Below are 112,552 nucleotides of genomic sequence, written 5' to 3'. Positions count from 1 at the left end.
GGAACGCCTCGGCGACCGGGCCGAGCGGCGGCCACGCGCTCGCGCACCGATCCAGCGCACCGCCCGACGGCTGGCCCGAGGCCAACTCAGCCGCCAGCTGCTCGCAGGTCTCCACGACGCGCCCGGCGACGGTAGCGGCCGTCGATCGCCGAGCTCGGGCGCGCCACAGGAGCCAGGCCCCCAGCGCCACCCCCGCCGCGATGCCGGCCAACGGCCACCATCGGGCCGGGACGGTGAACGGCAGCAGGATCGCCGCCGCCCACCACCAGCGCCGGTGCGCTCGCGTGCTGCGCTCGGGCGATGGTGGGGCCCCGAGGAGCAGCATCACCGCTGCGGCGGCCGCCAGGCCGGCCGTCACCCCCGTACTCATGCCAGCAATCCGCTCAGCGCCTCGGCCGCCGGTCCTTCGCACACGCCGCGCGGCCCCCATCCGATGGCCGGCTCCATCACGACGAGTCCGGACGGCTCTCGCCGTGGCACAGCGATCTCCAGCAGCACCCGCCTGCCCTCGACCCGACCCAGGTGCAGCACCACATCGAAGGCGGAGGCCAGCTGACTGTGCGCCGCCTCTCGTCCCAGCCCGGCGGCGAGCGCCAACGCCTCGACCCGGGCAGGAACGTCGCTCGCGGAGTTGGCGTGCAAGGTGCCGCAACCGCCCTCGTGGCCGGTGTTGAGCGCGGCCAGGAGGTCGACGACCTCGGCCCCCCGCACCTCCCCCACGATGAGCCGGTCCGGGCGCATCCGCAACGCCTGCCGGACCAAGGCGCTCACCTCCACTCGCCCCGCGCCCTCGATGTTGGCCGGCCGGCCCTCGAGCCCGATGACGTGCGGGTGCCGGGGCCGCAACTCGGAGGAGTCCTCCACGATGACGAGCCGCTCGCCGGGATCGGCGAGGGAGAGCAGTGCCGCCAGCAACGTCGTCTTGCCGCTGCCGGTCCCGCCCGTGACGAGGAACGCACGCCTCGCGGCGACGAGACGGCGCAGCAGATCGGCTCCGCCCGCGGTGAGCATGCGGTGCTCGACCAGCTCCGCCAAGTCGAACGCACGCCGCTGCGGCACCCGCAGCGAGATCGCCGTGCCGGGGCGGGCCAGGGGTGCGAGGACGGCGTGGAAGCGGGTGCCATCGGCGAGCCGGACGTCCGCGTACGGCGCCGCGTCATCCAGCCGCCGACCCGCCGTGGCCGCCAGCCGCTGCGCCAGCCGACGCACCGCCGCCTCGTCGGGGAAGGAGACGGCCGCCTGCTCCAGCCCGGCGCCGCGGTCCACGAAGACCTGGTCGGGCCCGTTGACCAGCACGTCGGTCACGCCCGGCAGCCGCAGCAGCGGCTCCAGAGGTCCTGCGCCGACCACGTCCCGGCGCAGGGTCTCGTAGACGGCGAGCACCGTCGCATCACCGACCGGCCGGCCCGCGGCGCGCAACGCCTCGGCCACCCGGTGCGGCGTGAGCGGCCCGGCGGACCTGGCCAGCCACTCCCGCACCCGGTCCACCACCTCCGGGGCCAGGTCGATCCCCGCGCTCGAGACGCTCATGCCGCGACCGCCCGTACCTTGAGCCTGCCCAGCACCTCGGCGGCGGCCCGGGCCAGCGGTCCGCGGCGGGCGCGCAGCGGCCCGAGACCGAGGTCGATCGCCTCGGCGAGCCCCCGTTGATCGGCCATCGCGGCGCGCACCGGCAGGCCGACGGCGCGTGCCACCGCCTCGGGACCGACCCGGCCCCCGCGTACGACGAGGCCGAGGTGACCGGGGTCGGCCCCCGGACCACCACCGCGATCGACCAGGCTGTCGACGAGCCGGGCGGCCGAGGCGATGCCGGTGATCGTCGGGGTGACCACCACCAGCACCTCGTCGCAGCGCCCCACCAGCTCCACGCTGCCGGGGCCGCGGGGCAGGTCGAGCACGACCGTCTGGTGGCCGCGGGCCGCCGCCGAGAGCACCTCCCGCACCGCCACCGCGTCCGGCAGCGCCGGGGCTCCCGGCGCGCCGCGCGCCCAGGAGAGCGCACCGAGGGCGCCGCGCCTGGGCAGCGCCTCGCGCAGCGACCGCGAGCCGAGCCGACCGGCGGTATGGGCCAGATCGGGCCAGCGCACCCCTGCCTTCTCCTCCAGACCCAGCACGCGGTCGATGCCGGGACCGAGCGGGTCGGCGTCGATCACCACCGCCGGACCGCTCTCGGCGGCCGCCTGGCCGAGGGCACACGCGAAGGTGGTGCCTCCGGCGCCGCCCGAGCCGCTGACCACGCCGAGCAGGAGCCCGCGGCCGCCCGGATCGTCGCCCAGGTCGGTGAGCAGGGCGGTCAGCCAGGAGGCACCGTCGGGCAGCTCCACGACGTGCTCGGCGCCGACCGCCAGAGCCGACCGGAAGACGTCCTCGCCGGCCGCACCCCACCCGGCGACGTGTACGGCCGGTCGCCGCGGAGGCCCCATCCGGGCCAGCCCCGCGAGCAGGTCGGCTCCCACCACGACGGCCGGGGCCCGCGACCAGGCGCGCAGCGCGGTGGACAGGTCGCGAGCCACCTCGGGCGTGACGCCGGCCGCGGCAGCCAGCCGCAGCAACTCGTCGAGAAGCAGGTCGTCGGCCGTGATCAGGAGCAGTGCTGTCATGTCTCGGAGCGTGCCCGCGACCCCCGACGTACCGAACCTGGGCCGAAGGTCCCTGTGGATCGGGACGCCTGAAGCGGGGATTGTGGACGAAAACGGGCGGGGTCGGCACCTACGATGGGCCCATGGACCTGGGAAGGGCGGCGCCGGCCCGCGAGGCCGCGTTCTTCGACCTCGACAAGACGATCATCGCCAAGTCGAGCACGCTGGCCTTCAGCAAGCCCTTCCAGGCCGGCGGGCTGATCTCCCGCAAGGCGATGCTGCGCAGCGTCTACACCCAGTTCGTCTACGTGCTCGGCGGCGCCGACCACGACCAGATGGAGAAGATGCGCCACATGATGTCCGAGCTGGTCACCGGCTGGGACGTCAGCACCGTGCGTGAGATCGTCGCCGACACGCTGCACAACGTCGTGGATCCGCTGGTGTACGACGAGGCCGTCCAGCTCATCGAGCAACACCATGCCGAGGGACGCGACGTGGTGATCGTCAGCGCGAGCGGCTCGGAGGTGGTCGAGCCGATCGGCCAGCTTCTCGGCGCCGACCACGTGGTCGCCACCCGGATGGAGGAGCGCGAGGGTCACTACACCGGCACGATCGCCTTCTACGCCTATGCCGAGCACAAGGCCGAGGCGATCCGTGACCTGGCCCGCACCCACGGCTACGACCTGAGCCGCAGCTTCGCCTACTCCGACTCCATGACCGACCTGCCGATGCTGGAGGAGGTCGGCCATCCCTTCGCGGTCAATCCGGACAAGGAGCTGCGCCGGATCGCGAAGGAGCGCGACTGGCCGGTGCTGATCTTCACCAAGCCGGTGGCACTGCGCACCTCCCTGCCGCCGGCGGGGCCCACGCTGGCGGCGCTGGCGGTCGGTGGCGTGGTCGCCATCGGTGGCGTGCTCTGGGCGGGCGCCCGGGCGCGGCGCCGCGTCGGTGCCTGATCGGCGCAGCGGGCTGATCTCCCGGATCGGGTCGATGTCAACCCCTTGAAGCGCGGCGCGATGCGGCGTACAACGGGAGTCGAGGAACAACTCGATACCTACACGTGACCGGAGTACCCACGCGGCGATCTACCCTTCCGACAGGGCGCGATGCCGAGCGGGAACCAGTCCCGCGGCAGCAGTTGATGATGCACGCTTGGTAGCCCCGGTTCGCGTGTTCGCGGTGGCACTCGATCTGCCGATCGAGTGCCACCAGCATGTCCGGCTCAGGTCGCGTCGCGGCGTAGCGGCGATGCCTCCGCGCCCGCGGTGAACGCCTCGGCGGCGTACAGCAGCCACGAGTGGAGGCCCGAGCGCTGACCCGACGCGTACCCGCGCAGGTTCGACTCGTAGGCGTCGCGCAGCGCGAGGTGGCCGGCCTCGGGCACGACCAGCGAGGTCGGGTCGACGCCCCGAGCGACGAGCACGAGCCGCTCGGCTGCGCGGGCGACGATCCCGTTGTGCGAGGCGAACGGGGCCACCGTGGCGAGGTCGGCGTGCACGATCGCGGCGAGCACGAGCGCCGGCGTCGCGGAATCGGCGGCGAGCAGGTCGGCCAGGCCGCGCAGTCGCTCGACCTCCTGCGGTCCGCGCGGCCGGCCCAGCTCGTGCTCGGGCAGGGTCCCGGCGGCCGCCACGGCGTGCAACCGGGCGAAGGCCTGCAGCGGCGTACGGCGCAGCACCGGCACCAGCGCGAGCAGCTCGGTCGAGAGCCGTACGGCGTCGCGCGCGATCGCGTCCCCACCGGACTCGCGGACCTCGGCCAGGGTCGAGCCCGACCCCTCCAGCACCGCGGATGCGTGGGCCCCGCGGAGCAACGACTCCCCCGTGATGTCCGGCGCCGTACGACGAAGGCCGCGGTCGCGCAGCATCACGTCGATGCCGTCGCGGGCCCCGGCGAAGGCGGAGGCGACGCCCTCCAGCGACACGAGCCAGGCCAGCGGTTCACTCACGTATCCGCAGCCTAGGCCACCGGGTGACGACACGGACCGCCGGCTGCGCGGTATCACCGGACATGCCCGCCCACGGCGCTACCCTGAGCAGGATGACCGATCCAGCGCTCTCGTTCGGAACCGCAGCCGCCGCCTATGACCGCGGCCGGCCGGTCTATCCGCGCGAGGCGGTCGCCTGGGCGCTGGGTGAGCGGCCGCTGCGGGTGCTCGAGCTCGGTGCCGGGACCGGCAAGCTCACCGAGGTCCTCCTCGACCTGGGCCACGACGTGTTCGCCACCGAACCCGACGAGAAGATGCTCGACGTCCTCTCGACGAAGCTGCCCGATGTGCGCGCCACGGTGGGCACCGCCGAGCAGATCCCGGCCGGCGACCAGCAGTACGACGCGGTGATCGCGGGGCAGGCGTTCCACTGGTTCGACCAGGTGGCGGCGCTGCAGGAGATCAGCCGCGTGCTCGCCCCTGGGGGCAGGCTCGTGCTGCTGTGGAACCAGCGCGACGAGCGCATCCCGTGGGTGCGCCGCCTCGGCCGGCTCATCGGGCGCCAGGAGCAGGACGTCGACCCGAGTGCCGTCATCGACGACTCGGCGCTGTTCAGCGCCGTCGAGGAGCAGCAGTTCCGGTTCTGGCAGGTGGTCAACCGCGAGACGATCCAGGACCTGGTCCTCTCCCGCTCCAACGTCACCGTGCTCGCCGAGGAGGACCGCGAGGCCAAGCGCGCGGAGGTGCTCGCCTTCTACGACGACTACGGCCGCGGCATGGACGGCATGCAGCTGCCCTACACCTGCCGCGTCTTCCGCGCCGCCGTGCTCGAGCACGCCCGGCCCGCCCCCGCACCGGCGACCTCGCCGATCCTGATCAGCGATCCGGTCCCTCCGACGCCGCTGGTGAACCCGCCGGGCCCGCCGTACCCGCCGCGCTCGATGAGCGATACCGCCCACCGGCTGCCGCGCGTCGTCACCGACGGCGTCGGCCCCGGCGAGCGCGACGACGGTGACGACCTCATCCTGATCGACTTCCGCTGATCAGACCGAGCGCCACTCGGTGCTCTGCAGGTCGTGGCCGTGGGCGGCCATCAGCAGGAGGCCGCCGTCGACGGCGTAGGAGGAACCGGTGACGTACGCCGCCCGCGGGCTCGCCAGGAACCCGATGACCGACGCGACCTCGTGCACGTGGCCGGGGCGCCCGGTGGGGTTGCCCGGCCGCTCGGTCGCGTAGGCGTCCCGCTCCTCGGTGCCGGTCATCTCGGTGGCGATCTCGCCCGGCGCGACGGCGTTGACGGTGATGCCGTACTCGGCCAGCTCCAGCGCCATCACCTTGGTCAGGCCGCCCAGCCCGGCCTTGGCGGCGCAGTAGGCGGCGGCACCGTAGCGCGGAACGTGCTCGTGGACGCTGGTGACGTTGACGATCCGGCCGCCGTGGCCGGCGTCGACCAGCCGCTGGGCGGCGCGCTGGGCCACCAGGAACGGACCGTCGAGGTCGGTGGCGAGGACCTGCCGCCAGCGCTCGTAGGACACGTCCAGGACGCGGTCGGAGTGCCCGGTGCCGGCGACGTTGACCACCACCCCGAGGCCGCCCAGACGCTCGGCCAGCCGGTCGACGATGTCGCCGGCCCGCGGGCTGGCGGCGTCGTACGGCTCGACGAACGCACGCTGACCGCGCGCCTCGACCGCGCGAACGGTCTCGAGCACCCCCTGGTCGTCGTGGTGGAAGGTGAGGCCGACGTCGTATCCCTCGGCTGCCAGCAGCGCGGCTGTCGCGGCGCCGATGCCGGAGTCGCTGCCGGTGACGATGGCGAGTTGCGGATGGCTCATACCGTCCCGGTAACCGTCACCACGGCGCCGTAACGAGCGAGGGTCGGGGCGATGCCGCCCCGACCCGCAAGCGCGGCTTCACGACCTCGCGGCGCCGCCGGCCGCGCTCACGAAGCGCCACTCGATGAGCTCCACCACCCGATCGTGGACGGCGATCACCTCCGCCACCACCGTCGCGCCGGAAGCGCGGGCGAGGTCGCGGCAACGGGAGGCGAAGAACCCCGGTGAGAGCAGGTACGGCGAGACCGCGTCGCCCGGCCGCACCACGTCCACCAGCCGCGGTCCCAGCCCGCCCAGGGTGGCGAGCCGCACCGGACCACCCCACGCCTCGCCCAGGAGCGCCGTGGCCTCCTCCAGCCGCGGCAGCGCCTCGGGGTCGGTCGAGCCTGCCGCGGCGAGCACGGCCGGCTGGCCTCGGCGGGCACCGGCGGCGAGGAGCCGGTCCACCTGGGCCGCGGCGAGGAGCGGGTCCGGCCCCAGCGGCGCTGTCACGACGGCGGGCCCAGGAGCGGCGGCGACGGCGGCCGGGATGTCGCTGGTCACGTGGTAGCCCGTGGTGAGCAGCAGCGGCACGACCACCGCCGGCTCCGCCGAGGCGGCGAGCACGACGGCCAGCACGGGGTCGCACAGCTCGACGTAGGAGACCGCGGCGGGCACGCCGAGGCGCTCGCCGGCAGCGACGGTGAGCCGGGCGGCGACCTCGTTGCCGGTGGCGTGACGGGTGCCGTGGGCGACGGTCACCAACCGCATGCTCGGCCCCCTCATCTCGTCGTCAGGTGGCCACCCGGTACCCGCGCTCGACCGCCGTCTGCATCGCGCGGGTGCGCCGGCCGGGGACATCGCGTGCCGGGCGTGATGACACCCGCGGACAAGGCGATTCGGTGACGTCTCGGCGAACGGTCGCCGAACCCCGGGGTGGGTTCGGCGACCAACCTTGCCGAAGACAGCGACGCCTCCCTAGCGTCTGGTTCACGGGATCGGGCCCGGGGAGCACCCATGCCTCTGTCCGGACCGGTCCGAATCGACCTGGGGGTGGAAGTGGCTGGAGTAGATCGTCGGACGTTCCTCGCCGGTACGTCGGCTGCGGGGTTGGCGGCGCTCGCCGCGCAGGTGGGCGCCCTCCCGGGCGGCCGGCTCGAGACCGCCGACGCCGCCACGAGCGGCACCATCGCGGACGTCAAGCACGTGGTGGTGATGATGCAGGAGAACCGTAGCTTCGATCACTACTACGGCACCCTGCGTGGCGTGCGTGGCTTCGCGGACAAGAGCACCATCACGCTCCCCGGCGGGTACTCCGTCTTCGACCAACCGAACGGCGCCGGTCGGCAGTATCCGTTCTGGCTCGAGTCCTCGAACGGCGAGGTCTACGCCCAGTGCCAGGGCGACATCGCGCATAGCTGGAGCGACCAGCACGCGGCCTGGAACGGCGGCAGGATGGACTCCTGGATGTCGGCCAAGACCAAGATCGGTTGCCTGGGCTACCTGACCCGCTCGGACATCCCGGTGCACTACGCGCTCGCCGACGCCTACACGATCTGCGATGCCTACCACGCTTCCGGACTCACCGCGACCGGCCCGAACCGCACCTACCTGTTCAGCGGGAAGATCGACGCGTCGAGTACGTCGGGCGGCGACGAGTCAGGGGTGACCTGGCAGACCTACGCTGAGGGCCTGGAGGCTGCGGGCGTCAGCTGGAAGGTCTACCAGAACGCGGCGGACAACTTCGGCGACAACGCGTTGGCCTACTTCACCCAGTTCAGCGACGCGTCGAGCACCTCCCCGCTCCACACCAAGGGCATGGCGAGCGTGCCCGCAACCACCGGAGTGACCGGGACCGACATCCTGGCGGCGATCAGGGCCGACGTCGTGGCAGGCACGTTGCCGCAGGTCTCCTGGGTTGTGACCGACCAGCTCAACTCCGAGCATCCGATCGGGCCACCGGTCAACGGCGAAAGATTCGTCAGCGGTCTGTTGGCCGCCCTCAACGCTGACAGCCAGGTGTTCGACAGCACGGTGGTGTTCTTGAACTACGACGAGAACGACGGCTTCTTCGACCACGTGCCGCCGCCTGTACCCGCGTCGGGCACGACCGGGGAGTTCTACGACGGTCTGCCGGTCGGCCTCGGCTTCCGCGTGCCGATGATCGTCATCTCGCCCTGGAGCAGGGGTGGCTGGGTGAACTCCCAGGTCTTCGACCACACCTCGGTGATCCAGTTCCTCGAGAAGTGGACGGCGGCGATCGGCAAGCCCGCCCCGTGCCCGAACATCAGTGCTTGGCGACGCTCGGTGTGCGGTGACCTGACCTCGACGTTCGACTTCACCTCGAAGGTCGCCGGCATGCCGACGCTCCCCACCCCCGGTGCCGCGATCGCTCTGGCGACCTGCACGCCGCTGGCCAACCCCACGCCGCAGACCAATGCCCTGCCTGCCCAGGAGACGGGCACCCGGCCGGCACGAGCCCTCCCGTACCAGCTCAACGCCGACGTCTCCTCGTGGAGCTACAGCGGCACCACCGTCAAGGTGAACATCACCATGTCGAACGCCGGCGCCACCGGCACCAACGCCGCGCACTACGCGGTCTACGCCAACGCCCACCGCACCGGAGGTCCGTGGCAATACACCGTGAAGCCGGGTAGCCCGGTGACCGACTTCTTCAATGTCGGCAGCGGGTACGGCGAGGGTCTCTACGACCTCACCGTGGTGGGCCCGAACCGCTTCCTACGCCGCCTCACCGGAGATGCGAACGGCGCGAGCAAGGGCGTCGAGGTGCACCCCACGATCGCCGCGACCACCAGGGGCCTCACCCTCACCCTCGTGAACGGCTCGTCATCGTCGGTGACGTTCAAGGTGGCTGCCAACCAGTACCTCACCGGTGGACCGTGGACCTACGTCGTCGCTGCGGGCGCGCAGGCGACCGCGACCTTCGACGTGCTGTCGACGTCACACGGGTGGTACGACCTCACCGTGACCGGCACCGGCGACAGCACCTGGAGCAGGCGCTTCGTGGGACACGTCGAGAACGGCAGCGCCAGCATCACCGGCTAGTCGTCCCGGCGGCGCAGACCTCGGCGTCGCCCAGGGCACCGCGAGGTCGCGGTCAGGAGAGGATCACCGTCTTCACGGACTCGCGCGGACCAGAGCTCGTGCCTTTCGTCGGAAGCGGTAGCGGCCGTCGGGGAGTCGGGTGGTTTGGTAGGTGGGGTCGTGGGCTCGGCGGTGGTGGTGGCCGCAGAGGAGGGAGCCGTGGGCGAGGTCGGTGTGGCCGCCGTGACTCCAGGGTTGGTCGTGGTGGGCGTCGCACCACGTAGTGGGGACGGCGCAGCCTTCGGCTCGGCAGTGCTTGTCTCGTAGAGCGAGTGCCTTGCGCTGGGATGGGGTGAAGAGTCTTCGGGTGCGGCCCAGATCGAGGGGTTCGGAGTTGCCGCCGAGGACGGCGGGGATGATCCCGGCGGTGCACGCCAGGCGTCGGGTCTCCCCGGTGCTGATGGGGGTGCCGTCCTCGAGCCAAGCAACACCGAGACCGGCCCGGAGCTGGTCCAGCGTCATGGTCACCACCACCGTGGTCGCGTCGCCGCCGTGGGCGGGGAGTCGGGTGGGGTCGGTGTTCTCCAGGAGCTGGGCGAACGCGTGCGCGAGGAGCCGGCTCCTGGGCGGGACCCTGCCGTCGGCCTCCAGGGCCGCTACTCGGGGTTGGGTGTAGGCCTGCAGGTAGGTCCGCAACCGGTGACCGACCGTTTCGGGGACGATGCCGTGGATGCGGGTCGTCCCGTCGCCTTGGTCGGTGATCGAGAGGCACGCTTTCGCGTTCGCGGTCTCCTCGAGCCGACGGATGGCTGCGGCCTCGGCGGCTTCGGCGACCTCGGGTGCGACGACCTCCAACAGGTGGCTGGCGAGGCGGCGCAGGTCCTTGGGCCGGTGCTCACTCGCGAGGTCGCACAGCGTGACCTCCGCCCGCGCCAACACCTCGGCGGGTAGGTCGTCGGGCAGGTCGTCGAGCCCACGGAGGATCACGCGGGCGTGCTCGAGACTGAACGCACCGCGCGCGAGCCCGGCCCGGACCACCGGCCGACCCTCCAACTCCCGGGCCAACCGAAGGGTGGCGTGCGCGGCGGGACTCTCGACCCGGTGCTGGGCAACCAGCCAGGCTGCGACATCGCGGGCACTGACCTCCTCGGCCACGTCCTGTGCGGAGGCGATCACGCGGAGTCGTAGCTCGGCCACACGTGCGGTGATCTGCTCCAGTCGTGCGAGCACGTCTGCCTTGTCCGCCGTCGCGAGGAAGACCGGGTCCGCGTCCGTGGCGTCATCGAGGGCAGCAGCGATCGTGGCGAGTGCCGCCTGGATCTGATGAATGGAGACCACCACCGAGAGAGATCAATTCGAACGCATGTTCGAATCCTAGGTGGTCGGATGTGTATGGTCAACCTTCTTTCAACAACCAGACCAGGGGGAAATCTCGTCGTACTGGATCACAGCCATGGTGGCCCGACGCAACTGTGCTCAAGGCACTCGACCCGGCCAAGACACCGGGCCACGCTGGGACTGGCCCACGCTTTTCGTTTTTCTTTGCGCCGACCCCGAACGACGGCCGGTGTCGCAGGCCCGACTCAACCCGGACGCAGGCCCGACTCAACCCGGACGCAGGCCCGACTCAACTAACCTGTGACGCATGACACGCTGGAGGCGGCGCCATGGCCACCTCGGCACCGAGGCGGACAGAGCGACGTTCCGCACCCTGCACACCGCATCGCTGATGACCAGCGCGCTGCGCGAGGGGCTGACACTCACCTCCGCCACGGATTCGGTCAAGCACCTGCGCTCCCTGGTCGCGGCGCCGGCGGTGGCCCTCACCGACACCGAGGCCCTGCTGGCCTGGGACGGCGGAGCCGTCCAACACGAGCAGCACGCCGCCCAGCTGGCTCGCGACGGCGTCGCGGACGGATCGACGACGGTGCGCGACCACCGCGAGTTCCGGTGCGGCAACCCGGCGTGCGACATCCGGCACGCCGTCGTCTCGCCGCTGACCGTGGAGGACCGGGTCGTCGGCACGCTGCAGATCTACACCGGTCACACCTCGGCTGTCCTGGTCCGGGCGACCGACGAGCTCGCCCAGTGGGTCAGCGGGCAGCTCGAGCTCGGCCAGCTCGACGCGTCGAGATCACGCCTGATGGAGGCCGAGGTCAGAGCCCTGCGGGCCCAGATCAGCCCACACTTCGTCTACAACAGCCTCACGGCGATCGCCAGCTTCGTGCGCACCGACCCCGACCGGGCGCGGGAGCTGCTGCTGGACTTCGCCGACTTCACCCGCTATTCCTTCCGCCGGCTCGGCGACTACACCACGCTCGCCGAGGAGCTCCAGTCGATCGAGCGCTACCTCGTGCTGGAGCAGGCCCGGTTCGGCGACCGGCTCGGCGTCACGCTGCGGGTCGCGCCCGAGGTGCTCCCCGTGACGATCCCGGTGCTGAGCCTGCAGCCGCTGGTGGAGAACGCCGTACGGCACGGACTGGCCCCCCGACCCGACGGTGGCACCGTGCAGATCCTCGCCCGCGACCTCGACCGGGAGGCGGTGATCACCATCGAGGACGACGGTGTCGGCGGCGATCCGGAGCGGATCCGAAGGGTGCTCGCGGGGGACGCCAGCCTGGACTCGGTGGGGCTGTTCAACGTGGACGAGCGGCTGCGCTCGACGTTCGGTGACGACTACGGTCTCGTGGTCGAGACCGCTCCGGGGGCGGGCACGAAGGTCACCGTCCGCGTTCCGAAGTACGCCCACGGGGTGCGCCCATGACGCTGCACGTCCTGATCGTCGACGACGAACGTCCCGTCCGCGACGAGCTCACCTTCCTGCTCGGGCGCGACGACCGGATCGCCTCGGTGAGCACCGCCGGCTCGGGGACCGAGGCGCTGCAACTGCTGCGCGAGCGCGACGTCGACGCGGTGTTCCTGGACATCGCGATGCCCGGCCTCTCCGGCCTGGACCTGGCAGCGGTGCTCGCCCGGTTCCGCACCCCGCCCCGGATCGTCTTCGTCACCGCGCACGCCGAGCACGCCGTCGACGCGTTCGACCTGCACGCGGTGGACTACCTGCTCAAGCCGGTGCGCGAGGAGCGCCTGCGCGAGGCCGTACGCCGGATCCGCGACGCCGGCGTGACGCCGCCGCGCGACGACACGATCGCCGTCGAGCTGGGTGGGGTCACCCGGCTGGTGACCCGCTCGACGGTCAGCTACGTGGAGGCCCAGGGCGACTACAGCCGGCTGCACACCGCGACCGGGAGCCACCTGGTGCGCCTGCCCATCTCCACCCTGGAGGAGCGCTGGCGCGACACCGGCTTCATCCGGATCCACCGATCGCTGCTGGTCTCGCTGCACCACGTGGAGGAGATCCGCGAGGAGGACGGCCGGGTGGCGGTGGTCGTGGGCGGCCACGAGCTGCTGGTCAGCAGGCGCCACACGCCGGCACTGCGCGAGCAGCTGCGGCGGACCCGTCGGGGGGAGGCGTGAGCAGCAACGCGCCGCTGCCCCGGACGCGGATCACCGCCCCGACCGCCGGAAGGCCGCGGCGGACCACCGTCGCGCGCGAGATCGATGCGCAGAGCCCTGTCGGCGAGGTGTACATGCGATCGCTGGTGCGCAGCCAGCTGCGGCTCGCGCTCGGCCTGCTGCTCGTGCTCGTGTCGAGCGTCGGCGCTCTGCCGCTGCTGTTCGTCCTCGTGCCGTGGCTGCAGCACGGTCGGATCCTCGGCGTACCCCTGGCCTGGCTGCTGCTCGGCGCCGGCTGCTATCCGGTGATCATCGGGCTGGCGGTCGTCTACGTCCGCCGCGCCGAGCGCAACGAGCGCGCCTTCCAGGACCTGGTCGGCCCGCGGTGAACGCCAACGCGATCGCCGCCCTCGCGGCGCTGCTGGTCTCGGTCCTGACCCTCGCGGTCGGAGCGTTCGGGCTGCGGCTAGCCCGGACCACCAGCGACTTCTACGTGGCCTCGCGGGCTGTCGGGCCGGCGACCAACGCCGCCGCGATCAGCGGGGAGTACCTGTCGGCCGCTTCCTTCCTCGGTGTCGCCGGACTGGTGATGGCGCGCGGCGTCGACATGCTCTGGTACCCGGTCGGCTGGACCGCCGGCTACCTCGTGCTGCTGCTGTTCGTGGCAGCGCCGCTGCGCCGCTCGCGTGCCTACACGTTGCCGGACTTCGCCGAGTTCCGGCTGGAGTCGCAGCGCGCCCGGACGCTCGCGAGCGCCCTCGGCGTGCTGATCGCCGTGCTCTACCTGATCCCGCAGTTCCAGGGTGCCGGGCTGACGGTGCACGCGCTGACCGGCGCACCCGCCTGGACCGGGTCGACGGCGGTGGCCGTGGTGGTGCTGGCCAGCGTCGTCGCCGGCGGGATGCGCAGCATCACGCTGGTGCAGGCGGTGCAGTACTGGCTCAAGCTGGCAGCGCTCCTGGTGCCGCTGGCCTTCCTGCTCGCCGTCCACCACGGCGGTGCACCCGGCGCGGCGGCACGGTTGCACAGCACCGACTGGCTGGAGCCGATGCGCGGCCCGCACAGCCTCTACCTGACGTACTCGCTGATCGTGGCGACCTTCCTCGGCACGATGGGCCTGCCCCACGTCGTGGTCCGCTTCTACACCAACCGGGACGGGTACGCCGCTCGCCGTACGACTGTCACCGTCCTGGGGCTGCTGAGCCTCTTCTACCTGCTGCCACCGGTGTACGGCGTCCTCGGGCGGCACTATCTCGCACCGCTGACCGCCACCGACGCCACCGACACGGCCGTCCTCGACCTGCCCGGCCACCTCGTCGGCGGCACCACGGCGGACCTGTTGACGGCGGTGCTCGCCGCCGGCGCGTTCGCGGCGTTCCTCTCCACCTCCTCGGGGCTGGTGCTCTCCATCGCCGGCGTGATCGGGCAGGACCTGCTGGGTCACCGGTTCGGTGGCGTGGCGGCCTTCCGGATCGCGGCGACCATCGGGGCGCTGGCGACGCTCGCCCTGACCCTGCTCTCCACCGGTCTCGCGGTGGCGCACGCGGTCGAGCTGGCCTTCGCGGTCGCCGCCTCGACCTTCGCGCCGATGCTGCTGCTCGGCATCTGGTGGCCACGCCTGACCGCGACCGGTGCCATCGCCGGGATGACCGTGGGCGGGGCGCTCTCCACCGCCGCGGTGGCGGTGGGGTTGAGCGGGCACAGCTACCCCGGACTGGGGGGCGCCGTACTCTCCCAACCCGCGCTGGTGACCGTCCCGCTGGCGTTCGCGACCATGGTGGGCGTGTCGGTGGCGACCAGCCGACCGCTCCACGTCGCCCGGACGATGGTGCGGCTGCACACGCCCGAGGCGGTGATGGTCGACCGCGGCGGGTTCCGTGCCCGTGGAGCCGAGTGAGCGCGCCGCTCGTCGTCGCCACGACGCCGCTCGTCGTGTGTGACGCAGCGCACATCGCAGGCATCCTGCCGCCGGGCGACCGCTCCGGCCGTGCCCGTGGCGCCGGCCCCCGGAGGCTCCTAGCGTCGTGATGCCCGGGCATCCGGGGATGGTCCAGTCCTGCATCTCGAAGGAGCACGACATGTCCAGCAACTACACGGAGCGCCCCGCGGAGGCGCCCATCTCCCGGACCCTCCCGGGTGCTCACATCGCCGATCCGGCCCCGCTGGGGCTGGCCGCCTTCGCCCTGACGACCTTCGTCCTCAGCTGCGTCAACGCCAACATCGTCCCCCAGGCGCTCGTCGGCGGTGCGCTCGGGCTCGCGCTCGCCTACGGCGGCATCTGCCAGTTCACCGCCGGCGTGTGGGAGTTCGCGAAGGGCAACACCTTCGGCGCGACAGCGTTCTGCTCCTACGGTGGATTCTGGCTCTCCTTCTGGTGGCTGGCCGAGAAGGACCTGGCCAAGCTGGGGCCCGACGGGTACAAGGTCGTGGGTGTCTACCTGCTCGGCTGGGCGATCTTCACGGCGTACATGGCCGTCGCCGCCTCCCGCGTCTCGGGGGCTGTCCTCGGGGTGTTCGTCCTGCTGACGGTGACCTTCGCGATCCTGGCGATCGGCTGGTTCGACAAGGAGTCGTCGAACTGGATCAAGATCGGGGGCTACCTCGGCATCGTGACGGCCGCCGTCGCCTGGTACACCTCCTTCGCCGGTGTCACGGCCTTCACCTTCAAGCGCCAGGTGCTGCCGGTCGGACCGCGCGCGTGACGGCCTAGTGTGGCGTAGGACACGTAGCACCGACTCGCACCCGGAAGTGATCAGATGACCGAACAGACGCTGTCGAACCTGCTGCACGAGAACCGGCGCTTCGAGCCGCCGGCCGAGCTGGCCGCCAACGCGAACGTGAAGGCCGACGCGTACGACGAGGCCGGCGCCGACCGCGAGGCCTTCTGGGCCAAGGCCGCCGACAGGTTGTCCTGGGCCCAGCGGTGGGACCGGGTGCTGGACGACGACAACCCGCCGTTCTTCAAGTGGTTCACCGGCGGGAAGCTCAACGCCGCCTACAACTGCGTGGACCGTCACGTCGAGGCCGGCAACGGGGACCGGGTCGCCCTCCACTGGGTCGGCGAGCCGGTCTCCGACCAGGGCGCGGAATCGCGTGACCTGACCTACGCCCAGCTCAAGGACGAGGTCAGCCAGGCCGCGAACGCGCTGAGCTCGCTGGGAGTGGCCACCGGCGATCGGGTCGCTATCTACATGCCGATGATCCCCGAGGCCATCGTCACGATGCTGGCCTGCGCCCGGCTCGGCGCACCGCACACGGTCGTCTTCGGCGGCTTCTCCGCCGAGGCGCTCGCCTCCCGGATCGAGGACTGCGGCGCGAAGGTGGTGGTCACCGCCGACGGCGGCTACCGCCGCGGCGCGCCCTCGGCGCTGAAGCCGGCGGTCGACGAGGCGCGGAGCATCGCGGCCGGCGCCGGGCACACGGTCGAGAAGGTGCTGGTCGTCCGGCGTACCGGCCAGGACGTCGCCTGGGAGGACGGGGTCGACGTGTGGTGGCACGACGCTGTCGCGACCGCCTCCACCGAGCACACGCCGGAGGCGTTCGACGCCGAGCATCCGCTCTACGTCATGTACACCTCGGGCACCACCGGCAAGCCCAAGGGCATCCTGCACACCACCGGCGGCTACCTGACCCAGGCGGCGTTCACCCACTGGGAGGTCTTCGACCTCAAGCCCGAGACGGACGTCTACTGGTGCACCGCCGACATCGGCTGGGTCACCGGCCACTCCTACATCGTCTACGGTCCGCTCGCGAACGGCGCGACCCAGGTTCTCTACGAAGGCACGCCCGACTATCCCGAGCGGGGCCGGTGGTGGCGGATCATCGAGGAGAAGAAGGTGACGCTCTTCTACACCGCTCCCACGGCGATCCGCTCGTTCATGAAGCAGGGTCACGACATCCCCGACCAGCACGACCTGAGCAGCCTGCGGATCCTGGGCTCGGTGGGCGAGCCGATCAACCCCGAGGCCTACGTCTGGTACCGCCACGTCATCGGCGGCGACCGCACGCCCGTGGTGGACACCTGGTGGCAGACCGAGACCGGCGCCATGATGATCAGCCCGCTGCCGGGGGTGACCCACGCCAAGCCCGGCTCGGCGATGAACCCGTTGCCGGGCGTCACCGCCGACGTGGTCGACGACGAGGGCCACCCCGTGCCCAACGGCTCGGGCGGCTACCTCGTGCTCACCCAGCCGTGGCCCTCGATGCTGCGCACCATCTGGGGCGACGACCAGCGCTACATCGACACCTATTGGGCCCGGTTCCGCGACGCCAACGGCGGCCAGGGGTACTACTTCGCCGGCGACGGCGCGAAGAAGGACGAGGACGGCGACCTGTGGGTCCTGGGTCGCGTCGACGACGTCATGAACGTCTCGGGTCACCGGCTCTCCACCACCGAGATCGAGTCCGCCCTGGTCTCGCACCCCTACGTCGCCGAGGCCGCGGTGGTCGGCGCCACCGACGCCGACACCGGTCAGGCAGTGGTCGCCTACGTCATCCTGCGCGAGGGCGCCCCGGAAAGCTGCGAGAAGGAGCTCTCCGACCACGTCCGCACCCAGATCGGGCCGATCGCCAAGCCCAAGCGGATCATGATCGTGCCCGAGCTGCCCAAGACCCGCTCGGGCAAGATCATGCGCCGCCTCCTGCGCGACCTCGCCGAGGGCCGCGGCGTCGGGGACACCACGACCCTGGCCGACTCCTCCATCATGGAGCTCATCGCCGCCGGGAAGGCGGCCTCCACGGAGGACTGAGCCCCAGCCGAGGCGTCACTTTCGGCGGGTCGAGACGTCAACTACCGCGGGTCGAGTGTCCACCTGGCTGTGGACACTCGACCCGCGGTTCATGACCTCTCGGCGGTCACTTGTTGAGCTTGAGCGCGATCTGCTGGTCGCTGACGCCGTAGGTCGAGAAGAGCTTCTTCAGCGAGCCGTCGGTCGACATCGTCGTCAGTGCCGCATCGGCGGCCGGGAGCAGGGCGCTGTTCTTCGGGAAGGCGATGCCGGCCGGGCTGGAGTCGAAGATCGCCCCGGCGAGGGCCAGCTGACCGTGCGCGTTCTTCACCGTGTAACCGGCCACCTCGGCGCCGACGCCCGTGCTCTGCGCCCGGCCGGAGGTGACGGCGAGGTTCGCCTGGTCCTGGGTCTGGTAGGTCTGCACGGTGATCGGCTTCTGGCCCTCGGCCTGGCAGGTCTTGCTCTCGGTCTGGTTCATCTCGATCTCCGAGGAGCCGCTCTCCAGCGCCACCGTCGTACCGCACAGATCGGCGCGGGTGTCGATCTTGAGCGAGCTGCCGGCCTTGACCATGTACTGACTGCCGGACTCGAAGTACGTGATCATGCTGGTCACCTTGAGCCGGTCGGGGAACACCCAGAAGCCGGAGAGCGCCATGTCGTAGCGACCCGCCTGGAGACCGGGGACGATGCTGTTGAAGGCCACCTTGGTCCACTTCACCTGCAGCCCGAGCTCCTTGCCCAGGGCGTTGCCGAGGTCGACCTCCATGCCCTTCAGATCGCCGGAGTCCGCGTCGGCGTACTCCAGCGGCGGGTACGACGGATCAGTCGCGATCGTGATGGAGCCACGCTTGCGGATCTCGGCGGGGACCAGCGCGGCGGCCGCGGGATCGCCCGGCTGGGCCGACGCCGTACCGGAGCTGGCGGCACCCGCCGTGCCCGCCGCGTCGGAGGCGGTGTCGTCGTGACCGCTGGAGCAGGCCGTGGCGCTGAGAGCCACCAGCCCGACAAGGGTGGCCTGGAGCCACGGGGAGCGCAGGTTGGTCATGGGATGGGTCCTTCGGTGGATCGAGGCGGCCCGGCCGCCGGGATGGGAGGGTCGAGACACGGCGAGGCTCAGAGCACCTTGCCGAGGAAGGCCTGGGTACGTTCGTGCTGAGGCCTGCTGAGGACCTCGGCGGGCGCACCGGACTCGATGACGACGCCGCCGTCCATGAAGGCGACCGTCGAGGCCACCTCCCGCGCGAAGCCGATCTCGTGGGTGACCACCAGCATGGTCATGCCGCTCGCGGCGAGCTCCTTCATCACGTCGAGCACCTCGCCGACCAGCTCGGGGTCGAGGGCGGAGGTCGGCTCGTCGAAGAGCATCAGCGTCGGCCGCATCGCCAGTGCCCGGGCGATCGCCACCCGCTGCTTCTGGCCGCCGGAGAGCTGGTTGGGATAGTGGTGCTTGCGCTCGGCGAGTCCGACCCGCTCGAGCAGCTCCTCGGCACGCTTGCGCACCTCGGCCGGCTTCTCGCCCTTGACCTGGACCGGCGCCTCCATCACGTTCTCCAGCGCCGTCATGTGGGCGAAGAGGTTGAAGTGCTGGAAGACCATGCCGATCGCGGTGCGCTGGGCACACACCTCACGCTCGCGCAGCTCGTGCAGCTTCCCGTGACGCTCGCGGTAGCCGATGATCTCCGAGCCGACCCGGACGATCCCGCCGTCCACCTTCTCCAGATGGTTGACGCAGCGCAGCAGCGTCGACTTGCCGCTGCCCGACGGACCGAGGACGCACATCACCTCGCCCCGGTCGAGGGTCAGCGAGACGTCGCGCAGGACCGGTACGCCGGCGTAGCTCTTGCTCAGGTGGTCGACGCGCAGCACCGTCGCGGATTCAGACATGCTCACTCCCACGGGTCAGCGTCGGCACCGAGCGGCGGCGACGCGGCGTACGGACGCGGACGGTACGCACCAGCGACCGGTTGAGCCGGCGCTCGAGCTGGGCCTGCCCGAGCATCAGGACCGAGACCAGCGCCAGGTACCAGAGGCTGGCCGCGATCAACAGCGGGATCACCTCGAAGTTGGCGGCCGAGATCTGCTGCACCGTGTACATCAGGTCCGAGACCGCGACGGTGCTGACCAGCGCGGTGGTCTTCAGCATCGTGATCAGCTCGTTGCCGGTCGGCGGGGCGATGACGCGCATCGCCTGCGGCAGGATCACCCGCCGCAACGCCTTGAGCCGGGTCATCCCGAAGGCGGTCGCGGCCTCGGCCTGGCCGGCGTCGACCGAGAGGATGCCGGAGCGGATGATCTCGGCCATGTAGGCGGCCTCGTTCAACGCGAGCCCGAGGATCGCGGCGGTCAGCGGCGTGATGGCCGAGTTGGCACTCGTCGTCCAGATCTCGGGGCCCCCGAACGGCACGCTCAGGCCGACTCGCGGGAACAGCGCGGAGAGGTTGTACCAGAACACGAGCTGGACCAGCACCGGCGTGCTGCGGAAGAGCCAGACGTAGACCCACGAGGTCCAGCGAGCCACCGGGTTGGCCGAGAGGCGCATCACCGCGAGGACCACCCCGAGCACCAGACCGGCGACCATCGAGACGACCGTCAGCCACACCGAGAGCCACACACCGCGCAGCACCCGGCCGGCGAAGAGGTAGTGCCGGACCACGTCCCAGCCGAAGCGGTCGTTCGTGCACAGGACGTAGGCCACCTGGGCGACGATCAGCGCCAGCACTACCGCGGCGGCGATCCGGCCCGGGTGCCGCAGGGGTACGACGGTGGGCGCGGTCTCGGTGAGGTCGCCGGACTCGGCTCGCAGCGTGGTCATCCCAGCACCTCGGCGTAGAGCGCGAGCCAGTTCTCCCGCAACACCCGGACGATGTCGTCGGCAGAGAAGCCGGCGCGTGCGAGACCCTCCTCGATCTGGGTCGCTTGGCCCATCTCGGGCAACCACACCGGCTCGGCGAGGTCCGGCGTACCGGGTGTGGCGGCGCCGGGGTCGACGGCGCGGGTCCAGTAGCCGGAGCGGAGTCGGTCCATCTGGGTCGAGGAGTAGGTGCCGCCGAGGTCGCTGCCGATCGCGACATGCTCCACGCCGACGATCTCCGCCGTCCGGGCGACCATCTCGCACCACGTGTCCAACGTCGCGCTGAACTCGGGTCCGACCAGGTTCGGGTAGAGCGCACAGCCGATCACGCCGCCGCGGCTGGCCAGCTCCTTGAGCAGCCAGGTCGGCTTGTTGCGCGGGTGGTCGAAGAGGTCCGCCGCGTTGGCATGGGTGAAGGCCACCGGGTGGCTCGAGCTGGCGATCGTGTCGGCGGCCGAGCGGTTGCCGACATGGGAGAGGTCGACCAGCATGCCCAGTCGGTTGAGCTCGGCGACGAAGCCGCGCCCGAACCGGGTCAGGCCACCGTCGGCCGCCTCGTAGCAGCCGCTCGCGGCATGGTTGGCGTTGTTATAGGTCAGCTGCATCACCCGTACGCCGAGGTCGTGGAAGGCCTCGACCCTGTCGAGCCGGTCCGCGACGAGGTTGCTGTTCTGGAAGCCGAGCAGCAGCGCCACCCGATCCTGGTCCTCGGCGGACCGGATGTCGGCCATCGTGCGGGCGTGCATCGCCACGTCGGCGTTCGCCTCGATCGCCCGGCGCCAGGCCAGGGTCGCGTCGACCGCCTCGGGGAAGTCCTCCCACACGCCGACGGTCACCGTGGCGCAGAGCAGGCCGCCGGCCGCGTTGGCCTCGAACTGCTCGCGGGCGTAGTGACCGCTCTGCATGCCGTCGACCCAGCGCAGGCCCGTCATCGCGCCGCCTCCTCGTCCATGGTGTCGAGGTCGAGCGCCGGCGTCGCGTGCCACATCTGGTCGAAGCGGTGGGCCACCTCGATCAGGATCGAGCTGGCGAGCGCCACGTCGAGCCGGTCGGTCGGGGCGAGGACGCCGATGGCGGCCAGGCAGCGACCGCGGTCGTCCATGAGGGGGACGGCGACGGCGGTCGTCTCATCGCCCGGGTCGTCGTCGACGTCGGTGACGGCGAAGCCTCGCCTGCGCACCTCGGCGAGCACCCGGCTGGAGGCGATCGAGATCCCGTCGCCCGCGACCTGGGTCAGCTCCGCCTCGCTCGCATAGGCGGTCAGGACCCGGCCCGACGCGCTGCTGCTCAGGTCGAAGTCGCTGCTGGCGACGTGTGCCTGGATCCGACGCGGCGCCTGCACGCGGCGGATGATGTGTGCGCGCTGACCTTCGAGCACCGCGAGGAAGGAGGCCTCCCGCAGCCGGAAGGTCACCGCCTCCAGGAGCGGCAGGATCCGGTCGCCCAGGCCGGCCTGCTCCAGCGCGGCGCTGCCCAGCCGGCCCGCCTTGAGGGAGAGCCGGTAGCGGCCGTCGTGCAGCTGGTCGAGCCAGCCCGCCGAGACCAGGGTCACCAGGTGCTGGTGCACAGCCGCCCGGGACCAGCCCAGCGTGCGGCCCAGGTCCGGGGGCCGGACCGGTACGCGGCTGTCGGCGACGGCCTCCAGCAGGGTCAGCGCTCGCGTCGGCGACGTCAGCGCCCGCGTCCGCTCGTTCTCACTCATGTCACCCTCTCGTTGACGTTGTTCGCAGACCGTAGGCATGTGATCCGGGCAACGTCAACCGTTTGACGGTAAGAAATCTGCGCGTAACACGTCGTCGGCGGCGACGGAGCGCTCGATGTCACCTGAAGGCTCTGCACGGGATGACTACAACGAAACTTCTCATTGACGCCGTCATCTATATGCGTATGCTTCCGTGTCATTGACCAGGACGGAGGCCCCGTGCAACCCAGATCAGACGCAGTCCTCACCCTGCGGCCCGAGACCGAGCTGATGCGGCTCGAGCGGCTCGGCGCGCTGCAGCCGACGATGCTGAGCTTCGCGCAGTCGTTCCTCGACCGCGCCAACCGCGAGTCGTGGCGCGTCGAGCGCACCCGGTTCGCCCTCGACGACCAGGGCGCGGGCGTCGCCTCCTACCGGGTGAGCCCGCCCGGAGAGCTCTTCTTCACCGTCGTCCTGTACTCCTACCCACCCGCGGGAGACGGTCGCACCGACCGGATCATCGGCAGCGCCTGGGATGCGACGGCCACCCTGGTCGAGGGCGACCTGGATGCCCAGCAGCTGCGCGAGCAGGAGGAGGAGCTGCTACGGCTCTACGAGGGCCGGGCCACCCCCGAGACCCTGATCTGGGCCCGCGCCCAGCGCAGCATGCGCGCCTTCGAGCTCGTCGTCGACGCACTCGCCCGCGGGGAGCAGCCGCCGGTCGAGATCCTCGCCACCACCGGCTACCTCATGCGGAACACCGGGATGGACGGGAACGGCACGTTCGGCACCAAGACGTTCGCGGCGTACGGCGACGAGCACCCGCTGGGCTCGCCGTACCACGCCCAGATGCTGATGGCGTACGTCGTCCGGCAGTTCGGGTTCGACCTCGCCGACCACATCGCCGCCGCGCGCGGCGGGGCCGGTGCCAGCACCCTGAGCCCCGAGCTGCGCCGCTACCTCGGCATCGGCAACGCCTCGGGGCTCGGGCTGATGTTCTACGTGAACAACCATGCCGACTTCCTCGACCGGTGGCTCACCGAGCGCGAGGAGCGGTTGGCGCTCGCCCAGCAGCTGGCGCTCGGCCCCGGCTCGGAGCTCGAGCCGTTCCTCCTCGACCGGCTGGAGCGTTGCGCCCTGGACCGCGACGCCGACCGCACCCGTGACCCGGGCATGTCCGTGCCGCCCGGCCGGCAGGTGGCCTCGGAGCTGCGGCGCGTGGTCGAGCATGTGCGCACCGAGCAGCCGCGGGCCGTCGGCGACCTGACGACCTGGATGTCCGGCGCGGGCATCACCGCCGAGACCGAGGAGGTCGTCAATGCGGCCCTCGTGGACGCGGTGTGCCGCACCGAGCCGCGGCCCGGCCCGCTCGTCGGCAACGCGCCGCGGGCGTGGGACCCGTTGCTCACCGTCGGGCAGGTCCGGGAGCTGGTGACGAGCCGGTACGGCTGGGCACTCGAGCTGGCCGACGCCGGCCTGGACCCGTACTTCGCCTGGTACAAGTCCGAGACGGCCGAGGAGCCCCGGCGTGGGCCGCTGACCTCGCTGCCCTCGCCTCGCTACGACCTCACCCTCGATCTGCCGGCCGAGCTCGCCGCGTTCCGCGAGGCCGCGACCGGCTGGGCGGCGGCGGACCCGATCGGGGAGTTCCTGCTCGCGCATCCCGGCATGCGGGCGACCCTGGAGCGCGTGGTGGCCGACAGCGAGCGGCGCTATCACACGGTGATCGCCGACCAGCGCAGCAGAACGTTGCACGCGCCGCACGTGATCCGGCTGGTCAACTGCGCCTTCTTCGGCATCAGCAAGACCCGCGAGCAGGGACCGCTCGGCACCGTCGGCGTCATCCTGCTCGGGGCCCCGTCGCCCGCGGACCTGGGCACCCCCGACGGCGCGTGGGAGCCGCCGGTCGAGATCAGCGAGAGGAACTCATGACCACCACCGTCCGGCTCAGCAGGCGGGAGCTGCGGCTGATCTGCCGCCGGCTGCTCGTCGCCCACGACGCACCGGCCGGGGTGGTCCCGGCTGTCACCGAGGCGATGGTCGACGGGCTGACCCTCGGACTGCCGATGCTCGACCCCGACGTCGAGGGCAACGGCATCCCCGCCGACCTCGCCGATCACCGCGGCCCTGCCTGGTCGATCGACGGTGGCACGCTCCTGCTCGGCTGCCACGGTCAGTGGGCGCCGGTCCTGGTGCCGGCGCTGGCCGACGTCGTACGCCTGGCGATGCACCGCGGCGGCGTGACCCGCCTCGTGGTGACCGACGTCGTCAACGGCGCCGCGGTCGAGTCCGTGCGCGGTCGGCTCTCGCGCGCCGGCGTCGTCCTCGCCCCCGAGGAGGCCGGCGTCGCCTGGTCGCTGTCGCGCGGGGAGGACGTCGACTTCCGCGCGGCCCAGCACCGCCTCGTCGTGGACGGCATCCCGTTCGCGCGGGAGGCGTGGCTCTCCCTCTACCGGGCCTCGCTGCGGGGGCTCACGCCGGAGTCGGAGGAGAGCTTCCGGCACGCCGGGTACGTCGACGCCGCCGGCGACCCCATCAGCGGGATGGACGACGACCACGACATCGAGGCGGCGCTCAACAACCTGGCCGGGGCCTGACACGTCGAGACGTCACCTTCGGCGGGTCGAGTAGTCACCTTTCGCGGGTCGAATGTCCACACCGGTGGACACTCGACCCGCGAAAGGTGACGTCTCGGCGTCAGCGCGGGGCAGGCTGCTGCTGGGTGATGCAGTGGATGCCGCCGCCGCGGTCGAACAGCGGCCGGGCATCGACGGCGACCACCTCGCGGCCGGGATAGGCGTCACGCAGTACGGCGAGGGCGTCGGCGTCCCGCGCGTCGTCGAACGAGCAGGCGATGACGCCGCCGTTCACGACCAAGTGGTTGACGTAGGACCAGTCGACCCAGCCCTCGGCGTCGCGGAGAGTCGCCGGGGCGGGCAGCTCCACGACCTCGAAGCGCTCGGCCAGGAGGGCGTGCAGCGACCGGCTCACCTCGTGGTCGGGGTGGGCCGCGTCCCGCTGGCTGTGCAGCAGCACCCGGCCCGGAGCGGTGAAGGTCGCGACGATGTCGACGTGGCCGCGGGTGCCGTAGCGCTCGTAGTCGCGGGTCAGTCCGCGCGGGAGCCAGAAGACCTCGCTCGCCCCGATCGTGCGGGCGAGCTCGGCCTCGACCTGCTCCTTGGTCCAGGTCTCGTTGCGCCCCTGGCCCAGCTGCACCGTCTCGGTGACCAGCACGGCCCCGGCACCGTCGACGTGGATGGCACCACCCTCGTTGACCATGGTCGAGCCGATCCGGGGAACGCCGGCCGCCTCGCAGACGAACGCACCGATGCGCTCGTCGCGGTCCCACGTGGCCCAGTCGCACTGGCCCCAGCCGTTGAAGACCCAGTCCACCCCGGCCACCGAGCCGTCGGCCTGATGGACGAACGTCGGCCCGATGTCGCGCATCCAGGCGTCGTTGAGCGGCGCCTCCAGGATCTCGACCTCGTGCGCCAGCACCCTGCGGGCGGCGTCCACCTCGCCGGGATCGACGACCACCGTGACCGGCTCGAACGCGGCGGCGGCATTGGCGACGGCAGCCCAGGTCGACCGCGCCTCATCGGCCTCAGCCGCTGTCTCGCCGAGCGAGTAGCCGGGAGCCGGGAAGGCCATCCAGATCCGGTCCTGAGGGGCCCACTCGGGAGGCATGATGCTCATGGCAGCATCCTCCTATGTTCGATGTCGTCGAAGCGACCATCCCCCAGTTGCGCCGCGCTCTCGATGCCGGCGAGGTCACCGCCGTCGAGCTGGTCGAGGCCTACCAGGCACGGATCGCGGCGTACGACGCCTCCGGTCCGCGGCTGCGTGCGGTCGTCGTCGCGAACCCCTCGGCCATCGAGGAGGCGCGTGCCTCCGACGAGCGCCGCGCGCGCGGTGCCGTCCTCGGCCCGCTGGACGGCATCCCCTACACCGCCAAGGACTCCTACCTCGTGACGGGCCTGACGGCGGCGGCCGGAAGTCCCGCCTTCGAGCATCTGGTGGCGCAGCGGGACGCCTTCACGATCGAGCGGCTGCGGGCCGGCGGCGCGATCTGCCTCGGGCTGACGAACATGCCACCGATGGCCAATGGCGGCATGCAGCGTGGTGTCTACGGTCGCGCCGAGAGCCCCTACAACGCCGACTTCCTCACCGCGCCGTTCGGCTCGGGGTCCTCCAACGGCTCCGGCACGGCGACAGCGGCCAGCTTCGCCGCCTTCGGGCTCGGCGAGGAGACCTGGTCCAGCGGTCGCGGCCCGGCGTCCAACAACGCCCTGTGCGCCTACACCCCGTCGTGGGGGGTGATCTCGGTGCGCGGCAACTGGCCGCTGGTGCCGACGATGGACGTCGTGGTCCCCCAGACGCGCACGATGGTCGACCTGCTCGAGGTGCTCGACGTGGTGGTCGCCGACGACACCGAGACCCGCGGCGACTTCTGGCGGGTCCAGCCGTGGGTCGAGATCCCGCCGGCGAGCACCCTGCGCCCCGCGTCGTACGTCGCGCTCGCGCAGGGCCGCGACCTCACCGGGGTGCGCCTGGGCGTGCCGCGGATGTACGTCAATGCCGACGACGCTCCCGACGGCGTCGGCATCGGCGGTCCGACCGGGCGCCGGATCGAGACGCGACCCTCGGTGATCGCGCTGTGGGAGGCCATGCGGGCCGATCTCGAGGCGGCGGGCGCGACAGTGGTCGAGGTCGACTTCCCGGTGGTCAGCAACTACGAGGGCGACCGGCCGGGGGCGCCGACGATCAGGACCCGCGGCCTGGTCAGCGCCGAGTACCTGCGGCGCGAGATCGTCGACCTGTCCGCCTGGGCGTGGGACGACTTCCTCGCCGCGAACGGCGACCCGGCGCTCGACTCGCTGACGCAGGTCGAGGGCGCGAGCATCTTCCCGCACCCGGAGGGGGCGCTGCCGGATCGCTACACCGGCTTCGACGACGACATCGCCTCCTACCCCGACCAGGTCCGCGCCCACCCCTACGCGGCGCTGACCGACATCCCCGAGCTGGCCTCCGGCCTGGCGGGGCTGATCGAGACCCGCCGCCTGGACCTCGAGCAGTGGCTCGACGATCAGGGGCTGGAGGCGGTCGTCTTCCCGGCGGTCGCCGATGTCGGGCCCGCGGACATGGATGTCGAGCCGGCCTCCGCCGAGCTCGGCTGGCGCAACGGCGTCTGGGTGGCCAACGGCAACCTGGTCGTCCGCCACCTGGGCATCCCGACCGTGACGGTGCCGATGGGCACGATGGCCGACATCGGCATGCCCGTCGGCCTCACCCTGGCCGGTCGCGCGTACGACGACACGGCGCTGCTCACTCTCGGCGCGGCGATCGAAGCCACCCGGCAGCGGCGTACCGAACCTCCCCGGACGCCCCGCCTCCCCTGATCGCCGAGGCGTCACTTTCCGCGGGTCGAGGCGTCACTTTCCGCGGGTCGAGGCGTCACCGCTCCGCGAGAAGTGACCACTCGACCCCCCAAAGGTGACGTCTCGGCGTGCTACGAGCTCGCGCTAATCGACTGATACTCTAGTAATTCGGTTTGCTTATACGAGTATCGGGGGCAGGGTGCGAGGACGCGCGACGTTGGCGACGCTGGCGGTCGGTGCGCTGGCAGTAAGTGGACTCTTCGGCCACCTTCCCCGCAAGCCGCGGCCGGCAGCCGCCACCACGCGCCCCAACATCCTGCTCGTGACAGCCGACGACCTCGCCGTGGGGGATCTGGCCTTCATGCCGAACACCCGTCGGCTGCTGGCCGACGAGGGCGTCACGTTCACCGACGGCATCGCGCCCACGCCGCTGTGCGTGCCGGCGCGAGCGAGCCTGCTGACCGGTCAGTACGCGCACAACCACGGCGCCCGCTCCATCTCCGGGCCATACGGCGGCTATCGGGCCTTCGACCCGAACGCCACGATCGCCACGGCGCTGCAGGAGGCGGGCTACCAGACGATGTTCGCCGGCAAGTACCTCAACGGCTACGGCAAGGACGGCACCGGCATGGCGCAGCCGGTCGGCTGGAACCAGTGGCGCGCGACGGTCGACCCCTCGACGTATCGCTTCACCGACCCCAAGCTGAACATCAACGGTGTGCTGCGCCGCGAGAGCGGCTACACCACCGACGTGATGACCCGGCAGTCGGACGCGATGATCCGCGGCGCCGCCACGACCCGCAAGCGCACCGGGAAACCGTGGTTCGAGTGGCTGAACTACGTCGCACCCCACGTCGGCGGCCCGGCCGGCCCCGACGACCCGGTCAAGCTCTACGCAGGCACGGATGCCGCGTTCAAGGTGACCGTGCCGGCCGCTCGGGACCGCAACACGCTGCGCGGCGTCCGCCTGCCCACGACACCGGACATGTTCCCCGAGGACACCGCCGACCTGCCGGCGGGATCGCCCCGGCACAAGCGCTTCGACGCCCGGCAGAAGCGGGCGCTGCGGCTGGTCTACGAGCGCCGGCTCGAGACGGTGCTCAGCCTGGACCGGGCGATCGGCCACGACGTCGCGACCCTGCGGCGGACCGGGCAGCTCGCCGACACCCTGATCGTCTTCACCTCCGACAACGGCTACACCGTCGGCGGCAGCAACATCAACGGCAAGCTGTGGCACTACGACCCGATCATCAGCATCCCCGTGCTGATGCGCGGGCCGGGCGTGCCACGAGGGACCACCACGCGCACCCCGATCACCAACCCGGACATCGCTGCCACCATCCTCGCCGTCGCCGGCGCGGTGGCGACGCGACCCCTCGACGGCGTCGACATGATGCAGTGGCTGGACCGGCCCGCCCAGCTGCGCGTCGTCCCCATCGAGGCGTGGAAGATCGCCGACGGATCCAAGCGGCTCTACTGGGGCATCCGGGCGGGCGCCTGGACCTACGCCCGGCTCCGCGGCGGCGACGAGCTCTTCGACCGAAGCTCCGACCCCTACGAGCTCGACAACCTGGCGGCGCACACCCACGACGCCCGGGACCAGGAGATCCTGCACCGGCTGAAGGCCCTCGCCCAGCGCTACCGTTCGTGTGCCGGCGACACCTGTCCCCAGTCGTTCACGCCGCTCACCTCCCCCGACCAGCTCCCGGCCCCGGGGACCGCATGAGCGCATGGGAGCAGTTGAGTCACGACCCGCGCCGGGACGGGCTCGCCCGGATGCGCGCCAGCGATGCGGACCGTCACGTCGTACAGAGCCTGCTCAACAGCGCGTACGCCGATGGCCGCCTCGCGCCGTTCGAGCACGACCAGCGAGTGACGGAGCTGTGGCAGTCCCGGACCCTCGGCGACCTGCGCGCGCTGATGATCGACCTGGTGCCGGAGCAGGACGCCGGCCCCTCTGAGAAGCCGGCGGCCGACCGGTCCGTCACGTCGTGGCGGCGCGGCCTGCCCGGCTTCCTGGTGCCCTCGATCGGCTGCGTGCTGCTGTGGCGCTTCGCAGCACCAGGGCTGTTCTGGCCCCTGTGGGTGATCGTCTACACCGGACTGCCGCTGCTGCGTCGCGGCCGCTGATCGCCTAGGGGCGGCGGATCCGGACGGTCCCGCGCTTCAGATCGACCCGCACAGGCGGCTCGTCGCCCTCGGGGGTCGGGCTCACGCTGCCCTGGTGCCGGCGTGACTCGAGCTCCTGATCGGCCCGAGCACGAGCCGGATCGAAGATCTCCACCAACGGACCCAGGGCGTGCGCGACACCCCCGCCGCTCCCGTCCGGGTGCTGCACCATGCGCGTGCCGGCTCGGACGATCAGGCCGAACGCGATCAGCCCCGCTACGACGAGGACGACGACGATCACTGCTCCACTGTCTCATCCCGCCGGTAGGGTGGACCTCGGTGTGCCGGGAAGTCTGGTCGGCGGTCCGTCGCCGTACGCCCCGAGGAGTCCCGTTGCCCGCAGTCCGATCCCGCAACCTCTTCGCCCGCGGGAGCTTCCTGGAGTCGTCCCGAGCGGCTGAGATCCTGCGGGCCGAGTCCACCGGCGGCCTGCTCCTGATCGCCGCGGCGACGATCGCCCTCGTCTGGGCGAACACCCCGTGGCAGGACTCCTACTTCCGGCTGCACGACCTCGCCGTCGGGCCACACCGGCTCGATCTCCACCTGACCCTCAACGAATGGGCCGGCGACGGGCTGCTGGCGATCTTCTTCTTCGTGGCCGGGTTGGAGCTGAAGCGCGAGTTCGTCGCCGGGGACCTGCGCGACCCGCGGCGAGCAGCGCTGCCGGTGGTGGCCGCCGTGGGCGGGATGATCGCGCCGGCGCTGATCTACGTCGCGATCAACCTCGTGCATCGCGACGGCGCTCCGGTCGGCTGGGCGATCCCGACGGCGACCGACATCGCCTTCGCGGTGGCGGTGCTGGCGGCGATCTCGACCCACCTGCCGAGCGGGCTGCGGACGTTCCTCCTCACGCTCGCAGTGGTCGACGACCTGCTCGCGATCGTGGTGATAGCGCTCTTCTACAGCTCCTCGCTGCACCTGGGTTGGCTGCTGGCAGCGCTCGTGCCGCTGGTCGCCTTCGGCGCCCTGGTGCAACAGCGGATCTGGAGCGACTTCCTGCTGGTGCCGCTCGCAGCCGCGACCTGGGTCTGCGTCCACGCCAGCGGCATCCACCCCACCGTCGCCGGGGTGCTGCTGGCCTTCACCGTGCCGGTCCGCCGCCGGGACGGCCGTCCCGGCAAGGGATTGGCGGAGCACCTCGAGCACGTCAACCGGCCCCTCAGCGCGGGCATCGCCGTACCCGTCTTCGCGTTCTTCGCCTCCGGTGTCGCCGTCGGGGGCTGGCACGGGGTGACCTCGGCGTTGCGCGACCCCGTCACCCTCGGCGTGCTGCTGGGCCTGGTCGTGGGCAAGTGCGTCGGGATCGCCCTGGCGACGTGGCTGCTGGCGAGGTTCACCTCCGCTCGGCTGGACGACGAGCTCGCGTGGGTCGACGTGATCGGGATGGCGATGCTGGGCGGGATCGGCTTCACCGTCTCGCTGCTGATCGGCGAGCTGGCGTTCGGCCGCTCCGCGCAGGCTGATCACGTCAAGGTCGGGGTACTGATCGGATCGCTGACCGCCGCGGTGCTCGCCAGCATCGTGCTGCGGGCCCGCAACCGCGTCTACCGCCGTATAGGGTCAGCAGAGCAATCAGACGAGCAGGCGTCAGACCGCACCGAGCCCGAAGGAAGCGCATGGCCACCGAACCCGTGAAGGCAGCAACCGACGAGCCCACCATCGGCCGATTGGTCGCCGACGCCAGTCGCGACATCTCCACGCTGATCTCCAAGGAGATCGCGCTGGCCAAGTCCGAGCTCAAGGTCAGCCTCACCGCGGGCGGCGTCGGCATCGGCCTGTTCGCCGCCGCCGGCTTCATCCTCGTGCTCGCGATCATCATGTTCTCGGTCGCCCTGGCGTACTTCATCAACTGGAACGGCAAGGGGCTCTCGCTGCACTGGGCGTTCCTGATCGTCTTCGGGCTCTACGTCCTGCTCGCCGGCCTGCTCGCGTTCCTCGGGGTCAAGAGCGTCAAGAAGGTCAAGGCGCCCGAGCGGGCGATCGCACAGGGCAAGCAGATTCCGCGGGCGCTCAAGGGCAAGTGAGGGGCGCCCGCGAACTGTCACGGTGACAGTTCGCGGGGTGGGCGACAGTTCGCTTGTGTCACCGGAGCCGCAACGTGTCACGGTGACAGTTCGCGGGGCGTCGCGGGTTGCAGGGTTCCGGCCCGCGCGGCCTCAGCTGGCGCAGCCGCCCGTGGAGACCGGGTCGGTGAGCCCGACCGAGGCGGTGGCGGTCGACTTCACCTGGCTCGCGGTGAGCGCATACCCCGTGTCCGGGTCGCTGACCGAGGCCGCGAAGACCACACCCGCCACCTTGCCGTCGGCATCGACGATCGGGCCGCCGGAGTTGCCGGGCCGGATCAGGCCGCGCAACGAGTACACCTCGCGGATGACGGTGCCGCTGCCGTAGATGTTGGGCGAGCGCAACCGCTGCTCGGCGCGCACGCGACCCGCCTCCAGGTCGAAGGGTCCGTCCTGCGGATAGCCGAGGATCGCCACCCCTGCCTTGGCCTGCAGGCCGTCGTCGAAGGAGAGCGCGGGCAGATCACCGCTGTCGAAGCGCAGCACCGCGATGTCCAGCGACGGGTTGTAGGACACCACGGTGGCGTCCTCCGCGGTGCCGCCGACGAGCACCGTCGGGTGCGCCACCCCGGCGACGACGTGCGCGTTGGTCATCAGGTAGCCCGGAGCGATCAGGAAGCCGCTGCCCTCCACCCCTCGACCGCAGGAGCTGGCACCGCGCACCTTCAGGACGCTCGCCCCGGCCTTGACCACGTCCGGGTCCGCACGCAACTTGGTCGGCCCGGGGCCGACCTTGACGATCCGCTCCGGTGCGAACGGCTCCAGGTAGCGCGGGAAGAAGCTGGTCCCGACGACGTTGTTGAAGGTCTGCAGGCTCTTGCTGGCCTGCTGTGGCAGGACGCCGTTGACGCGGCTGAGCACCGCCGAGCTGCGCACGAGATTGGTCAGGCCGTCGATCCGGGTGCCGGTGACGGCGACACCGAGGGCCCAGGCCACCAGCAGCACCGCGGCCGCGGAGAGCAGCGCACCGCCCAGTGCGTCGACGACGCGGACCGGTCGCCAGGTGATCTTGTCGCGGACGCGGGCTCCGGCGTACTGGAAAAGGCCCTGGCCGATCGAGGCGGCCAGGATGACGATGAACAGCGCGCCGAGCGAGACCCAGACGGACGGATCTGCGTTGCCGAGTGCCTTCGGCGCCAGCCACACCCCGATCAGGCCGCCGAGCAGCAGGCCGGCGGTGGCGAAGGCACCGGTGACGAAGCCCTGCCAGTAGCCGGAGAGGGCATAGGCCAGGAGCACGACGATCAGGAGCCAGTCAAGGGCGTTCACGGCCGGTCCTCCCCTGGAGCATGTACTCCGGCAGTTCCACCACGGGGGCATCGGGAAGGTCGTCGAGCCAACCGACGTACTCGAAGAGCCGGGCCACGATCCCGCCGGTGAAGCCCCACAGGATGACGTCCTTGTCGGGGCCGATCATGAAGCCGGGGCCGAGCCAGGCGGGATTGCGCGGCGAGCGCACCCGGATCCGGTGGGTGGGATCGCGCAGCTCGGCGATCGGCACCCGGTAGACCGCGTGCACCTCCTCCAGGCTGCGCACGCTGACCGGTGAGGGATCGCGCCACCAGCCCACCACCGGCGTCACCACGTTGTTGGACGGCGGGAGCCAGAGCTCGGGCAGCTCACCGAGGATCTGTACGCCGGAGGGCAGCAGCCCGGTCTCCTCGTACGCCTCCCGGAGCGCCGCCTCGCGCGGCCCCTCACCCGGGTCCAACCCGCCGCCGGGGAACGAGACCTGACCCGGGTGGGAGCGCATCGTGTGGGCGCGCTCGGTGAGCAGCAGATCAGGCCCCGACTCGCCCTCGCCGAAGAGGATGAGCACCGCCGACTGACGGGCGTCGTGGTCCTCCGGCGGCAGGAAGGCGGTCAGGTCGGAGCCGTCGATCGTGTCCAGGGCGCGCACGATCGGGTCGAGCCAGGAAGGTGGGTTCACAGATGAACGCCCATCTCCTGCTCGACCATCTGCTTGACCTCGTCCACCGAGGTCAAGCCGCCGATGTGATAGCTCAGCCGGCCGTCGGCAGAGAGCATCCAGAAGGCCGGCGTCCCGCGGATATGGAGCTTGGTCGTCTGCAGGTCGCCCCCGGGGTCGGCCACCAACGGATAGGTGATGCCGCGCTTGGTCGCCTGCTTGATCGCCACACCGGGGAGGGTGTCGGTGGTGTCGACGCCGAGGATGGCGACCTGCGGATACTGACGGTGGAAGTCCTCCAGCGCCGGCATCTCCTGGCGGCACGGGATGCACGCCGACTGCCAGAAGTTGATGATCAGCGGGCCCTTGAGCGTCGAGAGGTCCACGTCCGTGCCGCCACCGAGGCACTTCACGGTGGCCTTGGGCAGGGCACCTGCGCGAACCTGCGGTCGGGGGCAGTCGGGGATCGACGACTTGGCCTTGAGCGCGACCAGATCCGGCGTGGCGACGTTGATGTCGGACGGGTTGGGTGCCACCACCAGGTCCTTGGCGCCACAGCCCGTGAGCAGCAACGCCGACGCGAGGACGGCCAGGATGACCCTTCTCAATTGCGCCCCTCGGTCCTGACCAGCGTCGCGGCGACGATCGGGTCGGTGGGCCCCGCACCGTACGACGGGCACAGCTTGGCGACCGGGCAGGCGCCGCAGGCCGGCTTCTGCGCGTGGCACCGCCGACGGCCGTGCCAGATCAGATGGTGGGAGAGCATCGTCCAGTCACGCTTGGGGAAGAGCGCGCCGACCTCGTGCTCCACCTTGACCGGGTCGGTGTGCTCGGTCCATCCGAAGCGGCGCGCCAGCCGGCCGAAGTGCGTGTCGACGGTGATGCCGGGCAGGCCGAACGCGTTGCCGAGCACGACGTTGGCGGTCTTGCGGCCGACCCCTGGCAGCTTGACCAGCTGCTCCAGCTTCGCGGGGACCTCGCCGCCGTACTCCTCCACGAGGGCTGCCGAGAGCCGCAGCAGGCTGTCGGTCTTGGCCCGGAAGAACCCGAGCGGACCGACGATCTGCTCCAGGTGGGCCCGATCGGCCGCCGCCATCGCCTTCGCGTCCGGATAGGCGGCGAACAGGGTGGGACGCACCGCGTTGACCCGCTTGTCGGTGGTCTGGGCGGACAGCACGGTCACGACCAGGCACTCGAAGGGGTTGTCGAAGTCGAGCTCGGCCTTCGCGTCGGGGTAGGTCTCGGCGAGGATCCGGTCGATCTTGCGGGCACGGCGCACGAGGGCGGTGGGAGGCGGCGGGAGGATCGGCGCTGCTGGCACGATGGCAAGGGTACGGCGCGCCACCGACAGCCCGCTCATCCGTACGCCGGCGCGCACCGGTAGGCTACTCGCCGAGGATACTTCCACAGAATGTGACTGATTCCATCGATAGGATGCGCGACGAGGCGCATCGGCTCGTGGCGGATCGATAAGGAGATTGGCGTGGACAACGACGTACTCCGGCAGGCGCCGCTGTTCAGCGCACTCGACGACGAGTCGATGGCGGCCCTGCACGCTTCGATGTCGGAGACCAGGCTCCGCCGCGGCGACGTGCTGTTCCACGAGGGCGACGCGGGCGACAAGCTCTACGTCGTCCTCGAGGGCAAGGTGAAGCTCGGTCGCACCTCCTCCGACGGCCGGGAGAACCTGCTGGCGATCATGGGCCCCGGCCAGATGTTCGGCGAGCTCTCGCTCTTCGACCCGGGCCCGCGGTCCGCCACCGTCACCGCCGTCACCGATGCCAGCTTCGCCTCGCTCTCCCACGAGGACCTGCTCAAGTGGCTCGACGGCCGCCCGGTCGTCGCGCGCGGTCTCCTGGCCCAGCTGGCCGGCCGGTTGCGCAAGGCCAACGACGTGGTCGCCGACCTGGTCTTCTCCGACGTGCCCGGCCGCGTCGCCAAGGCGCTGCTGGACCTGGCCGACCGGTTCGGCCGCACCGCCGACGACGGCGTGCACGTCCACCACGACCTCACCCAGGAGGAGCTCGCCCAGCTGGTGGGCGCCTCCCGCGAGACGGTCAACAAGGCGCTCGCCGACTTCGCCGCGCGCGGCTGGCTCCGGCTCGAGCCGCGCTCGGTCGTGATCATGGATGTCGAGCGGATGGCCCGCCGCGCCCGCTGAGTGCGGGGCCTGGGCGGCTGCTGCTTCGTCGTCGGTTTTGACCCCCAGGGGTCAATACCGAACGTTGTCGGCCGAAGCTTTGCCCCTCAACGTTTGGTTCTGACCCCCAGGGGTCAAAACCGCCCCACCCCTATCAGCGACGCAGATAAGCCAGCTGCGCCCGCACGGACAGCTCCGCGGCACCCCACAGCACCGGGTCGACGTCGGCGTACACGATCTCCACCACCCGCCGGGGCAGCTCCTCGGCGGCCACGTCGGAGGGCAGGACGGCGAGCGCGGCCTCGACCTGGTCCAGCCGGGAGCGCCGGTGCGCGATGTAGAACTCCAGCGCGGCCAGCGCATCGCCGATGACCGGACCGTGTCCGGGCCAGATCGAGGAGACCTCCCGAGCGGCGGCGAGGGCGTGGAGGCGGTCCAGCGAGTCGAGGTAGGCGCCCAGCGCTCCGTCGGGATGGGCGACCACCGTCGTCCCGCGACCGAGCACCGTGTCGCCCGTGAGCACCGCCGCTTCCGCGGGCACCCAGAACGACAGCGAGTCCGCCGTGTGGCCGGGCGTCGCGACCACGCGGACCGCCAATCCGTCGACCTCGACCACGTCGCCCTCGGCCAGACCCTCCGAGCCGAGCCGGTAGGCCGGGTCCAACGCACGCACCGGTGCACCGACGCGTTCGCCGAAGGCGCGCGCCGCCTCGGCGTGGTCGGCGTGGTGATGGGTGAGCAGTACGGCGCCCACCTCCCCCGCGGCTGCTGCCACCGCGTCGAGGTGGGCGGCGTCGAGCGGGCCGGGGTCGACCACCACGGATCGCCGCGCGCCCGGCTCGCGCAGCACCCACGTGTTGGTGCCGTCCAGGGTCATGATCCCGGGGTTGCCGGCCAGCACGCAGACCCCGCGCTCCCCGAACGAGCCACCGGCCCACGCCTCGACGGACTCGGAGGAGCTCACCAGCGCCCCCGCTCCTGCAGCAGCTCCCGGTGGTGCGGCATGACCGTCAGCCGCTCGCCCTCGACGGTGGGGGTGAACATCTCGACCCGGCGGGAGGCGGCCTCCGCGAGCAGAGCGGCCGGGTCGGCGTACTGCGCGACCTCCAGGCAGGTCAGGTACGTCGGCGGCATCAGCGCCAGCGTCCCCTCCTCCGCGGCCATGACCGCCTCGGCCGCGGGCAGCCAGAGCACCGAAACCGACTCCGATGAGACGTCGCGGGTCACGTGACCCTCCGGCAGCTCCGCGACGAAGAACCAGGTCCGGTAACGGCGTGCCTCGAAGATCGGCGTGGTCCAGCCCGCCCACGCGCCCAGCAGGTCCGAGCGCACCACCAGTCCGCGTCGCTCCAACAGCTCGGAGAGCGACAGCGCGCGTGTCTCGAGGGCGATCCGGTCGGTCTCCCAGTCCGGCCCGCTCACGTCGGCCACCACCTCGGAGCCCGACGGACCGGCGAGCAGGACTCCGCACTCCTCGAAGGTCTCGCGGACCGCCGCGCAGACCAGCGCACGGGCCTGCGCCTCGGGGCAGCCGAGCCGCTCGGCCCAGTCCGCCGGCGAGGGGCCGGCCCACGGCGTGTGCTCGGCGGCGTCGCGCGGGTCGACCCCGCCACCGGGGAAGACGGCCATGCCTGCGGCGAACGACATCGACCGCTGCCGGTTCAGCAGGTACACCTCCGGGCCGGCCGCGCCCGGGCGCGCGAGCACGACGGTGGCGGCATCACGCGGCTCGACCGGCGTACGGCGCCCCTCGGCGTACTCCGCCGCGGTCAGCACCGCCTCCGGCGGCAGCGCCACCGGCGGCAGCGGGATCCGCACCTCAGCCGACCTCGACCAGGATCTCGACCTCGACGGGAGCGTCCAGGGGCAGGACGGGTGCGGCGACGGCCGAGCGGGCGTGCACGCCGGCATCGCCGAACGCCTTGCCGAGCAGCTCCGAGGCCCCGTTCGCGACACCCGGCTGACCGGTGAAGTCGGGCGTCGAGGCGACGAAGGCGACCACCTTGACCACGCGCTTGACCTTCGTGAGGTCACCGATCTCGGCCTTCACCGCTGCGATCGCGTTGAGCGCGCACTGCCGGGCACATGCGTACGCCTCCTCCGGAGTCACCTCGCCGCCGACCTTGCCGGTGGCCATCAGGGAGCCGTCGCGCATCGGCAGCTGACCGGAGGTGAAGACGTAGTCGCCGGTGCGCACGGCCGGGACGTAGACCGCCACCGGTGACGCGACCGGGGGCACGGTGAGGCCCAGCTCGGCCAGCGCCTCCTCCGGGGTCGTCACTGGGCCGGTCGCTTGAAGTAGCCGACCAGGTTGCCCGAGCCGTTGTCGGTGATGGTCACCAGCTCCCAGCCGTCCTGGCCGAAGTTGTTGAGGATCTGCGCCGCGGCGTGGTTGAGGATCGGCGCCACCTGGTACTCCCATAGGGTCATGTCTCGCACCCTACTGCTCCGGGGACCGGGGCGCGTCCGCCCCCACATCCCCCGGTCGGCCCCGCCCTTGACGCCGTCGGAGCTCCGGTCCGGGACGGACCCGGACATCGACGCTAGGTTGCCGTCATGACGGCACTGCAGCAGTACGTCGACATCTGGTGGCGCTCGGTCGGCGACTTCGTCGAGCTCGTCTCCGCGCTGCCGCAGGAGGACTGGTCGCGACCGACGGACCTGCCGGGATGGGACGTGCGGGCCGTCGTCTCGCACGTCGCCCACCTCGAGGGCGTGCTGGGCGGCGCCCCGGAGGAGAGCGTCGCGGTGCCGGAGCTTGCGCACGTGGTCGGCCCGATGGGGCGGTTCACCGAGATCGGAGTGATCACCCGTCGCGACGTCGAGCCCGCGAGCGTCGTCGAGCAGATCCGCCGCTACACCGCTGCCCGGCACGCCGACCTCCTCGCCACGCCGCCGACCGACCCGGGCGCACCGGCCCCGGGCATCTTCGGGCTGATCGGCTGGAACGACCGGACCCTGTTGCGCAACCGTCCGCTCGACATCTGGATGCACGAGCAGGACATCCGGCGCGCCACCGGCCACCCCGGCAACCTCGACTCCCCCGGCGCGCGGCACAGCGCCGACTATCTGCTGGAGAGCATGGGCTTCGTCCTCGGCAAGCGCCTGAAGGCGGCGCCCGGCACCACGCTGGTCGCCGCCGTCGAAGGCCACCGGCCCACCGCCATCACGGTCGATGGATCCGGACGCGGCGTGTCGCTGCCCGAGCCGCCGACCGAGCCCGACGTGACGCTGCGGATGGGCCGGGAGACCTTCATCCTGCTGGCCGGCGGGCGACGTCCGGCCGCGCGTGCGGACGTCGTCGTCGACGGTGACACCGACCTGGCCGCCCGCTTCCTGGCCGCCCTGGCCGTCACCCCATGACGCCCGCCCCACCCCGAGGCGTCACCTTCTGCGGGTCGAGTCGACCACTCGACCCGCCGTACCCGACCTCTCGCCGGGCCAGCCTCAGACGGAGTCGATGATCGCCTGCCGCCGCGCGGCGTACTCGTCCTCGGTGATCGCACCCGACTCCTTGAGCTGCTGCAGCTCGGCGAGCCGCTCGGCCGCCGGACGAGGCGCAGAGGTCGGCGCGGGAACCGCGGTACCCGGCGGAGTGCGCATGCTGGAGGCGAGGTAGGCGGCGGTCAGGCCGCTCTGGTCGAGCAGCGCCATGGCGCCGGCGGCGTTCTGGTCGAGGCCCGCCTTGCGGGCCAGCTCGCGTGCGGTGTAGACGCGGTAGACGGCGAGGCTGATGCCGACGCAGACCATCAGCAGCGCGATGGTCACGAACCACGCGGGGATCCCGATCCCGGTGTCGAAGGAGCTACCCGGCTCCACCGAGCAGTTCGGGTCCTGCCCGCACAGGTCGTCGCCTCCGTCGGCGAACGCGAGCACCGGGGTGCTCAGCAGGATCACCGCCGCGAGACCCAGAGTGGCGATGGTGCGCTTCATGGCCACACCGTAGGAGATCGCGACTCCCTGCGGAGGCGATCGCCGATCCGGACTAGACCGGTCGGCGCTTCTGCGGGTGCGGCGTCTCGCCGCGCGCGAGCATCGCGACGAAAGCCTCGATCCGCCGAGCCCGGGCCTCGTCGCCCTTGATAGCGGTCAGCCGGTGATAGAGGGCGTAGCGGTTCTGCGACGTGAGGACGTCGAACATCGCCTGGGCGGCCGGCACCGTCGCGATCGCCGCCAGCAGATCCGACGGCGTCTCGGCGGACGCGGGTCCGGCGTAGGCGGCATCCCAGCGACCGTCGGCGCGGGCCGACTCGACGGCCGCCAGCCCGGCCGGGGTCATCCGGCCCTCGTCGGTCAGCCGCTCGACGTGGTCGACGTTGCGCAGCGACCACCGACTGCGCGGACCGCGCGGTGTGGTGCGCTGGAAGGTGGTCTGGTCGTCGCGGCGGCGTACTTGGCCGTCGATCCAGCCGAAGCAGAGCGCCTCGTCCAGCGCCTGGTCGTAGGTCAGCGAGGTGGTCGTGCCGCCCTTGCGGGTCAGCACCAGCCACACCCCGGGTGAGGTGGCGTGGTGCTCGACCAGCCAGGCGCGCCAGGCCGCGGCGTCGGGCAGCAGCAGCTCCGGCAGCTCGATCGCCATCAGGCCGGCTCGAACGCGCAGAACTCGTTGCCCTCCGGATCGGCGAGCACCGTCCAGGCAACCTCGTCGTCCTGCGGGCGCAGCACCGTGGCACCGTCACCGAGGAGCAGGCCGACCGCTTCGACCGTGACGTCCCAGTGGATCCGGTTCTTCACTGTCTTGGGCTCCGGCACGACCTGGAAGACCAGCGCCTCGAACGGCGCGCCGGCGATATCGACCACGCTGGAGAATCCCTCCTTGTGCTCGACACGGGCGCCGAGCACGTCGGACCACCAGGTCGCCATCCGCTCCGGCTCGCGGGCGTCGATCACGACCTCGTAGAGCCGGTAGGCCGGCACGGTCTCGCGCTCGAAGACGCAGAGCTCGCCGCCCTCCGGATCACGCAGCACCTTCCATCTGAAGGAGGTCAGGTCCACCGCACTCGCGCCCAACGCCATCACGTCGTCGACCGAACCCGCGTGGATATCGAGATGGACCCGCTGCTTGACGGTGACGGGCTCGGGGACCTCGTTGACCCAGATCGCATGGCGCTCGGAGGGGCCGGCGAGCATCCGGTCGCCGTCGTCCAAGGCCTTGGCCTCCAGCCCGAGCGCGGCTGCCCAGAAGCGCGCGGCCCGCTCCGCATCGACGGCGTCGATGCTCAGATCCTTGTACGTCGCCAGTGCCATGGCACCGAACCTACGCTTGCCCACCGACAGTCCTGGCTACATTGACCCCCATGACCGACTGGCCCCGCGTGCAGCTCCACGTCCTGACCGGCAAGGGCGGCACCGGCAAGTCGACGGTGGCGGCCGCCCTCGCGCTGGCCCTCGCCGCCGAGGGCCGCAACGTGCTGCTCTGCGAGGTCGAGGGCCGTCAGGGCGTCGCGCGGATGTTCGACGTCGACCCACTGCCCTACGCCGAGACCCGGATCGCGACCGGCCTGCGCACCGGGCCCGCAGAGCCGGGCAGCGTCTACGCCCTCCACATCGACGCCGAGGCGGCGCTGCTGGAGTACCTGCGGATGTACTACAAGCTCGGGCCGGCCGGCCGTGCGCTCGACCGCTTCGGCGTGACGGAGTTCGCCACGACGGTGGCGCCCGGCGTACGCGACGTGCTCCTGACCGGCAAGGTGTTCGAGGCGGTGCAGCGCAACAGCCGCAACAAGGGCGCGAGGCAGTACGACGCGGTCGTCCTCGACGCGCCGCCGACGGGTCGGATCACCGCGTTCCTCAACGTCTCGGAATCCGTGGCCGGCCTGGCCAAGGTCGGGCCGATCAAGAACCAGGCGGACACGATGATGACCCTCTTCCGCTCGCCCCGGACCGCCGTGCACCTGGTCACCCTGCTGGAGGAGATGCCCGTCCAGGAGACCGCCGACGGGATCGCCGAGCTGCACGCCGCGCGCTTGCCGGTCGGTGGTGTCATCGTCAACCAGGTCCGCCCGCAGGACCTCCCGCAGGAGGCGCTGGCGGCGGCCCGGGCCGGCACACTGGACCGGGCCGCGATCGGCAGCGACCTGGCCTCGGCCGGCCTCCAGCCGTCCGAGGAGCTGCTCGACGGCCTGTTGGCCGAGGCCGCCGAGCACGCGGAGCGCCGGGCACTGGAGGACGGCCAGCGCGCCGTGGTGCACGGGCTCGGCGTGCCGACCTATGAATTGGAGCGGGTGGCCGGCGGGATCGACCTGGGCGGCCTCTACCAGCTGGCCGCATCGCTCGAGCGGCAGGGGATGGCATGAACAACGACCTCGACATCGACGCCCTTCTCGACGACCGGCAGACCCGGATCATCGTCTGCTGCGGCTCCGGCGGCGTCGGCAAGACGACCACGAGCGCCGCGCTGGCGCTGCGGGCCGCGGAGCGGGGACGCAAGGTCGTCGTCCTCACGATCGACCCGGCCCGTCGGCTGGCGCAGTCGATGGGGATCGAGCAGCTGGACAACACACCGCGCCCGGTGGACCTCGAGGCCAGCGGCAGCCTGGACGCGATGATGCTCGACATGAAGCGCACCTTCGACGAGGTCGTGCTCAGCCAGGCCAGCCCCGAGAAGGCGCAGCAGATCCTGCACAACCCGTTCTACATCGCGCTGAGCTCCAGCTTCGCCGGGACCCAGGAGTACATGGCGATGGAGAAGCTGGGCCAGCTCTACCGCGACGCGCAGCAGAGCGGGGCCTACGACCTGATCGTGGTCGACACGCCGCCGTCCCGCTCCGCGCTGGACTTCCTGGACGCCCCCGAGCGGCTCTCCAGCTTCCTCGACGGCCGCTTCATCCGGATGATGCTGGCGCCGGCGCGCGGGCCGGCACGACTCATGTCTGCCGGGTTCTCCCTGGTCACCGGGGCCCTCAGCAAGGTGCTGGGAGGTGCGTTCCTCAAGGACCTGCAGACGTTCGTGAGCGCGCTGGACACCGTCTTCGGTGGCTTCCGCGCGCGGGCGCAGCAGACCTACGCGCTGCTCCAGGCCCGAGGTACGGCGTTCCTCGTCGTGGCGGCGCCGGAGGACGACGCGCTGCGCGAGGCGGCGTACTTCGTCGAGCGGCTCCAGGGCGACCGGATGCCGCTCGCCGGCCTGGTCGTCAACCGCGCGACGCTGTCGGACCACACGGACCTGTCCGTCGCCGCGGCCATGGCCGCTACCGAGAGACTCGGGAGCGAGAGCGTCACCGCAGGCCTGCTGCGGATCCACGCGGACCGTGAGCGGCTGGTGGCACGCCAGCGCACGCTGCGCGAGCGGTTCGCCGCCGCACACCCACAGGTGGCCAGCGTCGTCGTACCGGCACTGGCCGGCGACGTGCACGACCTGGACGGGTTGCGCGAGGTGGGCCGGTTGCTCGCGTGCGCTGATGCGGACGCGTGAACCGGGCCAGCCTCGCCGCCGTCCCGCGACCCTCAGACGGGCGCGGACTCCTTGGTCCGCGCCGCTTCGAGCACCGATCGCCACGATGCGGCCGGCTTGCGGCGCAGCAACGCCCGACGCTCCCGCTCGGTCATGCCGCCCCACACGCCCCACTCGATCTGATTGTCGAGCGCCTCGGCAAGGCATTCGGTACGCACCGCGCACCCGCTGCAGACCTGCTTGGCCTTGTTCTGCTCGGCACCTCGCACGAAGAGTGCGTCCGGCTGCTCGACTCGGCAGGCAGCCTTGGGTGTCCAGTCTTCAACCCACATGTTGTGTCCCCAGATGAAATTCGAACCGGGAGCGTGTGTCCCCACGACCACGCGACCGGCCTTTTACCCGTGGGGTAAACCTAAAGGGGACCTGAACGCCGTGCCCAGACTCGTTCGACTCACCTGCCGTAGTCCGATTTGACTACTCGCCCGGGCCGTCGGCCGGGGTGGGTCCCGGCCTCGCCATCAGCACAGGTTCAGGAATACCCGGGTACCCTGAGCCGCATGTCTGCGCAGGTTCCCCCGTCTCGCGTCCTCAGTCATCTGGGGGTGATGGCGGTCCTCGCCGTCGTACTCGGAGTGGTGGTCGCGGGTATCGCGATCCCGTTCGCCGGCATCGCCGGCATCGGTGCCCGCCAGGTCGCCAAGACCGTCGACGACCTCCCCGCCGCCTTCGACACCGGCACGCTGCCGCAGACCACCCGGATCCTGGACGCCGACGGCAACCTGATCACCACGCTCTACGACCAGAACCGCGTCTACCGACCGCTGGACCAGATCTCGCGGAACATGACGCAGGCGATCGTCTCCATCGAGGACTACCGCTTCTACCAGCACGGTGCGATCGATCTGAAGGGCACGCTGCGCGCCTTCGTCACCAACCAGGCCAACAGCGGCACCGTCCAGGGCGGCTCCTCGATCACCCAGCAGCTGGTCAAGCAGACGCTGCTCACCCAGGCCGAGGAGTCGGGCGACAAGGCGGCCATGAAGGCCGCGACGGCCGACACCTACTCGCGCAAGCTCAAGGAGCTGCGCTACGCGATCGCGCTGGAGCAGGCACACAGCAAGGACTGGATCCTCGAGCGGTACCTCAACACGGCCTACTTCGGTGACGGCGCGTACGGCGTCCAGGCGGCCGCGCGGCACTACTTCGACGTGAACTCCAACCAGCTCACCGTCAAGCAGAGCGCGCTGCTGGCCGGCCTGGTGAAGAACCCGACCGGCTACGACCCGACCAACTTCCCCGACGCCGCCATCGCCCGGCGCAACGTCGTCCTCGACCGCGAGGCGCAGCTGCACGTCATCAGCAGCGACGAGGCCGATGCGCTCAAGCAGAAGAAGCTCGGTCTGAACGTGCAGTCCTCGCAGAACGGCTGCGTGAACTCCACCGCGGCGTTCTTCTGCGACTACGTCGTGAACTACCTCGAGCAGGACTCGGCCCTGGGCAGCACCGTCGACGCCCGCAAGAAGCTGCTCACCTCCGGTGGCCTGACGATCAAGACCACGCTGGAGATGAGCAACCAGAAGGCGGCCGCCACATCTGTCGCGAACCACGTGCACGCCACCGACAACGCGATCGGGGCGGTCGCCGAGGTCCAGCCCGGCACCGGCGACGTTCTCGCCCTCGCGCAGTCGCGGCCGATGGGCACCGACACCAAGAAGGGCCAGACCTACATCAACTACACGATCCCGCAGGAGGTCGGCAACGCGCCCGGCTTCCAGGCGGGGTCAACCTTCAAGGCGTTCGTGCTAGCCACGGCGATCACGCAGGGCATCCCGCTGACGACGACGTTCAGCAACCAGCCGACGATGACGTTCAACCAGAGCCTTTACGCGAACTGCCCCGGGTCACCGCCCTTCGTGGGCACCTGGCGCGTCGGCAACTCCACCATCCTCAAGGGGACGATGAACGCCTACGTGGGCACCCGCGAGTCGGTGAACACCTACTTCGCGCAGTTGGAGCAGAAGACCGGCGTCTGCGATCCCTACAACCTGGCCAAGTCGATGGGAGTCGAGCTCACCGACCCGTCGGTCGAGCGGTACCCGACCTTCACTCTCGGCGTCGACAACGTCAGCCCGCTGGAGATGGCCGGCGCCTACGCCACCTTCGGCGCCCGCGGCGAGTACTGCACGCCGCACCCCGTCAGCGAGATCCTCGACTCGGCGGGCAACTCGATCAAGACCTACTCCCCGGAGTGCAACCAGGTGATGCCGGAGACTACCGCCGACGCGGTCAACGACGTCCTGCGCGGCGTCCAGGAGCCGGGCGGTTTCGGCTACCAACTGGGCCACACGGAGCTCACCAAGGACGGCCAGACCATCCCTTCCGCCGGCAAGACCGGCACCACCCAGGACGGCAAGTCGGTGTGGTTCATGGGCTACACCCCGCAGATCGCCACCGCCGCGATGATCGCCGGCGCGAACGAGAAGGGCCAGCCGGTCCCGCTCGGTGGCCAGACCATCGCCGGCAACTACGTGAGCGGCAGCCAGGTGACCGGCTCCGGCTTCGCCGGTCCGATGTGGGCCGACGCGATGCACCCGATCCAGAACAGCCTCAAGATCGAGGACTTCACAAAGCCGGACCCGACCGTCGTGAAGGGTGTGCAGATGCCGATCCCATCCGTCGGCGGGATGAGCGTCTCGGAGGCGACCAGCACCCTCGAGGCGGCCGGCTTCACCGTCACTACCGGCAGCCAGGTGACCTCCAGCTACTCGGCCGGGAAGGTCGCCTACAGCTACCCGTCCCACCAGGCCGCGAGCGGCGCCTCGATCATGCTCTACATCTCCAGCGGCCCGGCGAAGCACAAGAAGCACAAGAAGAGCGGCCGGACGCTCACCCCGGGCGGCGTGGGCAACCCGGCTGGTCACGGATCGCCGGGGCGCGGCCGGGGTCGCTGACCCGCCGGCTGGCTCAGGCGCCGAGCTGGCGACGTACCTCCGCGGCGACGGCGCCGCCGTCGGCGCGGCCCTTGACCTGTGGCGTCACCACGCCCATCACCTTGCCCATCGCCTTGACGTCGGCGGCGCCCGTCTGTGCGATCGCCTGCGCGACCAGGCCGCTGATCTCCTCGGCGCTCAGCTGGGCCGGGAGGTAGTCGGCGATCACTGCCGCCTCGGCGGTCTCCTTCGCCGCCTGCTCGGCTCGGCCGCCGTCGGCGAAGGCGGTGGCCGCCTCGCGGCGCTTCTTGGCCTCGCTGGAGAGCACGCCGATGATCTCGTCGTCGGAGAGCTCCCGGGCCTGCTTGCCGGCGACCTCGGCGTTGGTGATCGCGGTGAGAACCATCCGCAGCGTGCTCGAGCGGACCTCGTCGCGCGCCTTCATCGCGGTGGTGAGGTCGGCGCGAATCGTCTCCTTGAGGGTCATGTTGTTCATTGTGGCAGGGTGGAGGCATGCGGCTCCGCTCGGTTTTCGGCTCTCTGGTCGGAGCGGGGGTGCTGGCGGGCGGCGGGCTGACGGCATACGCCGCGTGGGAGGCGAGGCAGTACACGCTGCGTGAGCTGACCGTGCCGGCGCTGCCGCCGGGGGCGGATCCCCTGCGGGTGCTGCATCTCTCCGACATCCATCTGGTCCCGACCCAGCAGCGCAAGCTGGATTGGCTCGCCGGGCTGGCGCTGCTGCGACCCGACCTGGTGGTCGACACCGGCGACAACCTCGCCCACCAGCGCGCGGTACCGCCGCTGATCGACGCGCTCGGCGGCCTGCTCGACGTGCCAGGCGTGTTCGTGCACGGCTCCAACGACTACTTCGAACCGCGGTTGCGCAACCCGTTCCGGTACCTGCTGCCCGACAACGGCAAGCGGCACGTCGACGTCCCGCAGCTGCCGTGGCGCGACCTCAGCGCCCGCTTCACCGGCGCCGGCTGGACCGACCTGACCAATCGCACGGCGCGGGTGCGCGTCAACGGCCTGGACATCGCCTTCGCGGGGGTGGACGACCCGCACCTGGGCTACGACCGGCTCGACCGGGTCACCGGACCGGCACCGGTCAGCGCCGATCTGCGGCTCGGGATCACCCACGCGCCGTACCTGCGGGTGCTGGATCGCTTCGCCGAGGACGGGTACGACGCGATCCTCGCCGGACACACCCACGGCGGCCAGGTCTGCCTGCCCCGGCTCGCCGGCGGCGGGCGGGCGCTGACCACGAACTGCGACATCGACCCCACCCGGGCTCGCGGCCTGCACTTCCACCAGGACTCGTGGCTGCATGTCTCCGCCGGCCTGGGGACCTCGCCGTACGCCCGGATCCGGGTGGCGTGCCGACCGGAGGCATCCTTGCTGACCTTCGTCCCCCGGCCCGATTACGGATGACCTGTCCGGCTCCGCTATGCTCCGGTTCGTTGCCGAACGCGGAAGCGGGACGCGATGCGGGGTGTGGCGCAGCTTGGTAGCGCGCTTCGTTCGGGACGAAGAGGCCGCAGGTTCAAATCCTGTCACCCCGACCCTGTGATGTCTCAGGACATCGGAAACCGCCGGACCGGCAGATGCGGGTCCGGCGGTCGTCATTTCGGTCCCGCTCGCGCCGGGGGCCGGCCGACTCAGCCGCGCAGCTTGTCCTCGAAGCCGACGCCGATCCGGCTCGCGAGCCCGGCGAGAGCCTCGTCGAGCGTCTCGGCGACGACCGCGTCGTCCAGCGCGCTCTGCCGGACGAATCCGGCGTCGACCAGCCCCTGCAGGGCCGCAAGCAAGGGCGTCCAGAAGCCATGGAGGTTGTAGAAGCAGACCGGGTCGTCGTTGAAGCCGATCTGACGCCAGCTCCAGACCTCGATGATCTCCTCGAGGGTGCCGATGCCGCCGGGCAGGCACAGGAACGCGTCGGCGCACTCCGCCATCAGCGCCTTGCGCTCGTGCATCGTCTCCACGACATGCAGCTCGGTCAGGTCGTCACGGCCCCACTCCCGCTCGACCATCGACCGCGGGATCACCCCGATCACCTCGCCGCCGGCGTCCAGCGCGCCCTGGGCGACGGCGCCCATCAAGCCATGTCCGCCAGCACCGTAAACCAGCCCGATACCGCGCTCGGCCAGGCCGCGACCCACGTCGTAGGCCGCTGGGAGCAGCGTCTGGTCGTGGCCGGGTGTCGAGCCGCAGAAGACGGCCACGCGGCGGATCGTGGAGTGCATGCGGACCAGCGTAGAGCCCCGCTGCTGCCCGCCATGTGAGACGTTCGGCTCAGCTGATCGGGCCCCGTCGCCGATCCTCTTGGGGTGAGAAATCGCATCGCCCTCCCTCTCTCCGCCCTCGCCACCGGCCTGCTGGTCCTGACCGTCGCGCTCGCCGGCACGGTGGGCGTGATCGGCCGCGGCGGCGGCGCCCAAGCCGCGCAGGCCCCCGTCGGCATCGGGGCGAAGAAGCTCACGACGTACGACGTGGACATGAGCGGCGCGCCGCTGGCGCAGAACCCGACCAACCCGCTGGCGGGCGGGCGCTGGTCGGTCAACACCGGCTACTGGGACAACCTCTACCCTGCCTACGCCGCCGCGACGGGCACCGACCGGACCTACCTGGCCAAGTCGGCGCTGCAGCCACGGATGCTGTGGTTCACCATCGGCAACTCCGCCCACCGGCCCGGCGCTGTGTCCTCCTACATCGCGCAGGAGCAGCACGGGGATCCGAGCGTGCTGGTGCAGCTCGCGATCTTCGGCATCTGGGGATTCAAGGGCGAGGGGAACCGCACGAAGCACAAGCTGACCGCGAAGGAGAAGGCGACGTACCGCTCCTGGATCGGGCGGGTCTCGGCCGAGATCGGCTCCTCGCGCGTCGCGATCGTGCTGGAGCCGGATCTGGCACTCACCGCCAAGCGGTCCGATCAGCCGAAGAAGCAGCGGACCAAGGGGGCCGCTGCGCGGCAGGGCCTCACCCGATACGCCGCCCAGACCTTCGCCGCCCACAACCCGCGAGCGGCTGTCTACCTCGACGCCGGCGACGCCGACTGGCTCAGCACCGCTCAAGCGGCGACGATGCTGCAGAAGTCGGGGATCGCCTACACCCGCGGCTTCGCGCTGGGCGCCACTCACTACTCCGCGACGTCGGCCGACGTCGACCACGGCGCGGCGATCGCGTCCGCGCTGGCGGCCCAGGGCATCCACCGCCACTTCGTCATCGACACCGCCGACAACGGCCGTCCGTTCACCTACAGCCAGTTCTACGCCAAGCACCCGCATCGCCTCTTCGACGACTCCGCGCCCTGCAAGTCGGCGACGGCTACCGTCTGCAACGCGCTCGGTGTTCCGCCGACGTGGAAGGTCACCTCGACGCCGGTGCCCCTGACCGCGGCGCAGCGCGGCACCGCTGCCCAGCTGGTCGACGGGTATCTGTGGTTCGGCAGGCCGTGGCTGCGCAACCAGGCGACCCCGTTCGTCCGGTCGAAGGCGATCCGCGCCGGGATGTACTCGCCCTACTGAGTCCGGATGAGAGACTGCTCACATGGGGTCAGACGCCGAGTCCGAGTCGAAGCTCGCCGCACCGAAGCTGTTCGGACGCAAGAAGCAGGCTCGTCCGGCTCAGCCGGTCGTCGAGCCGCCTGCGCCCGCCGCGCCCGACGAGGCGCCCGCCGCGGCCTCCGATCCCGTCGAGGCGCCTGCGGCCGCCGAGCCTGACGAGGCCCCGACGGCGACGGCCGCCGAGCCTGTCGAGGCGTCCTTCGATCCCGCCGAGGCGCCCGCCGAGCCTGTCGAGGCGCACGAACCCTCTCGACCAGCCCGGGGAACGACGGTCAAGCTGACGCTGCCCACCCTCTCCGGGACCCAGGCCACCGCGATCACCGGCCTGATCGTGGGTGCGTTCCTGGTGCTCGCGACGTACGGCGCCCTCCACCTGTGCTCGACCGTGCGTGGAGCCACGACGTGCGGCGGCCGGGCCGGCTTCCCGCTGCTGCTCGCGATCGGGCTCGTCGCCGTCTTGGGTGGGGGCGCGTTGCTCCGGGCGTTCCACATCACCTCCCCCGTCGGGGACAGCTTCCTGGCCGTCGCCCTGGTGGCGGTGTTGACGGTGCTGTTCCTGCACAACCACTACGACGCCTGGTGGATGCTCCTGGCCGTGCCGCTGCTCACCATCGCCGCCTACCTGCTGGCGCACTGGGTGAGCGTCACCTACATCGACCCCGTCGAGGACTGAGCCCCGCGCCGGCCTCAGAGCCGCGCGGCCACGATCTCGGCGAGCTGCACGGTGTTGAGCGCGGCGCCCTTGCGCAGGTTGTCGTTGCTGATGAACAGTGCCAGCCCGCGGTTGCCGGGCACGCCCTCGTCCTGCCGGATCCGGCCCACGTAGGAGGGGTCCTTGCCGGCGGCGTGGAGCGGGTTGGGTACGTCGACCAGCTCGACGCCGGGCGCACCCGTGAGCAACTCGACCGCCCGCTCGGGGGTCATCTCGGCGCGGAACTCGGCGTTGACCGAGAGCGAGTGGCCGGTGACGACCGGAACCCGCACGCAGATGCCCGACACGCGCAGCTCGGGGATCGAGAGGATCTTGCGGGACTCGTTGCGGAGCTTGTGCTCCTCGTCGGTCTCGTTCAGCCCGTCCTCGACCAGCGCGCCTGCGTAGGGGATCACGTTGTAGGCGATGTGGGCGACGTACTTCTCCGGCTCCGGCATCGTGACCGCCCCGCCGTCGTAGGCCAGCTCACGCGCCTTGTCGCCGGCCGCCGCCACCTGCGAGACCAGCTCCTCGACGCCGGCCACGCCGGAGCCGGAGACGGCCTGGTAGGTCGAGACGATGAGCCGCTCGAGACCGGCCGCGTCGTGCAGCACCTTGAGCGCCGGCATCGCTGCCATCGTGGTGCAGTTGGGGTTCGCGATGATGCCGCGCCGGGCCTCGATCACGCCGTCCATCGCCTCCGGGTTGACCTCGGAGACGACCAGCGGGATCGCCGGGTCCTTGCGGAAGGCACTGGAGTTGTCGATCACGATGACGCCCGCCTCGACGAACCTCGGCGCCAGCGCGCGCGAGGTGGTGGCCCCGGCCGAGAAGATCGCGATGTCCAGGCCGCTCGGGTCGGCGGTCGCCGCGTCCTCCACGACGATCTCGCGCTCGCCGAAGGGGATCGCCTTGCCCGCGCTCCGGGCGCTGGCGAAGAAGCGCACCTCGCCGACCGGGAACTCCCGGTCGAGCAGGATCTGGCGTACGGCGACACCGACCTGGCCGGTCGCGCCGACGACCCCGATGTTGACGGGACGGGTGCTCATCGGCCGGTACCTCCGTAGACGACTGCCTCGATCTCGTCGGTACCGAGGGCGAAGGCCGCGTGGGCGGCGTTGACCGCGTCCTGGACCTGGGACTCCGAGACGACGACCGAGACCCGGATCTCCGAGGTGGAGATCATCTCGATGTTCACCCCGGCGTCGGAGAGCGACTCGAAGAAGCGCGCCGAGATGCCCGGCGCCGAGCTCATGCCCGCGCCGACGATCGAGACCTTGCCGACGGAGTCGTCGTACTGCAGTCGGTCGTAGCCCACGTCGGCCTGGAGCCGGGCCAGCGCCGTCATGGCGGTCTGACCCTCGCCGCGCGGCAGGGTGAAGGAGATGTCGGTCAGGCCGGTCGCGGCCGCCGACACGTTCTGCACGATCATGTCGATGTTGACCTGCGCCTCGGCCAGGGCACGGAAGATGGCGGCCGCCTCGCCCGGCTTGTCCGGCACGCCGACGACAGTGATCTTGGCCTGGCTGCGGTCGTGCGCGACGCCGGTGATGATGGCAGCTTCCATGGTTCGGTTCCCCTCAGGAGTCGACGCAGTCACGTCCTCGGCCCGGACCACCCAGGTGCCCTCCTTCTCCGAGAAGGAGGACCGGACGTGGATGGGCATGTCGTAGCGGCGCGCGTACTCGACGCAGCGCAGGTGCAGGATCTTGGCGCCCTGCGCAGCCATCTCCAGCGTCTCCTCGTAGGAGATGCGCGGGATCTTGCGGGCGCGCGGCTCGATCCGCGGGTCGGCGGTGAAGATCCCGTCCACGTCGGAGTAGATCTCGCACACGTCGGCGCGCAGCGCCACCGCGAGCGCGACGGCGGTGGTGTCCGAGCCGCCACGGCCAAGCGTGGTGATGTCCTTGGTGGTCTGCGAGACGCCCTGGAAGCCGGCGACGATGGCGATCGCGCCCTCGCTCAGCGCCGTCTCGATGCGGCCCGGCGCGACATCGATGATCTTGGCTCGGCCGTGCTCGGCGTCGGTGATCACGCCGGCCTGGGAGCCGGTGAAGGAGCGCGCCTCGTGGCCGAGGTTCTGGATCGCCATCGCGAGCACAGCCATCGAGATCCGCTCACCCGCGGTGAGCAGCATGTCGAGCTCGCGCGCGGGCGGGAGCGGCGAGACCTCGTTGGCCAGCTCGATCAGGTCGTCGGTGGTGTCGCCCATCGCGGAGACGACGACCACGACCTGGTGGCCCAGCTTCTTGGCGTTGACGATGCGCTGCGCCACTCGCTTGACGCCGGCAGCGTCAGCGACGGACGAGCCGCCGTACTTCTGGACGACAATACCCACGTCAAGAATCCTCGGGGATGTGCTGGGGGAAGGGCCACCCGAATTCTACCGGGGCAGCTCGGCCTCGCCCTCCAACATCTCATTCGCCGCCGCCACGTCCTCGTCCTCGCCGGTGAAGGGCTCGGCGTCGAGGCGGTCGTGCGCGACCACCATGAGCAACGCGTTCAGTACGGCGCCAGCCAGGTTGCCCCAGTTGTTGACGTAGCTGAACTGCCACCACCACAGCGCCTCGTCCACGTCGCCGCGGCGGAAGTGCCGCAGCCCGTTCTCGAGATCGGCCACGATGCTGGACACGTCGTCAGAGATCTGGCTGATCACGATCTCCGGCTCGTAGGGATCGAACACGAAGCTGTAGGTGTCGACGCTGTCCAGGATCCCGGCCAGGCCCATCCGCAGCTCGTCGACGTCCGCCTCCTCACCGACGTCGGGCTGGTACTCCTCGCGCGGCTCGAAGTCCTGGTGGGCACCCAGCCGGGCACCGGTGAGCAGGACCTGGCTCACCTCGAGCAGCAGCAGCGGTACGGCGCTGCCGGCGTTGCCCTCGGCCGCGATCGCCCGGACGGCGATCAGGAAGCTCTCCACCGAGTCCGCGATCTGGGTCGAGAAGTCCTCGCCCTCGCTGGTGGTCACCGTCGTGGTGGCCATACCCTCTTCCGCCTTTCGTTCTCGCCGGTCCATGCTCACTCCGCGGACCTCCGGCCCACGAATGCTCGCCCGAGGGTGACCTCGTCGGCGTACTCCAAGTCTCCGCCCACCGGCAGCCCGCTCGCCAGTCGGGTCACCCGCAAGCCCAACGGACTGAGCTGCCGGGTGAGGTAGGTCGCCGTCGCCTCACCCTCGAGGTTGGGGTCGGTGGCGAGGATGACCTCGGTGATGGCGGTGTCGTTGAGCCGGCCGAGGAGCTCGCGGATGCGCAGCTGGTCCGGACCGATCCCGTCGATGGGGCTGATCGCACCGCCGAGGACGTGGTAGCGGCCCTTGAACTCGCGGGTCCGCTCGATCGCCACCACGTCCTTGTACTCCTCGACCACGCACAGCACGGTGGGGTCACGGCGCGGGTCGCGACAGATCCGGCAGGTCTCCTCCTCGGAGACGTTGAAGCAGATCGAGCAGAACTTGACCCGCTGCTTGACCTCCACCAACACCGCGGCCAGCCGCTGCACGTCGGCCGGGTCGGCCTGCAACAGGTGGAAAGCGATCCGCTGCGCGCTCTTGGGTCCCACACCGGGGAGCCTGCCGAGCTCGTCGATGAGGTCTTGGACGACGCCCTCGTACAACTTCTACCTACTCATCCGGTGCTAGAAACCGAGCTGGCCGGGGTTGCCACCCGGCAGGCCGCCGCCCTGGCCCAGGCCGCCGGTGAGCGGCCCGAACGCCTGGCCGGCGAGCGCGTCCGCCTGGGTCTTGGCATCGCGGTAGGCCGCGACGATCACCGCGGCGAGGTCCTCGAGCTCGTCGGGATCGTTGCCGTCGAACTCGCCCTGGCGGATCTCCAGGCCGACGAGCTCCCCCACGCCGTTGACCTTGGCCTTGACCGCGCCGCCGGCGACGGTGCCCTCCACGATGGTCTCGGCGAGCTGGTCCTGGGCGGTGGCGAGCTGCTCCTGCATCTGCTGCGCCTGCTGCAGCAGGGCGTTGAGGTCGAGCCCCCCACCGCCGAGCGCCTCGAACGGGTTCTGCGTCATGTCGTGCTCCTCGCTGCTGCCTACTGGTGGCGGATCTCTTCGATGATCTGGGCGCCCAGCTCACGCTGGAGCAGCTCGGCCCCGCCGAGCTGGTCGTCCTCGAACGGCTGGTCGTCGGGCCGTACGTCGGCGTCGCGCGCGGCCAGGTCGGCGGCCGCCCGGCCCTGCTCCTCGACCGGATCCGGTGCGGGACGGCCCACCCGGGTCGGCTGGATCGCCTCGCGCGCGGCGCGGGAGGCGTCGTACGCCGGAGGCGTCGCCGGACCCGGCTCGTCCCACGGCGGGGGTGGCGCGTCCCGACTCGCCGGGGGCTCCGGCGGCACGCCCGTGTCGACCGGTGGGGACGGCTCGGACCTGGCCGGCGGCGGGCTGTCGGGCGCTTGCTGCTGCGGCGCCTGCCGTGCCTGCTGCGAGGCCGGCGTCGCCTGCGCGGGCGCGCTTCCCGGCGCGGTGCCCTGGTCGACGATGGCCTCGATCCGCCAGTCGGCACCGATCACGTCGGTGATCGCCTGCTTCAGTGGCGGCTCGTGGTTACCCCGGGTGAACTGCTCGCGCAGACCCGAGGTGGCGAACCCGATGGTGAGGACGTCACCCTCCAGGCCCATCACCTGGGCGTTGTGGCTGACGAGGGTCCAGGTGGCCTTGCGCAGCTGGCTGAGCTTGGTGACCACGTCGGGCCACAGCCGGCGCACGTCGACGGTGCCCAACCCGCTGCTGGTGGGAGCGGCTGCGGCCGGAGCTGCCTGTGACGGAGCAGGCGTCGGCGAGGGCGCAGGGGACGGCGACGGAGCAGGGGACGGTGACGGAGCAGGCGTCGGCGAGGGCGCCGGCGTCGGCGACGGAGCAGGGGACGGCGACGGAGCAGGCGTCGGCGAGGGCGCCGGCGTGGGTGCGGGCCGCGGCGCCGGCTCGTCGGTGGGCGCGCCCACCGACGGTCGCAGCACCGGGCGGTCCTGGGCCGGAGGGGGCGCCGGGGCGGCCGGGGCCGGCGTCGGCACCCCGGTGACCGAGAGCCGGCGCTCGACCCGGTCCAGCCGGGCGGCGAGGCCCTCGACGCCGTGGTCGGCACCCGGCAGGAGCACCCGGGCGCAGATCAGCTCCAGCAGCAGCCTCGGCGCGGTGGCGCCACGCATCTCGGTCAGCCCGGTGGCGACCAGGTCCGCCGCACGACTCAGATCGTGGGCGCCGAAGCGGGTCGCCTGCGCGACCAGCCGCTCACCGGCGTCCTCGGCGACGTCGATCAGACCGCTGGCGGGCGCATCCGGGACTGCGGAGACGATCACCAGGTCACGCAGCCGACGCAGCAGGTCCTCGGTGAACCGGCGGGGGTCCTGGCCGGTCTCGATCACCTTGTCGACGACACCGAAGACAGCGGCGCCGTCGCCCGCCGCGAACGCGTCGATCACCTCGTCGAGGAGGCTGTCGGGCGTGTAGCCGAGCAGGCCGGCGGCGAGGTCGTAGGTGACGCCCTCGGGACCGGCGCCGCCGAGCAGCTGGTCCATCACCGAGAGGGTGTCGCGGGCGGAGCCGCCGCCGGCACGCACGACCAGGGGCAGCGCGGCCGACTCGACCCGGACACCCTCCTTCTCGCACAGCTCGGAGAGGTAGGCGGTCAGCAGCCGCGGCGGGATCAGCCGGAAGGGGTAGTGGTGCGTGCGCGAGCGGATGGTCGGGATGACCTTCTCCGGCTCGGTGGTGGCGAAGATGAAGCGCAGGTGCTCCGGCGGCTCCTCGACCAGCTTCAGCAGGGCGTTGAAGCCCTGCGTGGAGACCATGTGGGCCTCGTCGATGATGTAGACCTTGTAGCGGCTCTTGACCGGCGCGAAGAACGCCTTCTCGCGCAGATCGCGGGCGTCGTCGACGCCGCCGTGGGAGGCGGCGTCGATCTCGATCACGTCGATGCTTCCCGGCCCGCCGCGCGCCAGGTCGCGGCACGAGTCGCACTCACCACAGGGATCGGCGACCGGCGCCTTCTCGCAGTTCAGCGCACGAGCGAGGATGCGCGCCGACGTGGTCTTGCCGCAGCCCCGCGGTCCGGAGAAGAGGTAGGCGTGGTTGACCCGGTTGTTCGCCAGGGCGGCCCGCAGCGGCGTGGTGACGTGTTCCTGGCCGATGACCTCGGCGAACGTCTCGGGCCGGTAGCGGCGGTAGAGGGCGAGCGGGGAGTCCACGCATGAACACTAACGAGTGGGTCTGACAGCCGGTAGCGCGCGCCCACGACCACCCTGCGGCCGGCAGGCCGGCCCGGGCCACGGGCCCGCCGCCCAGCACCCCGGCGCGGGCTGGAAATGCGAAGGCCCCCCACGTACCCGACAGAGCTCTCCTACCCTTGCTGCCTTCCGGCCCTGGGGGGATTCGGCGAGATGCCGCCACATGGGGGGTTGCGCAGCAGTCTAGGTGAGGCCGCCGCCGTGACCCAACCCGGCGTCGATCCGACGCCCGGGCCAGGATCAGCGCAGCACCAGGATCAGCCCGACCACGGTGGGCAGCAGGCCGAGGAGCAGCCACGCGTTGCGGGGGTCGCGCCGGTGGATGGCCTGGCCGACGACGACCGCCGCGACCCCGAACAGGCCGGCGATGATGCTCAACCCGATCTGGCCGCTGCGCAGGTCGGTCATGGTGGCAGCGATGACGATGCCGACGCACAGGTGCGCGATGGTGAACACGGCCAGCACCGAGAGGACCCAGCGCTGGACGTGGGTCAGCGCCTTGTCGTTGACAGGACGGACCGGGTTGCTCGGATCCATCAGGTGCCGCGGCCTCTTGTCCGCCGGCTTCTCGAGGCTGTTCACGTATTAATTTGTACACCAACTATTGGTACACTCACAAAGTGACGTTCGAGACTCTCCCTCCGGCGCTCGACGGCGTCGAGGACCCCCTCGCCCTCGACCAGCAGGTCTGCTTCGCCCTCGCCATCGCCGCCCGCTCGGTGATAGCCCTCTACCGGCCCGTGCTGGAGCCGCTGGGACTGACCCACCCGCAGTACCTGGTGATGCTCGCTCTGTGGGGACGTGACGCGCGCCGCGTCGGCGACCTCGCCGCCGCGCTCGAGCTCGACCCCGGAACGCTCTCCCCTCTGCTCAAGCGGTTGGAGTCGGCCGGCTACGTCCGCCGCGAGAAGGATCCGCAGGACGAGCGTGCGCTCGCCGTCGTCCTGACCGATCGGGGGCGCGCCCTGCGCGAGGACGCCCTGGCCATCCCGCCCACCATCGTGGAGCGCCTCGGCCTGCCGCTGACCGAGCTGCTCGACCTGCACCGTCGCCTCACGTCGGTGATCGCCGCCGCCACCTCCTGAGCCGGGTGGAAGGGCCGCCTCGCCCGATTTCCGGCGGCCGTCGCGCACCGGTAAGGTACGCGACGGATCTGTCGCCTAGTGGCCTATGGCGCACGGCTGGAATCCGTGTTGGGTTAACGCCCTCGGGGGTTCGAATCCCCCCAGATCCGCCACGAGAAGAGCCCCTCCGCGGAGGGGCTCTTCTCAGCTTGCGCGCCGGTCCTCAGCCGAACGACTCCCCCGTGCGGTGCACGTAGCTCTGCATCGTCGCGCGCGACAGCGTCGCGGCCAGGCTGCACTCCGGGTCGTCCACCGCGACCAGCTGCTGGTGCGGCAGCCCGATCATCACCGGTACCTCGTGGTCGTGCACGACCCACCGCGGCGCCGGCTGGTCGGGGAAGAAAGCGAGCGACACCCCGAGGTGGGACACCCGGCGCACGAGCCGGCGGATCCGCCCGACGGCGATCTCGGCGTTGGGGCACGGCAGCGCGCCGAGAGCGACAGCCCGCTGGTTCACGGCCAGCCGCCAGAACACGGTGTCGCACGGCCACTGCGCCGTCTCGGGCCGCACCACGAGCAACTGCTGCTGCTCGATCCACTGCTGCACCGCCTCCGAACGCCGCGGGTCGACGACCTCTGTCAGCACGAAACGGAACGCCTGCGGCCGTACGGCGTGGCGCCGTGGCATCCGCTGCTGCGCCGGGGCCCACTCCGCCAGCGGTCCGGCGTCGAGCCAGAGCGCGGGGACCTGCGAGCGTCGAGCGTGGCCGGTCGCACTGCTGCCGCCCGAGGGCGGATAGAGCTCGGCGATGCCGTCCCCACCCTCGGGGAGCAGGCCGCTCATCCGAACCGACCGTTGACGTAGTCGTGGGTGCGCGGGTCCTGCGGGTTGTTGAACATCGCCGTGGTGTCGCCGTACTCGACGATCACGCCGGGCGTGTTCTGCGCCGCCAGGAAGAACGCGCACTGGTCGGAGACGCGGGCGGCCTGCTGCATGTTGTGCGTGACGATCACGACGGTGACCTGGCCGCGGAGTTCGGCGATCGTCTCCTCCACCCGGCGCGTCGAGGTCGGGTCGAGCGCCGAACAGGGCTCGTCCATCAGGAGCACCTGGGGCGAGAGGGCGAGCGCGCGGGCGATGCACAGCCGCTGCTGCTGACCGCCGGACAGCCCACCGCCGGGCTGGTGCAGACGGTTCTTGACCTCCTCCCACAGCGATGCCTTGCGCAGCGAGTCCTCGACCAGGAAGTCCTGCTCCTCCCTGGTCGCCTTGACCCCGCACAGGTCGAGCGCGGCGATGGTGTTCTCGTAGATCGACATCGCCGGGAACGGGTTCGGCTTCTGGAAGACCATCCCGATGTCGCGCCGGGCCCGGGTCACCCGCTCGGCCGGCGCGTAGATGTCGCGCTCACCCAGCAGGACGCGCCCCGACAGCGACGCGCTCGGCACCATCTCGTGCATCCGGTTCAGGATGCGCAGGAAGGTGGACTTGCCGCAGCCGGACGGGCCGATCAGCGAGGTGATCTGTCCGGCCTCCATGGTGAGCGAGACCCGGTCGAGCACCTTGTGATCGCCGAACCAGGCGGTGATGTCGCGAGCCTGCAGCTCGGCGGCCGAGGCGCCCGAGAGCCGCGAGGCCAGCAGGGGCGAGGGCTGGTAGGAGCCGTCGCCTCCGGTCCCACCGGCTGCCGAGCGGCGGCCGCGCAGCGACAGGGACCAGCGTCGCCGGGTCCGCCTGTCCGGTTTCCCGCCATCGCGCTCCTCGACCGTGCTCCCGGCGGTCCCACCCTGCGCGAGGGGGAGTACCTCGGTCTCCGGATCCTGGATCTGCGGATTGCTGCTCATCGGTACTCCTACATCAGGTTGGGAAGGAACGTGCAGACGTCGCCGGCGACCAGCAGCGCGACGACGGCCAGGACCGGTCCGAAGACGATCCAGGTGGCGGCCCGCAGCCAGCGCTTCCAGGCCCAGGTCGCGGCAACGGCCAGCAGCACCAGCAGCTCGACCAGCCACGAGAGCGCGAAGGCCGGCGAGGTGTCGCCGCGCAGCGCCTGCTCGGCGGGCCGGATCGCCCCCGGTGCGAGCACCGCGGCCGGCCGCGGGAAAGCCTTGGAGACCAGCTCGGCATCGACCCGCAGCACCCCGTTGGGACGGAACGCGCCTCCCGAGGCGGTCATCAGGGTGAGCCGGCCCTGGCCGGAGGCGAGGACCGGCAGCCTGGTGCTGGCGCTGCGGGCACCGAGGACGCGGTACTCGGCGATGCCCTGGCCGGTCTGAACCGTGAACCGGGAGCCGGGTGCGAGGTCGTGGAGGTGCTTGAAGACCCCGCCGTACGCGGCCGCACGGCCCATCAGCACCGAGACCCCCGGTTGACCGGGCAGCGGGGTGTCGCGCCGGTGTCCGACGCCCTTCATCGTCTCGCCTGAGCTGGTGCCCTCGACGACGACCTCGCGGATGCCGAGCGCAGGGATGCTGAGCAGCGCTACGGGCGAGCCCGGCCTGATCAGGTGCCCCGAGACGTCGGTCTGCCCGATCGGCACGGAGCCCTCGGCCAGCTCGCGACGGAGCTCGCCGTAGAGCCGGTGCTGGGCGGTGAAGTGCTGGATCGGCGCGATCAACGTCAGATTGACCAGCAGCACCAGCAGGCAGATCGACACCATCGTCATCGCGTAGGAGACGATCACCGCCCGGTAGTCCGGCGGCTTGGCGACCCGCTCGCGCTGCAGCCTGGGAAGCCGGTCCGGCCACCGCAGGGACACCGAGCGCATCAGCGGTCCGCTCCACTCGGTCACCACCCGCTCCCGTCCCCGTCAGGATCGGCTTCGGCGTCCTCCCCCGGCCCGGTCGCCGCCAGCCGCTGCCGACGCCGTACGTCGAGGGCGCGGGCGACCACGGGAGGCGCGAAGATCAGCAGTACGGCGACGATGCCGCTGAGGATCAGCGCGGCCTGCGCCGGTCCCCAGGTGGAGCTCCCGTCGATCACGGTGGGATTGGCGACCAGCTGGGTGCCGTCGCCGGTGGCGTTCGGAGCCGAGCAGATGCCGGTGTCGGGGTCGCAGGCGACCGAGGCCGCCACCGCAGCCGGGGCGCCGGTGGTGGCGGCTGCGGGGCCGGTACCGGTGCCGGCGCCGGTGCCCGCCGCGGCGGTCGGCGCGGTCGAGGCGGTCGACGTGGTCGGCTGCAGCGTCGTACCGCCGCCGTGCTTCTTGCCGCCCTTCGTACCGGGGCCGTCGTTGACCGCCGCTGCGATGCCCGTCCACGGCGCCTGGCAGGCGGCATCGCAGCCCGCCGGGAACGGGGCGGTCTTGACCAGCTGGTTCACCGACGGTGAGTCGCCGGGCTTGAAGGTCGGGTTGTCGCACGGGTTGGCGGTGCCGGTGCTGGCGCCCTTCTTGGTGGCGGCGATCGTGGACGCGGTCGCGGCGTCGATGCCGGGGATCCGGGAGACCTGGTCCATCGCGGCGAGGACGAGGTTCATCGGTAGTGGGGAGTAGCCCAGCGCGCCCATCGTGCGCTGGCCCTCGCACAGCGCATAGGTGCCGAAGTAGGCCAGCGTGGAGCCCTTGCCGGTGTCGAAGCTGCCGTGCGTCACGGTGGGCACGATGAGGTAGGAGTAGGCCGAGATCGGGTACGTGCGCGGGTCCTTGTAGGCGTAGACGTTCGACAGGTCCTGGCTCAGGTAGTTGGCCGAGCTCTTGTCCTGGTTGATCTTGGCCTGGGTGAGCGCCACCGCGACGGCGGTGTCGCTCGGGACCGTGTAGAAGCCGGCCGCGTTCTGCACCTGTGCGACCGGGAACCCGACGCCGCGGGCGTAGGAGTACTCGTCGTAGTTGATCGTGTACGGCGTCGAGGCCGTGTAGGTCGTGACGCCGTTCGAGCCGGACTGGGCGACGAAGTTCGTCAGGTGCTGGTAGGGGAAGTACGACGTCGCGCTGCTCGCGTTGCAGCCACCGGTCTTCGCGCATAGCTTGGCGTAGTCGGCGGGGAACTGGTGCTTCATCCACAAGGTGAACTCCGCGGTCGCGCCCGAGCCGTCGGAGCGGACCACCACGGTGATGCGCTGGGCGGGCAGGTTGACCCCAGGGTTGGTCGCCTTGATGATCGGGTCGTTCCACTGGGTGACCTGGCCGGAGAAGATCTTGGCCAGCGCCGCCTGGGACAGGTCGAGCGTGGTCAGCCGCTTGCCGTTGACCTGGACGTTGTACATGAACGAGGTCCCGCCGGCGACCACCGGCAGCATGCCGTAGCCGAAGCCGGGGAAGCTCTGGTCCTGCGGGTCGGCGGTGTCGCCCTTGTACGGGATCTCGGAGACGGCGTAGTCGGAGAGACCGTTGGCGAAGTTCGCCCGGCCCTGGGAGGACCCGTCGGGGTTGAAGTCGACGGTGACGCCCTGGGCCTTGACGCCGGTGACCCAGTCGTTGAGGGCGTTCCCGGCCCAGGAGGAGCCGTCGCCGCTCAACCGCGGATAGCTGGCCGCGTGCGCGGCCGGGAGTGCGGTCGACCACAGCGCCGCACTGCAGATCGCCACCAGCGCGGCGAGGGCGATGCCGATCCGCCGCAGGGTCGAGAGGGTCGGGAAGCTCATGAGTCGTCTCCTGCGTGCCGGCCGAAGGGGTCGGGGCGATCGGGCTGTTCGGGTGGGATCGGTGGCGTGTCGTCGACAGCCGTGAACGCGCGCGTGCGAGCGATGTCCACCACGCCCGCGCGCGGGTCGGGGTCGCGCAGTTCGGCGAGCACGACGGCAACGCGGGCGTGGTGGTCCTCGATCCGGCCGAGGTCACGTTGCGAGCGGACGGCGAGGCGACGTCGCTGCCGATCGGTCACCTCGCCGGCCCGCTGGCCACCGAGCACGCGCGCGATCACGAAGAGCACGAGCACGACGAGCATCAGGAACGCGGCGGTGGCGAAGCCGCGGGCCTTCATGTCGGGCTGCGGGCTCTTGATGAACTCCAGCGCCGCGAGCGGCAGCGAGATCTGCGGCCCGTTGAACGGGTTCCAGTTGAGATTGTTGGTCACCCCGGCGGTGAGCAGCACGGGGGCCGTCTCGCCGATGCCGTGCGCTGTACCCAGGATGATCGCGGTCGTCAGACCGGAGCGGACGGTCGGCAGCACGACGCGCCGTACGACGGCCCACTGGCCACCGCCCAGGGCGAGACCAGCCTCGCGCAGGTTGCCCGGCACCAACCGGAAGACGACGTCAGCCGAGCGGATCATGATGGGCAGCATCAGCACCGTGATGGCCAGCGAGGCGGCGAAGCCGTTGAACTGCCGGGTGACCAGCAGGATCACCGAGCCGTAGATGAACAGACCCGCGACCACCGAGGGCAGCGCCGTCATCGCCTCGACCACGGTGCGCACCAGCCGCGCGTACCGTCCGCCGACCTCGTTGAGGAAGACGGCGGTGGCCGTCCCGAGCGGGATGGTGATCGCGAGCGCGATGCCGATCTGCTCGATGGTGCCGACCAGGGCGTGGAAGATGCCGCCCTCGCTCAGCGGCGACAACGGCCCGGTCAGGCTCATGTCGTCGGTGAAGAAGTTGTGCCTCAGGTGGCTGAAGCTGAGGTGCCGGAAGACCGACTGGCCGCGCACCAGCGTGTAGCCGATGACCAGGAACAGCATCGACACGATCAGCAGCCCAGCGGACCACAGCACGACGGACCAGAACCGGTCGCGTACGGCGGGCCCGTTCTCGGTCAGCGAGATCAGCGCGCCGTAGGTCAGCACGAACCAGAGATAGCTGACCAGCGGCACCCAGCCGAGCGTGGTCAACCCGAGCACCGGGCCGAGGAGGAAGCCCACGGCCGGCCCGGCGGCGGCCCCGCCGAGCAGCGCCAGCATCTCGTGCCGAGAGCGGCCGATCCGGATCCGCGGCGGATCCGCTGTCAGCGGGGGCAACGTGTCCCGGGGCGTGACGGTCGCCTTCGGGATCGGCCGCCGCGACGCGGTCGTCGTCATCTCATCCCTCGCTCTCGGCGCCGGAGCGGGACCGGGCGATGATCGTCGAGGCGGTGAAGTTGATGATCATCGTGAGGATGAACAGCGCCAACCCGGCCGCCATCAGCGCGGACATGCTGAACGGGTTCGCCTCGCCGTATCGCAAGGCGATCAGGGCGGCGACCGAGTTGGAGCCGTTCTGCAGCAGGTGGAGGTTGATCGCGAAGATCGGCGAGATGATCAGGTAGATCGCGATGGTCTCGCCCAGGGCCCGGCCCAGGCCGAGCATGATGCCGCCGATGATGCCGCCCTTGCCGAACGGGATCACGACCTTGCGGATCATCCCCCACCGGGTGGCCCCCAGGGCGTAGGCGCCCTCCCGCTCGCCCTGCGGCGCGCGAGAGAACGCCTCGTTCATCATCGAGGTCATGATCGGCGTGATCATCAGCGCTACCACCAGCCCAGCGATGAACGTCGAGGAGGTGTAGAGCGCGTCGTTGGGCAGGGGGTTCTTCGCATCCACGCCGTCGACGTGGAAGAGCGGGAACCAGCCGAAGTACGTCGAGAGCCAGCGCGCGAACGGCACCACGTGCACCTGCAGGAACGCCAGGCCCCACAGCCCGTAGACCACCGACGGCACGGCGGCCATCAGATCGACGAGGCTGGTCATCGCCTTCTGCACCCGGCCGGTGGCGACCTCGCTCATGAACAGCGAGGCTCCGAAGGCGATCGGCACGGCCACGAGAAGCGCCACCGAGGCGATCAGCACGCTGCCGGTCAGCACCGCGGCGATGCCGAAGTGGTTCGTCTCCGGCGACCACTGCTGGGTGGTGACGAACGAGATCACGCCGACCGAGGAGATCGCCTTGACCGCCCGGATCGTCAGGAACGCCCCGACCAACACCATGATCAGCAGCACGAACGAGCCGGCCCCGCGGCTCACCTCGCGGAAGGTGCGATCGGCGCGGGCGTAGGTGGTGACCACCCGCTGGGGGCGGGCGTCGTCGGCACCCTCGAGCGGGTAGTCGGGCAAGAGCGTGCTCATCGGCCGACCTTCCAGCGGACCCGGGTCCGCATCAAGGGACCGGCCAGCCCGGAGAGCAGCGCGATCGCCAGCCCGAGCGGCAGCGTGAAGCGGGGCCAGCTCTCGGTGCCGGCGGCGGCCGGGGCCAGCGCACCGGGCGTCACCGTCACCGCCGAGGCAGCGCTCGTGGCCGCGCCCGACGGCACGCCGTCGCCGGGCGGGGCGGCCACGGCGACGGCTCCGGTGCCGGAGGTCGACGAGGAGGTCGCGGCCGTCGCGCTCGCCGTCGGCGCGCTCACCGCCGTCGCGCCGGTGCTCGAACTGCCGCCGCCGGGATCACCGGATCCGGCGGCGGTGCCCGCGCGGAGCGCGGCGATCGCCCTGGCAGCCTGCGCGGTGAGGTGTGCCGTGAGCGGCGCGTAACCCGGCGGCAGGTCGCCCACGTCGAAGCCCGGGATCTGGCCCGTGCCGGTGATGTAGGTCAGCGCATCGGCGTAGGCGTCGCGGTCGGCCTTCGCCAGCGTCGGACGGACGGCGGCGTAGACCGGCAGGGTCAGCGGATAGGCGCCGTCGGCGTATTCGGCGGGACCGGGCTGCTGCACACCGGGGACGGTGGTGTCGTCGAACTGGCCGGCTGCGGCGTGCAGGCTGGCGGTGGTGGCGGCCGCGCAGTGGCTGCCGTCGTCGTCACACAGCGAGGCGGTCGGCAACCGGTAGCGGGCCGCCGAGGCGGAGTCGGTGATGGTGAAGGCCTGTCGGTGGCCGAACGCCTGCTTGCCGCTCGGCGCCACGTACTTCCCCGGTGCCGGCAGGCACGTCGAGTCGGTGGTCGTCTGGCACCAGCTGCTGGCCGCCGGCTTGCCACCGTTGAAGGTGTCGCGGGCGGTCAGCGCCATCGAGTCGTCGCGCGGCAGCCAGTCGGTCTCGGTCATGGAACGGCTGGCGGGCGCTGCATAGCCGTTGTCGAGCCAGTCCGGCAGCGGGTAGGGCGAGCCGTCCGGCGGGTAGGAGATCGCCTGGTCGACGTACGTCGACGGCTTCTTGGTGGCTGCCCGGGCTGCAGCAGCCTTCGCCTCCAAGGTCGCGGACTGCGAGGCGCAGCCGATGTAGGTCCGGCTGGAGTAGAACGGGTTGACCGTCATCTTCTCGGCATCTGGGCAGCCGGAGAGGAAGGCGGCGGTCGCCGGGTCGGCCAGCAACCAGGACCAGATCGCGGCGGCCGCGTCGGAGCGGCTGGCCTCGACCAGCAGCGTGGAGGCCATCCGGGCGTCCCCGTCGCCGCCGACGCGACCGAGATGGAGCTGCGGGTTGAGCGCTTGGAACTGGGCGTCGTCGAGCACGTTCGCCGGAGCGCCGGCCATCCACGACGGGGCCGGGCTCATGCTGGCGCCGCGATAGGACTGGGTCAGCATCTTCGCGATCAGCAGAGGGCTCAGCCGCAGGTCGCGCACCTGCTGACCGCTCTTGGCCAGGTCGCTCTGCAGGTCGTCCAGGCTGGCGTAGCCGCACTTCTCGGCGTCGGCCTCGGTGGTGACCTTCGCGATGCTCAACCCGCTCGCGACGGGGCATTCCGGCACGTAGTCCAGCGTGTAGCCGATCACCGGCGCGTCCAGCGCGACGGGGACGTAGTCGGCCTGCTGGTCGGGCGCGAGGGGTTGGGTGGTGAGGATGGCGTCGCTGGCGCCCGCGGCGTACTCGGTGCGCGCGACCGGGTCCGGGACGGTCGAGTAGCCCAAGGTCAGCTTGTCGGCGTTGCAGACACCCGGCGTCCAGGATCCGAAGGCGGCGCCGAGGGTTTCGGAGCCGCTAATGAGCGCGCGCGACCGGCCGCTGGGGCAGGCCGTGGGGACGTCTTGGAAGGCGAGCTTGACCTGCAGGCGCTGGGCCCAGATCGAAGGTGAGATCGGCCCCATCTGGGTGTCGGAGACGACGTTCAGCGGAAGCCGGGGCACGATGACCAGCCAGCAGGTCCGCGTGCTCGCCTGGTCGCTGCGGTAGCCGCACCCGAGGCCGGGTGCCTCGGTGCCGGTCTGGGTCTCGAAGCTGCGGCTGGCCTTGCCCTGCCCGTCGACGGTCGCGTGCGAGAGCTCGTTGGTGGTGGTGCTGTTGAACAGCGTGCTCTGATGGTTCATCACGCTGCCGTCCTCCTGCCCGTCGACCGAGAGGAACGGCGGGTCCTGTCGATCCGAGGGCCCGGCGCTCGCGTACGTCGCCCAGTCGCCGCCCTTGAGCAGCGCGGCATCGCCACCGACGAAGCGATCCTCCTGATGGGTCATCGGCACGGCGTCCGGTCCTTGGGCGCCGACCTGGCAGGTGCTCGGGTCGGGGTCGGTGGCGTCCGGGTCGGGCTTGCCGTCGGCGCCCATCGCGCCCCAGCACTGGAAGATCTGAACATAGCTGCCGGTGAGGCTGCCGACTTGTGAGGTCCCCCCCGTCGCGCCACTGACGTCGACGGTGACGCTCTGGTCGACCAGGCCCTCGGTCTGCGAGACGCTCACGCGCAGACCGCCCTGGCCGTTGCCCGACCCGAAGGCTGCGGCGTAGGCGTCCCGGATCGTCTTGGACACGCTGGCATAGGTCTTGCCGTCGGTGTGGGCCAGCTTCTGCCGGGAGTCGCGCTCGACCACGTCCGAGGTCGGGTTGCCGGTGTTGTCCCACTGCACCGTGACCGCGCTGTCGCTGCTCAGTGAGCCCTGGGCACTCCAGTCCGATCCGTCGTTGGCCGATGACACGGCGCCTGCCGGGCCGGGCATGAGCAGCATGAGCCCACTGACGAGCGCGAGCCCGAGACCCGTGGCGACGCCGGGCAGGCTGGTGGAGGCGATGCCTCGTGAGTTCATAGCGGAGTGGCCCTTCGGATCGGGTGTTGCGGGCGCGCCGATGCCGGACGGCGTCCGCCGCCCGGCATCGTGAGGTGCGCGCACGATCAGTGCTTGACCTTGGTGCTGGTCGTGGCGGTGCTCGCCGCGAGATTGCTGCTCTCGGCGTAGGTGACGCTGACCGCGAGCTTCTTCGTCGCGGACTTGGTGAGCTTCTTGGGAAGCTTGATGCTGACCGAGCCGCCGGAGAGGGTGGCGGTGACACTCTTGGTGCCGACCTTGACGGTGACGGTCCCGGTCGCCTTGATGGTCGTGCCGGGGACTGCCACCGCGACCATCGCCTTGACCTTCCCCTTCTTGGTCAGCGAGCGGGTCGGCTTCTTCGGCTGCAGGCTGACGCTGGCGACTGTTCGCGCCTTGGCGATCACCACACGCTGCTGCCCGGTCGACCCCTGATAGGTGGCCACGAGCGTGTGCGTGCCGGCGGCCGTGGTCGCCGGGATCGTGACGGTCGCCGTGCCGTTGGTCAGGGCCGCCGTATTGAGCGAAGCACCGTCCAGCTTCACGCTGACGGAGCCGGTGGCAGCCGCGCTGCCCACCGTGACGCTCACCCGTGCCTTGCTCGCACGGCCGTAGCTGCCGCTGACCGGCGCGAGGGTCACCACCGGCGCGGGAGCCGCCGCGATGGTCACCGACTGGGCCGCCGAGGCCGAGCCGGCGTAGGTGTCGGGGTCGGTGGGGGTGAAGGTCGCGGTGAGCGTGTGGCTGCCCTCGCCGAGCGACTTGCTCAAGGTGGCCTTGCCCGCGCTCACCGCTGCCGTGCCCAGGGCGGTGCCACGGTCGGCGAAGGCGACGGTGCCGGTCGCCGCGGCGGGCGACAGGGCGGCGGTCAGCGTCTGCGTCTGGCCCGCGACCAGGGATCCGGTGACGGCCAGGGTGGTGGTGGTCGCCACCGCCGCCACCGGCACCTGGAAGGTGGTGGTGTCGGAGGTCGCACCGGCGTAGGTGGCCTCGCCGGACTCGTCCGGGGTGTAGACGGCGGTGTAGCTGACCACCGCGCCGGGCGTGAGCCCGGTCAGGGGGAGGCTCGCGGTGCCGGCCGTGACCGGCGCTGTCGCTACCGCGGTGCCGGAGGTGTCCTCGCCGGCGTACAGGGCGATCGTGCCGGTCGCATCGGTGAGCGCGGCGCCCCCGTCACCGCTCACCTTGACAATCACCGTGCCCGAGGTGCCGTCGGCGGCGAAGTCGGCGTCCAGTGCCAAGCTCGGCACCGTCTTCGGCGACACGATCCGCCAGCCCTCGGAGGTGTACTGCGGGTTGGTCGGGTTCGCCTCGGTGACGAAGTCGACCCAGGAGGTGATGGCACGACCGTCCTCACCACGGCGGACGATGTACTCACCGCTGGCATCCGGGGTGGGCAGCACGCAGACCACCACCAGGCTCAGCGCGGTCCCGGCGGGCCACAGCTTGGCGATGTTGGTCGTCTTCACCTGCGGGTCGGCGGTCCAGCCGTCGTGGGTATACAGCTGCGCTGCGCTGGTCAGGCCGTTGATGCTCGCGCGCTGGGTGACGTCGGTGTCGGTCACACCTACCGCTGCATTGAAGGCCTGCCCCGGGTAGGACCAGGAGAACAGTGAGGAGAGCCCGGTCTGGTCATCCGGGACGATCGGATCCTCGGCCGAGCCATCGGCGGTGGTGGCGACCACCGCCTCGGCGGTCAGGTCGTTTGCGTCGCAGCCGAGGTCAGCGAGATCAGCGCCCTGGGAGACGTACAGCTGTCGTCCGATCCACTGACTGAAGTTCGTCGTGCCGCCCTCGGTGATCGCGAGAGAGGGATCGTAGGAGCCGTAGAGCAACTCCACCCGCGAGCCGTGCGGCTTGACCGCCTGCGCGGGCGAGGTCGCGAGCAGCAGGCCGGTCGCAGCGAGCGCTCCGGCGGCGAGCAGCGCGGCCGCCCGGCGCAGGCCGGAGCGCGGGACCGCGCGACTGGATGAGGGCTGGATCTGCACGGTGTTGCCTCTGTCTTTCGGATCGGGCCGCGCGGCGCGCGGTCATGCGGTGTGATACGGCGAGAGCCGGTGACCGGCCGACGGCGGTGATCCGCCGCCGACCGGTCACCAGATGCTGCTGGTGTTCAGGTGGTGCGGTGCCTCAGTGGACGTAGGGTCCGGTGAGGGAGGTGCTGCCGACGTAGCTGAGCAGGCCGAACCCGAAGCTCTTGATCGCCGTCTGCGCCGCCGTCGTGTCGACGTCGGACTCGAGAGCGACCTGGAGGCTCAGGTCGTTGTTCAGGTTGGTCGTGTCCACGACGTCGTACGTGTCGCGGTTGAAGCCGCCCACCCCGCCGGTCGGCGCGACGTTGTAGCGTCCGGCCGCGTTCGTCGCCCCGAACAGCGGACCGGGAGCGGTGCTGGCGCCCGAGCCGGTGGTGGCGGCGTTCCCGTTGATCGAGGCGATGGCGTCGCTGGCGATCGTGGAGGTGACGGTGCCCTTGGTCTGGGCGATCCACTGGGCCGCCGAGAACGGGATCAGGTCACCCGCGTTGGGGATCGAGGCGCCGGTGTTCTCCTGCAGCGTGCTCGGCGAGGAGGAGGACTCCACGTAGGAGGCCAGCGCCGGCTGGCCGCTGCCGCCCACGCCGATCGCGCCGAGGAAGAACGAGCGGGTGCCCGAGCCGCTCTGGGGGATCTTCGGCTGCACGGCCACGCCGTTGACCCGGGGCAGCCCGGAGACGAAGGTGACCTGGTCGCCTGCGACGTCGACGCCGTCGTAGAGCGAGGTCAGCTCGCTGGTGGTCAGGTTCAGGCCGGCGGCCAGACCCGTGGTGGGGTGGTAGGCCACGCTGACCGCGTCCCGCGCGAGCGGGATGTAGGTCAGGGCGGTGCCGGTGCCCGACGGACGCGATGAGGAGCGCGCGAAGTCGACCTCGTCGTGGGTCAGAGCGGTGCCCTGGTAGAGGTGGCTGGTGTAGCTGCTGTCCCACACCGCGCTGAGAGCCTTGATGCCCTCGCCCGAGCCGGTGGGCCGGGTGAAGGTCGCGCCCGCCGACTTGGTCTGGATGGTGGTGGTGGCGGGGCTGGTGAACGCGTTGTAGGAGGCGATGCTGTCACCGGCGAGCGCGCCGCCCGAGTTGGCGAGGTTGTTCCAGAGGTCCTGGATGGTGTCCGAGCCGACAGCTGCGTAGGTGCGGTAGGTGCCGGACGGCGGGTCGGCGAGAGCCGTGGTGGCCGTCATGGAGACGACGCCGGCCGTGGCGAGAGCCGCCACGCCGGCGAGGATGAACTTCGACTTCATGGAAACTGTTCCTTAGTCTCGTGTTCTTGTCGCATCTGCCCATCAGAGGCGACATCCGCGCCCGTCTCGGCTAGCCCCGAGGCGGGCGCACCTCGTTGCGGCTCCCTTTGCGCCGCAGCGAGCGTTTGTCGACCACTCCCTCCCTCCGCCTGCCGCCTCGGACCCTCCTCACGAGGAGCCAAAACCGACCGATCGGTATGTCCCGGTCATGAGCCTGCCGACGACCTGAGCCTGACATGGGGGGTGCCCGGCTCACAACGGGTAGCCAAGGCAACGTTTACCGCCGGCTAGATGAACAGCGCGTGAAGCGGTCGCACCTGTCCAGACCCGGCGGGGCCGGCGTGCGTTCGGGGACGCGGTTGGCTAGCGTGAGAGGCCACACCGGCGTCCCCACCGCCGGCGTTCACCCCTCCCACGCACCGGATCCGAGAGACCACCCACATGGCGATGCAGGACCGCGCGATCGACACCCGCGAGAAGGTGTTGCTGGCCGCTGCGCGCGTCTTCGACAAGCACGGGTACGTCGGCGCCGGCATGGCGGAGATCGTGCTCGGCACCGGGATGACCCGCGGCGCCGTCTACTTCCACTTCTCCAGCAAGTCGGACCTAGCGCGCACCCTGATCGAGCGCCAGCACGCGACCTGGCCCGCGATCCAGAAGTCGGTCGAGTCCGAGGGTCTGCAGGGCCTGGAGGCGGTGCACGCGTTGATCGGCCGGCTCAACCGGCAGCTGCGTGACGACGTCACCGCCCGGGCCGCGATCAAGCTCGCCCGCGAGGCCGGGGCGATCGACGACGACATGCCCTCGCCCTTCGACGACTGGTGCGACGACATCGGCTACCGGCTGCGCCAGGCGCAGCTGCTCGGCCAGATGCGCACCGACCTCGACCCGGTCACCTACGCGGGCATCATCGTCGGCATGTTCCTCGGCGTTCACGAGTTCACCCGGATCGCCGACCGCGAGCTGACGAGCGGGAACGCCACCGTGCTGGACCCGACGCGCTACCACCTCGACGCGATGTGGGAGCTGGTGCTGCGCGGTCTCAGCGCCCGCTGAGCCCTACCCGCGCGGTCGGGACGCCGGTCTGGAGCGCCGCGACAGCACCGGCCGGAGCACCAGCGCGAGCAGGAGCGCTCCGCCGCCGAGCAGACCCCACCACACCGACAGGTGCCGGGTCCCCGCGAGCACGTCCGGCTCCGAGGGCGGCACCGACGCGCGATCGTCCGGCGCGGCCACCGCGTCGGTCGACTGCCGACCGGAGGGTGAGAGCGTCAGCGGTCTGGTCAAGGCCTCGTAGGCCTGGACGGTGCCTGCCCCGGCGAAGTCGGTGCGCACGTCGGTCCGGCCCGAGGCGGTGCTCTCCACACGAGCGACCAGCTCGGCTGGATGGGCGTCCGGGTACGCCGAGCGCAGCAGGGCCAGCACCCCGCTCACCTCGGCGGTGGCCCACGAGGTGGCCACGTCGCCCAGCAGGCACGGCGACCCGAGCACGCTCAGCGTGCGCAGCCCCGCCGTCGGAGCGCTCAGGTCGGTGGCGGAGTTGGCCAACACCGCACCGGCCGTGTCGCCACCGGGCGGTGCCACGGCGCTGACGCCGAGGACCCCGTCGTACCCGGCCGGGAAGTAGTGCCGCGCGAAGTCCTCGCCGCCGATGTAGGTCGACGGCACCCCCGAGGCCTGCTGGGTCCTGTTGCCGGTGGAGGCGACCACGATCACTCCGCGCTTGCGCAGCTTGGCGATGTCGGCGGCCACGCCGGGGTCGTCGCCGATCTCCAGCGAGGCGTTGACGATGCTCACCCGCCATTCGGGATGCGCCACCAGCTGGTCGAAGGCGGAGCGGACCCCCGCCGCCGAGACCTGCGGCCCGCCCGGGGAGTCCTCGGCGGTGTAGACCCGCAGGTCGAGGATCCGGGCGGCCGGGGCGATGCCCAGCGGGCCGGCGATGATCCCGGCCACGGCGCTGCCGTGGAAGTACGCCGGCGTGCCCGCCGCGCTGCCCGGTGCCCGGGGTACCCCGGCGCCGACGCCGGAGTCGACCACGGCGACGGTGGTCCCGGCACCCGGCTCGATGCCGCGGGCGCGGAGCCAGTGCTGCGCGTCCCGCACCCCGATCTGCTCCAGCGGGTCGCTGGACGGCACCGTGAGCAGCGAGGAGCCACGCGGCTGGTTCGCCGACACGCCGCTGCACTCCGGCAGCTGGTCGGCCGCCGCGCTGGCGGGAACGGCGCTCACGACGGACAGGCTCAGCGAGGCGGCGGCGACCCCGATCGCCGCGAGCCTCAGGAGCACGATCCTGCCCCCGTGTCGGTGGTCGTCGGCGGGTTCTCCGGCGAGCAGAGCGCGAGCGCGCTGGAGAGGGGGACGCCGGCTCCCAGCACCTTCACCCACGCGTCGGGCACCAGCGGTGCCTTGTAGCTGGCGAAGCCGAGCCGGTCCAGCGTCTGCTCGTCCTGGATCGGGTAGACCTTGGCCCTGTCGTCGACGATCCAGGTGCTGCTGCTGGTGGTCTGGCCCCAGTCACCGCTGCGCACCAGTGCCCCGGAGCCGGGGTCGGCGACCGGGTCGAGCCGGCCGGCCGGGGGCGAGGACCAGGCGCTGCGGTGCGGATCGCTCGCCAACCGCACGTACGGCGCGATGCCCGCCTTCGCGATCAGCTCGCCACAGACGGGGCCGTCCAGGGAGCCGAGCGTGGCGACCGGCCAGTGCGCCCCCGCCCAGGTCGGCGCGACCTGCCCGACACTGGGCAGCTGCTTGGTGCCGGCCTCCTTCGGGCCGTTGCCGACCAGCTCGGCGGTGGTGGTGTAGATCGCCGCCGCGAACGGATCCATCGGCGCCGGGCCGTCGGGGGTCAGCAGGAACACCCGGCCGGTGCTGCTCACGGTGGCGAAGTCGCCGACCCGGGCGTTCGCGGCGATGCCGCCCTGGCCGGCGTAGGAGACCCTCTGGCCGACCCTCGACCCGAGGCCGAAGCTCTCCAGGTCGAGCGCACCTCCGGCCGGGAAGAGCGCGAGCCAGGCATCCGAGACGCGGGCGGCCTGGGCCTCCTGCGGTAGGCCGACGGCCTCGAGCAGGTTGTCCTCGCCGTCCAGCCGCGGCACCTGGTAGCGCCAGGCGTGGTGGTCGGCGCCCTCAGCCACCACCCAGAACGTCTTGCCGTCGGCCGTCACGGTGACGCCCGAGCCGGCGGCGACCGCGACAGCGGGCCGGCGAGCGACAGAGACCGTGATGCCGGCGCCGTCCGCCGTGCAGGCCGTCCAGCCGGACTCGACGAACGCACCCTCGGTGGGAAGCTGCTGCGGGGCGCCGAGGATGCCGATGTCGTCGCCGGGGACCCGGCCGTCCAGGGTCTTCTGCGACACGATCGTGGGCGTGACGTGCGCGCCCAGGATGAGCTGGGCCGAGGTCACGTTGATCACCGGCCGCAGCGGTGCGCCCTGGGCGGTGATGACGTAGCGCTCGCCGGTCTGCTTGGAGATCACCAGGCCCGGCTTGTCCCAGTCGGTCTGGGTGCGCGGGGCGAGCACGGAGGCGATGGCCGCCCCCGCGACGAGCAGGAGGGCCAGTGCCGCGCCTCCGACGATGGTGCGACCAGGACGTGACGGCTCGACCTCGCGCCCGCCTGGCGCGCCGGAGAGGAACGCCGTCACCAGCCGGCGCCGGCTGAAGGCATGCGCCTCGACCAGGTCCTTCTTCGTCGTCATCGCTCGCGCCGCGGCCTAGATCGAGACCGAGCCGAAGACGCCGCTGGCGAGCACCAGCAGGGGCAGCAACAGGACCAGGGAGACCGACTCCGCCACGTCGCCGAGGCGACCGCGGCGCACCGACGGCGTCGCCGGCAGCATCGTGCCGGCGAGCACGACCGCGCCGACCGCGGCCAGGACCACAGCGGTGGTCGGCCGCCAGGACGGATGCAGCCAGAGCAGCGCCGCGCCGGTGACGACGAGGGCGACCACGCCGAGGACCAGGCCCACCAGCACCTCGCTGCCGGTGCGGTACTGCCGGGTGCGCAGCATCACCGCGGCGCAGGAGGCGACCGCCAGCAGGGTGCCCCACAGCCCGAGACCGACGGCGAACGGTGCGACCAGCACGAGCAGCACCCCGACGGTGGCGGAGATCCCGATGAGGATCTCGTGGGCGATGCGCGCATCGGCGGCGACCCGGGTCGGGTCGATCGCCGCCGGGTCGGCGGTGATGTCCTGCGGTGAGTAGAGCCGGTCGACATCGGTCGAGGTCATGCCCAGCGCGAGCCAGGGGAAGACCCCGCCGGCGAGCACGACCACGACCAGCACGACGGTCAGCACCACCGAGCCGTCCCAGTCGCCGGCCCGGACGATCAGGCCGACGGCGAGCAGGATCGCGCCGACCACCGCCGCCGGGAGCAGCAGGGTACGGCCCTCGACCGCCAGGCCGAGCAGGCCGACGAAGCCGACCAGCAGGACGGCACCGCCGGCGGCGGCGAGCGGCAGGCCCATCACCTCGACCCCGGCGCCCGCGGACTGCCAGGCCAGCACCAGCCCGCTGACGGCGCCGTAGGCGGCGGCCAGCCAGGCCACCGCGACCGAGGCCTCCGGCTCGCGCTCGGCGCGCGAGAGCACGACGGCGGCGCCGACGAGGACGGCAGCCACCACTCCCGCAGCGACGCCCGCAAGACGGGACTCGTGCTGCACCAGCAGCGCCACGGCGCCCAGGAGCAGGAACAGGGCGCTCGCGACCAGCGCCGTCAGGCGGCCCTGCTCGGGCCGCCAGGGCCGCAGCTCGCGCTCGACGACGTCGGTCATCGCCTCGACGACGTCGTCGTACACCCGCGGAGTCGGCTCGTCGACCCCGGCGCTGAGCGTGAGCACGCCGCCGTCCTCGATCCCCTGGCTGATCAGGCCGGAGTCGAGGGCGAGCCGGCGACCGTCCGGGAGCACGAGCCGGTAGCCGCCGTAGACGGTGGCGGCGTCGAGGAGGCCGACGCTACGGGCGAGCTCGGGAACGAGCTCCGCAACGGGCACGGCGCCGGGTAGAACGAGATCTACCCGGCGCGTGCCGGAGGCGACCGTGACGCGGACCAGCCCGGAGGCGGCCGCAGGCGCTTGTGTCATCGAGGGTTTCGTCGCGGATCGTCGAGGCTCAGAAGAAGCCGGCGGCCTTCTTGTCACCCGCCGCGTAGTTCTCGCGGGAGGTGAGCACGTTGTTGTGGGCGTCGGTCATGATCTGCTGCATGTCGGCGATCTGGGTCGTCCACTGCGCGTGTGCGGTGTCGAACGCCTCGCGCGACTGACCCTCCCAGCCGGCGCCGAAGATCTTCTCGAGGTTGGACTTGAGGTCGTCGAGCCGTGACTGGATGGAGCTGTTGGCGGTCTTCATGTCGGTCGCCATCTGCTCGAGGTCGGCACCGGCGACGCGGATCGTCCCGTCAGACATGTCGTGTCTCCTTCTCTTCGCTGATTGCGTCGCAGCTCAGCCGAGCCGGCCGGCGATGTTCTTGTAGTTGGACGACTCGTCGGAGTCGATCTGGGTGCTGTTGGTGTGCGTGGTGCTGATCGCGTTGGAGAAGTTCGTCAAGATGTCCACGATCTTCTTCTCCTTCTCGTGCCAGGCGTTGTGGAACTCGAAGAACGCGTTGGCGCCGGCACCCTTCCAGCTCGCCACCATCGGCTCGATCTGCCCGCGCAGATTGGCCGCGATCTGGTCGAGGTCGCTCTTCGCCGCGGCGACCTCCTTGGCAGCCTGCTCGAGGACGCCTGCCCCCTGGTTGACCACGCCACCGCCGTTGGGACCACTCATGGTCGCTATCCTTCCTGGCGGTAGGGCCGCCGGATCGAGGAGTTCTTCCGGATCCCGATCGTCCGGACATTCGCCGTATTCCCGGGCGGTGGGGCGCTAAACACCGAAGTGCGATTCCCACAGCGCGCGGAAGAATCCGGTCGCCACGACCAGCAGCGCGAGCGTGCCGGCCATCGCGAGGGCCTCGGCCAGCTCGGCGCGAGCCGCCCACCACGCCGATCGCCACCCCCGCCCGGTCGCCACCGCCGCAGCGAGTACGCCGAGAGCGACCACTACCGCGCCGCCCACCACGAGCACCGTCCGACCCGCGTCGAGTCGCGGCAGCAGGACCACGGCGTCGCAGGCCAGGCACCACAGGCCGGCGGCGCGCAGCAGGCCGCGCGGGACCGCGTAGCGATAGCTGCGAGCGGTGAACAGCAGCGAGATCCCGGCCAGCCCGACCATCAGCCGCGCACCGACCCGGTCGACGGGCAGGTCCGCTCCCGCCAGCAGCAGGGGCGCCGCGAGCAGCACCAGCGCCAGCACCGCGCCCGCTGCCGCCTGGACGATGCGGGCGCCGCGCGCGGCCACATCGGCGACCGCCCCGACCGGCACGAGGGTCCGGCCCCGGCGACCCGGCTGGGCGCGGGCGGACCAGGCACTCACCGCGAGCCGTTCCAGGTCGACCAGGTAGCCGTCCGGCACGTCGACGGCCTGCGAGGGAACCACCCGCGCACCCAGCACCGCCACCGCGAGCAGCACGGCCCACACCACCCTGGGTGCCAGGTCGAGCAGCGCGGCACCGCAGCTGACCGAGAAGACCAGCACGCCGGCGACGATCCAGACCCGCAGCGCCTCCTCGGCGCGCCGGTCGAAGGCCCGTGCCACGGCGGCGGTGACGGCCGCCGCGAGCGCACCGACCCCGATGATCGTGGGCAGCCGCTCCGGTGCCGGGTCCCAGGCGATCGCATAGGCGGCCGCGCCGGCGAGGAACGGCGCGACGACGGCGCGACGAGGTGCCAGCCGCCCCGTCGGCACCAGCCCCGTGGCGGCACCGGCGAGCAGCAGCCACACCACCGTGTCCTGCCGGGCGGCGCTCAGGTGGGGGGCGAGCCAGCCGGCGGTGAGCGCGGCGGCGGCGGCCAAGGCGACGAGCAGCGCCGAGAGCGGTCCCGGCGGATCGTCGGCTCGGCCCGCCAGCGCCGCTCGCCACAGCGCCCGACGGTGCCGATCCGCAGGCGCTCCCACCGGCTCGGCCACGACCAGGAGGTCTCCGGAGACCAGCCCACGGCTGCTGAGCACGTCGCCGGGCGTCAAGGACTCGCCGAGCGGGGTGAGCAGCGGGGGGACATGGGTCAGCCCGAGCTGGGCGGCGTACTCCCGCGCCAGGTCCATCGCCGTCGCGTCCGGCGGGACGACGAGGTCGACCGCGCCGCGGGTGCCGTGCACGGTCAGCGCGAGGCTGCCTGCGATGCGTCCGGCTGTCACGCCGCCCTACTACCCAGGTTTCGAGTGCCTGAATCAGGGAAGTGCACCGACGTGAGTCCTGCCCTCTCGACGGCCCCGTCCACCCTGCGTGGAGGTCGCTCGGACGAGCCCGAGCTGCCGACCGGCGAGATCGTGCTGCAGCCGCCGCCACCGCTCGACCAGGCGGAGGGCAGCGGCGGCGTCCTGATGAACGCGATCCCGATGCTGGGCAGCCTCGGCTCGATCGTGCTGGTCGCCACCATGGGCGGCACCGGGCAGGGCGCCGGCGGGCGGCAGTACATCTCCGCCGGCATGTTCCTCTTCGCCACCATCGGCTTCATCGTGGTGCAGATCGACCGGCAGCGGAAGCAGAAGCAGCAGAGCGTCGGTGGTCAGCGGACCGACTACCTGCGCTATCTCGCCTCGGTGCGCGAGACCGCCCGCACCGCCGGCGACCAGCAGCGCCGCGCCCTGACCTGGCACCACCCCCACCCCAGCTCGCTGCCCGCGCTGGCCGAGGAGCGCTCCCGGCTCTGGGAACGAGGGGTCTCCGATCCCCGCTTCCTCCAGGTGAGGTACGGCGTGTGCCATCAGCCGCTCTCGCTGACCCTGGTACCGCCGGACAGCGCTCCGATCGACCAGGTCGACCCGGCGGCCGCCTCGGCCCTGCACCGGCTGCTGGTGGTGCACCGGCTGCAGCCGGACCTGCCGGCCTCCCTGGACCTGCGAGCCTTCGACCGGATCGAGATCTGCGGCGCCGAGGATCCGGCACGCTCCGCCGCGCGCGCCCTGGTCTGTGCCGCCACGACGTTCCACTCACCCGACCAGCTCGTCGTCGCCGTGCTCACCACCGAGGCGCTGCGGGCGCACTGGGACTGGGTCAAGTGGCTTCCGCACGCACAGAGCGCCCGCGAGGCGGACGCGGTCGGACCGCGGCGGATGGTCGCCACCTCGCTCGACGACCTGGCCGCGCTGCTGCCGGCCGACCTCCTCGACCGGCCGCGGTTCGGCTCCGACGAACGCACGCTGACCCCACACATCCTGGTCGTCGTCGACGGGGTCACCATCCCTCCGGGCAACCACGTGCTCCCGCAGGACGGCGTGCACGGCGTCACGGTGCTCGACCTGCCCTCGCGCTGGGACGAGCTGGTCGATGCCAGCTGGCTGCGGCTGCAGCTCGAGGGCGAGCCCGACGAGGAGGGGTACGCGAGCGCCTCGGTGCTGCGGGTGCGCGCCGAGCCGGTCCACGCCCGGGTCGACCAGTGCGACCAGCAGGTGGCCGAGGCCTTCGCCCGCCGGCTCACACCGCTGCACACGGTCGCCGCCGGCGCCGCCGAGGCCGGTGACGCCGAACTCACCGGCCCCACCGACATCATGGAGCTGCTCGGGCTCAGCGACGTACGGGTGCTCGACCCGGAGGTGTCGTGGCGTCCGCGTCCGGCGCGCGATCGGCTGCGGGTGCCGATCGGGCTCGGGGACAACGGTGCGCCGGTCCACCTCGACATCAAGGAGTCCGCCCAGCAGGGCATGGGGCCGCACGGGCTGGTCATCGGCGCGACCGGCTCGGGCAAGTCGGAGTTCCTGCGAACGCTCGTCCTGGGCCTGGCGCTGACCCACTCCCCCGAGCAGCTCAACATGGTGCTGGTCGACTTCAAGGGTGGGGCCACCTTCGCCGGCATGGCCGAGATGCCCCACGTCTCGGCGGTGATCACCAACCTGGCCGGCGAGCTCACCCTGGTCGACCGCATGCAGGACGCACTCTCGGGCGAGATGGTGCGCCGCCAGGAGCTCCTGCGCGAGGCAGGCAACTTCTCCTCGATCAAGGACTACGAGCGGGCTCGGACCAACGATCCGTCGATGCCGCCCCTGCCGTCGCTGTTCATCGTGGTCGACGAGTTCTCCGAGATGCTCTCGGCCAAGCCGGAGTTCATCGACCTGTTCGTGGCCATCGGTCGGCTCGGCCGCTCGCTGGGCCTGCACCTGCTGCTCGCCTCGCAACGGCTCGAGGAGGGCCGGCTGCGCGGCCTGGAGTCACACCTGTCCTACCGGGTCGGGCTGCGCACGTTCTCCGCGCAGGAGTCGCGCGCCGTGCTCGGCGTCCCCGACGCCTACGAGCTGCCCGCCGTCCCCGGCCTGGGCTACCTCAAGCCGGACCCCACCTCGATGCTGCGGTTCAAGGCCGCCTACGTCTCGGGACCGCCCTCGGGCGGTGCGCGCGTGCGTCGCGACGACGCCGGCGCGATCAGCGGCATCCTGCCGTTCACCATCGCCCCGGTCCGGGGACTCGACCCCGTCGAGGCGCCGCCGCGGCCGGTCGAGACCACCCCGCAACCGCCCTCGAGCGACGAGTCGCTCCTCGACATCGCCGTCGCCCGGATGACCGGGCACGGCATGCCCGCCCACCAGGTCTGGCTGCCGCCCCTCGACGTACCGGACACCCTCGACCAGCTGCTGCCCGATCTCGTGGTGGATCCCGTCGCCGGGCTGACCTCGCCGTCGTGGCGCGGCGCCGGCGGCCTGGTGGTGCCCCTGGGCACCGTCGACCGGCCGCACGAGCAGCGCCGCGACACGCTCAGCGTCGACCTCGGCGGCGCGGCCGGCCATGCGGCGGTCGTGGGTGGCCCGCGGTCCGGCAAGAGCACGCTGCTGCGCACCTTCGTCGCCTCGCTGTCCTTGACCACGACGCCGCTGGAGACACAGATCTTCGTGCTCGACTTCGGCGGCGGGACGTTCGCGCCGTTGGCCCGGCTGCCGCACGTGGCCGGCATCGGCACCCGCAGCGAGCCCGACGTCGTACGCCGGATCATCGCCGAGGTGCGCGGGGTGGTCGATCGTCGCGAGGCCTACTTCCGCGCCCAGGGCATCGACTCCATCGAGACCTACCGCGCGCGACGCCGGCAGGGCGCGACGCGCGGGCGCGCCGACGACGGGTACGGCGACGTGTTCCTCGTCGTGGACGGGTGGGCGACGCTGCGGGCCGACTTCGACGACATCGAGATCGAGCTGCAGCAACTCGCCCAGCGCGGTCTGACCTTCGGCTTCCACCTGCTCACCGCCGCCACGCGGTGGGCCGACTACCGCGCCGCGATGCGCGACCTGCTCGGCACCCGGCTGGAGTTGCGGCTGGGCGATGCGACCGACTCCGAGATCGACCGCAAGATCGCCGGGCTCGTGCCGGCCGGGCGGCCCGGTCGCGGTCTGGTGCCGCAGAAGCTGCACTTCCTCGGCGCGCTGCCGCGCATCGACGGCGACCAGCACTCGACGACGCTCGGTGACGGGGTCGAGGACCTCATCGAGCGGGTCCGGGCGGCGTGGACCGGCCCGGAGGGCCCGAAGCTGCGCCTGCTGCCCGAGCAGATCAAGATGGACGACGTCCGCGCGGCGGCCGGCATCGACGCCGACGTGCCGGGCGGCAGGCTGCTGCTCGGCATCAACGAGCGCGAGCTCGCACCCGTGGGGCTGGACCCGGACACCGAGCCCCACCTGCTGGTCTTCGGTGACGGCCAGTCCGGCAAGAGCGCGCTGCTGCGCTCCTACGCCCACGAGGTGATGCGGACCCGCACGCCCAAGCAGGCTCAGCTCGTCGTGGTCGACTACCGACGCTCGCTGCTGGGCGAGATCCCCGAGGAGTACCTGCTCAACTACCTGACCTCGGCCGGTCAGGCCGCGCCCGCGCTCAAGGATCTGGCCAGCTACCTGGAGAGCCGGCTTCCGGGTCCCGACGTCACCCCCGAGCAGCTGCGCAACCGATCGTGGTGGACCGGTGCCGAGGTGTTCGTGCTCGTCGACGACTACGACCTGGTCGCGACCCAGCAGGGCTCGCCGGTGCAGGCACTGCAACCCCTGCTCGCCCAGGCCCGCGACACCGGCCTGCACGTGGTGGTGGCGCGCCGCGCGGGCGGTGCCTCCCGGGCGCTGTACGAGCCGGTCATCCAGAGTCTGCGCGACCTGGCCATGCCGGGGCTGCTGCTCTCCGGGGATCCGTCGGAGGGTCAGCTCATCGGCAACGTGCGCGCCGTACCGGCTCCTCCGGGTCGTGGTCGGCTCGTCACCCGCGACCGAGGTACCGAGGTCGTGCAGCTGGCCTGGTCCGAGCCGACGCTCTGAGCGTTCTCGGCGCTGGCCCTGGCGGCCTCGACCAGCGACGTCGAGACGTCTAAGTCGAGTAAGTCACAGGACTTTGGACTATTTGGTCACCTGCTTGTAACGTTCCAACAACCTCCTGGCGACTTTCGTAGGGAACGCTTGGAGTCACCAACCCGCATTCACGACAGGAGGGCCGAGATGGAGAACCCCACCGCGACCGAGCTGGTCGAGGAGCTGGACCGCGTCACCGTACAGCGGTTCAACCTCCGCAACCGTCACGCCAGCGCGCTGGCCAAGCTGATGGAGGAGCGCGAGGATCTGCGTGGCACCTACGCCTTCGCCGATCTGGTCGACGACTCGCTGCGCTGGTCGGCCTGAGCAGCGCTCGACCGACGAGCACCACACACGCCCAGGCCGGGCCCGTTACGCACGGGACCCGGCCTGATGTGTCTTTCCAGACTGCTGACGACGCCTCGCGACGTCCGGGCGTCCTCGGGTCGGGTTAGGGTCGACGGGTGATCTTCAAGCGCGTCGGAGCGAGCCGCCCCTATCCCGATCACGGTCTGACGGCGAAGGACTGGGCGGCCCTGCCGCCGCGCCAGCTGCGCCTCGACGAGCTCGTCACCACCAAGGACACGCTCCAGCTCGGCTCCCTGCTGGACGAGGACTCGACGTTCTACGGCGACCTGTTCGCCCACGTCGTGGAGTGGCACGGCGAGTACTACCTCGAGGACGGGCTCCACCGGGCGCTGCGAGCCGCCCTGCAGCAGCGGTTGGTGCTGCACGCCCGGGTGCACACCCTGGTGAGCGACCCCGCGGCTGGCACGAACGCCTAGGATTCGGCGCGTGCTGACCGGTGCCCGGACCCTGCTGACCCTCGTCGTGGTCGCTCTCCTCGTCGTGGTGATCGGCGGGTGGGGCTTCGCCCTGCTCACCAAGCCGTTCCCGAAGAAGGCGGACGCGCCGGTCTGCAGCTCGGCCAGCGTCAACGTCGGCGACCACGTCTTCCCGGCGCAGGTGACGGTCAGCGTGCTGAACGCGTCCAAGCGCGAGGGCCTGGCCGGGCGCACGATGACGGCGCTGAAGGACGGCGGGTTCGCGGAGGGCCACTCCGGCAACGCGGCCAGCGGCACCAAGGTCGGCAGCGTGCAGATCTGGACCGAGGATCCCGCCAGTCCCGCGGTCAAGCTGGTCGCCGCCTGGCTGCCCGGCGCCAAGGTGGTGCGCAAGTCGGTCGCGGAGCCGGGCGTCGTGGTCGTGGTCGGGGACAAGTTCGGCGCCGTGGGCACCGGGCCCAAGTCCATCACCGCCGCGACCAACGCCACGATCTGCAGCCCGACGCTCAGCTGAGCGTCACCCGGAGCTAGAGCGAGCGGACCCAGCCGGCCAGCCGGCCGTGCCGGGAGACCTGACGCAGCCGCCGCTCGGTCTGCTCCCGCAGCGGTCGCGGCGTGACCACGAGCAGGTCGTCACCGTGCTTGAGCACCGTGCGCTGCTCGGCCGCGATCGACTCACCCTCGCGGATCACCATCGACACCGAGGCACCGCGCGGCAACCGCAGCTCGCCGACCTCGACACCGTGCAGCCGCGAGCGCGGCGTGATGGTGATCTGCAGCAGGTCGGCGGCGATACGCTCCAGCACCGCCACCTCCAGCTCGAACGCACGAGGATCGTGCGGCTGCGCCAATCCGAGCAGACGGGCGATCAGGGGCAGGGTCGGAGCCGTGATCAGCGTGTAGACGACCACCAGGACGAAGACCAGGTCGAACAGGTGCACCGCCCCGGGTACGCCGTCGGCGAGCGGGATGGTCATGAGCACCACGGGCACCGCACCGCGCAACCCGGCCCAGGAGAGGAACGCTCCCTCACGCACCCCCAGCGGCTGGACCACCATCGCGACCAGGACCGCCACCGGCCGAGCGACGAAGGTCAGCAGGAGGCCGGCGACCAGCGCCTTGCCCACGATCGACCACTCCAGGGTGGCCGGCGAGAGCAGCAGCCCGAGCATCACGAACAGCCCGATCTGGGCCAGCCAGGCGACGCCCTCGGCGAAGCCGCGGGTGACCTGGCGATGCGGGAGCTCGGCGTTGCCCAGCACCAACGCGGCGACGTAGATGGCGGCGAAGCCGCTGCCGTGCAGCGTCGAGGCACCGGCGTCGGCGAGGAAGCACAGCGCCAGCACGCTGAGTGAGTACAGGCCCGAGGAGGGCAGCGACACCCGTCGCAGGATCCAGGCTCCTGCCAGCCCGACCAGCCATCCTGCGACCAGCCCCAGGACGAGCTCGCCGGCGATGATGAGCACCACGACCCACCACGCGTGGTCGTGCACCGTGCCGGCGGAGACGAGGGTCACCAGCACGACCGTCGGCGCGTCGTTGAGCCCGGACTCCGCCTCGAGCGCCCCCGTCAGCCTCCTCGGCAGGGGCACCACCCGCAGCACCGAGAAGACGGCGGCCGCATCCGTCGGCGAGGTCACGGCACCGAGCAGCACCGCGAGCTCCCACGGGAGCCCGAGCAGGTAGTGCGCTCCGACCGCCATCACCCCGACCGAGACCGCGACACCGATCGTCGCCAGCGACATGCCCAGGCGCATCGAGGGCCGCAGCACCCGCCACGAGGTGGTGACGCCGCCCTCGGCCAGGATCAGCGCGAGCGCCGCGAAGCCCAGCGAGTGGGCCAGCTCGGCGTCGTTGAAGTGGATGCCGAACCCCGCGTCGCCGAGCGCGACTCCCATCAGGAGGTAGACCAGCAACGAGGGCAGCCCGGCCACCGACGTGAGCCGTACCGCCAAGATCGCGCACAGCGTCACGGCAGACCCCACGAGCAGGAACAGGTCGAGCTCGTGGACGCTCATGTCACCTTGCTTCGGCAGGCCGGTTGGACGGGGGCTGTCGCGGGCGGCGGGATCCCAGCCTAGCCAGCGCCTTAACGTGGGCCCATGGATGCCCGACTTCCCCAGGCCGCCGCGGACCCGCAGCCGGCGGCTCGCCAGGCCCACCTCCAGGCCCACCTCCAGGCCCAGCTCCAGGTCGCCAGGCGCGCCAACGTCCCGCCGTTCCACGTCATGGACATGATCGAGGCGGCGTCCCGCCGGCAACGGGAGCGCGGCGACGTCCTCAGCCTGCTCGCCGGCCAGCCGCTGACGGGCGCCCCGGGGCCGGTCACCGCCGAGGCCGTGCGCCTGCTGCAGAGCGGCGATCCTCTCGGATACACCCCCGCCACGGGCATCCTCGAGCTGCGCGAGGCCATCGCGGAACATCACCGGCGTACGCACGGGCTCGAGGTCGGTCCCGACGACGTGGTGGTGACGACCGGTGCCAGCGGTGGCTTCCTGCTGGCGTTCCTGGCCGCCTTCGACGCCGGCGACCGGGTCGCGATGGCGCGGCCCAACTATCCCTGCTACCGCAACGTGCTGACCGCCCTCGGCTGCGAGGTCGTCGAGCTGCCGAGCGGGCAGCGGACGAGGTTCCAGCCGACGCTGGAGCAGCTGACGCGCGTGCCCGACCTCAAGGGTGTCGTGGTGGCCAGCCCGGCCAACCCGACCGGCACGATCATGCGGCCCGAGGAGCTGGCGGCGATCGCTACCTGGTGCGAGCGTCACGGCGTGCAGCTGATCTCGGACGAGATCTACCACGGCATCGAGTACGGCGCCCCGGCCGACGGACCGGCCCGCACCAGCAGTGCCTGGGAGACCAGCCGCGAGGCGGTCGTCTTCGCCAGCTTCTCCAAGTACTTCTCCATGACGGGGTGGCGGATCGGCTGGATGCTCGTGCCCGGGCGGCTGCGCCGGGCCGTCGACGTGCTGACCGGAAACTTCACGATCTGCCCACCCACCTTGGCGCAGCGTGCCGCCGTCGCCGCGTTCACCCCCGAGTCCTGCGCCGAGCTGGACGGCCACGTGGCCCGGTACGCCACCAACCGGGCGCTGCTGCTCGACGGGCTGCGCAGCCTCGGCATCGACCGGCTGGCACCGGCCGACGGCGCCTTCTACGTCTACGCCGACGTCAGCCACCTGACCGACGACACGATGAGCTGGGCGAGGTGGCTGCTGGACACCCACGGCGTCGCCCTGGCGCCCGGGATCGACTTCGACACCGAGGCCGGCCACCGGTACGTGCGGATGAGCTTCGCCGGGGACACCGCCGAGATCGGCAGCGCGCTGAACCGGTTGTCCACAGCCGTGCGGGGCTGAGGTTTCCGCTCCCTCCGGGCGGGCAGGTGTCGGTCGGGACGGCCCGACCGCTTGGAGGAGAGATGTTCGCAGAACCAGCAACGATCCGGGGCCGCGCCCGTGCCCTGCGCCGCCGGGCCGATGAGATCCACGACCTGGCCGACCACCTGGTCCGTCTCGCCGACGAGGCCGCCTGGCAGGGGCTGGGAGCCGACGCCATGCGTGCCGCGACCCGGCACAGCGCAGGTGGCCTGCGGCGTACGGCCACGCTGCACGAGGACGCCGCCGAGGCCCTCGACCGGCACGCCCACCGGGTGGGCGTCGTCCACGACGCACTCGACGGTGCCGTGCACGCGCTCTCCCACGCGTTGGGGGCACTGGGATGAGCGCGCCGCAGGCACACATCACCGGCGTGAGCGGCGGCGAGGTGCTCGCCGCGGCGTACGACGACCTCGACCGGCTGGCCGGCACCTACGCCCACACGGGCGTGCGGTTGCTCGGCTGGTCCTCGCTGCCCACCGAGACGCTGGTCGATCCCGACCTGCTGGCCAGTGCGGCCTTCGCCCCGCTGAGCTTCGGTCGCGTCGAGGTGGCCCTGGCCGCTCTCCTGGCCGGTCACGAGTCGCTGCCGGTCGTGGCCGCGGAGTGGGAGGCGCTGGCGGCGGCGGTCGTCGGGGCGCGGCTGAGCATCGAGGCGGCCGACATCGGCGAGGGAAGGCGGCTGTGGGTCGACGCGAAGGAGGCGCTGTTCCTGGACGGATCGGGCCTCTCGCCGCTCGATCGCGGTGAGCTGGCGCTGGCCGGAGCGGGCGCCCTCCTCACCACTCGCCTCGGCGAGGGTGGCATCGCGCTGGGCAGCCGCGCACTGGCTGCCCTGTACGGCGAGGAGTCACCACCCGTCACCGTCAGGGTGCCGCTGTCGGTGCCGGCCTCCGACCGGGCGCCGCGCGACATCGTCGACCTGGTCGAGCACCTCGGCGAGCTGTCCGGCACCGATCCCGCCCTCGACGGGGTGGTCGAGGTGCAGACGCTCGTGGCCGACGACGGCGCCCGGCGACACGTCGTCTACCTGCCGGGCACCGACGACATGGATCCGCTCAGCAGCGACGACCAGGTCCGTGACATGCACGAGAACCTGCGCCTGCTCGCCGGACAGTCCACCGCCTACGGCGCCGGCGTGCTGGCGGCGATGCATGCTGCCGGCATCCGGCCCGGCGAGCAGGTGCTGCTGGTCGGCCACAGCCAGGGCGGCATGGAGGCCGTCGCACTGGCCTCGCACGCCTCGCCGTACCGGGTCAGCGACGTGGTCACCCTCGGCGCGCCGACCGCCCAGGTGCACCACTACCCGCCCGGCGTCCACGTGCTCTCCCTGGAGCACGAGGGCGATCTCGTGCCGCAGCTCGCCGGCCAGGGTTCGGCCTCCGCCCAGCACGTGACGGTGCGCTTCGACTCCGGCGTGCAGGGCGTGGTGGCGAACCACTCCCTCGAGCACTACACCGCCGGCGCGGCGGCCGTGGACGCCTCCGCCGACCCCGACGTGGTGGCTGCCCGCGACGAGTTGAGCGGCTTCCTCCGGGCCGGCGGGCAGGCACACGGGCAGGTCTTCGCGATCACCCGTGACCGGTAGCGGCAGCGGCCACGTTTCGCCGCGACGCCGGACGGGAAGGAGCCGGAGCATGTACGGCGACACCGAGGTGATCCGCGCCCACGTCGGCCGGCTGCGCGAGCAGGCGGCCGACATCCGCGCCGAGGCCGATCGACTGGTCTCGAGGACCGAGTCGGTGCTGTGGCCGGGTCGGGCCGCCGAGGCACTGCGCGGCCGGATCCGCGACCGAGCGGTGGCGCTGCGTGCCACGGCAGAGCGCCACGACGAGGCCGCCGACCTGCTGGACCGGCACCTGAGCGAGGTCGAGCGACGCAAGGAGGCCATCGTCGCGGCCGAGCGACGCGCCGACCTGCTGGCCCAGGAGGGGAAGCTGCCCGCCGTCACGCTGCCGGCCCCCGGACGCCGCGAGTGGCTGGAGGTGGAGCTCTGATGCCGACCATCGACCTCGGTGTCGCCCGCCCGGCGCAGCCGCCCACCGCCGAGGTGTGGGCCGACCTCCCCCGCCGGGTCGGCCTGACCCTGACCGAGCTGCGGCTGCTGGCCGAGCTCCTGGGAGCGCCGCTGCCGTTCGACGTCGTCCCGCCCGCACCCGAGCCCACCGGTGGCAGCCTCGCCGCCAGGCTCGGGCTGAACCCGACGGCCACCCAGGACCAGACCTACGCCGAGGTCCTCGCCCGACTCGGCGACCCGGCCGACTCGTTGCGCCGCCGCGGGCTGCTGGCGCCGGAGGGCGGTGGCGGAAGTCCCAGGGTCGACCCGGGGATCGCCGGTGCCCTCGGCCTGCTGGCCGCCCCGACGGTCGCGCTGGACCTCGACGTGGCGGTCGACGGCCTGCTCGCGCACGCCTGGCACCGGCATCGAGCGGGCTCGGTGGCGACCCTGGCCACCGGTGACGGGCTGGTCTTCGAGCTGTCCTGGTTCGCCGCCGGCGCGTGGCCGGCGGAGCTGGCCCGGGTGGCGGCGCTGCCCGGCGAGACCAGGATCCGCTCCTCGCTGGTGCCGACCGCGTTGCAGGTGCCCTGGCAGATCGCCGACGCCGCCGCCGAGGCCGTCCGCGCGGGCCGCCCGGAGCTCGTGCCCGTCCTCACCGGTGACACGGCCTTGAGCACCGTGCTCACCGCCCTCGCGGGCGAGGCACACGGGCGGCTGCGGGCCCTGGTCTCGACGGTCCCTGCCGACCCCCACCTCCAGCCACGCGCCATCGGCGTCGCCGCCTGGACCCTGCTGGCCGACGGGTGGCACGCCCTGCGTCCACACCGGGCGGCCGGACCCGGTGACACGGCCGCCGGCGACGACCTGCTGGAGATCCTCCGGGTGGAGCCCGCCGACCTCGCCACCGAGCTGGCGCCGCTGCTGGCGGAGGTCGCCTGATGACGAGCGGCATGGACGAGGCGGCCTACGAGCGGATGCTCCAGGTGGCCGACGGCTTCGACGCCGTCGGCGAGCGGCTGCGGGCGTGGTCGCGGACGGGGCAGGAGATCCTCCGCGACCCGGATGTCGGCGAGTCGGCCGAGCTCTCCCCGAAGACGCACGACGCGGCGATCGAGTCGATCGAGGCGGCTGCGCTCGGTCGGGGCGGGCTGCTCGGGCGTTCGCTGGAGCTGGACGCCGATGCCCTCGCCGTACGGGCGACGGTGCTGACCTATCGCTGGATCGACGAGCTGCAGACCGCGGCCTACCGCTCGCTCGGCTCGATCGCCGGGCGGGCCATCGGGTTCCTCGCCCCCGAGGTGGAGCTCGGCGGCTCGCTGGTCTCGGCCGGCATGATCGAGACCGACGCGCTGGACCGCGACGGGGTCGCGGCGTACCTGGGCGAGCTGGCCGCGACGAACCCGGAGCTGATGGAGCACGTCACCTCCGGTGGCGGCGGGTTGCTGGAGAGCCTGCAGCTGCGCAGCATGTTGACCACGGGCATGCCCGCAGACGAGGAGCTGGCCGCGGCAGCTGCCGGTGGGCTGCGTGCCGCCGGCATCGCCCTGCTGCGCACCGACGCGGGCGCCGCGATCCGTGACACGGCCGCCGAGCTGATCTCGGAGCCGTCCGAGCCGGGCGCGCCCCCGGTCCAGGAGGACGCCGTCACGCCGTCCGGGCTGGCCGATCTGATCGCTGCGCTGGAGAGCGCCAGCACCGCCGTCGCTGTGCGGCCGGCCGCGCCGGGGCGCTATATCGCCTACCTGCCCGGACAGTACGTCGGCGAGCGCAAGCTGCGGCTGGTCAGCGCGATCACCAGCTCGTATGCGGCCGAGGCTGCCCGCACGATCGCGGCAGCGGTCGAGCCCGGCGCTCACGTGATGCTGGTCGGCGCCGCGGCCGGTGGCGCCACGGCAGCGGCGCTGGCGGCCAGCCCGGTCGAGGAGTTCGTGGTCGACCAGGTGGTGACCGTCGGGGCTCCTGCGGCGCAGGCCGCCCGCGTGCCCGAGACCACCCGGGTGCTGGCGCTGGAGGATCGCAACGACCCGGTCGCGCTCCTCGGTGGGCTGGTCAACGCGGGCGCGAGTCACCGGCTGACGGTCGTCTACGACGCCGACGCCGCGGACGCCACCGGCCGCCACCTCGCCGGTGGCCGGCAGGCCGACGCCGCGCCCCATCCCGAGCTGCGGGCCGAGCTCGATCGGATGCGCGCGCTGGGCTACCTGGCCTGAGTCGTACGCCGGGGTCTGGCTGAGACCCCGCCACAACCTGACCACCTGCTCCTCGACCCTCGTCCGGGCCCGACGCCGGTGCCACCATGGCCGACGTGCGCCGAATGGTTGTCGTGGTCGTGGCGGCTGTCGCCATCGTCGTACGGGTCGCGCCGCTGCTGCGCGGTGGCGGCCTGCTCTTCTGGGGTCGCTACGACGACGGGGTCTACTTCACCGCCTCGGCGTCGCTGCTGGCCGGCCGGGTCCCCTACCGCGAGTTCGTGCTGCTGCACCCGCCGCTCATCATGCTCCTGCTGCTGCCCTTCACCCTGCTGGGCCGGCTGACCAGCGACCCGACGGGGCTGCTGGCCGCGCGGCTGACCTGGGTGCTGCTCGGCACGCTGACGGCGGTGCTGGCCGCCCGCTTCGCCGGGCGCTGGGGCACGAGCGCCGCGCTGGTGGCGGGCCTGTGGGTGGCCTGCTCGGCGAGCGCCTCCTACGCCTCGCAGACCACGTTCATCGAACCCGCCGCGGATCTCGCGCTGTTCGGTGCGGTGGCGCTGCTCAGCTGCGACCACGAGCGGCCCCGGCACGAGCTGGCCGGCGGGGTGCTGCTCGGCATCGCGCTGGCCGGCAAGATCTGGTACGTCGTTCCGGTCGCCGCGGTCCTGCTCGTGCTGCTGGCGGGCACCCGTCGCGGCGTCTCGCTGCGGACCATCGCCCGGGCGGCCGGGGCCGCCGCGGTGACGGCGACGGCGATCCTGCTGCCGTTCTTCGCGCTGGCGCCCCGGGCGATGTGGCGGATGGTGGTCCTCGACCAGCTGAGCCGGCCACGCACCGGCAAGACGGCGCTGCTGGACCGGCTCGGCACGGCGATCGGCGGTCGAGCGCTGGGGCTGCCGACGACCGCGTCGCAGGTGGTAGCGGTGGTGGCGACGGTCGCCTTCGCCGTCGGTGCCGCGGCGTGCCTGCTCGATGCACGCGCACGGATGATCGGCGCGGTGGCGGTCGGCTGCGTCGGTGTCCTGCTGCTCAGCCCGGTGGTCTTCCACCACTACGGGGACTACACCGCCGCGCCGGTCGCCGCCACGGTGGCGATCGGCTGGTCGATGGTGGGGCGTGGCCTCGCGGGTCGGCTCGGCGGTGCCGGCGTCCCGCTGCGCCGGATCGGCGCCGCGGTCGCGGTGCTGGTGGTCGCTGCGGGCGGCGTCTCGGTGGCGGGGCATCCGCTGGGCAGGACCTTCCCGCGGGCGTCGCTGACCGCTCGCCTGCCCGCGGGGTGCATCACCGCCGACGACCCGACGACGCTCGTCCTGGCGAACCGGCTCAGCAGCGACCTCCGGCACGGCTGCGCCGTCGCCGTCGACGTGACAGGTGCCAGCTACGGCGCCTCCGTGGGCCGTGGTCGCGACGTGGCCTACCTCGACTGGCTGCACGCCTACCTGCGCTCGGGGGCGGGGGCGATCCTCGCCCGTCGTGGGCACGACGGCCTGCCGCCGGGTGCGGCGACCACGCTGGGCGCGCCGGCGTACACCGAGCGGTACCTGCACGTCCTGGTGCCCGAGGCTGCCGGATCGGCGCGGCACCGGCACTCGTCGGGCAGCCCTACGCCAGGTCCTTCACGAACGCGGCGAGCTGGGTGAGGTTGCGACACTCCACCATCGGCACGAGCGCACCGTAGCGGGAAGCCACCGAGTCCCCGGTGTCCCACTGGCGGCGTGCCTCCGGGTTGAGCCACCACTGGTGCCGGGTCCGCTCCACCATCTCGCGCAGCGCCGGCAGTGCCGGGTCGGCGTAGTTCGAGCGGGCGTCGCCGAGGACCAGCAGCGACGTCTTGGGGGTGAGGGCATCGGCGTGCAGCTCGACGAAGCGGCTGAACGCGCGCCCGTAGTTGGTCCGCCCCATCCGCGCCGCGTGCGCCGAGGACGCGACCAGGCCGGTCATCACCTCGACGAGGTCGGCACCGGGTCGGAACTGGTCGGTGACCTCGGTGACCTCGTCGACGAAGGTGAAGGCCCGCACCTTGGTGAAGACCTCGCGCAGGGCGAAGACCAGCATCAGCGTGAAGGTGGCGAAGTTGGCGACCGAGCCGCTCACGTCGCAGAGCACCACCAGCTCGCTGCGGTGCGGACGGCGCGGACGGTGGTAGGTCTCGATCGGCACCCCGCCGGTCGCCATCGAGGCCCGGACCGTACGCCGGAAGTCCAGCGGCCCTCGCCGACGCGAGCGCTGCTCGCGCGCCAGCCGGGTGGCCAGCCGCCGCGCCAGGGGGTAGAGCTCGCGGCGAAGGTCGGCCATGTCGGCGCGGCGCATCTGCAGGAAGTCGAGCCGGTCGATGGTGGGCCGGACGGTCACCCGCGCGATGTGCTCGGGCCCCTTCTCCTCCGCGATCCTGCGCCGGGCGTCGGCCTCGACCATGGCGACGTAGGAGCCGGTCCGTCGCGACCCCACCCGCTCGGCCTCCTCCTCGCTCCAGCCGTGCGCGCGCAGCCCCTCGATCAGCTTGGCGGTCAGCTCGTCGGTGGAGAGCCGGCGCAGGGCGGTGTAGGACGACCACGACGAGAGCCCGGGGCCCCGGCCGGGCATCGCCCCGAAGCGGCCGACCGCCTCCGCTGCCAGCTCGCGCAGCCGATCGACGTCGTCGGCCTCCAGCGCTGCCAGGACCTCCTCCTGGAGTGCGGCGAGAGCCTCCGGTCCGTCCGGCGAGACGTCACCTTTCGTGGCTCGAGCCGTCACATCCTGCGCCCCGTCGCCGACCAACCGCGGGAAGTAGAGCTCGAAGAGCGCGTCGAACGTCGGCCGCTGGCTCTGCCGCTTGACCACGGTGGCGGCGTACACGTCCCGCACGGTCGTGCGCGAGGACCATCCGACGGCACCGAGCGCCGTCACGGCGTCGAGGTCCTCCGCGAGCGAGACCGGCAGGCCGGCCCCGCGCAGGGCCTCGAGGAAGGCGAGGTGTCGGTCGAGCAGACTCATCGGCGTACCGGATCCTCGGCCCGCCGGGTCGGCACGCCGTGGTGAGCAAGCTCGGGCGCGCGGGTCATCGGAACGGGTGCTTCGAGGTCGAGGTGTCGCGGAGGGCGCGGCGAGCGCGCTCCTGGTCCGAGGCGTGCTTGAGCACCACCCCGAGGGTCGCGTCGATCGCCGCCGCGTCCAGCGTGTCGCGCTGCAGCGCGATGAGGGTGCGCGCCCAGTCCACCGACTCCGCGATCGAGGGCGCCTTCTTCAGCTCCAGCTCGCGCAGCCGGGTCACCACGTCGACGAGCTGGGCGACGACGCCCGCGTCGAGACCGGGAACGTGGCGGGTGACGATCTCGCGCTCGCGCTGCGCGCTGGGGTAGTCCAGGTGCAGGTAGAGGCAGCGCCGCTTGACCGCCTCGGACAGCTCGCGGGCCGCGTTGGAGGTGAGGACGACGAAGGGCCGGCGTACGGCCTCGATCGTGCCGAGCTCGGGGATCGTCACCTGGAAGTCGCTGAGCACCTCCAGCAGCAGGCCCTCGACCTCCACGTCGGTCTTGTCGACCTCGTCGATGAGCAGGACCGTCGGCCGCTCGCGGCGGATGGCGGTGAGCAGCGGTCGGCTGAGCAGGAACTCCTCGCTGAAGATCTCGTCGTGCGCCTCCTGCCACGACCCGTCGCCACCGTCACCGCTCCGGCTGGCCTGGATCCGCAGCAGCTGCTTCTTGTAGTTCCACTCATACAGCGCCCGCGCCTCGTCGAGGCCCTCGTAGCACTGCAGCCGCACCAGCTCGGCACCTGTCGCCCGAGCGACCGCCTTGGCCAGCTCGGTCTTGCCGACGCCGGCGGGACCCTCGATCAGCACGGGCTTCTCCAGCGCTCCCGCCAGGAAGGCCGTCGTCGCGGTCGCCTCGTCGGCGAGGTAACCGGTCGCCTCCAGGCGCGCCAAGGCGTCGGCGGGCGAGGTGAACCAGGCGGTCTCGGCGGCTGACCCCGGCCCTGACCCTGCTGCGGACCCTGGGACTGACTCGGTGGTGGAGGCGGGCATGCCTGCATCCTGCCCGAGGGCCGGTGGGACCGGGAGCGGTGTCCACCCGTCACGTCCGGGCGGTGCTGTCGTTGGACACGCATGCAGCCGTTCCACGGAGCCCTCGGGAGCATCAAGGGACTGGCCGTGGCAGCGCTCCTGGTGACCCCGGTGACGACGGCCTCGCTGGCCCCCGTCGGACGGGACTCCTCGCTCGGCTCGGTCACCGAGGCCTTCGCCGGGGCGATCACGGCCCCGGCCGCGCAGGGGACGCAGCACTGCCACGGCGCCGGTGCGCTCATCCGTACGCCGCGCGGCCGGCTGCGCGACGTCAGCCTCGCGCGTGGTCTGCGGACCTACCAGCACAAGGCGCCGGGCAGCTTCGTCCGGCTGTGCGACCCGGCGGTGCGGCCATCGAGACCTCAGCTTCCCTGAGCGGCGCTCTCAGCGCCGACTCAGCCCGAGATGGCAGAGTGGGACTGTGAGCACCGTGAAGTCCCGGGTCCTGGTCGTCGACGACGACAAGGCCGTCCGCGAGTCCCTGCGCCGTTCGCTGGAGTTCAACGGGTACGACGTCGTCCTGGCCGCCGACGGTGCCGAGGCGCTGGCCGGCATCTCCGCTGCCGCGCCCGACATCGTCGTGATGGACGTGATGATGCCGCGCCTGGACGGGATCGAGACCACCAAGGCGTTGCGCCAGGCCGGCAACGACCTGCCGATCCTCGTGCTGACCGCCCGCGACGCCGTCGGCGACCGGGTCGAGGGGCTCGACGCCGGCGCGGACGACTACCTCACCAAGCCGTTCGCCCTGCAGGAGCTCCTGGCCCGGATGCGCGCGTTGCTGCGCCGCGCGGTCCCCTCGGAGGGCGGCACCGACGAGGTGCTCAGCTTCGCCGACCTCACCATGAACACCGCCTCGCGCGAGGTCACCCGAGCCGGCCGCGCGATGGAGCTGACCCGCACCGAGTTCGCGTTGCTGGAGATGTTCCTGCGCCGCCCCAAGCGGGTGCTGGAGCGCTCGTTCATCCTCGAGGAGGTCTGGGGCTACGACTTCCCCACGACCGCCAACTCCCTGGAGGTCTACGTCGGCTACCTGCGTCGCAAGACCGAGGCCGAGGGCGAGTCGCGGCTGATCCACACGGTGCGCGGCGTGGGGTACGTGCTGAAGGAATGACCATCTCGCACCCGACCTGGCTGCGCGGGCGCTCGCTCGCCGGCCGGGTCACGATCCTGACCACGCTGGCGGTGGGCATGGTGGTCGCTCTGATCGCCATCGGTGGCTACGTCACCGTGCGGGCCCAGCTTCAGCGGAGCTTCGACGACTCGCTGACCCAGCGCGCGCATACCGCGGCCCAAGCCCTGACCGACCCGATGGCCGGCATCCGGGGGGTCCCCAACTGGGTCTTCGGTGCCGGCGACGTGCACCTGACCATCTACACCGCCGACGGCGAGGTGGGTACGTCGCAGAACGACACGACGGTGATCCCGAAGCCGGGCGCTGCGGAGCTGGCGGTCGCACGGGGCTCGGCGGCGGAGAGTCTGCGCACCGCGTCCGCCGGGGGGAGGACGTACCGCCTGGTCGCGGTGCCGCTTCCGGGCAACCGGGCAGCGCTGGTGGTGGCGCAGTCGCTGTCCGCGCAGGAGCACGTCCTGCGCAAGCTCGGCCTGCTGATGTTCAGCCTGGGCATCCTCGGGGTCATCGCCGCCGGCCTCGCCGGCTGGGGCGTCGCGAACGGTGGCCTGCGGCCGGTACGCCGGCTCACCTCCGACGTGGAGCGGATCGCGCGCACCGAGGACCTCACCCCGATCCCCGTCGAGGGTCACGACGAGATCGCCCGGCTGGCGGTCTCGTTCAACGACATGCTGATCGCGCTGGCCGCCTCCCGCGACCGGCAGAAGCAGCTCGTCGCCGACGCCGGCCACGAGCTGCGCACCCCGCTCACCTCGATGCGCACCAACATCGACCTGCTCACCCAGGCGGGCGCCTCGCTGGAGCCGGCGCAGCGCGAGGAGCTGCTCGACGACGTACGGGCCCAGATGGAGGAGCTCACCACGCTCATCGGCGATCTCGTCGAGCTGGCCCGCGACGAGCCGCTGCCGCCCGTCGTCGAGCCGGTCGAACTGCCCGAGATCCTCGATCACGCCGTCACCCGCGTACGCCGCCGCGCGCCGTCGCTGACCTGGCAGGTCGACGCCGATCCGTGGTGGGTCGTCGGCGAGGCCCCCGGCCTGGAGCGGGCGATCACCAACCTGCTCGACAACGCCGCCAAGTGGTCCCCGGAGTCCGGCACCGTGCACGTCACCCTGCACGGCGGCGTGCTGACGGTCGACGACGAGGGTCCCGGCATCCCCGACGACGACCTCCCGCACGTGTTCGACCGCTTCTACCGGGCGACCGAGTCGCGCTCGATGCCGGGCTCCGGCCTCGGCCTCTCGATCGTGCGGCAGGTGGTCGAGCGGCACGCGGGCACCGTCTCGGCCAGCCGCTCGCCCTACGGCGGCGCGCGTCTCACCATGCGCCTGCCCGGCTCCCCCGCGCCGGCCCCCCGGACCCAGCCGGTGGGGGTCTCGTGAGGCGCCTGGCTCTGGCCGTGGTGCCGATGGTGGTGCCGACGGTCGTGCTGCTGGCCGGATGCGGCGGCGGCGCTGGCGGCAGCTCGTCCTCCGATGCCGCCACCGCTGCGGCGAGCGGCGCCTCGTCGGGAGCCGCCTCGCCGAGCGCGTCGGCGACCCCCGCTGCCACCTTCAACCCGTGTGACAGCCTCTCGGCCGCGAAGATCTCCGCGGCTCTCGGTGCGAAGGTGACGATCAGCAGGGGCACCGCCACGACACCGCGGTGCGCGCTGCTGCCGGTGAAGAAGGGCGGACCGACGTTCGACATGTCGTACCTGTTCTTCGACGGCGGCCTCGACGCCGCCTGGAAGACCCTCAGCGACAAGCCGGCCGGCACGGTGACCGAGCCGACGGTGCCCGGCGCGGACGCGGCCAAGCTGGTCGTGCAGCGCAAGAAGAGCGGCTATGTCGTCTCCGCGTTCCTGCAGAACGGCAGCCTCATCCAGTCGCTCAACGGGGTGGCGCTGCCGCCGTACGACGTCAAGGCCATGGCGCGTGCCACCACCGAGATCCTCGCCGAGCTGTCCGCGGGGGCTCCGGCGAGCTGAGCGACGGTCGCGCCGACGCGGCGAAAGTGTCACGGTGACACGTTCGCCGCACGCCGTCAGCGGCGGTTGGTCGTCGTGTTCGTCTCCCGCCACGACCGCTCGAACGGCAGCCGCCAGGCGTGCGGGGCGATCAGCTGGTGGATCGCGTTCGGACCCCACGAACCGGGCGCGTAGAGCCGCACCGGCGGCGGGTTGTCGAGCAGCGGCTGGGAGACCTCCCACAGCGTCTCGATGCCCTCGGCGGTGGTGAACAGCGTGTGGTCACCGCGCATCGCATCGTGGATGAGCCGCTCGTAGGCCTCCAGCACCCCGGTCGAGGAGGAGGTCTCGGAGGTGGCGAACTGCATGGAGAGCTTCTCCAGCTTCATCCCCGGCCCCGGCCGCTTGCCGTAGAACGACAGCGACATCTTCGACTGGTCGGCCAGGTCGAAGGTGAGGTGGTCCGGCCCCTGCGTACCGGCGTTCGACCCGGCCGGGAACATCGTCAGCGGGGGCTCCTTGAACGCGATCGAGATGATCCGCGCACCCTCGGCCAGCTTCTTCCCGGTGCGCAGGAAGAACGGCACCCCGGCCCAGCGCCAGTTGTCGATGATCACCTTGAGCGCGATGAAGGTCTCGGTGTCGGAGTCGTCGGCGACCTCGTTCTTGCCGCGGTAGCCGGTGTACTGCCCGCGCACGACGTTCTTGGGGTCCAGCGGCCGGATCGAGCGGAACACCTTGTTCTTCTCGTCGCTGATCGGTCCGGGCGCCAGCGAGGTCGGCGGCTCCATCGCCATGAACGCCAGGATCTGCATCAGGTGGGTCACCACCATGTCGCGGTAGGCGCCGGTGCCCTCGTAGAACGCCGTACGGCCCTCCAGGCCCAGCGTCTCCGGTACGTCGATCTGCACGTGGTCGATGAAGTTGCGGTTCCAGATGGGCTCGAACAGACCGTTGGCGAAGCGGAACGCGAGGATGTTCTGCGCCGCCTCCTTGCCGAGGAAGTGGTCGATGCGGAAGATCTGCTCCTCGGCGAAAACCTCGTGGATCTTGGCGTTGAGCACCTTCGCCGAGGCGAGATCGGTGCCGAACGGCTTCTCCATGATGATCCGGGCACGCTCGACCAGGCCGGCCTCCTCCAGCTGCCGGATCACGTCGAGCGCCGCCTTGGGCGGGACGCTGAGGTAGTGCAGGCGGCCGATGGTGCGGCCCAGCGGCTGGAGCTGGCGCTCGGCCTCGCGGACCTGAGCGGCCAGCGCGTGCGCACCCTCGCCGGTGGGCACGTAGGCCAGCATCTTCTCGAACGGCGCCCAGCGCTCGTCGGTGACCTCGCCCTTGCCGAACTCCTCGCACGCCTGCCGAGCGAGCTTGGCCCACTGCTCGGTGTCGATCTCCTCCAGCGACGTGCCGACGATCATGGCGTCGCGCAACAGCCCTGCCTCGAACAGCCGCAGCAGTCCCGGCAGCAGCTTGCGCTTGGCGAGGTCTCCTGTCGCTCCGAAGAGCACGATGACGTGCGGCTGTTCCATGTCTTCCACGGTAACCATCGCTGATGCCTGCCTACTTCTCGCGTTGGAAATCATTAGGTGAACCTCACCGGTCCTGGTCGAGCCAGGTGAACAGACAGAAGGTGTGCCCACTCGGGTCGGCGTAGACCCGCAGCGGCTCCTCCTGGTCATCGCTGCGGTCGAGCCGCACCTGTGCGCCGAGCGTCAGCGCGCGCTGGTGCTGCGACTCCAGCTCCGCCGGGCTGTCCACCAGGAAGTCGAGGTGCAGCTGCTGGGGAACGGTGGGGTCCGGCCAGGTCGTCGGCGTCACCGACCCGGCCAGCTGGAAGGAGAGCCGCTGGCCCTCCGGACCGACGATCGAGCGCCAGTCCAGGTAGTCGTCCTGGCCCACGTCGAACCCGTCCGGATAGCTCCACCCCAGCAGCTCGCGGTAGAACTCCGCGAGTCGTGGCACGTCGGTCGTGTCGAGCACGACGTTGCGCAGGTGGATCCCCATGACGACAAGATTCTCACAGGCCCAAGGCGTTGAGGAGCCGCGCCGCCTTCCAGCCCGTCTCGGCGTACTCCTCCTCCACGTCGCTGTGCACCGTCACGCCGCCGCCGGTACCCAGCGTCCAGGTCCGGCCGTCGGGGCTGCTCAGGCTCCGGATCACCACGCCCAGGTCGGCGGCGTCGCGGGTCAGCCAGCCGAAGGCTCCGGCGTACGCTCCCCGCGGGGTGTCCTCCAGCCGGTCGATCAGCTCCATCGTGCGCAGCTTCGGCGCGCCGGTCATCGAGCCCGCCGGGAACAGCGCGTGCACCGCGTCCAGCGCGTCGAGACCCGTCCGCAGCCGGCCGCGCACGGTCGTGACGAGCTGGTGCACGCTCGCATAGGACTCCACCGCCATCAGCTCCGGCACCTCGACCGTCCCGGGTACGCAGACCTGGGCGAGGTCGTTGCGCAGCAGGTCGGTGATCATGAGGTTCTCCGCCCGGAAGCGCCGATCGGTGCGCAGGCGCTCGGCATTGGCCGCGTCCTCGGACGCCGTCGCCCCCCGCGCCGTGGTGCCCTTGATCGGCCTGGTCTCGACCACGCCGTCGGCGATCCGCGCATAGCACTCCGGGCTCGCGCTGATCAGCCAGGCGCTCGCCGCGTCGACGTCGGGCAGGTCGTGCACGAGCATGCCGGCGTACGGCGTGGGCTCCAGGGCCGCCCGGATCTGCTCCGGGGTGCGGCTGGTGGTGCCGGTGATGCGGTAGGTCAGGTTGGTCTCGTAGGTGTCGCCGGCATGGAGCGCCTGCTGCACCTCGGCGAAGGCCGCGCGGTAGGGGGCGGGGGCCCGGTCGGCGGCGGTGACCCCTGGGGGTCCAAACCGAAGGCTGGGGGGCGAAGCTTTGCCCGACAACGTGCGGTTCTGACCCCTGGGGGTCAAAACCGCCGACCGTTCGCACAGCACCAGCACCGCATCAGGAACGCCCGTCGAGGGCCGCGCCGGCAGGTCGCGTCGGCACGCGTAGCCGAGATACCCCGCGGCGGTCAGTCCCTGGTCGAGCAACCCGCGCAGGACCACCCACACGTCGTCGCCGACCACCTCGGTGACCACACCGCCGCCGGCATCGGCGGTGCGGTGCAGCCTCACCTCCGCGGTGGCGGCGGAGTAGGTCAGCGACAGGTCGGCCTCGAAGCGCCGGCCGGCCACCTCGACCCAGCGGTCGACAGCGCTCATCGCACACCGGTGAGGAAGGTGGCGACGATGGCCTCGCCGTACTCGGAGAGGATCGACTCGGGGTGGAACTGCACGCCCTCCAGCGGCAGGCGACGATGCCGCACCCCCATCACCGTGCCGTCCTCGGCGCGGGCGCTCACCTCCAGGCTGCCGGTGACCTCGCCGGCCACCAGCGAGTGGTAGCGGACCGCACGCAGGCCCTGCGGCAGCCCGCTGAACACGCCGCGACCGTCGTGGCCGATCCGCGCGACCTCGCCGTGCGCCGGCCTGGCACGCTCGACGGTGCCGCCCAGGTGGGTCACCAATCCCTGCATCCCCAGGCACACGCCGAGCACCGGAAGCCCCAGGTCGAGCACTGACCAGTCGTACTCGTCCGGGTGTCCGGGGCCCGGCGAGAGCACCACGTGCGAGAAGCCGTCGAGGTCGGCCGGTACCACCGCGTCGTGCGCGACGACGTCCGGCAGTGCCCCGGTGACAGCGGCGACCAGGTGGGCCAGGTTCCACGTGTAGGAGTCGTGGTGGTCGATCACCACCACCCGCTCAGTCGAGGAGAAGACCACTGACCAGGTCGTGCAGGATGTCGTACCCGCGCTCGGTCAGGATGGACTCGGCATGGAACTGGATGCCGCGGTAGTGCGGTCCACGCAGCGCGTGGATGTCGCCCGACTCGGGATCGGCGTCGACGCTGATGCCCGCCGGCAGCTCGGCGGCACCGACCCGGCCGACGAAGGTGTTGTAGAACCCCACCCGCTCGGTGTGGCCGCTCAGCGAGATCGGCGACTGGGTGCCCTGGAAGACGATGTCCTTGTAGCTCAGGCCGAAGCCGAGCTGGTGGCACAGCGCCTGGTGGCCGAGACACACCGCGAGGAACGGCCGCTGGGAGGCCAGCAGCTCGTCGACAGCAGCGCGCAGCTGCGCCATCTTCGGGTCCGCGTCATCGCGCGGGTCGCCCGGGCCGGGCCCGACGATCACCAGGTCGGCACCGTCGAAGACGCCGGGACGGTAGGCCTCGTGCCGCACCACGCTGGAGGTCATGCCGAGGACGCCGAGGATATGGCGCAGCATGTTCACGAAGTCGTCCTCGCCGTCGAGGATGACCGCGTGCCTGCCCCGCAGCCGCGGGTCCGGCGCGGATCCGCGCTGGTCGGCGAGCCAGAACGAGGAGAGCCGCCGGTTGCGGGCGTTGAGCTCGATCAGCACGTCCTCGTCCACCACCAGCTCGGCCACGTTCACGGTCGAGGCGGGGGCCGGCGCGACCAGGCCGAAGGCGCCGAGGATCCCGCCGGCCTTGGCATGCGTCTCGGCGACCTCGTAGGCCGGGTCGCTGTCGCGCACCAGCGTCGCCCCGGCGCTCACCTTGAGCCGGCCGTCGAGCGAGACGTCGGCGGTGCGGATCACGATCGGGCTGTCGACCACCGGCTCGCCGGCCTCGTCGCGGCCCAGGATCGCCAGCGCCGCACCGTAGTAGCCGCGGCCCTCGGGCTCGTAGGCCTTGATCAACCGGCAGGCGTTCTCCACCGGCGAGCCGGTGACGGTGGCGGCGTACATCGTGTCGCGCAGGATCTCGCGCGGGTCGCGGGTGGAGCGACCGGCGAGCAGGTACTCGGTGTGGATCAGCCGCGACATCGGCTTGAGGAACGGGCCGAGCACCTGGCCGCCCTCGGTGCAGATGTCGCACATCATCTTGAGCTCCTCGTCCACGACCATGAAGAGCTCGTAGATCTCCTTCTCGTCGCGCAGGAACTCCAGCAGCTGCGGCTTGAGCTCGGCAGCGCCGTCGCCGCTCGACCCCGCCGGCAGCCGGAACGTCCCGGAGATGGGGTTCATCCGTACGTCGCCGCCCCGCACCGAGACGTGCCGCTCCGGCGAGGCGCCGATCAGGTAGCGGTCGCCGGTGAAGAAGACGTAGGTCCAGTACGCGCCCCGCTCGCGCTCGAGCAGACGGCGGAAGACGGCGAGCGCCTTGGCGGTGTCCCAGTCGGCCACGTCGGCCCGGTAGTGCCGACCGATGACCAGGTTCGCGCCCTCGCCCTGGCCGATCTCGTCCTCGATGATGCCGCGGACGATCTTCTCGTACTCCTCGTCCGAGGTCTCGAAGCCGCCGCGGTCGGTGAACGTCACGTCCTGCTCGTCGATCGCCGCGACCACCTCGGCCACGGAGAACTCGTGCTCCTCGGCGATGTCGACGACGACCAGCGGGGTGCCGTCGTCGTGCGCCTCGAAGCCACGCTCGGCCACCTGGCGGAACGGGACGGCGACGAGCCGGTCCGCCACGTGACCCTCGCCCGGCGTACCGGTCTCGAGGGGCACGTCGAGGATCGAGTCGGCCTCCCAGCGGCGGCCACCGATGATGCCGACGGTGTCGCGGTCGCCCGCCCGGGTGGAGCGCCGGATGATGGCCCACGCCTCATGCCCCGTGATCGCCTCGATCGCGGTCCGGGCATCGGTGTGGGTCGTCATGGGGCAAGGCTAACGATCCCGATCCGCGTGCTGCGACCGCATTCCACGCCTCGTGCCTCGCCGGCAGATCCGGGTCCTCGACGCGAGGCCCTCCTCGCGGTCGAGGATCAGGCGATCGTGGTGAGCAGTTGCGTGGCTCGGGTCAGCACGACGTAGAGCGTCGCCCGGCCGGTCGGGGACTCGTCCTCGATCTCCTGCGGGCGCACCACCACGATCGCGTCGAACTCCAGGCCCTTGGTGTCCAGCCCGGTGAGGACCACGATCCGGTCCTCGCCGCTGGGCACGGAATCGGCGTTGCGGGCCGCTGCCACAGCTCCCGGAGCCTGGTCGGCCACCTCGGGCCAGGACGCGAGCCAGCCATTGACCTCGCCGCGCCGCGCGACCGGCACCACGATGCCGACGGTGCCCGACACGGCCCCGGCGAGCCGGACGACCTCCGCCCGGACGGCCGCCTCGAGATCGGGTACGCCGACGAGCTCCACCGGCGACTCGCCCGTCGAGCGGACAGCCGTCGGCAGGTCGGCGTCGAGGCCGACGCGAGCCGCGTAGGCCGCGGCGTACTGGTAGATCTCGGCGCTGTTGCGATAGTTCGTCGAGAGGTGGAACTCGTGCACCGGCTTGCCCTCGAGCGCCGCGGCGCGCGCCGCGGCCGCCTCGGCGGGGATCGGCCACGAGGACTGCGCCGGGTCGCCGACGATCGTCCACGAGGCGGTGCGGCCGCGCCGGCCCACCATCCGCCACTGCATCGGGGTGAGGTCCTGGGCCTCGTCGACGAGCACGTGCGCGTAGGGGTCGTCGTCGATCCGGTACGTCGGGGCGCGCCAGCCCGGCCCGCTGGCGAACTCGCGGTCGGCGGCGGTCATCAGCTCCTGGACGTTGATGCCCAGCTCCTCGTCGCGCTCGTCGGCGGCCGTCTCCGGCACGTCGCCGATCGCGTAGCGCAGCTCGTCGAGCAACGGGATGTCGTCGATGGCGAGGTCGTCGGCACCGGTCGCCGTCGGGGCCGCCGAGGCCCACGACTTGATGAGCAGCGCCTGCTCGTCGCTGCTCAGGATCTGATCGGAGACCCGAGCGAGCATCTCGGGATCACGCAGCCACCCCAGGACCGTGCGCGCCTCCAGCGGCGGCCACCAGGCGTGCACGAAGTCCAGGAAGGTGGCGTTGTCGAGCAGCTCGTCCTCGAACGCCTCCTTGCCGCGCTCCCGGCCCCGCTCGCCGCGGACCTGACGCCAGAGCACGTCGAGCAGGGCTTGGGGCACCCGCCGGATCTGCTGGTTGCGGCGACCTCCGCCCATCAGCTGGCGACGGAGCTGTCCGAGCCGACCGCGGTCCAGCGCGAGCACGTCGTCGCGGTAGAAGATCCGGAACTCTCCCGGCGAGCCGGGCACCTGCTGGCGTGCGGTACGCCGCAGCACCTCGGCCATCCGGGCCGAGCCCTTGATCTCGGCCACGGCCGGCTCGTCGTGCCGGGTCGCACGGACCCCGTCCACGACCTCGCCGAGCGAGCGCAGCGCCACGGCCGTCTCGCCGAGACTCGGCAGCACGCGGGCGATGTAGTTCATGAACACGCCGGAGGGACCGACGACGAGCACGCCGCCGGTCTCGTACCTGCGGCGGTCGGTGTAGAGCAGGTAGGCGGCGCGGTGCAGCGCGACCACGGTCTTGCCCACGCCGGGGCCGCCGGAGATCGACACGACCCCCTTGGCGGGCGCGCGGATCGCCTTGTCCTGCTCGGCCTGGATGGTGGCGACGATCGAGTGCATCGTCCGATCGCGGGCGCGGGAGAGCTGGGCCATCAGGGCGCCCTCGCCCACGATCGGCAGCTCGGTGTCGATCGAGTCGTCGAGGAGCTCGTCCTCCACCCCGACGACGGTGCGACCCTCGTTGCGCAGCACCCGGCGGCGTACGACGCGCTGCGGCTCGGCGGCCGTCGCCTGGTAGAACACCGCCGCGGCGGGCGCCCGCCAGTCGATCAGCAGCGAGTCGCGGTTCTCGTCGCGCAGACCGATCCGGCCGATGTAGCGCGGCTCGTGGTCGAACTCCGGGTCCATGTCGAGCCGGCCGAAGACCAGGCCCTCGTGGGCCGCGTCCAGCTGGGCGATCCGACGGGCGGCCTGGAAGACCATCGCGTCCCGCTCGACGAGGCCACCCTCGTGGCCGAGCCGGCCCCGTGCCTGCCCCTCCCGGGCGAGCTCCTGCGCCGCTCGCGCCGACTCCTCCAGCTGGACGTAGACCCGGTCCACGAACTCCTGCTCGCGGCCGATCTCGTGCTGGACCAGATCCTCACTCAACGCTGTGTTCTCCACGTCTCGCGCCATCGCCGCCCGGTCGCGGACGGCAAGCAGAGAACTCTACCGGCAGTGGCTGAGGGTTGACCCGCCGCCCTACTTCCCGCGGGCGAGGAAGGCCAGCATCGCCTCGCGGGCGGCATCGGAGCCGAACAGCCGCGCCGAGAGCTCGGTGACCTCCTCGGCGCGGGCGTCGATCCCCGCGAGCAGATCGCTGTTGAGGAGCCGCTTGGTCTCCCGCAGGCCCTGTGCCGAGCCGGTGACCAGCTCGGCACCGATCCGGGCGACCTCGGTGTCGAGATCCTCGGCGGCGACGGCACTGGTGACCAACCCCATGCTGGCCGCGTCGGCGGCGCCGAACCTCTCCCCGGTCAGGAAGGTGTACGCCGCGGCGCGCGAGCTCAGCCGCTGTAGCACCGTCAGCGAGATGGCGGCCGGCGCCAGGCCGAGCTTCACCTCGGTGAGCGCGAAGCTCGCCGTGTCGGCGGCGACGGCGACGTCCGCCGCAGCGACCAGCCCGATCCCACCGGCCCGGACGGCTCCCTGCACCCGACAGATCACCGGCTTGGCGTGGCTGACGATCAACCGCTGCAGCCGCACGATCGCGCGGGGCCCCTGGGCGGCGTCCCCCGGCGCTCCGGCCGAGGCCTCGGACAGGTCGGCGCCGGAGCAGAAGACGGCCCCGGTGGCCGCCAGCACGACCACCTTGACCGCGTCGTCGGCCTCCGCGCGCTCCAACCGCTCGATGAGCTCGCCGATCAACTGGGCCGAGAGCGCGTTGCGGTTGTGCGGGGAGTCCAGGGTCACGGTGGCGATCGCGTCGACCACCTCGTAGTGGACCAGCTCGGATCGCGTCGGCTGCTCGGTCATCCCAGCACCGTAGCGCCCGGGCCCGGCTCAGGCCTCGGGATCCTCGTCCTGATCCGTGCTCCGCGGGTCGTCCACGAAGTCGTCGCGTCGGATCCGGATCCGGCGGGTCTTGGCCAGCCAGGACGGATCCATCACGATCTCGTGGGTGTGGCCGTCGCGACCGTCGAAGGTCACAGCGACGGTCTCGAAGCCCTTGTGGCGCTGCATCAGCGCGTAGCCGGCGTACGCGCGCCGGTCGGCCTCGGTCAGGTCGACCTGGTCGGTGAACGGGGTCAGGAGCGCCCGCGGCCAGAGCCGGCGGGCGATCACGACGTTGACCTCGATCCCCAACACACCCATCACCGAGGCGATGTAGAGCAGCCCGATCAGGCCCAGGACCAGGGCGAAGGTCTTGTTGACGCCTCCGCTGGTCGCCTGGATCACGTGCTGGACGTAGTAGGCACCGATCCACTGCAGCGACTGCCACATCAGTGCCAGGGTGAACGCGCCGGGCGCCGCGTTGCGCAGCGCGTGGTCACGGGTGGTGGCGAGCCGGAACAGCAGGGTGAGCATCGCCCCGATGATCAGGAACGACCCGAGCTGGATCGCCCAGCGCAGCCAGACGGTGTCGTGCGAGCGGATCACGTTGGTCTGCGAGCCGACGGTGGCGAGGACCGAGACGCCGAGCACCGCACCGCCCGCGGTGGCCAGCAGCACCAGCGAGCGCAGCCGCAGCAGGATCGGGTTGGGCCGGCTGTTGCGCGGCACCGACCAGGCGGTGTTGACGGTGTTCTGGATGGCCTGGCCCAGCCCCATGGCGCCGTACGTCGCCGTCAGCCCGCCGACGACGATCGCTCCCGTCGAGCCGTGCAGCTCCTGGCGGCCCAGCTCGTCGCCGATGATGGGGAACTGCCGCAACGCCGAGTTCAGCACCTCCTCCTGCAGGTGCGGGTTGCCCTGCAACAGGAAGCCGAGGATCGAGGAGCCGAGCAGCAGCAGCGGGAAGATCGCGATGAAGGCGTAGTACGTCACGATCGCGGCCAGGTAGTTGCCCTGGTCGTCGAAGAACTTGTAGATCACGCCGAGCGGGAACGACACCGGAGTGAACCGCCGCTGCGCGCGGTCCAGTGTCTGCACCACGCCCGCCACGGGAGCAGGTTAAGCGCAAGAGGGCACCCCGCCCTAGACGCGCGGCGGAGTGGCGTCGAGCGGTATCGCTCGAGGGACCGCACGAGGCGCTTCGGACGGGGGCGGCGCGCCCATCAGTACGACTTCGGCAACCCGAGCGAGTGCATCGCGACGAAGTTGAGGATCATCTCCTTGCTCACCGGTGCGATCCGCATCACCCGCGATGCCGCCACCAGCGCACCCATCCCGTACTCCTGGGTCAGGCCGTTGCCGCCGAAGGTGTGCACCGCTGTGTCGACGGCGAAGCAGGAGGCCTCGCCCGCGGCGTACTTGGCCATGTTGGCGGCCTCGCCGGCGGCCAGGTCCTCGCCGGCGTCGACCAGCGCCGCGGCCTTCTGGGTCATCAGCCGAGCCAGCTCGACCTGGATGTGCGCCTGCGCCAGCGGGTGGGCGATGGCCTGGTGCGTGCCGATCGGGCCGTTGAACACGGTGCGCTCCTGGGCGTAGGCGGCCGCCTTGCCCAGCGCGAAGCGGGCCAGGCCGGTCGCGAAGGAGGCCGCCATCACCCGCTCGGGGTTCAGCCCGGCGAAGAGCTGCACCAGCCCGCCGTCCTCGTTCCCGACCAGGGCGTCGGCCGGCAGCCGGACGTCGTCGATGAACACCTGGAACTGCAACTCCGGGGAGACGAACTCCATCGGGATCGGGGTGAAGGTGAAGCCGGGCGCGTCCGTCGGCACGACGAACAGGCACGGCTTCAGCTTCCCCGTCCTGGAGTCCTCGGTCCGGGCGACGACCAGCACGTTCTGGGACTCGTCGAGGCCGGAGATGTAGATCTTGCGGCCGTTGAGCACCCAGCCGTCGCCGTCGCGGCGGGCGGTGGTGGTGATGTTGTGCGAGTTGGTGCCGGCGTCGGGCTCGGTGATGGCGAACGCCATCGTCCCGGTGCCGTCGGCGATGCCGGGCAGCCAACGCTGCTTCTGCTCCTCGGTCCCGTACTTCATGAGCACGGTGCCGCAGATCGCCGGGCTGACCACCATCAGCAACAGCGGGCAACCGGCCGTGCCCACCTCCTCCAGCACGGCCGCGATGTCGCCGAGGCCGCCACCGCCGCCGCCGTACTCCTCGGGGAGGTTGACGCCGAGGTAGCCGTTCTTCGCCAGCTCCAGCCACAGGTCGGTCGTCTTCTCGCCGGCGCGGGCCTTGGCCAGGAAGTACTCCTGGCCGTACTTGCTCGCCAGCTTCGCGACGGCCTTGCGGAGCTCGACGCGCTCCTCCGGTTCGGTGAAGTCGTTCATGCGCTCTCCTCCTCGACGGTGCCCTGGGACACCGTGTCCACGACGGCGAGGACGGCCCCGCCGTTGACCTGGTCGCCGACGGCGACGTCGATCTCGGTGACGGTGCCGGCGTGCGGCGCCGCGATGGTGTGCTGCATCTTCATCGCCTCCAGGACCAGCAGCGGCTGTCCCTCGGCGACCTCGTCCCCGACGCCGGCGTGCACGGCCACGACGCTGCCGGGCATCGGTGCGAGCAGCGAGCCGGCCGCGATCCGGTCCGCCGGGTCGGTGAACCGCTGCAGCCTGCGCAGGGCGACGTGCCCCAGCGACGAGTCCACGTCGACCGCCTCCCCGGTGGCGCTGACAGCGAAGGTGCGGACGACTCCGCCCACGGCGAGGGCCACCTCGTCCGGGCCGGCAGCGACGACGACCACGTCGTCCCGCTCGGCATGCCGAGGCGTGCGGCCGCCGTACCAGCGGACGCTGACCTGCTCACCCTCGGCGGTCGAGACAGCGAAGTCGGTCGTCTGCGGCTGCGACACGACGTTGCGCCACGCCACCGGGATCCGGGCGTGGTACGTCGAGGCCGCCCGAGCCCGTTCGGCGAGGGCGAGCGCGGCCGCGAAGGCGGCGAGCTCGACCCTGTCCTGGTCGAGGGGCCGCAGCAGTCCCGGTACGACCGCTGCGTCGTCGAGCCAGGTGGTGCTCATCCGGCCCTGGAGGAAGGTCTCGCTGCGCAGCAGTCCGACCAGGAGGTCACGGTTGGTGCGCAGGCCGTGGATGCGGGCCCGCTCGAGAGCACCCGCGAGCTGCCGCGCCGCCTGCTCCCGGGTCGCTGCGTGCACGACGACCTTGGCGATCATCGCGTCGTAGAACGTGCCGATCTCGTCGCCGGCGGCGACGCCCGAGTCGAGCCGGAGGCCACCCGCGAGCTCGAACTGCGCCCGCACACCCGGGATGTCGAAGGCGGTGAGCAGCCCGGTCTGGGGTGCGAAGCCCGCGGCCGGGTCCTCGGCGTAGAGGCGGACCTCGATCGCGTGCCCGTGCGGTCGAGCCTCCTGGGGAGGGGTGGTGCCGGGGGGCGTGACCCGGCCGCCCTCGGCGACCGCCAGCTGCAGCGCCACCAGGTCGACACCGAAGATCTCCTCGGTGACGGGGTGCTCGACCTGGAGCCGGGTGTTCATCTCCAGGAAGAAGAACCGGTTCGACGCCGGGTCGTAGAGGAACTCGACCGTGCCCGCGCCGACGTAGTCGATCGCGCTCGCCGCGCGTCGAGCGGCCTCGTGCAGCGCCGCCCGGGTGGCGGCCGGCAGCCCCGGCGCCGGCGCCTCCTCGATCACCTTCTGGTGGCGGCGCTGGACCGAGCAGTCCCGCTCGCCGAAGACCACCACCTCACCGCCCCGCTCGCCGACGACCTGGACCTCGACGTGACGGCCGCTCTCGACGTACGGCTCGACGAACACGGTGCCGTCACCGAAGGCCGACTCCGCCTCGGCGGCGGCCTTCGCGATCTCGTCCGCGAGGTCGCCGAGCCGGCGCACGATGCGCATGCCGCGTCCTCCGCCGCCCGCCGAGGCCTTGACCAGCAGCGGCAGGTCGGCCTCGGTCGCCGTCTCGGGCGTCAGGTTGCCGAGCACCGGCACTCCGGCCGCCTCCATCAGCTTCTTCGACTCGACCTTGGATCCCATCCGGGCGATCGCGTCGGGATCGGGCCCCACCCACGTCAGCCCGGCCTCGATCACCGCCGCGGCGAACTCGGCGTTCTCCGAGAGGAAGCCGTAGCCGGGGTGGATGGCGTCCGCTCCAGCGGCGCGGGCGGCCTCGATCACCAGGTCACCGCGCAGGTAGGTCTCGGCCGGGGCGTGGCCGGGCAGGCGTACGGCGGCGTCGGCCTCGCGCACGAACAGTGCGCTCGCATCGGCGTCGGAGTGGACGGCCACCGTCGCGATACCGAGGGTGCGACAGGTGCGGAAGACGCGGCGTGCGATCTCGCCGCGGTTGGCCACCAGCAGGGTCTTGATCATCGACGCACTCACATTCGAAACACGCCGAAGTTGAGGTTGCCCTCGATCGGCTGGTTCTCGATCACGGACAGGCAGATGCCGAGGATGGTGCGGGTGTCGCGCGGGTCGATGACGCCGTCGTCGTAGACCATCCCGGAGAGGAAGTACGGCAGCGACTGCTCCTCGATCATCTGCTCGACGAACTGTCGGGTAGCAGCCCCCGCCTCCTCGTCGAACGCGATCCCTTTCGATGCAGCCGCAGCACGCGCGACGATGTCCATGACGCCGGCCAGCTGCTGCGGCCCCATCACCGCCGACTTCGCGTTCGGCCAGGTGAAGAGGAACCGCGGATCGTAGGCGCGACCGTTCATCCCGTAGTTGCCTGCGCCGTAGGAGGCACCGATCAGGATGGAGATGGAGGGCACGGTCGAGTTGGAGACGGCGTTGACCATCATCGCGCCGTGCTTGATGATCCCGCCCTGCTCGTACTCCTTGCCCACCATGTAGCCGGTGGTGTTGTGCAGGAAGAGCAGCGGCGTGTCCGAGGCGTTGGCCAGCTGGATGAACTGCGTCGCCTTCTGCGCCTCCTTGCTGAACAAGATGCCCTGGGCGTTGGCGAGGATGCCGACGGGCCGGCCGTGGATCCGCGCCCAGCCGGTGACCAGCGAGGGCCCGTAGAGCGGTTTGAACTCGTCGAACGCGACCTCATTGCCCTCGCTCGGACCGTCGACCATGCGCAGGATCACCTCGCGCGGGTCGAACGGCTCCTTGAGGTCGGTCGGGATCACGTCGAGCAGGCCCTCGGGGTCGAGCAGGGGCTCGGCGTAGGAGGCTTCGCGAGCCTGGCGCGGGGCAGTGACTCCGCGCTTGGTCACGTTGAGCCGGGCGACGATGCGGCGACCGATCCGGATGGCGTCGCGCTCGTCGACGGCGAGGAAGTCGGCCAGACCGGAGGTGGTGGCGTGCATCTCCGCGCCGCCCAGCTCCTCGTCGTCGGACACCTCGCCGGTGGCCATCTTGACCAGGGGTGGCCCGCCGAGGAACACCTTGGCGCCCTTGTCGACCATCACGATGTAGTCGCTCATCCCCGGGATGTAGGCACCGCCGGCGGTGGAGTTGCCGAAGACGAGCGCGATCGTGGGCTGCTTACGGGCGCTCGCGCGGGTGAGGTCCCGGAAGCCCCGGCCTGCCGGGATGAAGATGTCCTTCTGGTGCGGCAGGTCGGCCCCACCCGACTCGACAAGGGTGATGACCGGAAGGTGGTTCTCCTCGGCGATCTGCATCGCCCGCCCGGTCTTCCGCATCGAGACCGGATTGATCGTGCCGCCCTTCACCGTCGGGTCGTGCGCCACGATCATGCACTCGACGCCGGAGACGACGCCGATGCCGGTCACGGTCGACCCACCGACGGGGAACGAGCTGCCCCAGCCGGCGAGCGTCATCAGCTCCAGGAACGGCGCGCCCTCGTCGAGCAGCAGCTCGATCCGCTCCCGGGCGAGCAGCTTGCCGCGCCGGTGGTGACGCTCCATGTACGTGCCGCCCGCATTGACCGCCTTCGCCTGCTCGGCGTCGAGGTCGGCGAGCTTGGTCAGCATCGCGGTGCGGTTCTCGCTCATCATCGGGGTCCCCGCGCAGACGCGAGCTTGCCCGTGTCCTCGTGGGGTGAATCGGCGTACCCCAGCAGCTTCGCGGCCAGATCGGTCATCACTTCGCTCGCTCCTCCTCCGATGGGCAGGATCCGGGTGTCGCGGTAGTGCCGCTCCACCTCGGTGCCGTGCAGGTAGCCGGTGCCACCGTGCAGCTGGACGGCCTGGTCGCAGACCCA

The 112,552-nt window shown here is 71.6% G+C and carries 105 protein-coding genes, 2 tRNA genes, 1 other RNA gene and 1 pseudogene (2 of these 109 running past the window's edge); 43 read left to right on the top strand and 66 right to left on the bottom strand.

The window, feature by feature from the left end; genetic code table 11:
- The 3 genes in view from P5P86_RS03135 to ssd are tightly spaced (each overlapping or abutting the next) and all read right to left on the bottom strand, a layout consistent with a single transcriptional unit that may run on beyond the window.
- A protein-coding gene (locus P5P86_RS03135) for a type II secretion system F family protein (protein ID WP_280609824.1) crosses the window boundary here: on the bottom strand, positions 1–370 show its beginning. It extends 392 nt beyond the left edge of the window; the window shows 370 of its 762 coding nt (coding positions 1–370); it begins with the start codon at positions 368–370; its stop codon lies off the left edge, out of view.
- The gene (locus P5P86_RS03130) at positions 367–1,530 is read right to left on the bottom strand and encodes a TadA family conjugal transfer-associated ATPase (RefSeq protein ID WP_280609823.1); all 1,164 of its coding nucleotides are present in this window, start codon (positions 1,528–1,530) and stop codon (positions 367–369) included. Before P5P86_RS03130 ends, P5P86_RS03135 begins: the two co-directional genes overlap by 4 nt.
- Positions 1,527–2,600: a septum site-determining protein Ssd gene (gene ssd, locus P5P86_RS03125; protein ID WP_280609822.1), complete on the bottom strand. Its 1,074-nt coding sequence runs from the start codon at positions 2,598–2,600 to the stop codon at positions 1,527–1,529. The genes P5P86_RS03130 and ssd overlap by 4 nt, the downstream gene beginning before the upstream one ends.
- Positions 2,601–2,722: 122 nt before the next feature.
- Between ssd and P5P86_RS03120 the strand changes: the two genes are divergently transcribed.
- Positions 2,723–3,535: an HAD family hydrolase gene (locus tag P5P86_RS03120; protein ID WP_280609821.1), complete on the top strand. Its 813-nt coding sequence runs from the start codon at positions 2,723–2,725 to the stop codon at positions 3,533–3,535.
- A 266-nt stretch (positions 3,536–3,801) separates the two neighbouring features.
- Here P5P86_RS03120 and P5P86_RS03115 read toward each other — a convergent pair whose 3' ends face one another.
- The gene (locus P5P86_RS03115) at positions 3,802–4,527 is read right to left on the bottom strand and encodes a Fic family protein (RefSeq protein ID WP_280609820.1); all 726 of its coding nucleotides are present in this window, start codon (positions 4,525–4,527) and stop codon (positions 3,802–3,804) included.
- Between the two features lie 92 nt (positions 4,528–4,619).
- Here P5P86_RS03115 and P5P86_RS03110 point away from each other — a divergent pair, with 92 nt between their 5' ends.
- Complete coding sequence (locus P5P86_RS03110; protein WP_280609819.1) at positions 4,620–5,549, top strand: class I SAM-dependent methyltransferase; 930 nt, start codon at positions 4,620–4,622, stop codon at positions 5,547–5,549.
- On the opposite strand, the gene P5P86_RS03105 is transcribed toward P5P86_RS03110, so the two are convergent.
- Both P5P86_RS03105 and P5P86_RS03100 read right to left on the bottom strand, forming a co-directional pair.
- A complete protein-coding gene (locus P5P86_RS03105) occupies positions 5,550–6,338 on the bottom strand; it encodes an SDR family oxidoreductase (RefSeq protein WP_280609818.1) in 789 nt (262 codons plus the stop codon). It lies immediately after the preceding gene.
- Positions 6,339–6,416: 78 nt separating this feature from the next.
- Positions 6,417–7,088, bottom strand: a complete 672-nt coding sequence (locus tag P5P86_RS03100) for a sirohydrochlorin chelatase (RefSeq protein ID WP_280609817.1) — start codon at positions 7,086–7,088, stop codon at positions 6,417–6,419.
- A gap of 288 nt (positions 7,089–7,376) precedes the next feature.
- On the opposite strand from P5P86_RS03100, the gene P5P86_RS03095 reads away from it, so the two are divergent.
- Positions 7,377–9,383, top strand: coding sequence for a phosphocholine-specific phospholipase C (locus P5P86_RS03095; RefSeq protein WP_280609816.1), 2,007 nt, complete (start codon positions 7,377–7,379; stop codon positions 9,381–9,383).
- Between the two features lie 72 nt (positions 9,384–9,455).
- On the opposite strand, the gene P5P86_RS03090 is transcribed toward P5P86_RS03095, so the two are convergent.
- Positions 9,456–10,700: an HNH endonuclease signature motif containing protein gene (locus P5P86_RS03090; RefSeq protein ID WP_280609815.1), complete on the bottom strand. Its 1,245-nt coding sequence runs from the start codon at positions 10,698–10,700 to the stop codon at positions 9,456–9,458.
- 307 nt (positions 10,701–11,007) lie between these two features.
- On the opposite strand from P5P86_RS03090, the gene P5P86_RS03085 reads away from it, so the two are divergent.
- The 6 genes from P5P86_RS03085 to acs all read left to right on the top strand — a co-directional run bounded on the left by P5P86_RS03085 (position 11,008) and on the right by acs (position 17,566).
- Entirely contained in the window at positions 11,008–12,126 is a 1,119-nt protein-coding gene (locus tag P5P86_RS03085) for a sensor histidine kinase (protein WP_280609814.1), read from the top strand.
- Positions 12,123–12,839 (top strand): LytR/AlgR family response regulator transcription factor, encoded by a 717-nt coding sequence (locus P5P86_RS03080; protein ID WP_280609813.1) that lies wholly within the window; start codon positions 12,123–12,125, stop codon positions 12,837–12,839. The genes P5P86_RS03085 and P5P86_RS03080 overlap by 4 nt, the downstream gene beginning before the upstream one ends.
- Entirely contained in the window at positions 12,836–13,207 is a 372-nt protein-coding gene (locus tag P5P86_RS03075; protein WP_280609811.1) for a hypothetical protein, read from the top strand. Before P5P86_RS03080 ends, P5P86_RS03075 begins: the two co-directional genes overlap by 4 nt.
- A complete protein-coding gene (locus P5P86_RS03070) occupies positions 13,204–14,715 on the top strand; it encodes a sodium/solute symporter (protein WP_280609810.1) in 1,512 nt (503 codons plus the stop codon). The genes P5P86_RS03075 and P5P86_RS03070 overlap by 4 nt, the downstream gene beginning before the upstream one ends.
- A gap of 181 nt (positions 14,716–14,896) precedes the next feature.
- On the top strand, positions 14,897–15,520 hold the full coding sequence (locus tag P5P86_RS03065) for an acetate uptake transporter (protein ID WP_280609809.1): 624 nt from the start codon (positions 14,897–14,899) through the stop codon (positions 15,518–15,520).
- A 54-nt stretch (positions 15,521–15,574) separates the two neighbouring features.
- Complete coding sequence (gene acs, locus P5P86_RS03060; protein WP_280609808.1) at positions 15,575–17,566, top strand: acetate--CoA ligase; 1,992 nt, start codon at positions 15,575–15,577, stop codon at positions 17,564–17,566.
- Between the two features lie 106 nt (positions 17,567–17,672).
- On the opposite strand, the gene P5P86_RS03055 is transcribed toward acs, so the two are convergent.
- From P5P86_RS03055 to P5P86_RS03035, 5 genes are all read right to left on the bottom strand, one after another.
- Positions 17,673–18,593, bottom strand: coding sequence for an ABC transporter substrate-binding protein (locus P5P86_RS03055; protein ID WP_280609807.1), 921 nt, complete (start codon positions 18,591–18,593; stop codon positions 17,673–17,675).
- Between the two features lie 68 nt (positions 18,594–18,661).
- Positions 18,662–19,432 (bottom strand): amino acid ABC transporter ATP-binding protein, encoded by a 771-nt coding sequence (locus P5P86_RS03050; RefSeq protein WP_280609806.1) that lies wholly within the window; start codon positions 19,430–19,432, stop codon positions 18,662–18,664.
- Positions 19,425–20,360, bottom strand: coding sequence for an amino acid ABC transporter permease (locus tag P5P86_RS03045; protein WP_280609805.1), 936 nt, complete (start codon positions 20,358–20,360; stop codon positions 19,425–19,427). Before P5P86_RS03045 ends, P5P86_RS03050 begins: the two co-directional genes overlap by 8 nt.
- Positions 20,357–21,331 carry a membrane dipeptidase gene (locus P5P86_RS03040; protein ID WP_280609804.1) on the bottom strand — a complete coding sequence of 325 codons (975 nt, stop codon included), beginning with the start codon at positions 21,329–21,331 and terminating at the stop codon, positions 20,357–20,359. Before P5P86_RS03040 ends, P5P86_RS03045 begins: the two co-directional genes overlap by 4 nt.
- Positions 21,328–22,101, bottom strand: coding sequence for an IclR family transcriptional regulator (locus P5P86_RS03035; protein WP_280609803.1), 774 nt, complete (start codon positions 22,099–22,101; stop codon positions 21,328–21,330). Before P5P86_RS03035 ends, P5P86_RS03040 begins: the two co-directional genes overlap by 4 nt.
- Positions 22,102–22,320: 219 nt before the next feature.
- Here P5P86_RS03035 and P5P86_RS03030 point away from each other — a divergent pair, with 219 nt between their 5' ends.
- On the top strand, positions 22,321–24,012 hold the full coding sequence (locus P5P86_RS03030; protein ID WP_280609802.1) for a hypothetical protein: 1,692 nt from the start codon (positions 22,321–22,323) through the stop codon (positions 24,010–24,012).
- The gene (locus P5P86_RS03025; RefSeq protein ID WP_280609801.1) at positions 24,009–24,677 is read left to right on the top strand and encodes a hypothetical protein; all 669 of its coding nucleotides are present in this window, start codon (positions 24,009–24,011) and stop codon (positions 24,675–24,677) included. The genes P5P86_RS03030 and P5P86_RS03025 overlap by 4 nt, the downstream gene beginning before the upstream one ends.
- 100 nt (positions 24,678–24,777) lie before the next feature.
- Here the strand turns inward: P5P86_RS03025 and P5P86_RS03020 are convergent, their stop codons facing one another.
- On the bottom strand, positions 24,778–25,776 hold the full coding sequence (locus tag P5P86_RS03020) for an agmatine deiminase family protein (RefSeq protein ID WP_280609800.1): 999 nt from the start codon (positions 25,774–25,776) through the stop codon (positions 24,778–24,780).
- Positions 25,777–25,790: 14 nt separating this feature from the next.
- Between P5P86_RS03020 and P5P86_RS03015 the strand changes: the two genes are divergently transcribed.
- The 3 genes from P5P86_RS03015 to P5P86_RS03005 all read left to right on the top strand — a co-directional run bounded on the left by P5P86_RS03015 (position 25,791) and on the right by P5P86_RS03005 (position 29,588).
- Positions 25,791–27,479 carry an amidase gene (locus P5P86_RS03015; protein WP_280609799.1) on the top strand — a complete coding sequence of 563 codons (1,689 nt, stop codon included), beginning with the start codon at positions 25,791–25,793 and terminating at the stop codon, positions 27,477–27,479.
- Between the two features lie 178 nt (positions 27,480–27,657).
- Positions 27,658–29,184: a sulfatase family protein gene (locus P5P86_RS03010; RefSeq protein WP_280609798.1), complete on the top strand. Its 1,527-nt coding sequence runs from the start codon at positions 27,658–27,660 to the stop codon at positions 29,182–29,184.
- Positions 29,181–29,588: a DUF1707 SHOCT-like domain-containing protein gene (locus P5P86_RS03005; protein ID WP_280609797.1), complete on the top strand. Its 408-nt coding sequence runs from the start codon at positions 29,181–29,183 to the stop codon at positions 29,586–29,588. The genes P5P86_RS03010 and P5P86_RS03005 overlap by 4 nt, the downstream gene beginning before the upstream one ends.
- 4 nt (positions 29,589–29,592) lie before the next feature.
- Here P5P86_RS03005 and P5P86_RS03000 read toward each other — a convergent pair whose 3' ends face one another.
- On the bottom strand, positions 29,593–29,868 hold the full coding sequence (locus P5P86_RS03000; protein ID WP_280609796.1) for a hypothetical protein: 276 nt from the start codon (positions 29,866–29,868) through the stop codon (positions 29,593–29,595).
- Positions 29,869–29,960: 92 nt separating this feature from the next.
- Between P5P86_RS03000 and nhaA the strand changes: the two genes are divergently transcribed.
- Complete coding sequence (gene nhaA, locus P5P86_RS02995; RefSeq protein WP_280609795.1) at positions 29,961–31,262, top strand: Na+/H+ antiporter NhaA; 1,302 nt, start codon at positions 29,961–29,963, stop codon at positions 31,260–31,262.
- On the top strand, positions 31,244–31,651 hold the full coding sequence (locus P5P86_RS02990; RefSeq protein WP_280609794.1) for a phage holin family protein: 408 nt from the start codon (positions 31,244–31,246) through the stop codon (positions 31,649–31,651). Before nhaA ends, P5P86_RS02990 begins: the two co-directional genes overlap by 19 nt.
- Before the next feature lie 132 nt (positions 31,652–31,783).
- On the opposite strand, the gene P5P86_RS02985 is transcribed toward P5P86_RS02990, so the two are convergent.
- Genes P5P86_RS02985 through nth form a run of 4 tightly spaced genes read right to left on the bottom strand, consistent with a single transcriptional unit; the run spans position 31,784 to position 34,959 of the window.
- Positions 31,784–32,959 carry a MarP family serine protease gene (locus P5P86_RS02985; RefSeq protein WP_280609793.1) on the bottom strand — a complete coding sequence of 392 codons (1,176 nt, stop codon included), beginning with the start codon at positions 32,957–32,959 and terminating at the stop codon, positions 31,784–31,786.
- Positions 32,946–33,620, bottom strand: a complete 675-nt coding sequence (locus P5P86_RS02980; RefSeq protein WP_280609792.1) for an NUDIX hydrolase — start codon at positions 33,618–33,620, stop codon at positions 32,946–32,948. Before P5P86_RS02980 ends, P5P86_RS02985 begins: the two co-directional genes overlap by 14 nt.
- On the bottom strand, positions 33,617–34,207 hold the full coding sequence (locus P5P86_RS02975; protein ID WP_280609791.1) for a TlpA family protein disulfide reductase: 591 nt from the start codon (positions 34,205–34,207) through the stop codon (positions 33,617–33,619). The genes P5P86_RS02980 and P5P86_RS02975 overlap by 4 nt, the downstream gene beginning before the upstream one ends.
- The gene (gene nth, locus P5P86_RS02970; RefSeq protein WP_280611204.1) at positions 34,204–34,959 is read right to left on the bottom strand and encodes an endonuclease III; all 756 of its coding nucleotides are present in this window, start codon (positions 34,957–34,959) and stop codon (positions 34,204–34,206) included. Before nth ends, P5P86_RS02975 begins: the two co-directional genes overlap by 4 nt.
- 123 nt (positions 34,960–35,082) lie before the next feature.
- Between nth and P5P86_RS02965 the strand changes: the two genes are divergently transcribed.
- Positions 35,083–35,760 (top strand): Crp/Fnr family transcriptional regulator, encoded by a 678-nt coding sequence (locus tag P5P86_RS02965; protein WP_280609790.1) that lies wholly within the window; start codon positions 35,083–35,085, stop codon positions 35,758–35,760.
- A gap of 133 nt (positions 35,761–35,893) precedes the next feature.
- On the opposite strand, the gene P5P86_RS02960 is transcribed toward P5P86_RS02965, so the two are convergent.
- Genes P5P86_RS02960 through sp36 form a run of 4 tightly spaced genes read right to left on the bottom strand, consistent with a single transcriptional unit; the run spans position 35,894 to position 38,169 of the window.
- Positions 35,894–36,703, bottom strand: coding sequence for an MBL fold metallo-hydrolase (locus P5P86_RS02960; protein WP_280609789.1), 810 nt, complete (start codon positions 36,701–36,703; stop codon positions 35,894–35,896).
- Complete coding sequence (locus P5P86_RS02955) at positions 36,700–37,557, bottom strand: NUDIX hydrolase (protein WP_280609788.1); 858 nt, start codon at positions 37,555–37,557, stop codon at positions 36,700–36,702. Before P5P86_RS02955 ends, P5P86_RS02960 begins: the two co-directional genes overlap by 4 nt.
- Before the next feature lies 1 nt (position 37,558).
- On the bottom strand, positions 37,559–38,020 hold the full coding sequence (locus P5P86_RS02950; RefSeq protein ID WP_280609787.1) for a RidA family protein: 462 nt from the start codon (positions 38,018–38,020) through the stop codon (positions 37,559–37,561).
- Positions 38,017–38,169, bottom strand: a complete 153-nt coding sequence (gene sp36, locus P5P86_RS02945; RefSeq protein WP_280609786.1) for a Sp36 family protein — start codon at positions 38,167–38,169, stop codon at positions 38,017–38,019. Before sp36 ends, P5P86_RS02950 begins: the two co-directional genes overlap by 4 nt.
- A 126-nt stretch (positions 38,170–38,295) precedes the next feature.
- On the opposite strand from sp36, the gene P5P86_RS02940 reads away from it, so the two are divergent.
- A complete protein-coding gene (locus P5P86_RS02940) occupies positions 38,296–39,102 on the top strand; it encodes a maleylpyruvate isomerase family mycothiol-dependent enzyme (protein WP_280609785.1) in 807 nt (268 codons plus the stop codon).
- 84 nt (positions 39,103–39,186) lie between these two features.
- On the opposite strand, the gene P5P86_RS02935 is transcribed toward P5P86_RS02940, so the two are convergent.
- Genes P5P86_RS02935 through P5P86_RS02925 form a run of 3 tightly spaced genes read right to left on the bottom strand, consistent with a single transcriptional unit; the run spans position 39,187 to position 40,986 of the window.
- Positions 39,187–39,672 (bottom strand): SHOCT domain-containing protein, encoded by a 486-nt coding sequence (locus P5P86_RS02935; protein WP_280609784.1) that lies wholly within the window; start codon positions 39,670–39,672, stop codon positions 39,187–39,189.
- 52 nt (positions 39,673–39,724) lie between these two features.
- Positions 39,725–40,318, bottom strand: a complete 594-nt coding sequence (locus P5P86_RS02930; RefSeq protein ID WP_280609783.1) for a YdeI/OmpD-associated family protein — start codon at positions 40,316–40,318, stop codon at positions 39,725–39,727.
- Positions 40,318–40,986 carry a VOC family protein gene (locus tag P5P86_RS02925; RefSeq protein WP_280609782.1) on the bottom strand — a complete coding sequence of 223 codons (669 nt, stop codon included), beginning with the start codon at positions 40,984–40,986 and terminating at the stop codon, positions 40,318–40,320. Before P5P86_RS02925 ends, P5P86_RS02930 begins: the two co-directional genes overlap by 1 nt.
- A 50-nt stretch (positions 40,987–41,036) precedes the next feature.
- Between P5P86_RS02925 and bagA the strand changes: the two genes are divergently transcribed.
- Entirely contained in the window at positions 41,037–42,035 is a 999-nt protein-coding gene (gene bagA, locus P5P86_RS02920) for an ATPase BagA (protein ID WP_280609781.1), read from the top strand.
- Positions 42,032–43,153 (top strand): ArsA family ATPase, encoded by a 1,122-nt coding sequence (gene bagB, locus P5P86_RS02915; RefSeq protein ID WP_280609780.1) that lies wholly within the window; start codon positions 42,032–42,034, stop codon positions 43,151–43,153. The genes bagA and bagB overlap by 4 nt, the downstream gene beginning before the upstream one ends.
- A gap of 32 nt (positions 43,154–43,185) precedes the next feature.
- On the opposite strand, the gene P5P86_RS02910 is transcribed toward bagB, so the two are convergent.
- On the bottom strand, positions 43,186–43,464 hold the full coding sequence (locus P5P86_RS02910) for a WhiB family transcriptional regulator (RefSeq protein WP_280611203.1): 279 nt from the start codon (positions 43,462–43,464) through the stop codon (positions 43,186–43,188).
- Positions 43,465–43,689: 225 nt separating this feature from the next.
- Between P5P86_RS02910 and P5P86_RS02905 the strand changes: the two genes are divergently transcribed.
- Positions 43,690–46,083: a transglycosylase domain-containing protein gene (locus P5P86_RS02905; RefSeq protein WP_280609779.1), complete on the top strand. Its 2,394-nt coding sequence runs from the start codon at positions 43,690–43,692 to the stop codon at positions 46,081–46,083.
- Between the two features lie 13 nt (positions 46,084–46,096).
- Here P5P86_RS02905 and P5P86_RS02900 read toward each other — a convergent pair whose 3' ends face one another.
- Positions 46,097–46,558 (bottom strand): GatB/YqeY domain-containing protein, encoded by a 462-nt coding sequence (locus P5P86_RS02900; protein WP_280609778.1) that lies wholly within the window; start codon positions 46,556–46,558, stop codon positions 46,097–46,099.
- Between the two features lie 17 nt (positions 46,559–46,575).
- Between P5P86_RS02900 and P5P86_RS02895 the strand changes: the two genes are divergently transcribed.
- Positions 46,576–47,493, top strand: coding sequence for a metallophosphoesterase (locus tag P5P86_RS02895; protein WP_280609777.1), 918 nt, complete (start codon positions 46,576–46,578; stop codon positions 47,491–47,493).
- 57 nt (positions 47,494–47,550) lie between these two features.
- Positions 47,551–47,624, top strand: a tRNA-Pro gene (locus P5P86_RS02890).
- 96 nt (positions 47,625–47,720) lie between these two features.
- Here P5P86_RS02890 and P5P86_RS02885 read toward each other — a convergent pair.
- On the bottom strand, positions 47,721–48,305 hold the full coding sequence (locus tag P5P86_RS02885) for an LOG family protein (RefSeq protein WP_280609776.1): 585 nt from the start codon (positions 48,303–48,305) through the stop codon (positions 47,721–47,723).
- Positions 48,306–48,389: 84 nt separating this feature from the next.
- On the opposite strand from P5P86_RS02885, the gene P5P86_RS02880 reads away from it, so the two are divergent.
- Together P5P86_RS02880 and P5P86_RS02875 are read left to right on the top strand one after the other, a co-directional pair.
- Positions 48,390–49,586 (top strand): glycoside hydrolase family 6 protein, encoded by a 1,197-nt coding sequence (locus tag P5P86_RS02880; RefSeq protein WP_280609775.1) that lies wholly within the window; start codon positions 48,390–48,392, stop codon positions 49,584–49,586.
- Positions 49,587–49,608: 22 nt separating this feature from the next.
- Positions 49,609–50,298 carry a hypothetical protein gene (locus P5P86_RS02875; RefSeq protein ID WP_280609774.1) on the top strand — a complete coding sequence of 230 codons (690 nt, stop codon included), beginning with the start codon at positions 49,609–49,611 and terminating at the stop codon, positions 50,296–50,298.
- A 14-nt stretch (positions 50,299–50,312) separates the two neighbouring features.
- Here P5P86_RS02875 and P5P86_RS02870 read toward each other — a convergent pair whose 3' ends face one another.
- The 8 genes and pseudogenes from P5P86_RS02870 to P5P86_RS02835 all read right to left on the bottom strand — a co-directional run bounded on the left by P5P86_RS02870 (position 50,313) and on the right by P5P86_RS02835 (position 57,131).
- Positions 50,313–51,365: an aspartate-semialdehyde dehydrogenase gene (locus tag P5P86_RS02870; RefSeq protein WP_280609773.1), complete on the bottom strand. Its 1,053-nt coding sequence runs from the start codon at positions 51,363–51,365 to the stop codon at positions 50,313–50,315.
- Positions 51,362–52,654 (bottom strand): aspartate kinase, encoded by a 1,293-nt coding sequence (locus P5P86_RS02865; RefSeq protein WP_280609772.1) that lies wholly within the window; start codon positions 52,652–52,654, stop codon positions 51,362–51,364. The genes P5P86_RS02870 and P5P86_RS02865 overlap by 4 nt, the downstream gene beginning before the upstream one ends.
- A gap of 45 nt (positions 52,655–52,699) precedes the next feature.
- Entirely contained in the window at positions 52,700–53,299 is a 600-nt protein-coding gene (locus P5P86_RS02860) for a DUF5063 domain-containing protein (RefSeq protein WP_280609771.1), read from the bottom strand.
- A 35-nt stretch (positions 53,300–53,334) separates the two neighbouring features.
- Positions 53,335–53,931: a recombination mediator RecR gene (gene recR / locus P5P86_RS02855; protein WP_280609770.1), complete on the bottom strand. Its 597-nt coding sequence runs from the start codon at positions 53,929–53,931 to the stop codon at positions 53,335–53,337.
- A gap of 21 nt (positions 53,932–53,952) precedes the next feature.
- Positions 53,953–54,339, bottom strand: a complete 387-nt coding sequence (locus P5P86_RS02850; RefSeq protein WP_280609769.1) for a YbaB/EbfC family nucleoid-associated protein — start codon at positions 54,337–54,339, stop codon at positions 53,953–53,955.
- A 1,003-nt stretch (positions 54,340–55,342) separates the two neighbouring features.
- A pseudogene (locus P5P86_RS20070) lies at positions 55,343–56,510 on the bottom strand (DNA polymerase III subunit gamma and tau); the annotation flags it as partial.
- Between the two features lie 121 nt (positions 56,511–56,631).
- An RNA gene (ffs, locus tag P5P86_RS02840) (signal recognition particle sRNA small type) lies at positions 56,632–56,722 on the bottom strand.
- A 67-nt stretch (positions 56,723–56,789) separates the two neighbouring features.
- A complete protein-coding gene (locus tag P5P86_RS02835) occupies positions 56,790–57,131 on the bottom strand; it encodes a hypothetical protein (RefSeq protein ID WP_280609767.1) in 342 nt (113 codons plus the stop codon).
- A gap of 38 nt (positions 57,132–57,169) precedes the next feature.
- Here P5P86_RS02835 and P5P86_RS02830 point away from each other — a divergent pair, with 38 nt between their 5' ends.
- Positions 57,170–57,634, top strand: a complete 465-nt coding sequence (locus P5P86_RS02830; RefSeq protein WP_280609766.1) for a MarR family winged helix-turn-helix transcriptional regulator — start codon at positions 57,170–57,172, stop codon at positions 57,632–57,634.
- 64 nt (positions 57,635–57,698) lie between these two features.
- Positions 57,699–57,786 (top strand) — tRNA-Ser (locus P5P86_RS02825).
- 50 nt (positions 57,787–57,836) lie between these two features.
- Here P5P86_RS02825 and P5P86_RS02820 read toward each other — a convergent pair.
- The 9 genes from P5P86_RS02820 to P5P86_RS02780 all read right to left on the bottom strand — a co-directional run bounded on the left by P5P86_RS02820 (position 57,837) and on the right by P5P86_RS02780 (position 70,684).
- A complete protein-coding gene (locus P5P86_RS02820) occupies positions 57,837–58,457 on the bottom strand; it encodes a hypothetical protein (protein ID WP_280609765.1) in 621 nt (206 codons plus the stop codon).
- A complete protein-coding gene (locus tag P5P86_RS02815) occupies positions 58,454–59,254 on the bottom strand; it encodes a phosphate ABC transporter ATP-binding protein (protein WP_446724949.1) in 801 nt (266 codons plus the stop codon). Before P5P86_RS02815 ends, P5P86_RS02820 begins: the two co-directional genes overlap by 4 nt.
- Positions 59,255–59,466: 212 nt before the next feature.
- Positions 59,467–60,405: a sortase gene (locus P5P86_RS02810; RefSeq protein ID WP_280609764.1), complete on the bottom strand. Its 939-nt coding sequence runs from the start codon at positions 60,403–60,405 to the stop codon at positions 59,467–59,469.
- Positions 60,402–62,198, bottom strand: coding sequence for a substrate-binding domain-containing protein (locus tag P5P86_RS02805; RefSeq protein ID WP_280609763.1), 1,797 nt, complete (start codon positions 62,196–62,198; stop codon positions 60,402–60,404). Before P5P86_RS02805 ends, P5P86_RS02810 begins: the two co-directional genes overlap by 4 nt.
- The gene (locus P5P86_RS02800; protein WP_280609762.1) at positions 62,195–63,568 is read right to left on the bottom strand and encodes a PstA family ABC transporter permease; all 1,374 of its coding nucleotides are present in this window, start codon (positions 63,566–63,568) and stop codon (positions 62,195–62,197) included. The genes P5P86_RS02805 and P5P86_RS02800 overlap by 4 nt, the downstream gene beginning before the upstream one ends.
- A gap of 1 nt (position 63,569) precedes the next feature.
- Positions 63,570–64,592: a phosphate ABC transporter permease subunit PstC gene (gene pstC / locus P5P86_RS02795; protein WP_280609761.1), complete on the bottom strand. Its 1,023-nt coding sequence runs from the start codon at positions 64,590–64,592 to the stop codon at positions 63,570–63,572.
- Positions 64,589–67,411, bottom strand: a complete 2,823-nt coding sequence (locus P5P86_RS02790; RefSeq protein ID WP_280609760.1) for a hypothetical protein — start codon at positions 67,409–67,411, stop codon at positions 64,589–64,591. The genes pstC and P5P86_RS02790 overlap by 4 nt, the downstream gene beginning before the upstream one ends.
- A gap of 86 nt (positions 67,412–67,497) precedes the next feature.
- Entirely contained in the window at positions 67,498–69,399 is a 1,902-nt protein-coding gene (locus P5P86_RS02785; protein WP_280609759.1) for an Ig-like domain repeat protein, read from the bottom strand.
- Between the two features lie 142 nt (positions 69,400–69,541).
- Entirely contained in the window at positions 69,542–70,684 is a 1,143-nt protein-coding gene (locus P5P86_RS02780; protein WP_280609758.1) for a hypothetical protein, read from the bottom strand.
- Positions 70,685–71,125: 441 nt separating this feature from the next.
- Between P5P86_RS02780 and P5P86_RS02775 the strand changes: the two genes are divergently transcribed.
- Positions 71,126–71,740: a ScbR family autoregulator-binding transcription factor gene (locus P5P86_RS02775; RefSeq protein WP_280609757.1), complete on the top strand. Its 615-nt coding sequence runs from the start codon at positions 71,126–71,128 to the stop codon at positions 71,738–71,740.
- Positions 71,741–71,743: 3 nt separating this feature from the next.
- Here P5P86_RS02775 and P5P86_RS02770 read toward each other — a convergent pair whose 3' ends face one another.
- From P5P86_RS02770 to P5P86_RS02745, 6 genes are all read right to left on the bottom strand, one after another.
- Complete coding sequence (locus tag P5P86_RS02770; protein WP_280609756.1) at positions 71,744–72,973, bottom strand: S8 family serine peptidase; 1,230 nt, start codon at positions 72,971–72,973, stop codon at positions 71,744–71,746.
- Entirely contained in the window at positions 72,964–74,385 is a 1,422-nt protein-coding gene (eccB, locus tag P5P86_RS02765; RefSeq protein WP_280609755.1) for a type VII secretion protein EccB, read from the bottom strand. Before eccB ends, P5P86_RS02770 begins: the two co-directional genes overlap by 10 nt.
- Positions 74,386–74,400: 15 nt before the next feature.
- Positions 74,401–75,771: a type VII secretion integral membrane protein EccD gene (eccD, locus tag P5P86_RS02760; RefSeq protein WP_280609754.1), complete on the bottom strand. Its 1,371-nt coding sequence runs from the start codon at positions 75,769–75,771 to the stop codon at positions 74,401–74,403.
- Between the two features lie 28 nt (positions 75,772–75,799).
- Entirely contained in the window at positions 75,800–76,093 is a 294-nt protein-coding gene (locus P5P86_RS02755; RefSeq protein ID WP_280609753.1) for a WXG100 family type VII secretion target, read from the bottom strand.
- A gap of 36 nt (positions 76,094–76,129) precedes the next feature.
- On the bottom strand, positions 76,130–76,456 hold the full coding sequence (locus tag P5P86_RS02750; protein WP_280609752.1) for a WXG100 family type VII secretion target: 327 nt from the start codon (positions 76,454–76,456) through the stop codon (positions 76,130–76,132).
- A 96-nt stretch (positions 76,457–76,552) separates the two neighbouring features.
- Positions 76,553–77,923, bottom strand: coding sequence for a hypothetical protein (locus tag P5P86_RS02745; RefSeq protein WP_280609751.1), 1,371 nt, complete (start codon positions 77,921–77,923; stop codon positions 76,553–76,555).
- 51 nt (positions 77,924–77,974) lie between these two features.
- Between P5P86_RS02745 and eccCa the strand changes: the two genes are divergently transcribed.
- The 4 genes from eccCa to P5P86_RS02725 all read left to right on the top strand — a co-directional run bounded on the left by eccCa (position 77,975) and on the right by P5P86_RS02725 (position 83,338).
- Positions 77,975–82,009: a type VII secretion protein EccCa gene (eccCa, locus tag P5P86_RS02740; protein ID WP_280609750.1), complete on the top strand. Its 4,035-nt coding sequence runs from the start codon at positions 77,975–77,977 to the stop codon at positions 82,007–82,009.
- A gap of 177 nt (positions 82,010–82,186) precedes the next feature.
- A complete protein-coding gene (locus tag P5P86_RS02735) occupies positions 82,187–82,366 on the top strand; it encodes a hypothetical protein (RefSeq protein WP_280609749.1) in 180 nt (59 codons plus the stop codon).
- Positions 82,367–82,503: 137 nt separating this feature from the next.
- Positions 82,504–82,824, top strand: coding sequence for a type II toxin-antitoxin system VapB family antitoxin (locus tag P5P86_RS02730; protein WP_280609748.1), 321 nt, complete (start codon positions 82,504–82,506; stop codon positions 82,822–82,824).
- A 10-nt stretch (positions 82,825–82,834) separates the two neighbouring features.
- Positions 82,835–83,338 carry a LytR C-terminal domain-containing protein gene (locus P5P86_RS02725; RefSeq protein ID WP_280609747.1) on the top strand — a complete coding sequence of 168 codons (504 nt, stop codon included), beginning with the start codon at positions 82,835–82,837 and terminating at the stop codon, positions 83,336–83,338.
- 13 nt (positions 83,339–83,351) lie between these two features.
- On the opposite strand, the gene P5P86_RS02720 is transcribed toward P5P86_RS02725, so the two are convergent.
- Positions 83,352–84,842 carry a potassium/proton antiporter gene (locus P5P86_RS02720; protein WP_280609746.1) on the bottom strand — a complete coding sequence of 497 codons (1,491 nt, stop codon included), beginning with the start codon at positions 84,840–84,842 and terminating at the stop codon, positions 83,352–83,354.
- An 84-nt stretch (positions 84,843–84,926) separates the two neighbouring features.
- Here P5P86_RS02720 and P5P86_RS02715 point away from each other — a divergent pair, with 84 nt between their 5' ends.
- The 7 genes from P5P86_RS02715 to P5P86_RS02685 all read left to right on the top strand — a co-directional run bounded on the left by P5P86_RS02715 (position 84,927) and on the right by P5P86_RS02685 (position 92,029).
- Positions 84,927–86,180 (top strand): pyridoxal phosphate-dependent aminotransferase, encoded by a 1,254-nt coding sequence (locus P5P86_RS02715; RefSeq protein ID WP_280609745.1) that lies wholly within the window; start codon positions 84,927–84,929, stop codon positions 86,178–86,180.
- A gap of 62 nt (positions 86,181–86,242) precedes the next feature.
- Positions 86,243–86,545 (top strand): hypothetical protein, encoded by a 303-nt coding sequence (locus tag P5P86_RS02710; RefSeq protein WP_280609743.1) that lies wholly within the window; start codon positions 86,243–86,245, stop codon positions 86,543–86,545.
- Complete coding sequence (locus tag P5P86_RS02705) at positions 86,542–87,786, top strand: lipase family protein (RefSeq protein WP_280609742.1); 1,245 nt, start codon at positions 86,542–86,544, stop codon at positions 87,784–87,786. The genes P5P86_RS02710 and P5P86_RS02705 overlap by 4 nt, the downstream gene beginning before the upstream one ends.
- Before the next feature lie 49 nt (positions 87,787–87,835).
- Positions 87,836–88,195: a hypothetical protein gene (locus tag P5P86_RS02700; RefSeq protein ID WP_280609741.1), complete on the top strand. Its 360-nt coding sequence runs from the start codon at positions 87,836–87,838 to the stop codon at positions 88,193–88,195.
- On the top strand, positions 88,195–89,136 hold the full coding sequence (locus P5P86_RS02695; protein WP_280609740.1) for a hypothetical protein: 942 nt from the start codon (positions 88,195–88,197) through the stop codon (positions 89,134–89,136). The genes P5P86_RS02700 and P5P86_RS02695 overlap by 1 nt, the downstream gene beginning before the upstream one ends.
- Positions 89,136–90,407, top strand: a complete 1,272-nt coding sequence (locus tag P5P86_RS02690; protein WP_280609739.1) for a hypothetical protein — start codon at positions 89,136–89,138, stop codon at positions 90,405–90,407. The genes P5P86_RS02695 and P5P86_RS02690 overlap by 1 nt, the downstream gene beginning before the upstream one ends.
- A gap of 104 nt (positions 90,408–90,511) precedes the next feature.
- On the top strand, positions 90,512–92,029 hold the full coding sequence (locus P5P86_RS02685) for a glycosyltransferase 87 family protein (protein WP_280611310.1): 1,518 nt from the start codon (positions 90,512–90,514) through the stop codon (positions 92,027–92,029).
- Here the strand turns inward: P5P86_RS02685 and P5P86_RS02680 are convergent.
- Entirely contained in the window at positions 91,992–93,362 is a 1,371-nt protein-coding gene (locus P5P86_RS02680) for a vWA domain-containing protein (protein WP_280609738.1), read from the bottom strand. The genes P5P86_RS02685 and P5P86_RS02680 overlap by 38 nt on opposite strands.
- A gap of 64 nt (positions 93,363–93,426) precedes the next feature.
- A complete protein-coding gene (locus P5P86_RS02675; protein ID WP_280609737.1) occupies positions 93,427–94,392 on the bottom strand; it encodes an AAA family ATPase in 966 nt (321 codons plus the stop codon).
- Between the two features lie 81 nt (positions 94,393–94,473).
- Here P5P86_RS02675 and P5P86_RS02670 point away from each other — a divergent pair, with 81 nt between their 5' ends.
- The 4 genes from P5P86_RS02670 to P5P86_RS02655 are packed head-to-tail and all read left to right on the top strand — an operon-like array spanning position 94,474 to position 97,532.
- Positions 94,474–94,806 (top strand): hypothetical protein, encoded by a 333-nt coding sequence (locus tag P5P86_RS02670; RefSeq protein WP_280609736.1) that lies wholly within the window; start codon positions 94,474–94,476, stop codon positions 94,804–94,806.
- 46 nt (positions 94,807–94,852) lie between these two features.
- Positions 94,853–95,545, top strand: coding sequence for a response regulator transcription factor (locus P5P86_RS02665; protein ID WP_280609735.1), 693 nt, complete (start codon positions 94,853–94,855; stop codon positions 95,543–95,545).
- Positions 95,542–96,945, top strand: coding sequence for an ATP-binding protein (locus P5P86_RS02660; RefSeq protein WP_280609734.1), 1,404 nt, complete (start codon positions 95,542–95,544; stop codon positions 96,943–96,945). The genes P5P86_RS02665 and P5P86_RS02660 overlap by 4 nt, the downstream gene beginning before the upstream one ends.
- On the top strand, positions 96,942–97,532 hold the full coding sequence (locus P5P86_RS02655) for a DUF3558 family protein (protein ID WP_280609733.1): 591 nt from the start codon (positions 96,942–96,944) through the stop codon (positions 97,530–97,532). Before P5P86_RS02660 ends, P5P86_RS02655 begins: the two co-directional genes overlap by 4 nt.
- Before the next feature lie 56 nt (positions 97,533–97,588).
- On the opposite strand, the gene zwf is transcribed toward P5P86_RS02655, so the two are convergent.
- From zwf to P5P86_RS02595, 12 genes are all read right to left on the bottom strand, one after another.
- Positions 97,589–99,040 (bottom strand): glucose-6-phosphate dehydrogenase, encoded by a 1,452-nt coding sequence (gene zwf / locus P5P86_RS02650; protein ID WP_280609732.1) that lies wholly within the window; start codon positions 99,038–99,040, stop codon positions 97,589–97,591.
- 64 nt (positions 99,041–99,104) lie between these two features.
- Positions 99,105–99,515, bottom strand: coding sequence for a VOC family protein (locus P5P86_RS02645; RefSeq protein WP_280609731.1), 411 nt, complete (start codon positions 99,513–99,515; stop codon positions 99,105–99,107).
- Between the two features lie 13 nt (positions 99,516–99,528).
- Positions 99,529–100,725 carry an anthranilate synthase component I family protein gene (locus P5P86_RS02640; protein WP_280609730.1) on the bottom strand — a complete coding sequence of 399 codons (1,197 nt, stop codon included), beginning with the start codon at positions 100,723–100,725 and terminating at the stop codon, positions 99,529–99,531.
- Positions 100,722–101,261, bottom strand: coding sequence for an anthranilate synthase component II (locus P5P86_RS02635; RefSeq protein ID WP_280609729.1), 540 nt, complete (start codon positions 101,259–101,261; stop codon positions 100,722–100,724). The genes P5P86_RS02640 and P5P86_RS02635 overlap by 4 nt, the downstream gene beginning before the upstream one ends.
- A 4-nt stretch (positions 101,262–101,265) precedes the next feature.
- Positions 101,266–103,185 (bottom strand): anthranilate synthase family protein, encoded by a 1,920-nt coding sequence (locus P5P86_RS02630; RefSeq protein WP_280609728.1) that lies wholly within the window; start codon positions 103,183–103,185, stop codon positions 101,266–101,268.
- 107 nt (positions 103,186–103,292) lie between these two features.
- The gene (locus P5P86_RS02625; RefSeq protein WP_280609727.1) at positions 103,293–105,476 is read right to left on the bottom strand and encodes a HelD family protein; all 2,184 of its coding nucleotides are present in this window, start codon (positions 105,474–105,476) and stop codon (positions 103,293–103,295) included.
- Between the two features lie 93 nt (positions 105,477–105,569).
- A complete protein-coding gene (locus P5P86_RS02620) occupies positions 105,570–106,343 on the bottom strand; it encodes an enoyl-CoA hydratase family protein (protein WP_280609726.1) in 774 nt (257 codons plus the stop codon).
- Positions 106,344–106,370: 27 nt separating this feature from the next.
- Complete coding sequence (locus tag P5P86_RS02615; protein ID WP_280609725.1) at positions 106,371–107,471, bottom strand: YihY/virulence factor BrkB family protein; 1,101 nt, start codon at positions 107,469–107,471, stop codon at positions 106,371–106,373.
- 113 nt (positions 107,472–107,584) lie between these two features.
- A complete protein-coding gene (locus P5P86_RS02610; protein ID WP_280609724.1) occupies positions 107,585–108,745 on the bottom strand; it encodes an acyl-CoA dehydrogenase family protein in 1,161 nt (386 codons plus the stop codon).
- The gene (locus tag P5P86_RS02605; RefSeq protein WP_280609723.1) at positions 108,742–110,748 is read right to left on the bottom strand and encodes an acetyl/propionyl/methylcrotonyl-CoA carboxylase subunit alpha; all 2,007 of its coding nucleotides are present in this window, start codon (positions 110,746–110,748) and stop codon (positions 108,742–108,744) included. The genes P5P86_RS02610 and P5P86_RS02605 overlap by 4 nt, the downstream gene beginning before the upstream one ends.
- 8 nt (positions 110,749–110,756) lie before the next feature.
- The gene (locus P5P86_RS02600; protein ID WP_280609722.1) at positions 110,757–112,343 is read right to left on the bottom strand and encodes an acyl-CoA carboxylase subunit beta; all 1,587 of its coding nucleotides are present in this window, start codon (positions 112,341–112,343) and stop codon (positions 110,757–110,759) included.
- A protein-coding gene (locus P5P86_RS02595; RefSeq protein WP_280609721.1) for an acyl-CoA dehydrogenase family protein crosses the window boundary here: on the bottom strand, positions 112,343–112,552 show its 3' portion. It continues 987 nt past the right edge of the window; the window shows 210 of its 1,197 coding nt (coding positions 988–1,197); its start codon lies off the right edge, out of view; it ends in the stop codon at positions 112,343–112,345. The genes P5P86_RS02600 and P5P86_RS02595 overlap by 1 nt, the downstream gene beginning before the upstream one ends.

This window comes from Nocardioides sp. BP30, from assembly GCF_029873215.1.
Classification (GTDB): domain Bacteria; phylum Actinomycetota; class Actinomycetes; order Propionibacteriales; family Nocardioidaceae; genus Nocardioides.
This window is presented reverse-complemented; position numbering and strand designations above follow the sequence as displayed.

What these genes read in the sequence shown, in the direction of transcription:
- P5P86_RS03130 (WP_280609823.1), bottom strand. Translation starts at nt 1,530, where the DNA reads ATGAGCGTCTCGAGCGCGGGGATCGACCTGGCCCCGGAGGTGGTGGAC.
- ssd (WP_280609822.1), bottom strand. Translation starts at nt 2,600, where the DNA reads ATGACAGCACTGCTCCTGATCACGGCCGACGACCTGCTTCTCGACGAG.
- P5P86_RS03120 (WP_280609821.1), top strand. Translation starts at nt 2,723, where the DNA reads ATGGACCTGGGAAGGGCGGCGCCGGCCCGCGAGGCCGCGTTCTTCGAC.
- P5P86_RS03110 (WP_280609819.1), top strand. Translation starts at nt 4,620, where the DNA reads ATGACCGATCCAGCGCTCTCGTTCGGAACCGCAGCCGCCGCCTATGAC.
- P5P86_RS03105 (WP_280609818.1), bottom strand. Translation starts at nt 6,338, where the DNA reads ATGAGCCATCCGCAACTCGCCATCGTCACCGGCAGCGACTCCGGCATC.
- P5P86_RS03100 (WP_280609817.1), bottom strand. Translation starts at nt 7,088, where the DNA reads ATGCGGTTGGTGACCGTCGCCCACGGCACCCGTCACGCCACCGGCAAC.
- P5P86_RS03085 (WP_280609814.1), top strand. Translation starts at nt 11,008, where the DNA reads ATGACACGCTGGAGGCGGCGCCATGGCCACCTCGGCACCGAGGCGGAC.
- P5P86_RS03080 (WP_280609813.1), top strand. Translation starts at nt 12,123, where the DNA reads ATGACGCTGCACGTCCTGATCGTCGACGACGAACGTCCCGTCCGCGAC.
- P5P86_RS03065 (WP_280609809.1), top strand. Translation starts at nt 14,897, where the DNA reads ATGTCCAGCAACTACACGGAGCGCCCCGCGGAGGCGCCCATCTCCCGG.
- acs (WP_280609808.1), top strand. Translation starts at nt 15,575, where the DNA reads ATGACCGAACAGACGCTGTCGAACCTGCTGCACGAGAACCGGCGCTTC.
- P5P86_RS03055 (WP_280609807.1), bottom strand. Translation starts at nt 18,593, where the DNA reads ATGACCAACCTGCGCTCCCCGTGGCTCCAGGCCACCCTTGTCGGGCTG.
- P5P86_RS03050 (WP_280609806.1), bottom strand. Translation starts at nt 19,432, where the DNA reads ATGTCTGAATCCGCGACGGTGCTGCGCGTCGACCACCTGAGCAAGAGC.
- P5P86_RS03045 (WP_280609805.1), bottom strand. Translation starts at nt 20,360, where the DNA reads ATGACCACGCTGCGAGCCGAGTCCGGCGACCTCACCGAGACCGCGCCC.
- P5P86_RS03040 (WP_280609804.1), bottom strand. Translation starts at nt 21,331, where the DNA reads ATGACGGGCCTGCGCTGGGTCGACGGCATGCAGAGCGGTCACTACGCC.
- P5P86_RS03035 (WP_280609803.1), bottom strand. Translation starts at nt 22,101, where the DNA reads ATGAGTGAGAACGAGCGGACGCGGGCGCTGACGTCGCCGACGCGAGCG.
- P5P86_RS03025 (WP_280609801.1), top strand. Translation starts at nt 24,009, where the DNA reads ATGACCACCACCGTCCGGCTCAGCAGGCGGGAGCTGCGGCTGATCTGC.
- P5P86_RS03020 (WP_280609800.1), bottom strand. Translation starts at nt 25,776, where the DNA reads ATGAGCATCATGCCTCCCGAGTGGGCCCCTCAGGACCGGATCTGGATG.
- P5P86_RS03015 (WP_280609799.1), top strand. Translation starts at nt 25,791, where the DNA reads ATGTTCGATGTCGTCGAAGCGACCATCCCCCAGTTGCGCCGCGCTCTC.
- P5P86_RS03005 (WP_280609797.1), top strand. Translation starts at nt 29,181, where the DNA reads ATGAGCGCATGGGAGCAGTTGAGTCACGACCCGCGCCGGGACGGGCTC.
- P5P86_RS02990 (WP_280609794.1), top strand. Translation starts at nt 31,244, where the DNA reads ATGGCCACCGAACCCGTGAAGGCAGCAACCGACGAGCCCACCATCGGC.
- nth (WP_280611204.1), bottom strand. Translation starts at nt 34,959, where the DNA reads ATGAGCGGGCTGTCGGTGGCGCGCCGTACCCTTGCCATCGTGCCAGCA.
- sp36 (WP_280609786.1), bottom strand. Translation starts at nt 38,169, where the DNA reads ATGACCCTATGGGAGTACCAGGTGGCGCCGATCCTCAACCACGCCGCG.
- P5P86_RS02940 (WP_280609785.1), top strand. Translation starts at nt 38,296, where the DNA reads ATGACGGCACTGCAGCAGTACGTCGACATCTGGTGGCGCTCGGTCGGC.
- P5P86_RS02935 (WP_280609784.1), bottom strand. Translation starts at nt 39,672, where the DNA reads ATGAAGCGCACCATCGCCACTCTGGGTCTCGCGGCGGTGATCCTGCTG.
- P5P86_RS02930 (WP_280609783.1), bottom strand. Translation starts at nt 40,318, where the DNA reads ATGGCGATCGAGCTGCCGGAGCTGCTGCTGCCCGACGCCGCGGCCTGG.
- P5P86_RS02925 (WP_280609782.1), bottom strand. Translation starts at nt 40,986, where the DNA reads ATGGCACTGGCGACGTACAAGGATCTGAGCATCGACGCCGTCGATGCG.
- bagA (WP_280609781.1), top strand. Translation starts at nt 41,037, where the DNA reads ATGACCGACTGGCCCCGCGTGCAGCTCCACGTCCTGACCGGCAAGGGC.
- bagB (WP_280609780.1), top strand. Translation starts at nt 42,032, where the DNA reads ATGAACAACGACCTCGACATCGACGCCCTTCTCGACGACCGGCAGACC.
- P5P86_RS02910 (WP_280611203.1), bottom strand. Translation starts at nt 43,464, where the DNA reads ATGTGGGTTGAAGACTGGACACCCAAGGCTGCCTGCCGAGTCGAGCAG.
- P5P86_RS02905 (WP_280609779.1), top strand. Translation starts at nt 43,690, where the DNA reads ATGTCTGCGCAGGTTCCCCCGTCTCGCGTCCTCAGTCATCTGGGGGTG.
- P5P86_RS02900 (WP_280609778.1), bottom strand. Translation starts at nt 46,558, where the DNA reads ATGAACAACATGACCCTCAAGGAGACGATTCGCGCCGACCTCACCACC.
- P5P86_RS02895 (WP_280609777.1), top strand. Translation starts at nt 46,576, where the DNA reads ATGCGGCTCCGCTCGGTTTTCGGCTCTCTGGTCGGAGCGGGGGTGCTG.
- P5P86_RS02885 (WP_280609776.1), bottom strand. Translation starts at nt 48,305, where the DNA reads ATGCACTCCACGATCCGCCGCGTGGCCGTCTTCTGCGGCTCGACACCC.
- P5P86_RS02875 (WP_280609774.1), top strand. Translation starts at nt 49,609, where the DNA reads ATGGGGTCAGACGCCGAGTCCGAGTCGAAGCTCGCCGCACCGAAGCTG.
- P5P86_RS02870 (WP_280609773.1), bottom strand. Translation starts at nt 51,365, where the DNA reads ATGAGCACCCGTCCCGTCAACATCGGGGTCGTCGGCGCGACCGGCCAG.
- P5P86_RS02860 (WP_280609771.1), bottom strand. Translation starts at nt 53,299, where the DNA reads ATGGCCACCACGACGGTGACCACCAGCGAGGGCGAGGACTTCTCGACC.
- P5P86_RS02850 (WP_280609769.1), bottom strand. Translation starts at nt 54,339, where the DNA reads ATGACGCAGAACCCGTTCGAGGCGCTCGGCGGTGGGGGGCTCGACCTC.
- P5P86_RS02820 (WP_280609765.1), bottom strand. Translation starts at nt 58,457, where the DNA reads ATGAGCGGCCTGCTCCCCGAGGGTGGGGACGGCATCGCCGAGCTCTAT.
- P5P86_RS02805 (WP_280609763.1), bottom strand. Translation starts at nt 62,198, where the DNA reads ATGAGCTTCCCGACCCTCTCGACCCTGCGGCGGATCGGCATCGCCCTC.
- P5P86_RS02800 (WP_280609762.1), bottom strand. Translation starts at nt 63,568, where the DNA reads ATGACGACGACCGCGTCGCGGCGGCCGATCCCGAAGGCGACCGTCACG.
- pstC (WP_280609761.1), bottom strand. Translation starts at nt 64,592, where the DNA reads ATGAGCACGCTCTTGCCCGACTACCCGCTCGAGGGTGCCGACGACGCC.
- P5P86_RS02790 (WP_280609760.1), bottom strand. Translation starts at nt 67,411, where the DNA reads ATGAACTCACGAGGCATCGCCTCCACCAGCCTGCCCGGCGTCGCCACG.
- P5P86_RS02780 (WP_280609758.1), bottom strand. Translation starts at nt 70,684, where the DNA reads ATGAAGTCGAAGTTCATCCTCGCCGGCGTGGCGGCTCTCGCCACGGCC.
- P5P86_RS02775 (WP_280609757.1), top strand. Translation starts at nt 71,126, where the DNA reads ATGGCGATGCAGGACCGCGCGATCGACACCCGCGAGAAGGTGTTGCTG.
- eccB (WP_280609755.1), bottom strand. Translation starts at nt 74,385, where the DNA reads ATGACGACGAAGAAGGACCTGGTCGAGGCGCATGCCTTCAGCCGGCGC.
- eccD (WP_280609754.1), bottom strand. Translation starts at nt 75,771, where the DNA reads ATGACACAAGCGCCTGCGGCCGCCTCCGGGCTGGTCCGCGTCACGGTC.
- P5P86_RS02755 (WP_280609753.1), bottom strand. Translation starts at nt 76,093, where the DNA reads ATGTCTGACGGGACGATCCGCGTCGCCGGTGCCGACCTCGAGCAGATG.
- P5P86_RS02750 (WP_280609752.1), bottom strand. Translation starts at nt 76,456, where the DNA reads ATGAGTGGTCCCAACGGCGGTGGCGTGGTCAACCAGGGGGCAGGCGTC.
- P5P86_RS02735 (WP_280609749.1), top strand. Translation starts at nt 82,187, where the DNA reads ATGGAGAACCCCACCGCGACCGAGCTGGTCGAGGAGCTGGACCGCGTC.
- P5P86_RS02720 (WP_280609746.1), bottom strand. Translation starts at nt 84,842, where the DNA reads ATGAGCGTCCACGAGCTCGACCTGTTCCTGCTCGTGGGGTCTGCCGTG.
- P5P86_RS02715 (WP_280609745.1), top strand. Translation starts at nt 84,927, where the DNA reads ATGGATGCCCGACTTCCCCAGGCCGCCGCGGACCCGCAGCCGGCGGCT.
- P5P86_RS02710 (WP_280609743.1), top strand. Translation starts at nt 86,243, where the DNA reads ATGTTCGCAGAACCAGCAACGATCCGGGGCCGCGCCCGTGCCCTGCGC.
- P5P86_RS02705 (WP_280609742.1), top strand. Translation starts at nt 86,542, where the DNA reads ATGAGCGCGCCGCAGGCACACATCACCGGCGTGAGCGGCGGCGAGGTG.
- P5P86_RS02700 (WP_280609741.1), top strand. Translation starts at nt 87,836, where the DNA reads ATGTACGGCGACACCGAGGTGATCCGCGCCCACGTCGGCCGGCTGCGC.
- P5P86_RS02695 (WP_280609740.1), top strand. Translation starts at nt 88,195, where the DNA reads ATGCCGACCATCGACCTCGGTGTCGCCCGCCCGGCGCAGCCGCCCACC.
- P5P86_RS02690 (WP_280609739.1), top strand. Translation starts at nt 89,136, where the DNA reads ATGACGAGCGGCATGGACGAGGCGGCCTACGAGCGGATGCTCCAGGTG.
- P5P86_RS02685 (WP_280611310.1), top strand. Translation starts at nt 90,512, where the DNA reads ATGGTTGTCGTGGTCGTGGCGGCTGTCGCCATCGTCGTACGGGTCGCG.
- P5P86_RS02680 (WP_280609738.1), bottom strand. Translation starts at nt 93,362, where the DNA reads ATGAGTCTGCTCGACCGACACCTCGCCTTCCTCGAGGCCCTGCGCGGG.
- P5P86_RS02675 (WP_280609737.1), bottom strand. Translation starts at nt 94,392, where the DNA reads ATGCCCGCCTCCACCACCGAGTCAGTCCCAGGGTCCGCAGCAGGGTCA.
- P5P86_RS02670 (WP_280609736.1), top strand. Translation starts at nt 94,474, where the DNA reads ATGCAGCCGTTCCACGGAGCCCTCGGGAGCATCAAGGGACTGGCCGTG.
- P5P86_RS02660 (WP_280609734.1), top strand. Translation starts at nt 95,542, where the DNA reads ATGACCATCTCGCACCCGACCTGGCTGCGCGGGCGCTCGCTCGCCGGC.
- zwf (WP_280609732.1), bottom strand. Translation starts at nt 99,040, where the DNA reads ATGGAACAGCCGCACGTCATCGTGCTCTTCGGAGCGACAGGAGACCTC.
- P5P86_RS02645 (WP_280609731.1), bottom strand. Translation starts at nt 99,515, where the DNA reads ATGGGGATCCACCTGCGCAACGTCGTGCTCGACACGACCGACGTGCCA.
- P5P86_RS02640 (WP_280609730.1), bottom strand. Translation starts at nt 100,725, where the DNA reads ATGAGCGCTGTCGACCGCTGGGTCGAGGTGGCCGGCCGGCGCTTCGAG.
- P5P86_RS02630 (WP_280609728.1), bottom strand. Translation starts at nt 103,185, where the DNA reads ATGACGACCCACACCGATGCCCGGACCGCGATCGAGGCGATCACGGGG.
- P5P86_RS02620 (WP_280609726.1), bottom strand. Translation starts at nt 106,343, where the DNA reads ATGACCGAGCAGCCGACGCGATCCGAGCTGGTCCACTACGAGGTGGTC.
- P5P86_RS02610 (WP_280609724.1), bottom strand. Translation starts at nt 108,745, where the DNA reads ATGAACGACTTCACCGAACCGGAGGAGCGCGTCGAGCTCCGCAAGGCC.
- P5P86_RS02605 (WP_280609723.1), bottom strand. Translation starts at nt 110,748, where the DNA reads ATGATCAAGACCCTGCTGGTGGCCAACCGCGGCGAGATCGCACGCCGC.
- P5P86_RS02600 (WP_280609722.1), bottom strand. Translation starts at nt 112,343, where the DNA reads ATGAGCGAGAACCGCACCGCGATGCTGACCAAGCTCGCCGACCTCGAC.